Here is a 111,238-nt window from a genome sequence, read left to right on the forward strand (position 1 = left end):
ACCATTCCGGCCGGAAAGCTGGGCGAGGGGAGCGATATCGCCGCGGCCTGCGTTTACCTGGCCAGCGATCAGGGCGGTTACGTCACCGGTCAGACCTTGCACGTCAACGGCGGCATGGCCATGATCTAGGCGAACGCCGCCTTGGTCCACAATGGCCATGCTTCTTGGCGGCTGACCCGCTGGTCACCCGAAAAGGAACGTGATAGGCGGTGACCCGACATCTCACGGACGGTGAAACAGATTTCATACCGTCCGGGGGTAAACAGATTTCAAAACGAGGGACTAACAGAATGTCCGACATTCTCGAGCGCGTGCGTAAGATCGTCATCGAACACCTGGATGCCGATCCCGAGAAGGTCACCGAGAAGGCCAGCTTCATCGACGACCTGGGCGCCGACAGCCTCGACAACGTCGAGCTCGTGATGGCGTTCGAAGAAGAATTCGACATCGAAATTCCGGACGACGCCGCCGAGCACATCCAGACGGTTGGCGACGCCGTGAAGTTCATCACGGAAAAGACCGGCGCCTAAGGGCGTCGGGTTCGTACCCTTACGGGCGAACAAGACTATCAGCCGCCGCGCAGCACGGGCTATTGCCATCGTGCGCGCGGCGGTTTTCGTATGTGGCCAAGATTCGCGCCGCAACCTGACTTAGGGCTTTCGCCTTTCGTCTGGGCCGGCGCGTCGGAAGGTTTGGGAGCAATCCATGCGTAGAGTCGTCGTCACCGGGCTGGGCCTGCTGACTCCTCTGGGCCAGGGCGTCGAAGTGTCCTGGAAGAACATCGTGGCCGGCAAGTCCGGCGCGGGCCGCATCACCGCTTTCGACCCGACCGACTATGCCTGTCAGGTCGCGTGCGAAGTGCCGCGCGTCGATGGTCGCGGCGGCGGCGGTCCGGACGTCGAGGGTTCGTTCGACCCTGACCAGACCATGAGCCCGCGCGACCAGAAGCGCGTGGACGACTTCATCCTGTACGGCATCGCCGCCGCTGATGAAGCCGTGAAGGATTCGGGCTGGGTTCCGGAGACCGACGAGCAGAAGTGGCGCACGGGCGTCATCCTGGGCTCGGGCATCGGCGGCCTGTCGACCATCGCCGACACCGCGCTGGAACTGGAAGCCAAGGGCCCGCGCCGCGTCAGCCCGTTCTTCATCTCCTCGGCCCTGATCAACCTGATCTCGGGCCAGGTCTCGATCAAGTACGGCTTCAAGGGCCCCAACCACGCCGTGGTCACGGCCTGCGCCACCGGCGCCCACGCCATTGGCGACGCCGCGCGCCTGATCAAGTACGGCGACGCCGACGTGATGATCGCCGGCGGCGCCGAAGCGGCCGTCTGCAAGCTGGGCATCGCCGGCTTCATCGCCTGCCGCGCCGTGGCCACCGACTTCAACGACACGCCCGAGAAGGCCTCGCGTCCCTACGACAAGGATCGCGGCGGCTTCGTCATGGGCGAGGGCGCCGGCGTCCTGGTGCTCGAGGAATACGAGCACGCCAAGGCCCGCGGCGCGAAGATCTACGCCGAAGTGGTCGGCTACGGCCTGTCGGGCGACGCCTATCACATCACCGCTCCGTCGGAGAACGGCGAAGGCGGCGGGCGCGCCCTGGCGGCGGCCGTCAAGGACGCAGGCCTCCAGCCCTCGGACATCGACTACATCAACGCCCACGGCACCTCGACCATGGCCGACGGCCTGGAAGCCGGCGCCGTGGCCGCGTTCCTGGGCGATCACGCCAAGAACGTGGTGATGTCGTCGACCAAGTCGATGACCGGCCACCTGCTGGGCGCGGCCGGCGCCATCGAGTCGATCTTCTCGATCCTGGCCATCCGCGACCAGATCGCCCCGCCGACCATCAACCTCGACAATCCCGACGTCGACGTGCCGATGAACCTGGCGCCCAACAAGGCCGTGCCGATGAAGATCGACGTGGCCGTGTCCAACAGCTTCGGCTTCGGCGGCACCAACGCCTCCGTCGTGTTCCGTAAAATCTCGTGAGCCAAGTCTCGTGAGCAAGCCGCCGCGTCCGCAAAAGAAGGCCTCGACGCCCAAGCGGGCGTCGAAGGCCCGCAAGCGGGAGACCGCCACCCTGGGACGTCGCCTGGCCGCCATGGCCGGCGGCGGCCTCGTGGTCGCCGCGGTCGCGGCCCTCGTCGTCGGCGGCGGGGCTGTCTGGCTCTATGGCGGGCCGGGCCCCAAGGCCAAGAACGGCGAGTACACCTCGGTGGTGCTCCGTCGCGGCGCCAGCGTCTCGGAGATCGCCGGGGCCCTGGAAGCCGGCGGGGCCATCCGCTCCTCGTCGCTGTTCCTGACCGCCGCCCAGGTCACCGGAGCGGCGCGTCGGCTGAAGGCCGGCGAGTATGAATTCCCCTCCAGCGCCTCGCTTTCCACCGTCCTGGCCATGGTCCGCGACGGCAAGGTGGTGCGCCACCAGGTCACCGTGCCCGAGGGCGTGACCTCCGAGATGGTCGTCGAGATCCTGCAGCGCTCGCCGGTGCTGGTCGGCGACGTGCCGACCCCGCCGGAAGGCGCCGTCCTGCCCGAGACCTACCAGGTCGAGCGCGGCGAGGAGCGGGCCGCCGTCCTGCAGCGGATGATGGACGACCGCGACAAGGTGCTGAACGCCCTGTGGGAGCAGCGTCAGGCCGACCTGCCGTTCCAGACCAAGGACGAGGCCGTCACCCTGGCCTCGATCGTCGAGAAGGAAACGGCCCTGGCCAGCGAGCGTCCGCGCGTCGCGGCGCTGTTCACCAATCGCCTGCGCCTGGGCATGCGTCTCGATACCGATCCGACCGTGATCTACGGCATCACCCGCGGCCGGCCGCTGGGCCGGGGCCTGCGCCGCTCGGAACTCGATGCGTTCACGCCCTACAACACCTACAAGATCACCGGCCTGCCGCCGACGCCGATCGCCAATCCGGGCCGCGAGGCCCTGGCGGCGGTGATGAACCCGCCCAAGACCGACGAGCTCTATTTCGTCGCCGACGGCACCGGCGGCCACGTCTTCGCCAGGACCTACGAAGAGCACGAGCGCAACGTCGCCCAATGGCGTCGCATCGAGCGCGAGGCCAAGGCTTCCGGAGCAGGGAACTGACCATGGCGCTGTCGGGCATGACCGGGTTCGCGCGTGTCGAGGGGGCTCTGGGCGACTGGAGCTGGGCCGTCGAGGCGCGCAGCGTCAACGGCCGCAACCTCGAGACCCGCTTCCGGGGCCCGCCGGGCCTGGAAAGCCTCGACCGCGCCGCCCGCGACGGCGCCCAGGCCCGCTTCCAGCGCGGCCAGCTGACGCTCGGCGTCCAGGCCCGCAAGGCCGAGGCCGCCGCCGCCCCGCAGGTCAATGTCGAGGTGCTGGAACGCTACCTCAAGGCCGGCAGCCCTTACGTGGCCACCGGCATGGTCGGCAAGCCCAGCCTTGACGGCCTCTTGGCCCTGCGCGGCGTCATCGAGGTTCGCGAGGACGACGAGGACCCCGAGGCCCGAGCCGCCCTCGAAGCCGCCATCGCGGCCAGCATCCACCAGGCCCTCGACGGCCTGAAGGCCGCGCGGCTGGAGGAGGGCGCTTCGCTCTCGCCGGTGCTGTCGGGCCTGGTCGACCGCATCGAGACACTCACGAGCCTGGCCGCCGCCGAGGCCGAGGGCCAGCCGGCCATCCTCAAGCAGCGCTTCGAGCGCCGCATGGCCGAACTGCTGGGCGAAAGCGCCTCGCAGGACCGCATCCTGCAGGAAGCCGCCGCCCTGGCGGTCAAGGCCGACGTCCGCGAGGAGCTCGACCGCCTGGCCGGCCACGTCGCCGCCGCGCGCACCCTGCTGGCCAGCGACGGCGCCTCTGGCCGCCGCCTGGATTTCCTCTCGCAGGAGTTCATGCGCGAGGCCAACACCCTTTGCAGCAAGTCGGCGCTGACCGCGCTGACGGCCCACGGCCTCGAGCTCAAGGCCACGATCGAACAGTTTCGCGAACAGGTTCAGAATGTCGAATAACCCGACCGAAAAGCACGGGCGCAAGCACCGCGGCCTCCTCCTGATGGTGGTGGCCCCCTCGGGCGTGGGCAAGACCTCGCTGACCCGCCGCCTGGTGGCCGACCATGGCGACCTGCATCTGTCGATCAGCGCCACAACCCGCGAGCCGCGCCCGGGCGAGCACGACGGCCGTGACTACCACTTCGTCTCCAAGGACAAGTTCAAGGAGATGATCGAGCAGAACGCCTTCTTCGAATGGGCCGAGGTCTACGGCAACTTCTACGGCAGCCCCAAGGCGCCGATCATGGAGGCGCTGGAGGGCGGCGAGAGCGTGCTGTTCGACATCGACTTCCAGGGCGCCATGAAGGTGCACGAGCAGGCCGGTCCCGACAGCGTGCTGGTCTACATCCTGCCGCCGTCCCTGGCCGAGATGAGCCGTCGTCTGCACGCCCGCAGCCAGGACAGCGAGGAAGTCATCGCCCGGCGCCTGTCGCGCGCCAAGGACGAGGTCGCCGCCTGGGAGAAGTTCGACTACGTCGTGCTCAACGACGACTTCGACAAGGCCTATGCCGACCTCGCCCACATCTACCACGCCGAACGCCAGAAGCGCTCGCGCAATCCCTGGATCGGCGATCTGGTCGGCGACCTGCTGGCCGAAGACATCTGAGCCCCGCCCTGCATTGTCATCCCGGCCGGAGGCGCGCAGCGCCGTAGAGCCGGGACCTCCCACCGTTCAACGAGTTCAGCCCTGGGAGATCCCGGCGCTCCGCTTCGCTGCGACCGGGATGACAAGCTAGAGGGATCAGTCTCTCAGTAGTGAAAGCTGCCGCTCTCGCGCGGCTGGATCAGTTCGCGGGCCCGCAGCACGATCTGCACCGGCGTGAACGGCTTCATCATGTAGGTCGTCGCGCCCGCGCTCATGGCCTCGACCACGCGGTCCAGCCGCCGCTCGCCGGTCATGATCACCACCGGCACCTCGCGACCCCAGTCGCTGACCCGCAGGCGACGCAGCACCTCGATGCCCGTTTCGCCCGGCATGCGCACGTCCAGGAAGACGATCGCCGGGTGGCGGTCCTGCACGTCGGCCAGCAGACGCTGGGCGTCCTCGGCCGTCTCGACGTCGAAGCCGCCGTCAATCAGCGCCCCGGACACGAACTCCAGCATCAGCGTGTCGTCGTCGATCACCAGGGCCAGGGGGCGGGACGTCATGGGGCACTCCGGGGACGCGTCACAGCCAGACGCGGGACTGGTTCTTGGTCGCCGCCCGAACCCGCGCCAGCAGGTCGTCGGCCGCGAAGGGCTTGAGGACATAGCCGACGGCGCCGGCCTCGGCGGCCGCCTTGACGTTCGCCCCGGCGGCCGAGGCGGTTATCATGATGGCCGGCACGGTCTTCAACCGCTTTTCCGCCCGCAGGCGGCGCAGCAGCGTCAGGCCGTTGATCTCTGGCATGGTCACGTCCAGCAGGAACAGGTGCGGCGGGCGGCGCAGGGCGGCCGCCAGCGCGTCCTCGGCGGTGTGGGCGACCTCTACCGCGAAGCCCTCCACCTCCAGCCGGAACTTGACGAACTCGGTCACCAGCGGGTCGTCGTCGACCACCAGGACGAGATGTTGCTGCGCGGTCGCGGGCTGCATGTGGTCAAGATTCCTCCACCTGCGCGCGATTGCAAGCCGTGGTCGCGGCGACCTACGCCTTCAGCAGAGCCGCGGCCAGGGCCTGGAAGCCCTCGATCGGGATCGTCTCGGCCCGGGCGTCGGGATCGATGCCGGCCGCCTCGCACAGCGCGCCGCCGCCGATGGGCTTGAGGCTGGAGCGCAGCATCTTGCGGCGTTGGCCGAAGGCGGCGGCCGTCACCCGCTCCAGGGCCGAGACCAGGGCCTTGTCCGGCGCGGGATCCAGCGGGACGAGGCGGGCCACGGCCGAGGCCACCTTGGGCGGCGGGGTGAAGGCGCGGGCCGGCAGGTCCATCACCACCTTGGCGCTGCACACGGTCTGCGACAGCACCGCCAGGCGTCCGTAGGCGTCGTCGTCCTCCCGGGCGGCGATGCGGTCGGCGACCTCCTTCTGGAACATCAGGGTCATCGACAGCGGCCGGAACGGTCCCGTCAGCCAGTTGATCAGCAGCTGGGTGCCGACGTTGTAGGGCAGGTTGGAGACCATGTGGGCCGGACCGCCTTCGGCCAGGGCCGCCATGTCGGCCCGCAGGGCGTCGCCCTCGACCAGGGTCAGGCGGCCGTCGGCGGCGTCGGCCAGCTCGCCCAGCAGCGGCAGGAAGCGGCTGTCCTTCTCGACCGCCACCACCTTGGCGCCGGTCTCCAGCAGGGCGCGGGTCAGGCCGCCGGGGCCGGGGCCCACCTCGATCACGGTGTCGCCTTCGCCCACCTCGGCCAGGCGCGCGATCTTGCGGGTGATGTTGAGGTCGAGCAGGAAGTGCTGGCCAAAGCTCTTGCGAGCCAGCAGGCCGTGGCGCTCGAGCGCCTCACGCAGCGGCGGCAGGTCGGCGAGGGAAGGGGACGTCATCGCCTCCCTCTAGAGCCAAAACCGGCGAAAGCCCAGCCGTCTCTAGGCGCTGCGCCGCGCGGCGATCTCCGCGGCCAGGCGGATGGCGGCGATCAGGCTGTCGGGACGGGCGATCCCGCGGCCGGCGATGTCGAAGCCGGTCCCGTGGTCGGGCGAGGTGCGCACGATCGGCAGGCCCAGGGTGACGTTCACGCCACCCCAGAAGTCGAGCATCTTCACCGGGATCAGGGCCTGGTCGTGATACATGCACAGCACCGCGTCGTAGGCGGCGCGGGCGTCGGCGTGGAACAGGCTGTCGGCCGGCGCCGGGCCGCGGGCGTCGACGCCGCGTTCACGCAGGGCCTCGACGGCCGGGATGATGGTCTCGATCTCCTCGCGGCCCAGCGCCCCGCCTTCGCCGGCGTGCGGGTTCAGCGCGGCCACGGCAAGGCGCGGGGCGGCGATCCCGAAGTCGCTCTTCATGGCCTGGGCGGTCACCAGGCCCGCCTCGACGATGCGCTCGACCGAAAGCGAGGCCGGAACGCTGCCCACCGACTGGTGGATGGTCACCAGGGTGGCGCGCAGGTCGCCGGCGGTCAGCATCATCACCGGGCCCCGCGCGCCCTCGTACGGGACGGGCGCGGTCAGTTCGGCGAGGAACTCGGTATGTCCGGGAAACTTGAAGCCGGCCTCGTACAGCGGCGCCTTGGCGATCGGCGCGGTGACCAGGCCCGCCACGGCGCCCGAAAGGGCTAGGCCGACGCCCGTCTCGATGCAGCGGATGATCTGGGCCGCGTGCACGCTGGAGGGCTTGCCCGCGACAACGGGCGACTGCAGCGGGATGTCGAGGACGGGCAGCGCCTCGGCGAACACCTGGGCCGCCTCGGCCGGACCGGTCACGGGGCGGACCTTTACGCCGCCGCCGGCCGCGGCCAGGCTCTGCAGGTCGCCGACGGCCATGAACACCGGGCCGCTCTCGCGGAGGGCGGCCCAGGCCTTGGCGATGATTTCGGGCCCGACGCCGGCGGGATCGCCGACGCTCAGGGCCAGGGTGTCTGTCTTCACCGGGTCTCGATGGTGGCGGAGTTGCGCAGGTCTCGCAGGTAACGTTTGGAGATCAGCGCAAGTTGCTGACCCTTAAGGCGGTTTTCGATCTGGTCGTGGCTCGGGGCGCCGCCGCCCGACTGGCGCTTGCCGCACACCGCGATCAGGTGCAGGCCGGCGTCGGTGCGGATCGGGTCCGACACCTGGCCGATGTTCAGCGTGTTGGCGGCCTGCTGGAACGAAGGGGCCAGGTCGCCGATCTCGGCTTCACCCAGGTCGCCCGCCACCACGCCAGCCACCTTGCCGGCTTCGGCTTCGAGCGTCTGGCAGCTGGTCAGCTGGGGCTTGAGGCCGGCCAGCAGGGCCGTGGCGGCCTGCACGTCGGCTTCCGGCGCGTCCTTGGGCAGGGCGACGGCCACCTGCTTGAGATCGACCAGGGTCGCCTTCGCGCCCGAGCGCTTGTCGCGCAGATAGACGATGTAGACGCCGTCCTTGACCGGGATCGGGGCCGACAGCTGGCCGGGGCGCAGTTGCTCCAGGGCCGCGTCGACTTCGGACGGCATCTCGCCGGGGCTGACCCAGCCGGCGTCGCCGCCGTTGGCCGCCGTCGAGGCGGCCGAGAACTGGCGGGCCACGGCCGCGAACGGCGCGCCCTGCTGCATCTGGGCCACCAGCTGGCGGGCGCCGTTCAGGGCCACCTCGGCGCCGCCGACGCGGATGGCGTCGATGAACACTTCGCTGACCTGGTACTGCGGCTTGCTGGCCGATTCCGCCTGGCGGCGCTGGAAGGCCTTGATCTGGTCTTCGCCGATGCGCAGGCGCGAGCCGTAGCGGCCGCTGATCCAGTTCTGCCAGCTGGTCTCGGCGCGGATCTGGGTGCGCCAGGTGTCGGCGCTGACGCCCTGGGCGGCCAGCTGGCCAAGCAGCTGCTCGGCGCTCATGCGGTTGCCCTGGGCGATGTTGGCGATCTCCTCGTCGACTTCCTTGTCGGTCGAGATGATCGTGATCTTCTGTTCCTTCTCGACGCGACGCAGTTCCTGCATCTGCACGTGCTCGTCGATCAGCGAACGAAGCGCCTCCTGCTCCAGCTGGGGCAGGTTTTCCTGGGTCGGCTGCAGGCCCGAGGTCACCATCAGCAGGCGCATGCGCTGCATCAGGTCGTAGGACGAGATGATGTCGTCGTTGACCACGGCCGCGACGCTTTCCGACAGCGGATTGGCGCGAGGCTCGGCGGCCGCCGGCGGGGCGTCGACCACGGGCGCGGCCTGACGGGCCTGGGCGGGAAGACCCGCCACGGTCAGGGCGAGGATGGACGCGGCGCTGGCCGCGAAAGTCGTCACGCTACGCGCAGACCGCATGGATAGTGTCGTTTCCTCTGGAGCCCGGCTTTGTCGGCCGGCCTCGATTTCAGCCTCAGTGGCGCGACGACCTTCCGGTAGACCGTGAGCGGCCGCGCCTCGATGCGTCACGGGGACGCGTGCGGACGCCCGCACGTCCCCCCGGACGTTGGATGTTTTAGTCGCTGTACCCTGTATCGCCCAATGTGGCGAGGGTTAGGCGCACGACGACCGAGCGGTCAGGTTGGAGCCTGAGGCCCGTCACCGTAGAGCTATAGCGGTCTTCCTGTTGGTAGATGATGTCGATGCGGATGCAATCGTCCGTATAGGCCACGCCGATGTCGCGGCGACGCCAGGTCTCGGCCACCAGGTCGAGCTGGCCGAGCGCCGTCAGGGCCCACTTCTTGGTCAGCTGCAGTTGGCCGCGGGTTTCGAAGTTTTCCTGCCGCTCGCCGTTGGAGTCGACATTGTCCTTCAGGTAGCGGAACGAGCCCTGCAGGCGCTGGGTGTAGGCGTCGACGCCGGTTTCCAGGCGATTGATCTTGGTGGTGTCGGAGTCCAGGCGCGTACGCACATAGGCGTTGATGCCGCGCACCGGCGTCACCGTGGCCGCCACGATCCAGTCGGAGGACTTCTCGCTCAGGCCCGTGCGCGAGGGCAGCAGCGGGTCGTACTCGGTGCGGAAGCTGCGGCCCACCAGGACGCTGCCGCCGCGGCCGTCGGCGGTGTTGAAGGTCGCCCGGCCGCCCACGTTCATGCGGGTGCCGCCCTCGTAGAGGTCGAAGCCCGGCGACTTGTTGGAGCGGAACAGGTTGGTTTCGTCGAATTCGAAGGCCGAGCTGTCCTCGTTGTAGAGGTAGGTCACGGCGCCATTGCGAGCGACCACCACGGGTACGCTGGAGCTGTCCGAGCCGGTGGCGATCTGCACCAGCGGCTCGAGGACGACGCTGCCGCCGCCCTTCAGGCCCTTGTAGAGCGGCAGGCTCAGGTCGACGCCGGCCACGCCCATGGTGCGCGAGTAGTTGACCGAGGCGTCGTCGCCGGCGGCCAAGGCCTCGGTCGTCAGGTAGATGCCCTTGATCTTGTAGGCGTCGGCGCGCGCCTGAGCGAACGGCTGGACGCGCAGGCCAGGCCCGACCACGGCGCTGGCGCGCCAGTCGGCCTGGACGCTGCCGCGGACGCTGTCGACGCCTTCCTGGTGCCCGTAGGCGGCGATGGTGCCGTAGTAGGGGGCTTCGCCGAACTGCGATTCCGAGCGGCTCAGCATCACGCCCGAGCCCTGCAGCCGCAGGCGGCCGAACAGCACCGGCGATTCCGGTTCCCAGCGGCCCTCGACGAGCGGCCCGATCACCGGGAAGGCGCCGCTGTTCTCGAACTTGTTGCCGATGCCGGTGTTGGCGTCGGTGCCGACCACGCGCAGGCCTTGAACCGAGACGGCCGAGATCGACAGCCAGGAACGGGCGTCCTGACGCGAGGTGTAGATCTGCGAGGTCAGGCGGCGGTCTTCGCTGGTGAACAGACCGCGCTGCTCATAGACGTCGTTGATGTCGTACTTGTCGAAGATCAGGGCGTCGGAGGCGCGCTCGGCGCTGAAGCCCCAGGTCCACTTGTCGTTGATGTCGAACGCGCCCTTGGCCAGGATGTAGCTGCGGGTTGTAGCGTCGCCGAAGCGGTTGCCCCGGTTGTCGAACTCCTTCTCGTACGTCCCGCCCATGCGCGCCTCGAGCATGCCCGAGTAGAAGCGCTTGCGGTAATTGACGTTGAGGAAGGGGTTCACCTTCGTGTTGATCTGCGGGCTGATGATCACGTCCTGGGACGGCGAGATCACCTGCAGGTAGGGCTGCTGGTAGGAGAGGCCGCGTCGCTGCGACAGGCCCACCTTCGGCGTCAGGAAGCCCGAGCTGCGCGGCGCCTGCGGGTCGGGGTGCCAGAACAGCGGCAGATACAGCAGCGGCGCGCCCCACAGGCGGATCTTGGCGCCGTGGTAGTAGACGATCTGGCGGTTCTTATCCTGCACCACCTTGTCGGCCTCGATCGACCAGGTGGGCGTCGGCTTTTCGGCGCAGACGTCGCAGGGCGTGTAGATCGCCTGGTTCAGCTCGGTGACCTGCTCGTTGCGACGGATCGCGGTCGCCGCGGCGATCTTCACGTTCTGGTCCATGCGCGTGGAGAAGTTGCGCGCGAAGCCCGCGCGCATGTCCTTGTCCAGCGTCAGGTCGTCGGCGAACTGGGCCGTGCCGTCGGCGTTGATCAGCGAAACCTTGCCATGGGCGGTCACGACGCCGGTGGTGGTGTCGTAGATCACCTCCTGGGCGCGCAGGGTGCGGCCCTGGTAGCGCACCTCGACCGAGCCGCGCGCCGTCATCTTCTTGGACGCGTCGTCGCGGATCAGCAGGTCGGATTCCAGGTAGTAGCCGTCGGCGCCCAGACCGTCGTCCGCCGCCGCCGGCGTCGCCGGAACCTGCGGAATGGTGGCGAGCGATTGCTGGGCGTGCGCGACGCCGCTGGCGCCGGCCACGGCCAGCCAGGCGACGCCGGCCATCAGCAGCTTGCGAACCGCCGCGCCCGGCGCTGGGCTTAGATCGATCATCAGGGGCCTCGATGCCGGCGTCACAGACTCAACCATCCTCGGTATAGCAAAGCAGGGTCAGCCCCGCCAAAAGCGCCGCGACGGGAGGCGTCCAGGCGGCCAGGACCGGCCCCAGGACGTCGGCCTTGCCCAGCGCGCCGCACAGTTCGTTGAAGAAGAAGAAGCCAAAGCCGAGCGCGACGCCAGAGCCCGCGAGCGCCGCAAGGCCGCCCAGGCGCATCAGGCGCAGCGAGAACGCGGCCGCCAGCACCGACATCGCCGCGAACAGCAGCGGCGTGGCCAGCATCTGCTGCAGGCGCATCTTGAAGGGCGTCGCCGAGAAGCCGGCGGCTTCCGTGCGGGCGATGGTCTCGGGCAGGCGCCAGAACGCGACGGCCTGCGGGTTCTTGAAGCGGTCGGCCGCCGTGCGCTCGTCGAGGTCCGACGGCACCGAGGCGCTTTCCGAGCGCAGGGCCCCGGCGCCGGGCGTGGCCTCGCTGACGCCCGTCAGGCGCCAGAAGCCGGGCTCCAGGCGGGCCTCGGCCGCCTCGTAGCGACGGGTGAAGACCAGGCTGCCGTCCGGCTTGACGTCGTAGACGAAGAACGAGACGCCGCGCAGGCGCACCGCGCCGTCGACGGTGTCGCGCATGCGGGCGCGGATGACGATCTGGCGCTTGTCGTCGCCCTGGCGCAGCCAGGCGCCCTTGGGGGCGTTCTTGAGATAGCCGGCCAGCAGGGCGTCGCGCTCGGTTTCGAACCGCGCGCTCATCGCCGAGGTCAGCGGGTTGAGCAGGGTGACGGTGACGATCCCCATGGCGAAGGCCGCGAAGGCCGCCGGCAGGATGAAGCGCCAGGCCGAGACGCCCGCCGCGCGCATGGCGATCAGCTCGCTGCGGCGGTTCAGGCCCACGAAGGCGCCCAGGGTGCCGAACAGGAACATGAACGGCGTCAGGGTCAGCAGGGTCGCCGGCGCCTGCAGCACCGTCAGGTACAGCAGCTGGCCAAAGCCGGCGTCTTCCGAGCGGGTGCCGACGTTGCGGGTGATGTCGACGAAGGCGATCAGCATCACCAGCGCGCCCAGCACCGCCAGGGCCGCGCCCAGCGAGGCCAGCGTCTTGCGCAGGACGTAGCGCTCGATCATTCCGGGGCCGATCACGACGCGGCTCCCAGCGGCTGCAGCCCGCTTTGGCCGATCGGCACGTAGCGCTGGACCTTCTGGCGGAAGATCTGGGCCAGGCCCCACCAGGTGGCGGCGATCGGCACGGCGTACTGCAGGATGTTCAGCCACGCCTGGTCGTCGCAGGCGGCCTGAACGCCGAAGCCCATGATCCGCACCACGGCCGCGGCCGCGCCGACGGCGGCGATCCGCTTGCCATAGCCCATGCGGCTGAACGAGCCGCCGATCACGGCCGCCAGGGCCATGGCCATCATGGCGATGTTGTAGAGCGGGCTGGCCAGGCGCGAATGGCCCTCGGCCAGCATCTTCACGCGGTTGTGCTGCTCCCAGTCCTGGGTCAGGTCGGGGAAGAACAGCTCGTGCGGATAGCGGTCGGCGATCTTGTAGTGCAGCAGCTCGTCGCTCTGGAACAGCGTCGACAGGTCGAAGACGTATTCCTCGAACGACAGGTAGTTCAGCACGCCCGCGCTGGAGAACTCCTGGTTGGAGCCCTTGCGCATGATCAGCACCGGCAGGTCGTTGCGCTTGGCGATCACGCCCTCGCGCGCCGTGTAGGTGACCGAGCCGCCGTTGGGCTTTTCCTGGTGGATGAACAGGTTCTTGATCAGGTTGTCGCGGTCGATGGTCTGGGCGTAGACCGTCAGGCCGGGTCCGGGCTCGGTGAACTCGCCGGGCCGCACCAGGGTCGAGGCCAGGTCGGTCTTCATGTCGAAGGCCGTCTCGCGGATCAGGCGGGCCGACCACGGCTGGGCCCAGAGACCCAGCGCCAGCGAGATCAGGGCGGCGAACACCGACAGCCGGATGGCCGGCGAGATCACCCGCCAGCGACTCATGCCGCCGGCGAAGCAGACGACGATCTCCTGCTCGGTATGCAGACGGTTCAGCGCCACCAGGGCGGCCACGAACAGCGCCACCGGCATGATGATGTTCAGCAGCTGCGGCAGGGCCAGCAGGATCATCTTGGCGAAGATCAGCGCCGTCTGGCGTTGTTCGACCAGGATGTCGAATTCCGACAGGCTGCGGGCCAGCAGCGCCAGCGCCGCCAGGGCCGCGGTGGCCAGGATGGTCGGCCCGACCAGCTGTCGGAAGAGATAGCGTTCGATCAGGCGCATGCAGGGGGTGGTTTCGGGGGCTTCACGGATTCGCGCGGCGAACCCCGGCGTTGGCGTGTTCTACACGTCTGGCTCGGCTTGGCACAACCGAAGACATCATGTGGGACGGCGTGACGGGGCTGTGAACGGCGACGGTCTTTTCCCAAGGTTCGGCATGGACTATGCCGGGCGTTCACGTCCTGTCGCGTCGGATCGCGGCCTTCTTGAGGCCGCGCCGCGATCGGACCTTCCGCTTCCCAGGAGCGCTCCATGCGTATCGAGTTCGTCCCCGCCGACAGCCAGGCCGGCGCCACCGCCGCTCTCGCGGTTCTCGCCTACGAGGCGGCGGCCCTTTCGCCCGAAGCCAAGGCCGTCAACGACGCCGCCGGCGGCGCGATCGCCCGCGCCGCGGCCGGCGGCCGCTTCATCGGCGCCAAGGGCCAGGTCCTCGACATCGTCGCCCCGGCCGGCCTCGACGCCGCCCGCGTGGTGGTGATCGGCGTCGATGGTTCCGGCGTCGTCGAGCCCGAGACGGTCGAGATCGCCGCCGCCCACGCCTACAACGCGGTGAAGACCTCGGGCGTGACCGAGCTGCTGCTCAAGCTCGGCGGCGACGCCGAGACCGCCGCCCGCGTCGCCTTCGGCGCCAAGCTGGCCGCCTACCGCTTCGACAAGTATCGCACCACCGAGAAGGCCGAGAAGAAGCCCTCGGTCGCCACGATCAAGGTCGCCGCCGCCGATCCGGCCAAGGCCCAGAAGGCGTTCGACGCGCTGGAGCCGATCGCCGACGCCATCCTGTTCAGCCGCGACCTCGTCTCCGAACCGGCCAACATCCTGCACCCGGAAGAGTTCGCCGCCCGCGTGAAGGGTCTGGAGAACCTGGGCCTGGAAGTCGAGATCCTCGGCGAGAAGGAAATGGCCGCGCTGGGCATGGGCAGCCTGCTGGGCGTCGGCCAGGGCAGCGTCCGTGAAAGCCAGCTGGTCGTGGCCAAGTGGTACGGCGCGGCCGACAAGTCGGCCCAGCCGATCGCCTTCGTCGGCAAGGGCGTCTGCTTCGACACCGGCGGCATCTCGATCAAGCCCGCCGAGGGCATGGAAGACATGAAGTGGGACATGGGCGGCGCGGCCGCCGTGGCCGGCGTCATGCACGCCCTGGCCGGCCGCAAGGCCAAGGTCAACGCCATCGGCGTGCTGGGCCTCGTCGAGAACATGCCCGACGGCAACGCCCAGCGCCCCGGCGACGTCGTCACCTCGATGTCGGGCCAGACCATCGAGGTCATCAACACCGACGCCGAAGGCCGCCTCGTGCTGGCCGACGCCCTCTGGTACACGCAGGACCGCTTCAAGCCGAAGTTCATGATCGATCTGGCCACCCTGACCGGCGCGATCATCATCTCGCTGGGCAACGACTATGCGGGCCTGTTCAGCAACAACGACGGCCTGTCCGACAAGCTGCTGGCCGCCGGCAAGGCCGAGCGCGAGCCGCTGTGGCGCCTGCCGCTGCCGGCCTCGTACGAGAAGCAGATCGAAAGCCCGATCGCCGACATGAAGAACATCGGCGGCCGTCCGGCGGGCTCGATCACGGCGGGCCTGTTCCTGCAGCGCTTCGTCAACGGCGTGCCGTGGGCTCACCTCGACATCGCCTCGACCGCCTGGCGCAAGGGCTCGTCCGATCCGACCGTGCCGGACGGCGCCGTGGGCTTCGGCGTGCGCCTGCTCAACCGCCTCGTCGCCGACGCCTACGAGGGCTGAGCCCGCTTATGTCGGCCGCGCCCTGCGAAATCTGGTTCTACCACCTGGAGCGAAGCAGCGCCGAGCAGGTGCTGCCCGAGCTTCTGGAGAAGACCCTGGGGCGCGGCTGGAAGGCCCTGGTCAGGGGAGGGGATCCGGCGCGCCTCAACGCGCTGGACGCCCACCTCTGGACCTTCCGGGACGACAGCTTCCTGCCGCACGGCCTGGCCGAGGAGCCGCTGGCCGAGCGCCAGCCGGTGCTGCTGAGCACCGCGCTGGACAACCCGAACGGCGGCGATGCGTTGTTCCTGCTCGACGGCGCCGAGCCGGGGGATCTCAGCGATTTTGCGCGCTGCATCCTGCTGTTCGACGGCCGTGACGAAGAGGCCCTGCGGCTGGCGCGGGGTCGTTGGAAGGCGTTCAAGGCCGCCGGCCACCCGGTGTCCTACTGGCAGCAGGCCGAACGCGGATGGGAGAAGAAGGCATGAAGCGGCTCCTGATGGTTCTGGGTGCGACCATGGTCCTGGCGGCCTGCTCGACCAGCACGCCCGAACCCGCGCCGCCGCCGCCGCCCGAAACCCCGGTGGCCCCGCCGGCCATCGCCCTGCCCAAGCCGCCCGAACCTGAAAAGGACCAGTGCGGTCTCAAGGACGCGCAAGCGTTCGTCGGCAAGAACCGCACCGAGCTTCCGGCGCCGGTCGATCCCTCCCGCTGGCGCGTGGCCTGCACCACCTGCCCGGTGACCATGGACTACCGCGCCGACCGCCTGAACATCCTGTTCAACCCCGATACGGGCGTCGTGCAGCAGGTGAAGTGCGGCTGAGGGCTTCGCTCTAACCCCATCGTCATCCCGGAAAGCGCGGAGCGCTTATCCGGGACCCAGGGGGACTGGGCTCGGCGATAAGGTTTGCGGCGGTCGTCGCATTGCGTGCCGCCCCTGGGTCCCGGCTCTCCGCTTCGCTACGGCCGGGATGACGATTTAGGGTGCTGAGCATTTCCCCCTAACCATTTGTCCTCATGGACAAATGCGGAGTCCATCTAGACGGAATCCAAGTCCCCGGGCCAAGTCTCCGCGCGACGTCGCGGCGCCTCCCAACCAGCCGCGCGCGCCTGGGGAGTTTGAGCATGAAGTTCGCCGCCGTCCTGGCCGCGGCCGTCTCGCTGGCCGCCGTTTCCAACGCCTTCGCAGCCGACACGCCGCCGCCGCCGCCCGGCCCGCAATGGCTGAAGGCCGACGGCGACCGCATCGTCGACGAGACCGGCGCGCCGGTGATCCTGCGGGGCATGGGCCTGGGCGGTTGGATGCTGCAGGAGGGCTACATGCTGCGCCTGTCCAAGCTGGGGCAGGAGCACGTGATCCGCGGCAAGATCGCCGCCCTGGTCGGGCCGGAGCGTGAGGCGGCGATCCATACCGCCTGGCTCGACAATCACACCACCAAGGCCGACATCGACTACATGGCCGCCGCCGGCTTCAATTCGGTGCGCCTGCCGATGCACTACGCCCTTCTGACCCTGCCGGCCGACCAGGAGCCCGTTCCCGGCGCCGACACCTGGAAGGAGGACGGCTTTCGCCGCATCGACGACCTGCTGGCCTGGACCAAGGCCGCCGGCATGCACCTGATCCTTGACCTGCACGCCGCGCCAGGCGGGCAGGGCAACGACCTGGCCATCTCCGACCGCGATCCTTCCAAGCCCTCGCTGTGGGAGAGCCCCGAGAACCAGCGCAAGACCATCGCCCTCTGGAAGAAGCTGGCCGAACGCTACAGGGACGAGCCGGCCATCGCCGCCTATGACGTGCTCAACGAGCCCAACTGGGACTTCGACAAGCCCGCCATGAAGAACGGCTGCGGCGATGAGAAACAGGACCTGCTCTGGGACTTCCAGCGCCGCATCACCGCGGCTATCCGGCAGGTCGACCAGCGCCACCTGGTGATCATCGAGGGCAACTGCTGGGGCAACAACTACAAGGGCATGGGCAAGCGCTGGGACGGCAACATGGCCCTGTCGTTCCACAAGTACTGGAACCGCAATGACGAGGCCGCGCTCGAACCGTTCCTGAAGCTGCGGAGCGAGACCGGCCTGCCGCTGTGGCTGGGCGAGTCGGGCGAGAACTCCAACGTCTGGTTCGCCGACGCCATTCGCCTGGTGGAAGGCCATGGGATCGGCTGGGCCTTCTGGCCGCTGAAGAAGATCGGCTTCAACCAGCCCCTGCAGGTGGAGGTCGGCCCCGACTACGACGCCGTCGTCGCCACGCTGACGGGCGAGGCCAAGACCCCGGTCTCGGCCGACAAGGCCTATGCGGTGCTGATGAGGCTGGCCTCGCACGACGTGCGGTTCGAGAACAACACCGCTCATCCCGACGTCGTCGACGCCATGCTGCGCCAGCCGCACGACGCTACGCCCCGGCCGTTCAAGCCGCACAAGATCACCGCCAAGGGGGCGACCATCGCCGCCGTCGACTACGACCTCGGCGTCATCGGCAAGGCCTACTGGGACAAGGACGCGGCCAACTACCACGTCGCCACTGGCGGCGAACGCACGCTCTGGAACAACGGTCGTACGGGCCGCAACGACGGCGTCGACATCGCCCCCGGCGGCAAGAGTGTCACCGATTTCACCGCCGGCGAATGGTTGCGCTACACGGTGACGGCGGACCGCGCCGGAACCTATGACGTGAAGATCCAGGGGCAGGGGCCGATGACGGTTTCGGCCAACGCAGGCGCACCGGTGCGCACGGGCGGAGCCGTGACCCTGCTGGCGGGAACCAACGTGCTGATCCTCAAGTCCGACGGCGCGGCGGAAGTCACCTCGGTGACCCTGACCCCGCTCAGATAGGGAGAGGCCCGCTGCTCCAGATCCTCCCCCTCTGGGGGAGGTGGCCCGAAGAGCCGGAGGGGGCTAGCGCTTGCCCAGGCCCGGGAACATCGCCGCTTCGCCGTCGAAGACGCCGAGATAGCCCAGCTCGCCCAGCAGCGGCGTCAGGTCTTCCAGCTTGTCGGCCTGGGCGCGAGCCGTGGCCAGTTCGCTGGGGCGGCCGGTCTGGTCATGCAGGCGGTAGACGGTCCACATCTTGCCCTTGGGGGCCGCGGCGCCCGGGGCCAGATAGCGGTGCTCCCAGCCCACCAGGGCGGGCGTGCGGCCGATCTCGACGTCGAACGGACGGTCGCGGAAGGCCAGGTCCATCTCAAGCCGAGTGGCCTCGGCCAGGCGCTGGTCGAGCCAGGTCGCGAAGGCTTCCAGCACGGCGGCGGCCGACAACCCTTCGGGGTTGGCGACGACGTGGTTGCGGCTGGAAAGGGCTGCGGTCATGGCCGCATTGATAGGCCCGAAGGTCTGTCGGAACGGCTAAATCTCTTGGTTTACTGGCGTTTACCGAGAGTGAGCCGTTTTCAACCTCTCCCGATGGGAGAGGTGTTTTGGGGCGGGGCGGCGCTCTTAACCCTCGGCCTCGGCCAGCTGCTCGGCCAGCTCCATCCACGCGGCTTCGGCCTCGTCGAGCTTGGCCTTGGCGTTGTCGCGGCGCTTTTCCAGCTCCGGCACCTTGGCCGGCGTCTTCACATAGAGTTGCGGGTCGGCCAGCTGGGCTTCCAGTTCGGCCAGGTCGCGGGTCTTGCGGTTCATCACCTGCTCGGCGGCCTCGACCTTGCGGCGCAGGGGCTCGACGGCGACCTTCTTGCTCGCCGGGGCCGAGGCCACGGGTTTGGCCGGCTCGCGCGCCACCTGGGTGGGCTTCACCGCCTGCTTGGCCCGGTCGAGCACGAACTTGGCGTAGTCGTCCATGTCGCCGTCGAACGGAACCACCTTGCCGTCGGCGGCCAGCCACAAGCGGTCGGCCACCAGTTCCATCAGCGAGCGGTCGTGGGTGATCAGGAGCACCGCGCCCTCGTAGTCGTTCAGCGCGTCGAGCAGGGCCCGGCGGCTGTCGATGTCGAGGTGGTTGGTCGGCTCGTCGAGGATCAGGACGTGCGGCGCGTCCATGGCCACAAGGTTCAGCAGCAGGCGCGCGCGCTCGCCGCCCGACAGGTTGGCGACGGTGGTGTCCTGCTTGTCGAAGTTCAGGCCCCACTGGGCCAGGCGCGATCGGCGCGAGGATTCGCTGGCGTCCGGCATCGCCCGGCGGACGATCTCCAGCGGCGTGTCCTTGGGATCCATCGCCTCGATCTGGTGCTGGTGGAACCAGCCGACCTTCATCTTCTTGTCGCGGTGCAGTTCGCCGGTCTGAACGGTCAGCGCGCCGGCGATCATCTTTGCGAAGGTCGACTTGCCCGCGCCGTTGACGCCCAGCAGGCCGATGCGGTCGTCCAGGTCCATGCGCAGGTTGAGGTTCTTCAGGATCGCGCGGCCGGCCTCGTAGCCCACATTGGCCTTTTCCAGCCGGATCAGCGGCGGGGCCAGCGGCTTGGGCGGCGAGGGCAGGGTGAAGGGCGCGACGCGCTCCTCGATCGTGGTCGCCACCGGTTCCATCTTTGCCAGGCGCTTCATCCGCGACTGGGCCTGGGCGGCCTTGGAGGCCTTGGCCTTGAAGCGGTCGACGAAGGCCTGCAGGTGGGCGCGCTCGGCGTCCTGCTTGGCCTTGGCCGACAGTTGCAGGCGGGCCTTCTCGGCGCGGCGCTTTTCGAAGTCGTCGTAGCCGCCGGTGTAGAGCTCCAGCTTGCCGCCGGCCAGGTGCAGCATGTGCGTGCAGCTGTTGTTGAGCAGTTCGCGGTCGTGGCTGACGATCAGGGCGGTGTGCGGATACTTCTTGAGGCGCGCCTCCAGCCAGAGCGCGCCTTCCAGGTCGAGATAGTTGGTCGGTTCGTCCAGCAGCAGCATGTCGGGCTCGGCGAACAGGGCCGCGGCCAGGGCCACGCGCATGCGCCAGCCGCCCGAGAATTCGCTCATCGGGCGCTGCAGGTCTTCCTGGGAGAAGCCCAGGCCGGCCAGGATTTCGGAGGCCCGCGACGGGGCGCTGTCGGCGTCGATCTCGATCAGCCGGCCCCAGATCTCGCCCATCTCCTCCGGATCGGCGGTTTCCAGGCGGGTCGTGAGGGCGTGTCGCTCCTCGTCCGCCTCCAGCACCGTGTCGAGCAGGCTGACGGGCGTGGCCGGGTGCTCCTGGTCGACCGAACCGATGCGGGCGTTCTTGGGCAGGCTGATCTCGTCGCCCGCGGCGACCAGCTGGCCCAGGATCAGCTTGAACAGCGTCGACTTGCCCACGCCGTTGCGGCCGATCAGGCCCACTTTCGCGCCCGGGGGCAGGCTGACGGTGGCCTTGTCGAAGAACCGGCGTCCCCAGGCGTCGAAAGTAAGGTCGTTGATCTGAAGCATGTTGGGAACGCGGGGTTGGCGGGGAGGAGGCGCCCGGCTATAAGCCCGCAACCTCCCAATTCACAAACTTTCTCTGTGAGATTTTCGGAATGACCGAACGTACCTTCTCGATCCTGAAGCCCGACGCGACCCGCCGCAACATCACCGGCAAGATCAACGCCGTGATCGAGGAAGCTGGTCTGCGCATCGTCGCTCAGCGCCGCGTCCACCTGACCGAAGCTCAGGCCAAGAAGTTCTACGAAGTGCACGCCGAGCGCCCGTTCTACGGTGAACTCGTCGCCCAGATGACCGCCGAGCCGGTCGTCGTGCAGGTCCTGGAAGCCGAAGGCGCCGTGGCCAAGTACCGTGAAGTCATGGGCGCCACCAACCCGGACAACGCCGCCGAAGGCACCATCCGCAAGCTGTTCGCCCTGTCGATCGGCGAAAACTCGGTCCACGGTTCGGACAGCCTCGAGAACGCCGGCATCGAAATCGCCCAGTTCTTCACCGACGCCGACATCGTCGGCTAAGGCTTTCGAGCTTTAGGTTATGAAAAGGCCGGCGGGGCGACCCGCCGGCCTTTTTGTTTTGGAGCGCAGGAATGATCGACGCCAAGCGTCTGAGCGGGCTTGTGGAGCGCGAACTGGAGGCGATCGCCGACCCCAGGGTCAGGGATCACGTCAGGAGCCTGCTCGTCGAACCCCGGCCGATCCTGCGCGACTGGGACTATGGCGAACCCGGCCAGCAATACGTCTGCTGGAACGTCGTCGAGGACCTGGCCCGTTCCAAGGTGGCCATCGCCTATTGCGAGCAGGGCTTCGGCCCGACCAACCCGTGGGGCCTTGTCTGGACGGGCGACGACGGGGGCGAGGGGGCGATCGGCATGGACAGCGCCTGGTTCCTCACGCTGGAAGAGGCGGTCCATAATTCCGTGGCGTCCGCTCTGCCCATCTGGCGGCTGTACGGGCAGGACGGCGCGCTCAGCGAGGAGATGGACTGGGACGCCGCCTGGAAGGCGTGCGAGGCGAGGCGCGTGGCGGATCCGGACGGGCTCTACGGCGTGGACCGCGACCGCAAGGGGCCTCTGGCGGACTGAGCCTCAGAGTTCCCGGACGAACGCCGCCAGCACCGCCGGATAGAGCTTGTGCTCTTCCACCAGAACCCGCGCCGCCAGGGCATGGTCGTCGTCGCCGGGCTCGATCGCCACGCGCGCCTGGCCCAGGATCGGGCCTTCGTCCACGCCGGCCGTGACCAGATGCACGGTGCAGCCGGCCTCGGCCTCGCCCGCCGCGATGGCGCGGGCGTGGGTGTCCAGGCCCGGATACTTGGGCAGCAGGGACGGGTGGATGTTCAGCATCCGGCCTTCCCAGGCGTCGACCAGGAACGGGGTCAGGATCCGCATGTAGCCGGCCAGGGCGATCACCTGGATACCGCGTTCGCGCAAGGCGCCGTCGACCGCGCGCTCATGGGCCTCGCGGTCCTTGCCGAAGGGCTTGCTCGGAACGCACAGCGCCTCGATCCCGGCGGCTTCAGCCGTGGCAAGACCGCCGGCGTCGGCCTTGTTGGCCAGCACCAGCGCGATCTCGAACGGACAGTCCGGGTCCTGGGCGGCGCGGACCAGGGCTTCCATGTTGGAGCCCCGGCCCGAGATCAGGGCGGCGACCTTGGTCTTCGCCGTCATCACGCCTTGGCCAGCTGACCGCAGACAAACGCGTCTTCGCCGGCGTTCAGCAGGGCGGCCAGCACCGGCTCCACGTCGCTCTGGGCGACGATCAGGATGAAGCCGACGCCGCAGTTGAAGGTGCGGCGCAGCTCGTGGGCGTCGATCTGGCCGACTTCCTGCAGCCATTCGAACACGGGCGGCAGGGGCCAGGCGTTCCAGTCGAACTCGGGAACGAGGCCCTCGGCGATGCAGCGCGGCGGGTTCTCGATCAGGCCGCCGCCGGTGATGTGGGCGCCGCCCTTGACCCGGCCCGACTGCAGCAGCGGCAGGATCGACTTCACATAGATGCGGGTCGGGGCCATCAGGGCCTCGGCCAGGGTCTTGCCGTCCTCGAAGGGGCAGGGGGCGTCCCAGGCGAGGCCCGAGCGTTCGACCACGCGGCGCACCAGCGAGTAGCCGTTCGAGTGCGGGCCCGACGAGCCGATGCCGATGATCACGTCGCCGGCGCGCTGCTTGTCCAGCTTGGGCAGGACGCCGTCACGCTCGACCGCGCCGACCGAGAAGCCGGCCAGGTCGTATTCGCCGTCGCCGTACATGCCCGGCATCTCGGCGGTCTCGCCGCCCACCAGGGCCGCGCCGGCCAGCTTGCAGCCCTCGGCGATGCCGGCGACCACGCTCTTGGCGGTCTCGACGTCGAGCTTGCCGGTGGCGAAGTAGTCCAGGAACATCAGCGGCTCGGCGCCCTGGGCCAGCAGGTCGTTGACGCACATGGCCACCAGGTCGATGCCGACCGTGGCGTGCATGCCCGCGTCGATCGCGATGCGCAGCTTGGTGCCGACGCCGTCGGTGGTGGTCACCAGCAGGGCGTCCTCGTAGCCGGCGGCCTTGAGGTCGAACAGCGCGCCGAAGCCGCCCAGGCTGGCTTCCGCGCCCGGACGGCGAGTCGCCTTGGCCAGCGGCTTGATCGCGTCGACGAGGGCGTTGCCGGCATCGATGTCCACGCCCGCCTGGGCGTAGGTCAGGCCGCCGGCTTGGTCGGTCTTCGGATCGCTCATCGGGTCGCTCATCTGTGGTTCCAGGCCCTCTTGCGACCCTTCCGGGGCGCTTTGGGACAGAAAAGTGGCTGCTCCGCAACGCTTGACGCTTGCAGACTCGGGGGTGCGCGAGGCTATTAGCAGCCGATGACGCCGATCACCACCACCGCCGAGCTGGCGGAGTTCTGTAATGGTTTGAAGGGGCAGCCCTTCATCGCCGTGGACACCGAGTTCATGCGCGAGACCACCTATTGGCCCAAGCTCTGCCTGATCCAGGTCGCTTCGCCCGTTTCCGACGCGGTGATCGACCCGCTGGCCGAGGGCATCAACCTCGAGCCGCTGCTCGAGCTGATGCGCGACGAGACCCTCTTGAAGGTGTTCCACGCTGCGCGTCAGGATGTCGAAATCTTCAATAATCTGAAGGCGATGCCTACGCCTCTGTTCGACACCCAGGTGGCCGGCATGGCCGCGGGTTTCGGCGAGCAGATCGCCTATGACGCCCTGGTGCGTCAGATGCTGAAGATCGAGATCGACAAGTCGAGCCGCTTCACCGACTGGGCGCGCCGCCCGCTGACCGACGCCCAGCTGGCTTACGCCCTGGCCGACGTGACGCACCTGGCGCGCCTGTTCCCGGTGCTGCGCGATCGCCTCCAGGAATCAGGCCGCCTGGCCTGGGTCGAGGAGGAGATGAAGGCTCTGAGCGATCCGGCCGCCTACGATGTCGACCCGGAGAAGGCCTGGCGCCGTCTGCGTCCGCGCAAGACGCAAGCCAAGTACCTGGCCGTCTTCAAGTCGGTCTCGGCCTGGCGCGAGCGCACCGCCCAGCAGCGTGACCAGCCGCGCGGCCGCATCCTCAAGGACGAGGCCATCGACGAGCTGGCCACCCAGGCCCCGACCTCGCTGGAAGGGCTCAACACCCTGCGCGGCGTGCCCAAGGGCTTTGGCGGCAGCAAGTTCGGTCCCGACCTGATCGCCGCGATCAAGGCCGCCCTGGCCGATCCCGAGGGCTACGCCCCTGTGGTCGACAAGCCCGGCCCGCCGCCGCCGCCTTCGGCCGGCGCCGTGGTCGAGCTGCTGAAGGTGTTGCTGAAAGCCCGCGCCGAGGAAGCCGGCGTGGCGTCCAAGCTGATCGCCACCGTTTCGGACCTCGAGAAGATCGCGGCCGACGACGAGGCCGATACGCCCGCTCTGCAGGGCTGGCGTCGCGAGGCGTTCGGCAGCGACGCCCTGAAGATCAAGCGGGGCGAACTGGCCCTGGTGCTCGACGGGATCAAGGTCCGCGTCGTCGAAGTTCGCCGGACCCCGCGTCCGGCCTGATCCCTGGTCTGTCGGCGGCGCGACTCAAAAGAGGGTTGCGCCGCCGAGGCCCCGAGCGCCAAGTTCAGGCGCCGCCTTTTGTGCAAGACGGCACAGCCGTCTTGTGGCCGACATGTTTTGAAAAACGATTGTTGACCTCCGGGCGCTATAAGCGTCGCGGGGGTAATCGGCTGTGGGGACGGCCGAAGACTGGGGAATTGGGTCGAGTTGGCGTACGCGGAACAGGATCCGTGGCTGGTCAGGGCCGCGCGTAATTATGCAAGGCCCGCCAAGGCCCTGCGGCAGCAGATTCCGCTGCGGCTTTTCGTCATCGCGATGGTCTGTGCGGCGATCGGCCTGGCGCCGCGGTTCTCCTTCATGATGCCCTGGGCGCTGGCCTGTCTTGCGGCGCAAGGTCTTCAGGCCCTCGCCCTGCGCGCCTTCGACGGAAATCCGCACCGCTGGGTGCTCGCCTGCCTGGGCGCCGATTTCCTGCTGGCCGTCGCGTTCGGCTGGCTGGCGGTGCCGCTGTGGCGGACGGGCCTGCCGGCCGGCGCGGCCGGCGGCGCCCTGTTGCTGGCCGGCTCGGTGATGACCGCCCTGATGGGCGCCAAGGGCTCGCGGCTGGCCTTCGCGGTCACCGCCACGCCCCATCTGGGCTATCTGTTCGCTTCGCCCATCCTGGCCGGCAACCACGAAGACGTCGGCGTGAAGGCCTTCCTGATCGGCAGCGGGCTTATGGTGCTGGTCACCTCGCTGGTCTTCGGCTGGTCGCGCCAGACCCTGCTGGCCGAGCGCGAGGCCCGCGCCGCCGCCGAGATCCGCCGCGAGCAGGCCGTGGCCGCCGACGCCGCCAAGAGCGCCTTCGTCGCCATGGTCAGCCACGAACTGCGCACGCCGCTCAGCGCCATCCTGGCCGGGGCCGGCGAGATCGCCCGCGGAACCGGCGGTCAGGCCAAGGCCAAGGCCGACCTGATCGCCGACGCCGGCGTGATGATGCGGGCCCTGCTCAACGACCTGCTCGACCTGTCGAAGATCGAGGCGGGCCGCATGAGTGTCGAGCTGATCGATTTCTCGCCCCGCACCGTGATCTGCGACACCCTGCGGTTCTGGCGGGCCGAGGCGCGGGACAAGGGCCTTGCCCTGCGCTTCACCGGCGGGCGTCATCTGCCGCGCTGGATCAAGGGCGACCCGGTGCGCCTGCGCCAGGTGCTCAACAACCTGCTGTCCAACGCCATCAAGTTCACGCCCGAGGGCCGGGTCTGCGTGGCGCTGACCATGGCCGCGCGGACCGAGGGCGGCCTGGTGCTGACGCTGGCGGTCACCGACACCGGTCCTGGCCTTGGCCCCGAGCAGCTGGCGCGGTTGTTCACGGCCTATGACCAGCTGGGCGCCGACACGGCCAGAACCTTCGGCGGCACCGGGCTTGGCCTGGCCATCAGCCGCGATCTCTCGCGCCTGATGGGCGGCGACCTGACGGCGGAATCGGCCGAGGGAAGCGGCGCGCGCTTCGTCCTGACCCTGCCGGCCCCGGCGGGCGAGGAGCCGCCGACGCCCGAGCCGCTGGACGCCTCGGCCGACGGCTTCTCCGATGCGACGGCCGTGCTGGTCGTCGACGATCACGAGATCAACCGCCGCACCCTGGCCCAGGTGCTGGAAGCCTTCGGACTGGCGGTGACCCTGGCCCCCGACGGCGAGACGGCCCTGCTGCTGGCCGGCGAGACCCGCTTCGACGCCATCCTGATGGACGTCAACATGCCCGGCCTCGACGGCCTGGACACCACCCGTCGCCTGCGGGCCGAGGGCCGCAACCGCGCCACCCCGGTGATCGCCGTCACCGGCGCCGTGACCGACGGCGACATCGCCGCCTGCCGCGCCGCCGGCATGCAGGACTTCGTGGAAAAGCCGTTCGAGGTGACCGCGCTCTACGCCGTGCTGGTGCGCGTGCTCGGCGGCGAGGAAGCCGCCTAGCCGGCGACGTGGGTGAAGGTCTCGAAGGCCGCCATGAACAGGGCCGACAGGATCACGGCGTGATAGGCCGCCCCCAGCACCACCGTGCGCCGCACCGACCATCCCTGCCTGGCCCCGAAGGCGGCGGCGACATCGCTCTGCAGCCGCCTGGCCGGGCTTTCCACCGGCTTGGCTGAAGCGCCGGCCAGGCGGACCACCTGGGGCCGCGCCGGCGCCTGCGAGGCGGCGTCGATGGTGTCTTGGACGTCTAAGGCGACTTGCTTCTGCATGTCGGTTTTCTCCCCGTGCTGAGGAGGAGAAGCTTCGGCGTGCGTGGCTAACAAACCATGCTGGGAGAACGTCGTTCGCCTGCGGCGCGCTGTCGCGGAGCCTGCTCGGCTACAGCGGCAGGACCTTCAGCTTCAGCCCCAGGACCTGGGCCAGGGTGCTGGCGCGCTTGGCGGTCTGCTCGCCCAGCAGCAGCGCCGCATAGCCGGGCTCGGCCGACAGCTGCACGTCGGACTTCTCGATCGCCAGCCGCGAGCGCGACAGGAGGGCCGGGCTGCGGCCCGACAGGTCGCAGCCAAGGCGAATGGCCGCGCCCAGGGCCCGGGCGCGCTTGAGGCGGGCAGGGGTCAGCAGGCGCTCCAACACGTCCATCTCGGGCGGGTTGAACGGCGTCGAATGGCGGGCGAAGGCGGCGGCGGCCAGGAAGGCGCGCTCGACGTGGGTCTGGCCGGCGATCGGGGCGCGCAGCACCTGCTCGAAGACGAGGTCGGCGCGATGGTCGGGGTGCAGGCGCGCGCCCAGGTCGGCCAGCCGGCAGGCGGCGGCGACCAGCACCGCGTCGCGGCCGTCGAACAGGCTTTCCAGCTTGCCGAAGGCCGGCTCCAGCCAGGCCTGCAGCGCCACGCCCAGGTCGTCGGCCACGCCCTGGCGGGCCGTCAGCGAGGCGCAGCCCTCGATCAGCGGGTCCAGGCCCCGCACGCGCGGCGCCATGGCTTCGAACAGCAGGCCCTCGCGTACGCCGAAGGCCGAGATCTCGATGCGCTTGAGGTCCAGGCGCTCGATCAGGCTCTCCAGCACCACGGCGGCGTAGGGCAGGGTCTCGATGCGCTTCTTGGACATCCCCTCGATGCGCTCAAGCGAACTCTTGGACTGGTGCGAGACCAGGCGCGCGGCCTCCAGGGCCTCGCTGCGGCCGATCTCGTACTGGTGCACCACCTGCAGCGGATAGCCGGACAGGCGCATGTGCAGCAGGGCCAGGTTGCGCCAGGCGCCGCCGACGGCGTGGAAGGCGTCGGCCTTGAACACCTCGGCCACGGGGGCCAGGCGCAGGGCGGCCAGGCGCCTCACGCGGTCGGCGTCGAAGCCTTCGGTCAGGCCCAGGCTGAACGGGCCCAGCGGCAGGGTCACGCCCTGGCCCGCGCCGGTCGGCTCCAGCCGCACCAGCTCAAGGCTGGCCCCGCCCAGGTCGCCGACCACGCCGGTGGCGTCGGGCGCCCCGGCCAGCACGCCCAGGGCGGCGTAGCGAGCTTCTTCCTCGCCCGAGAGCACGCGGATGGTGAGGCCGGTCTCTTCGGCCACGCGCCGGACGAACTCGGCGCCGTCGCTGGCCTCGCGCACGGCGGCGGTGGCGGCCACGAAGGTCTCGGCCGGCTGCACGGCCTCCAGCACCGCCTTGAAGCGCTTCAGCGCCGCCAGGGTCTGAGCGACGCCATCCGGCGCCAGGCGGCCCTTGGAGCCGAGCTCACGGCCAAGGCCGGCCAGCACCTTCTCGTTGAAGACGGTCCAGATGGCGCGACCTTCCAGCCGGTACACCACAAGGCGGACCGAGTTGGAGCCGATATCGATCACGGCCGCGTCGCGCGGCGCCGAGAGAGGCATGAGGCTGGTTTAACGCATTCGTCGCGCAGGGGAAGCAGCGGCCTTGGACGAAACCGTCACGAAAGCCGTCGCTCCCCAGTTTTTCGGCGCCCGACCCTCAGCGTTTGCGCTTGGGGCCGACGTGATCGAAGGCGCGCGGCATGTCCTGCACGTGATGGCCTCGTCCCGACAGGCTGGGATTGGTCATGAAGTACTCGTGGGCCGAGAACGCGCCCTTGCTGTCCCAGGCCGGGTCGCGGGCGTAGTGGCCCTCGCGGTCGAGGCGCCAGCTCTGGGCCTCGTCGTTGAGGTTGGCGACCATGATCTGGCTCAGCACCTGTTGGTGCACGGTCGGGTTCTCGATCGGCACCAGGCTTTCCACCCGGCGATCCAGATTGCGCGGCATCCAGTCGGCCGAGCTGATGAAGGCGCGGGTCTGGGCGCTGGGCATGTCGGCGCCGTTGGCGAAGGCCACGACGCGGGCGTGCTCCAGGAAGCGGCCGACGATCGACTTGACGCGGATGTTCTCCGACAGGCCTGCAATCCCGGGTCTCAGACAGCAGATGCCGCGCACCACCAGGTCGATCTGCACGCCGTCCTGGCTGGCGGCGTAGAGGGCGTCGATGATCTGCGGATCGACCACGGCGTTCATCTTGGCCCAGATGCCGGCCGGCTTGCCCGCGCGGGCGTTGGCGGCCTCGGCGGCGATCATGGCCAGCAGGTCGGGCTTCAGCGTCTGGGGCGAGAACGACAGCTTCTCCAGCGCGCCGGGCTGGGCGTAGCCGGTGATGAAGTTGAACAGCTTTCCGCCGTCGCGACCCATGGCCGGGTCACAGGTGAACAGGGAAAGGTCGGTATAAACCCGCGCCGTCTGCGGGTGATAGTTGCCGGTGCCGAAGTGGCAGTAGGTGCGCAAGGAGTCGCCCTCGCGTCGCACCACCACCGACAGCTTGGCGTGGGTCTTCCAGTCGACGAAGCCGAACACGACGTGCACGCCGGCCCGCTCCAGGTCGCGAGCCCACTTCAGATTGTTTTCTTCGTCAAACCTGGCCTTGATCTCGACCAGGGCGGTGACGTTCTTGCCGTTGTCGGCCGCCTCGATCAGGGCCGCCACGATCGGGCTGTCCTTGGAGGTGCGGTACAGCGTCTGCTTGATCGCCAGCACGTTGGGATCGCGGGCCGCCTGGCGGATGAACTGCACCACGACGTCGAAGCTTTCGAACGGGTGGTGGACCAGGATGTCCTTCTCGCGGATCGCCGCGAAGCAGTCGCCGCCGTGGTCGCGCACCCGCTCTGGGAAGCGGGCGTTGTAGGGCTTGAACTTCAGGTCGGGACGGTCCGGCGGGATCAGTTCCGACATCTGGGCGAGACCCAGCTTGCCGTCGACCAGCACCACGTCCTCGGGCTGGGCGCGCAGGCCCTCGATGATGAAGTCGCGAAGGTCGGCGGGCATGGTGGTCTGGATCTTGACCCGCACCACGCGGCCCAGGCGGCGCTTCTTCAGGCGCGCCTCGAACTCGCGCACCAGGTCTTCGGCCTCTTCCTCGATCTCCAGGTCGCTGTCGCGGATCAGGCGGAACAGGCCTCGGCCCTCGACCTCGTAGCCGGGGAACAGGTGGTCGAGGAACAGGATGATGAAGCTTTCCAGCGCCACGATCTTGCGTTCGCGCTTGCGGCCCTTGGACGGTCCGGCCGAAAGCTCCCAGAAGCGCTGCACCTGGTTGGGGATCGGGGCCAGGGCGTAGAGGTGCTTGTCGTCGGCGATCCGGCGCAGCTTCAGCGCCAGGCAGAAGCCCAGGTTCGGGATGAACGGGAACGGATGGGCCGGATCCACCGCCAGGGGCGTCAGCACCGGGAAGATGCGCGACTTGAAGATCTCCTCGGCGCGCTCGCGGTCGGCGCCGACGATGTCCTTGGCGTCCAGCAGCTTCAGGCCCTCGGCCCACAGCTCGGCGCGCACCTCGCGCCAGATCTTCTGCTGCTCGCTCATCAGCTCGAAGGCCGAGGCGTTGATGCGGGTCAGCTGCTCGCCCGGCGTCAGGCCGTCCTGGCTGACCACGCGAACGCCCTCGCGCACCTGGCCCTTCAGGCCGGCGACGCGGACCATGTAGAACTCGTCGAGGTTGTTGGCGCTGATCGACAGGAAGCGCAGGCGCTCGAGCAGCGGGTGGCGCGGGTTGGCGCTCTCGTCCAGGACACGCTGGTTGAAGGCCAGCCACGACAGTTCGCGATTGAAGAACCGTTCGGGCGAGGCCAGCAGGTCCTCGTCCAGGGTCAGGCGCGCGCGATCCTCGGGCGCGGTCTCCACCTTGTGAGGGGCGGGCGCGAGGGCGGCGGCGTCTGTCATCGTCTACTCCAGGGCAATGCCCGGCATGGTGGACGAGCCCGATGACAGCCGCAAGACAAACAGGGATTTGTTCAAGAAAAGCCGGGCTTTCGCCCAGTCTCGTTCAGTCCTCGAAGCCGTCGTCCTCGCCGAACGCCAGCACCTGGGCGACGAAGGCCCGCGTGATCCCGCGACCGCCTTCCGAGGCCGCTTCGTCCAGCAGCGCGACCAGGGCCACGGCTTCGGGCGCGCTGCGCGGGATGCGGCGCAGCAGGAAGGCGTAGACGTCGTCGGCGGGGCGGATCAGGCGGTCGGCGAAGGCGCGGCGCAGCACGGCTTCCAGCACCACGTCGTCGGGCTCTTCGATCTGTGCGGCGGTCAGGGCGTTGAGGCGCGAGCGCAGGTCCGGGACGATGGTCTGCCATTCCAGCGGCGCGGTCTGTGCGGTCAGCAGCAGGCTGCCGCCGTCGACCCCGGCCATGTTCAGGAGGTGGAACAGGTCCTCGTCCGACACCACCCCGCCCAGGGCGCGGCGGTCGGCGTCCTCGACCAGCACGGCGCGGCCGCGCAGGGCCGGCAGGTTGAGCGGCGCCTGGTGGGGGTCGGTGGCGTCGACGATCACGGCGCCGGCTTCCGCGGCCCAGGCGCGGGCCAGATGGGTCTTGCCGCTGCCCGACGGACCAAGCAGGGCCAGGCGGCCGTTCGGCCATTGCGGCCACGTGTCGACGGCGCGCACGGCGTCCTCGTTGGCCGGCGAGACGGCGAAGTCGACCCGCTCGAAGCTGGGCGGGCGTTCCAACGGCAATTTCAGCTGGCTCAAGGTCGTGGCGAAGTCACATGGTGAATGGGTAGGCAAGGTATAGGCGGCGGGCCGTTGCGCCGCGAGACGGCGGGCGGGCGCGCTTGGGGATATAGGCCACGATAGGTGTGGACGCAGGAAGCGGGTGTGGATGCTCGTGTGGACGCCGGTGTGGACGGCCGTGCTCAAATGATCCACCGGCCTGTTGAGCGTTAATCTTCTGGGGACTTCGACGCTCTCGCCGACTGCGGCATGATCCGGCGGCGAACGCTTCGGCGTCGCCGCGATTCACTTTCGGAGCTGCAACCTGGCCCAGACCGCCGCCACCGCCGACCTCGCCGCCTGGCGCGAGCAGATGACCAGGCCGCCCGGCGCCCTGGGCCTGGCCGCCCGCGCCGTGCAGCTGAAGGTCAACCGGATCATCCCGGAAAAGGTCCATGCCGCCATCACCACGGCGATGCAGGGCATGACCCGGGCCATTCTCACCGGCTCGGACTTCGCCACCGGCGCGCCGCTGCTCTCGGCCACGCTGGACGAGCGGCTGGAGCGCGTGCGGACGGCGATCGACAACTGGAAGAAGGCCGCCGCCGCCGAGGGCGGGATCGCCGGGGCAGGGGGCTTCGTCCTGGCCGCCGCCGACTTCCCGCTGCTGATGAGCTTCAAGATCAAGCTGCTGTTCGAGATCGCCGCCGCCTTCGGCCACGAGGGCTCGGAGCTCTCCGAACGGCTCTACATCCTGCACATCTTCGAACTGGCCTTCTCCGACGCGGCCCATCGCGCCAAGGTGTTCGAGGCCATGGACGGCTGGGACGCGCGCCGGCATCCGACCGATCTCTCGGGCTTCGACTGGCGGGCCTTCCAGCAGCAGTACCGCGATCACATCGATCTGGCGAAGCTGGCCCAGCTGCTGCCGGTGGTCGGCGCGCCGGTGGGGGCGATCGTCAACTGGCGTCTGGTCGAAAAGCTCGGCCACACGGCGGTGATGGCCTACCGGATGCGGCTGGAGGCGCAGCCGGCGCTGACCGGTCGAGGCTCGACCTAGCGCTGATCGCGGGGCTTCACCTTTACCGGCTTTCCGGCGCAGGAGTGGTAGCGGACCACGTCGGGCGGATCGCCCGCGCAATGGAAGCCGGAGTTCGAGAACATCGGCTCTCCGGTCAGCAGGGCCTTGGCGCCGCCGATGATCAGGATCGGCAGCGCCATCAGCACGAACAGCACGGTGAAGATCTTGAAGAGCTTCATCTTCGTAGCGGTGACGTAGCTGGAAGAGATCATGCGCGCCCTGATCCTGCTTTTCTCGGCGATCGTAAGGGTCAGGCCAGCGCCTGGTCGATCGCCTTCTGCAGGTTCTCGGGGCTCTCGGCGCCGACCACCGCCACCTTGCCCGCGAAGATCGCCACCGGCACGCCGGTGACGCCGCCGCGCACGGCCATGGCGTGCTGCTGGACGATCACGTCCTTGTCGGCGCCTTCGGACAGCAGCTGCAGCACCGCGACCTCGTCCATGCCGGCAGCCTTGGCGATCTGGCCCAGCACGACGGGGTCGCCGATGTCGCGGCCTTCCTCGAAATAGGCGGCGAACAGGCCTTCGACCACGGCGTCCTGCACGGCCGCGCCGCGCGCCCAGCGGATCAGGCGGTGGGCGGCGCTGGTGTTGGGCGACAGGGCGATCTTGTCGAAGGCGAAGTCGATGCCTTCCTCGGCGCCGGCCTCGACCAGGGCCTCGTGCACGGCCTTGAGGCGCGCGGGATCCTTGAACTTGCCGGCCATGTAGGCGGCGCGGTCGACGCCTTCCTCGGGCAGGGTCGGGTCCAGCTGGTACGGACGCCAGATGACGATCGGCTCGAGGTCGGGACGTGCGGCCAGGGCGCTCTTCACCCGGCGCCAGCCGAGATAGCACCAGGGGCAGACGACGTCGGCGACGACGTCGACGGTGATCGGCTGGCCCATGGGGGAACTCCTAGACTGAAGCGTGACAGCCGAAAGTGTCTGCGGTTTCGGCGCCCGTCACGCGTCTGGTTAAGTTAGATGGCCTTCTGGAGGGCCTGGGAAGCGGCGCGCTCCAGCGCGTGGATGGCGGTTTCGCCCGGCTCGATCTGGGCGACGCCGATGTCGAATTCGCAGACGAACGGGCTGCGGTCCTCGCCGGCGTCGAAGGCGGTGCAGCCGATGACGGCGGCGATGCGTTCGGCGGCGGCCTTGGCGGCGGCCAGGTTGGTGGCCGGAAGGGCCAGGGCGAAGACCTCGGGCGCCAGGCGGGCGGCGGTGTCCTCGACGCGCACGAGGCGGCCGACCATCGAGCCGATCTGCGGGATGGCGCGGTCCAGCCAGCCGTTCTGGCGCGCCCAGACCACGTCGGTCTTGTCGGCCACGCGCAGCACGCCGATCGACAGCGGGCGGCCGCGCTCGCGCGCGGCGCCGGCCAGGCGGGCCAGGTGGGCGGCGAACAGATCGCGGGTGAACAGGCCGGTGGCCGCGTCCATCAGGCCCGAGCTGCGGGCCTTCTCCAGCGCGCCGCGAATGGCTTCGCCGCGACGATAGTTGCGGGCCAGCTCGATGACCCGGCGGGCGGTGTCGCCTTCGGGCGTCTGCGGCGAGGCCACGTCCGACACGCCGCGATGGAACGCCTCGGACATGGTCACGTAGCTCTCGGCGTTCATGTAGAGCAGCGCCGGAATGTGGAAGAGGCGGGTGTTGCGCCGCATGCCGGCGGCGATCGACAGCGCTTCCTGCTGGTTCTCGCCGGCCCACAGCACCACCGCGTCGAAGGCCCGCTCGTGCAGGTAGTCGAAGGCGGTGTAGGCGGTGAAGGCGCCGACCACGTCGGCCCCGCCGCGCGTCAGGGCGTTGGACAGGGCCAGGAACTGCGGGGCCGGCTCGCCGATGGCCAGCACGCGGTAGGGCGCGCTGGAGGCTTCCGGCAGATCCAGCCGCCGGCCACGATCGCCGAAGGTGGTCAGGCGAAGCTCGAACTCTTCTTCGGCGATCGCCGTGCGGACCAGGGATTCCAGGCGCAGCACCGCCTGCGACGGATGCAGCGGCGGTGACAGGGTCAGGTCGAAGGCGCTCTGGCCGACGTCCGTGCCCGGCTCGCCGATGGCGATCACCGGCAGGCGGCGAGGGGCCACGGCCGCCTTGAGGCGGCGGGCCAGCGTCTGGCTGTCGGGACCGGCCGCGTCCAGGTCGACGATCACGGCCTCGATCTGCAGGTCGCCCAGCGCGGCGAGGGCGGCGTAGGGGCCGCGCGCGGTGATGGTGCGCCAGCCCAGGCGGTCCAGCCCTTCGGACAGGGGACCGGCCCGCGTGTCGTCACGCGCCACGATCAGGATCCGGGCGTTCACCGCCAAATTCGTTCTCCGCTGGCGCAGGCCTTTGATTCGCGAGCCAACATAGCAGAGGCGAGGGTGCGGCAAAGGGATGCGTGGTCGCAGTCTTTACCTTGTCGACAGGCGATTTCTCCCGGGCTTGCCTGACCGGGCGTCAACCGGGTCCTACTGCCGCCAACGAGATCGAAACGGGAGGACGCGATGGGCCAGGGACCGCTGTCTGGGCTGAAGGTGTTGGAGTTCGCCGGGATCGGCCCCGGGCCGTTCTGCGGCATGCTGCTGTCGGACCTCGGTGCCGACGTCGTGCGCATCGACCGCAAGGGCTCGGGCCGCTCCTCGCTGGCCGACGTCACCGCCCGCGGCCGTCGCTCGGTGGCGCTGGACCTCAAGCAGCCCGCCGCCGTCGAGACCTGCCTGAAGCTGATGGAGACCGCCGATGCGGTGTTCGAGGGCTTTCGTCCGGGGGTGATGGAGCGCCTGGGTCTCGGACCCGACGCGGCCCTGGCCCGCAATCCCAAGCTGGTCTACGGCCGCATGACCGGCTGGGGCCAGACCGGCCCCTACGCCAAGGCCGCCGGCCACGACATGAACTACATCGCCATCACCGGCGCGCTGGACGCGATCGGAACGGAAGGCAAGCCGATCCCGCCGCTGAACCTGGTCGGCGACTTCGGCGGCGGCGCGCTCTATCTGGCCTTCGGCCTGCTGGCCGGGGTGATCCACGCCCGCGAGACGGGGCAGGGACAGGTCATCGACTGCGCCATGAGCGACGGCGCGGCCTCTCTGATGGCCATGTTCTACGGCTTCAAGGCCATGGGCATGTGGCGCGAGGGCCGGCGGGGCAACCTGCTCGACGGCGGGGCCCACTTCTACGACACCTACCAGTGCGCCGATGGCAAGTGGGTGTCGATCGGCTCGATCGAGCCCCAGTTCTATCTGCTGCTGCTGGAGAAGACCGGGATCACCGATCCCCACTTCCAGGCCCAGATGAGTCGCGACGACTGGCCGGCCCTGCGCGAGAAGCTGGCCGCGGTGATCGCGACCAAGACCCGCGACGAGTGGTGCGCGATCATGGACGCCACCGACGTCTGCTTCGCCCCCGTCCTGTCGATGGACGAAGCCCCGGACCACGTCCACAACAAGGCCCGCGAGACCTTCGTCGAGGTCGCCGGGGTCATCCAGCCCGCGCCGGCACCGCGTTTCTCGGCCACGCCGGGCGTGATCCAGGGACCGCCGCCGAAGATCGGGGCCGACAACGCCTCAGCCCTGGGAGACTGGGGCTTCGACGCTGCGGCGATCGCCGAACTGGAGGCCGCCGGGGCGCTCTGACGCAAGCTGACAACGGCGTTCAGATGCGGTTCAGGCGGGCAATCCTAACTTCGAACTGTGACCGGCCGCCGTGCCAACCCGTCCCTCGATGCGACGGCCGGTTCAGGCAAGACCTGCGGAGACGCGTCGCTTTCCCTGAGGCGGCGCGTCTTTGACGTTTTGGAGAGCGGCGCCGTCGAAGGGTTGCTTCACCGGGCGCGGGGAGGCAGTTTCCGGCGAATGCAGCCCCCCAAGGCCCCCATTCGCTGGCGAGACCTAGATCTCGACCCGATCCACTGGGTTCAGGAAATCCTCCGCGTTCTCGGCCTGGCCCTGTCCAGGCTGTGGGGACGCGACGTCATGCTCTATGTGGGCGGCGTCTCGTTCTTTGCGCTTCTGGCGGTGTTTCCGGGCCTGGCCATCCTGATCGGCCTCTACAGCCTTCTGCTGGACCCCAACACCGCCGCCCGCCAGGCCGACGCCCTGGCCTTCATGATGCCCACCGGCGCGCGGCCGATCTTCCAGAGCGAGATGCAGCGCCTGGCCCACGCGCCGGTCTACACCGTCTCGCTGCAGAGCCTCGTCATCCTGGTCATCGGCGTCTACGCCGCCCATCGCGGCTTCAAGGCCTTGCTGGCGGGCCTGTCGTTCATCCACGACGAGGAGGACCAGCGCGGCTTCTTCGGCTTCAACCTGATGGCGCTGTTCGTGCTGATCGCGGCGTTCGGCATGCTGTTCCTGATGTCGGGGGTGTTCCTGACCTTCCGGCTGCTCGCCAGCACCCTGAACCTGCGACCGCTGGAAGGCGTGTCGTGGATCCAGAGCGAGTGGACCTGGGCGACGCTGGGCCTCGTCATCGGCATGACCCTGATCTACCGCTACGCCATGTCCCGCCAGCCCGTCGGCTGGCGCGCCTCGCTGACCGGCGGCGTCGCGGCGGGCCTGTTCTGCGTCTTCATGTCGTGGGCCAGCGCCTTCTACGTCGAGAAGGTGGCGCACCTGGGCGCGACCTACGGCTCGATCTCGGCCGTGATCATCTTCCTGATCTGGCTGTCGTGGAGCGTGAACGCGGTGTTCTTCGGCGGCGCGCTGGCCACCGAGGTCGAGATCGCGCTCGACGAGCGGCCTCAGGCCCTGGTCGACGGCCCCAAGGCCATCGCCCTCAAGGCGCCTTCGTCACCCGAAAGCTGATCGCGCCCGACGGCAGGTCCTCGACGCCCTCCAGCGTCGCGCCCAGCTGGCGGGCGAAGTGCGGTACGTCGATGCGCGCCAGCGGATCGTCGGCCAGCAGGCGCACCGTCGCCCCGGCCGGCGCGTGCTCCAGCGCCCGGCGCAGGCGCAGCGTCGGCACCGGGCAGCGATGGCCGCGCGCGTCGACCTCGATGTCGCTCACGAAAACACCTGCTCGGCTTCCTGGGCGGTGAGGATCCGGTGCTTGCCGGGCTCCAGGTCGGCCGGCAGCGTGATGCCGCCGATCCGCTCGCGGTGCAGGGCGGTCACGTGGTTGCCCATGGCCGCGAACATCCGGCGCACTTGGTGATAGCGGCCCTCGGTGATGGTCAGGCGGGCGGTCCTGTCGTCCACGACGTCCAGTTGCGCCGGCAGCAGCGGCTTTTCCTCGCCCTCCAGCATCAGCGCGCCGCTGGCGAAGGCCTCGCCCTCCTTGCCCGACAGCGGGCGATCCAGGCTGGCCAGATAGGTCTTGGCCACGTGCCGTTTGGGCGAGATCACCCGGTGCAGGAAGTCGCCGTCGTCGGTGATCAGCAGGAGGCCCGAGGTGTCCTTGTCCAGCCGCCCCACGCTCGACAGCGCAGGATCCCGGATCTGCCAGCGGCGCGGCAGCAGGTCGTAGATCTTGGCCCCGTCCTCCCGGTGCGAGCACACCACGCCCAGGGGCTTGTTCATCAGCAGCACCAGCGGCGCGGGCGGATCGATCGGAACGCCGCGAACGAACAGGTGCTGGGGCAGGTCGGCGGTCACGGCGATGCGCTTGCCGGCGTCCTTCAGCGGCACGCCGTCGAAGGTCACCTTGCCGGCCGCCACCAGGGCCTGGACCTCGCGCCGTGCGCCATAGCCCAGATTGGCCAGCAGCCGGTCCAGCCGCGCCATCAGCGCCTTGGTCATTTCACGGCCTCGAGCACCTTGAAGCCTTCCTGGTCGAGCACGGGCTTCACGCGGGCGAAGTGATCGGCCAGCACGGCCTCGTAGGGCAGGTGGCGGTTGGCCACCAGCCACAGCACGCCGCCCTTCTTCAGCAGCGCGGCCGCGCCGCGGATGAAAGCCTGGCCCAGCGCCTTGTCCTCGCCGCCGCCCTCATGGAACGGCGGGTTGGAGACCACGAAGTCCAGGTTCGACAGTTCCGGCAGGCCAAGGCGGATGTCGGCGTGCGAGAAGCTGACCCGCGCGTCGTCGACATTGCGCTGGGCCGCGTCCAGCGCCCGGCGGTCGATGTCGATCAAGGCCAGCTTGGTCACCTTGGGCGAGGCCAGCACCTGGTGGGCCAGCACGCCGATGCCGCAGCCCAGGTCCGCGCCGGCGCCCGAAAAGGCGGGCAGGGCCTGCATCAGCAGAGCCGTGCCGGTGTCGAGCCGGTCCCAGCTGAACACGCCCGGCTGGGTCCACAGGCCCTCGCCGTCGATACGGCGCGGCGCGCCCTCGGCCAGGGCGTCGGCCAGGCCCGTCGGCGCCTCGGGGCGCAGGGTCACGCAGATGCGGTGGTGACGACGGGCGTCCTCGCCGATCGTGCAGCCGAACGCCGACAGCTCCTTCTTCAGGCGCAGGCCGCCGCGATCCTTGGGCGCGGCCACGGTCAGGCGACCGCCGGCCTTCAGCGCCCGCAGGGCCTGGGCCAGCACGTAGCGCCGCTCCACCGCGCCGGCCGGGGCCAGCACCACGAACGCGTCCAGCGAGGCGTCGGCCAGGCCTTCCAGCGGCTGCGCGCCCGGCACGGTCGGGGCGGTCTGCACGGCGCCGCGCGGCGTCTCGATCACCTCGCGCGGGGGAAAGCCATAGACGGCGGCGGAGATGGTGTCGGTCATGAGCAGAGGATCTTGGGCCGTGGAACGCGAAGGGGGGAAAGGGGCGTTGGTTACCTTGGGCGAGCCCGCGACGCCAGAGTTTCACGCTTTGGCCGCTCGCGCGGCATTGCTTGGAGCGGGGCGTCGAAGCAAGCTTTGGCCATGAACGCCACGGCCCTCATCCTCATCGACCTGCAGCGCGGCATGCTTCCGGAGAACAGTGGGCCCCGCAACAATCCGGGCGCCGAGGACAACGCCGCCCACCTTCTGCACGCCTGGCGCGTTCGCGGCCTGCCGGTCGTGCATGTGCGCCACATGAGCCGCTCGCCCGAGGGCTCGTTCTGGCCAGGCTCCTCCAACTGCGAGTTCCAGCCCAGGTTCGAGCCCCTGCCGTCCGAGCACCGGATGGAAAAGAACGTTCCCGACGCCTTCGCCGCCAGCGGCCTGGAGCGCTGGCTGCGCCTGCGCGAGGTGCGTCACCTGGTCGTGGTCGGCGTGGCCACCAACAACTCGGTCGAGGCCACCGTCCGCGCCGCCGCCTGCCTGGGCTTCGACGTCGCCGTGCCGGCCGACGCCTGCTTCACCTTCGACAAGGCCGACCTCGAAGGCGCCGTCCGCGACGCGGCCGAATGGCACCTGATGAGCCTCTCCAACCTCGACGGTGAATACGCGGTGGTCACGCGGACGGACGAGATTCTGGCGCGGCTGGGGTAGAGCTGAAACCCCTCTCTCTAAGAGAGAGGGCTTCAATTGCTGCTAAGGCTCCCGCCGCTCCAGCAGCAGGATCTGCAGGTCCTTCTCCGGCCGCCAGTTCTTGCGGCGAACCTCGAACTGGGTCGGGCCGATCTTCTTCACGCCATCGGCGCAGAAGCTGACCAGGTTGCGCGGCGCGCCCTTGTCGACCACCAGCCGGAAGTCGCCGATCGGCTCGCTCCAGTTGCCGCCGGTGACCAGCACGTAGTCGATCCATTTCTCGATATAGGCGCCGTCCTCGCCGCCGGCGCGCCTGACGGCCGCGACCATGCCGGGATCGACGCAGTACTTGGCTTCCGTCTCGGCCCCATAGGCGCTGCCCACCGATGTCGCGACCGTCGCGCCGACCGAGGGCGTGTAGGCGTGTTCGACGACGATAGGCTTGCCGGCCGGGAAGGCCTGCAGCCAGTGATAGGTGGTCTTGAGCACCCAGATCGGACCCTGGTCCTCGTCGTAGAGGCCAAGCGCCTGGGCTTCCTTCAGCTTGGCCGGCGGGAGGGCCTGCATGGCCTTGGTCGCGGCCTCCTGGTGCACGGCCAGCGGGATCGCGTTGGCGACCAGCCAGGCGGTGCGGTCGACGCCGCCGCCGAACGCCTTCTGCTCGACCTGCGCCTTCACCGGCTTGCCGTCGACCTTGGTCGAGAAGCCCAGGATGTTGGCCGGATCGTCCACCGGGATCGACACGTCGCCCATGAAGAAGCCGTCGCCGCCGATGTCGGGCATCGGGAAGGCCACCCGCAGCGTCACGTCCTTGCCGCTGGTGTTCTCGAACACGTAGCGCACCCGCACCGCGCTCGGAGAGATGTAGAGGTCCTCCGACCGCATGGCGACGGCGGTGGTTTTGGTCAGCACCAGCCCGCCGGCGGCGAGTTCGGCCGAGGTGTCGTTGGCCATGGCCGGCGCGGCGCAGGCGAGCGCGGCGACGAGGGCGGCTGAACGGAGCAGGGGGCGAAGCGTCATGTCGCCGGAATAACACGGCGACGACGACGAAGGAGTGGCGGACAGGGTGGGATTCGAACCCACGGTAGGCTTCCACCTACGGCGGTTTTCAAGACCGCTGCCTTAAACCACTCGGCCACCTGTCCGGAGCGGGCGGCTATATCAGCGCTCGTGCTTCGGCTCCAGAACGATCTGTCGCAGGCATCCTTAACCAAGCCTAAAAACATCTGAACGAAGCTGAAACCATGATGGGGGACGAACCATCCGGAGTTTTGGCGACGTATGCGGCGCGAGCAAAGATCTGAAATCCGGGCGCTGAAGGTCCTGGGGCTGCTGGCGCTGGGCGCCGCGGGCCTGGCCGCCTGCGCCACGCCCAGCCCGCGCCTGCCGATCGCCAAGGGCTTGCCGAAGTCCACGCCCGACCGCGAGTATCACGGTCCGCCGCCGCCCGGTTACGGACAGGGCCTGCGCGGCACCGAGAAGCCGTATCAGATCAAGGGGATCTGGTACTATCCGAAGGCCGATCCGAACTACGACGTGGTCGGGACCGGCTCGTGGTACGGCGAGCAGTTCCACAACCGCCGCACCGCCAACGGCGAGGTCTTCGACATGGACCTGCCCTCGGCCGCCCACAAGACGCTGCCGCTGCCGTCCATCGTCGAGGTCACCAATCTGGAGAACGGCCGCAAGATGCGCCTGCGGGTCAACGACCGCGGGCCGTTCGTCGGCGACCGCCTGATCGATCTTTCAAAGGCCGCCGCCGACGAGCTGGGCTATCGCGGCAAGGGCCTGGCCAAGGTGCGCGTGCGCTATATCGGCCCCGCGCCCAAGAAGGCCGCCGACCAGCCCCGGCGCTACGCCTCGATCCCCGCGACGCCGCCGCCGGCCGCGCCTTACCGTCCGCCGGTCGCGCCGCCGCCGCGCGAGCCCGAGATCGTCAATGTCTCGGCCCCGCCGTCCGGCGCCTATCGCGTCCAGGCCGGCAGTTTCGCCAACCGCGACAACGCCGAGCGGGCCGCCGAGCGGCTGTCATCGGCCGGCCGCGTCACCGTCGAGCCGATGGAGCGTTCGGGCGGCACGCTCTATCGCGTGCTGGTCAGCGCCGGCGACGACGAGGGCCTGGCCTGGGGCGTCCGCGACCGCGTCGCTTCGCTGGGCTTCAACGACGCCACGGTGCTGCGGCCCTAGGCGGGTCTGGACAAGCCTCGCGTTCCAGCCGATTTGAGGCCGATGGCCAGCGGAACGTTCATCAGCTTCGAAGGCGGCGAGGGCGCCGGCAAGTCGACCCAGGTGCGCCTTCTGGCGCAGCGCCTGGAGGCGCTCGGTCGCGAGGTCGTGCTCACCCGCGAGCCGGGCGGCAGCCCTGGCGGCGAGGCGATCCGCGAGCTGCTGGTGCACGGGGCGGCCGATCGCTGGTCGCCGGTCACCGAGACTCTTCTGATGTACGCCGCCCGCCGCGACCACGTGGAGCGGGTGATCCGTCCGGCCCTGGCGCGCGGGGCGGTGGTCGTCTGCGACCGCTTCGCCGATTCGACGCGGGCCTATCAGGGCGCCGGCGGCGACGCGCCCGCCTCGCTGATCGCCAGCCTGGAGCAGCACGTGCTGGGCGCCACGATCCCGGCCCTGACCCTGGTGTTCGACCTGCCCGCGACGGTCGGCCTGGAGCGCGCCAACGCCCGCGGCGGCGCCGCCCGTTTCGAATCCAAGGGCCTGGATTTCCACGAGCGCCTGCGCGCCGGCTTCCTTGAGATCGCCCGGCGCGAGCCCGAGCGCTGCGCGGTGATCGACGCCACCGCCTCGATCGACGAGGTCTCGCAGGCCGTCTGGGGCGCCGTCAGCGAACGGCTGGACCTGGCATGAGCGACGCCCCTCCGCACCCGCGCGACGTCTTCTCGCTGGACGGCCAGGAAAAGGCCGAGCTGTCGTTCCTCGACGCCCTGGGCCGGGGGAGGTTGCACCACGCCTGGCTGCTGACCGGCCCCGAGGGCGTGGGCAAGGCCACGCTGGCCTACCGCATGGCCCGCCGGCTGCTGGGCGCGCGCGAGGACAAGTCGTTCGGCGTGCTGGGCTCGGCCCCGTCCGACTTCGTCAGCCGCCAAGTCGCCGCCCGCTCGCATCCCGACCTGATGGTGCTGGAGCGCGCCACCGACGACGGCAAGGCCCGCAAGTCGATCCCCGTCGACGAGGCCCGCCTGCTGCCCGGCTTCTTCGCCAACTCGCCGGCGACCTCACCCTATCGGGTGGCGATCATCGACGCCGCCGACGACCTCAACGTCAACGCCGCCAACGCGGTGCTCAAGACGCTGGAGGAGCCGCCGCCGCGCGGGGTGATCCTCCTGATCAGCCATTCGCCCGGCAAGCTCCTGCCGACGATCCGCTCGCGCTGCCGGCGCCTGGCCGTGCCCGCGCCCGGCGTCGAGCGCGCCGCCGACATGGTCGAGCACCGACTGGGCCTCGACCGCCGCCAGGCCGAGCGGCTGGGCCGCATGGCCCACGGCGCGCCCGGCAAGGCCCTGCAGCTGGCCGCCGCCAAGGCGCTGGAGGCCGACGACACCGCCGGCGAGATCCTGCGCAAGCTGCCCGAGATCGACGAGGCCGCGCTGCTGGCGCTGGCCGACACCTTCAAGGGCGCCGAGGGCCAGGCCCGCTTCGAGCTCCTGTTCGAGCGCCTGGCCGACCAGATCCACGCCATGGCCACGGGCATGGCCGGCGATCGCACGCCGTCGGGTCTCGACCGCTGGGCCGCCGCCTGGGAGCGCCTGGTGCGCTGGCCGATCGAGGCCGAGGCGGTGAACCTCGACCGCGCAGACGTGTTCTGGACGGCGATTGCGGACTTGCGCGCCGCGGCGAAGGCCTCCATCTGACCGCATGCTCATCGACAGCCACGTAAACCTGCACGCGCCCCAGTTCGCCGAGGACCGCGACGCGGTCATCGCCCGCGCCCGCGAAGCCGGCATCGAAATGATGCTGACCATCTGCGACAAGATCCCCAACTTCCCGGCCGTCCACGCCATCGCGATGGCCGAGAGCGACATCTGGTGCACGGTCGGCGCCCACCCGCACGAGGCCAAGGATCACACCGACCTGACGACCGCCCGCCTGGTCGAGCTGGCCGGCAAGCCCAAGGTCGTCGGCATCGGCGAGACGGGGCTGGATTTCCACTACGACCTGTCGCCGCGCGAGGTTCAGGCCGCCGTGTTCCGAGAGCATGTCGCCGCCGCCCGCGAGACGGGCCTGCCGCTGGTGGTCCACACCCGTGAGGCCGACGACGTCATGGGCCAGATCCTGGAGGAGGAGCACGCCAAGGGCGCCTTCAAGATCCTGATGCACTGCTACACCAGCGGCGCCGATCTCGCCCGCCGGGCCGCCGCCCTGGGCGCCTGGTTCTCGGTCTCCGGCATCGCCACCTTCAAGCAGGCCGAGGACGTGCGCGCGGTGATCCGCGACATGCCGGCCGAGCGCATCATCGTCGAGACCGACTGCCCGTACCTGGCTCCCGTGCCCATGCGCGGCCGCCGCTGCGAGCCGGCCCACCTGCCGCACATCGTCGACAAGCTGGCCGAGATCCGCGGCTGGACCCGCGCCGACGCCGAAAAGCGCTCGGAAGACGCCTTCTTCGCCCTGTTCGACGCGATACCGCGTCCATGACCGGCGGCCGGCTCGAGTTCACCATCCTCGGCAGCGGCTCCTCGGGAGGGGTGCCGCGCGCCGACGGCAATTGGGGCGACTGCGATCCGGCCGAACCTAAGAACCATCGCTCGCGCTGCTCGATGCTCGTGCGGCGGCTGTCGGGCGGCGATCCGCGCGGCGACACCACCGTGCTGGTCGACACCTCGCCGGACCTGCGCCTGCAGACGGCGCGGGCCGGGGCGGGGCGCATCGACGCGGTCCTCTTCACCCACGACCATGCCGACCAGGCACACGGCATCGACGACGTGCGCCCGTTCTTCCTCAATCACCGCTTCCGCATTCCGACCTACATGGACGCGGCCACGCATGACGGCCTGCTGACCCGCTTTTCCTACGTCTTCGAGACCAAGGGCGGCTATCCGGCCATCTGCGATGCGCGCCATCTGCCGCCGCACGGCCAGGCCTGGGGCGTCGAGGGGCCCAGCGGACAAATCCCGGTCGTCAGCTTCGACGTCGATCACGGCGAGATTCGCGCGGCCGGCTTCCGCTTCGGCGGCGTCGCCTACGCCCCCGACGTGCTGCAGATTCCCGAAGAGAGCTGGCCGGTGCTGGCCGACCTCGACGTGCTGATCGTCGACGCCCTGCGCTGGGCCCCGCATCCCACCCACGCCAATGTCGAGCGGGCGCTGTCCTGGATCGAGCGGGCGAGGCCCCGGCGCGCGATCCTCACCAACCTGCACATCGACCTCGACTACAACGCTCTGGCGGCCAGGCTGCCGCCGGGCGTCGAGCCGGCCTACGACAACATGCGCTTCGAGGTCGCGATCTAGCGCTGCTAGTGCAGCGTCGCCGTCGATACGGGCGGGGCGTGGTCGACCGGCTCGCCCATGCGCACGGGCAGGGGCGCGCCGTCCAGGGCCAGGGCGTGGTTGAGCGCGCGAACCAGCACGGCGGCCACGTCGGGCCGCGCCACCAGCGGCGACAGCAGGCGCGAGGCCAGGCCCGGCGCGGCGGCGGCCAGGCCGCAGGCCGTCACCAGCCTCTGTTCGTCGATGGCGTAGCCGGCGCAGTGCGGGCACTGGATCTGCAGCGGCCGCACGAGTTCGCCCTCGACCAGCATCATGGTCTGCAGGAACAGCGAGGCCGTGCGCGGGGAGGCGGCGCGGGCGAAGGCCGCGCGGATGGTGGTGTCGGCCGGCTGACCCTGCAGGCGCAGCGCCGCCCAGGTGCGCAGTCCCCAGAGCAGCAGCCGCTCGCCGCGCGCCAGGCCTTCGGGGCCGGTGTCTTCGAAATCGAGATCCAATCCGCAGGCGCAGCTCATCAGGGGGCTCCAGGCGGGAAAAGGCGTCCGGCGGAGGGGAGCCCCGCCGGACGCAGTCGATGTGGGTGAGGGGAGGAAACCCGACATCGGATTTGAGAATTGATCGCAACAAGGTCTAGGTCGCTCGTTGTTGCGAGTCAATCGCATAAAATCATATACACTCTATGCGAGCATATGTGCTTCTATCGCCGCCTTGCGGTCGTGTTGGGGGTGGCATGGCGGGGCGATCGACGATGCTCGCGTGGGCGGCTTGCGCCGTCCTGGCGGCGGTGGCCGGGCAGGCCCGGGCCGCGGCCTGGACCCAGCCCAAGGGCGGCAAGGAGTTCATCGTCAGCCTGCATCGGCAGGACAGCACGCACGGCTTCGATCTGCAGGGCGAGGCGGTCGACATCGTCGACTATCGCAAGACCGAGTTGCAGGGCTTCGCCGAGTACGGCCTGTCGGACAAGCTGACCATCAGGGCCCAGGCGTCTGTCCGCCGGCTGCGTACGCGCAACGCCCGCGACACCGAGCCTGGTCATGTGGAGCTGGCCGCGCGCTATCGCATGCTGGCGGGCGAGACGTGGGTGCTGTCGAGCGAGAGCGCGGTGCGGCTGCCCGGCGGCGACGGGGATCCCGGCGCGGCCCAGCGCGGATCCGCCAAGGCCGAGTACGACAGTCGCGTGCTGCTTGGAAAAAGCTGGAGGACGGCCGATCGGCCCGTCTTCCTCGACCTGCAGGCCGGCCTGCGCCGCCGGGACGGCGAAGCGCCCGACGAGCGGCGGCTGGAGGTCACGCTGGGCGGTCGTCCGACCAGCCGACTGATGCTGCTGGCCCAGGTGTTCGACGTCTCGTCGCTGGGGGCCGGGCAGGGGGTCTTCGAGGCCTATCGCTACAGGAACCTGCAGTTCACCGCCGTCTACGAGCTGCCGGCCGGATGGTCTGTGCAGGCCGGGGCGGTCGGCACCGCCTCGGGCCGCAACGCCCTGCGCGAACGCGGCGGCGTCGTCGCCCTGTGGCGGCGCTTCTGAGGTTTCAGGACGGGACGCGCCGCGCCAGTTCCTCCAGGCGGCGGGCCGGGGCGTCGGAGATCGCCGCCCACAGCAGCCGGGCCAGTTCCAGGCGATAGACGGCCGCATAGCCGGCCGTGAACGGCGAGGCGGCGCTGCCGGGCGGCTCGGCCGCCTTGGCGTTGGCCAGGTCGCGCCTTGTCAGCACCAGTTCGCGGGGAATCGGCACGTCGCCATTGCCGGCGGCCACCCACCGATCGGCCTCGACCGCGGCGAAGGCGGCCGCCTGCACCAGGGCGCGCGCGCCGCGCACGTCGCCGACCGCTCCGGTCATCACCGTCGATCCCGCCGCCGGGTCGCGGGTCACCTTGAAGTCGAGGCTGGCCACGCCACGCTGCAGCGTGACGGACCACTGGTCGTCGGGTGTGTTCATCATGAACGCTTTAGCGACCGAGTCGCCCGGCGGGAAGGGAGCGGCGTATCGCCGTTACACATTGCCGCGACCGTCTGTCCGGTCAGGATGCGCAGACTGCGACCTTTTGGCAGGTCCGTCTGAAATTAGGATCTGGTTAACCATGATTGGCGAGCCTGTGGACGTCTTCTTTTGAAGGCGCCCCACCATCACTCAACTTTTCACAGCCCGGCTTTCTGGCCGGGCTGTTTTTTTGTCAGAAGGCGCTTGCGCCGAGTCAGTCGGGCGGCTATCAACCGCGCCTCGACAGAGAGCGACCTGTTCCGCGGTAGCTCAGTGGTAGAGCAGCCGGCTGTTAACCGGCTGGTCGTAGGTTCGAATCCTACCCGCGGAGCCACTCTTCCTTCGATGTTTTCGAAGCGTCGCCGGCGAGAATTCCTCCACAAGAACATCAGCTTTCGTCCGAATGCGACGTTCATGCGTCTTGCGCCGAGTCAGTTCGGCGGCTATCAACCGGCTCCTCGACAGAGAGCGACCTGTTCCGCGGTAGCTCAGTGGTAGAGCAGCCGGCTGTTAACCGGCTGGTCGTAGGTTCGAATCCTACCCGCGGAGCCACTCTCTAGCTTTCGGCCTGGCCGAAATTGGCCGAGCTCTTCCTCCTCATTTCATCTGTGCTTGCCGCGCCGGCGGCGCCATGCTCACGCGCGATGCGCCATGCCTCGTCGCATCGCCGGTGTTCTTTGCTCGGGAGATGTGGCGTGGGCCAATCGCGGTGGCGCGGCCTGCTGAAGGCGTCGTCGGGCGCGGTGCTGGCGGCCTGCTGGAGCGGCGGCGGTTTCCTGATCCTGACGGCGCTCCTGCTCGTGTCCGACGGCGGCGCCGTTCGGCTGGCCCTGGATCTGTTCCTGGGGGCGCTGACCGGGATCGTCATGCTGCCGCTCAGCCTGCTCTTCGGCGGCGTCCCGGCGACGCTGGCCGTGCTGCTGATCGGGATTCCATTTCACCTGTGGGCCGTGCGGCTGGGGTGGGGGCGAGGCGCCTACGTCGGCCGGAGCGGCCACGGGATTGGGCGTCTCCTGGTTCTCATCGGCGATCGCGCCCGACGAGGCGTTCGGCGTTTCGATCGGATGGGCGTGGCTTGTCGTGTGCGGGCTGGCGGGCGTCGTCGGCGGCTGGCGCTTCCACGCGCTCGCCGCCGCGCCTACGACCCGATCAGCTTCTGCAGTTCCCGGTAGTAGGTCTCGGTGTACTGGTGCTGGCGATCCAGGGCCTCCAGCATCCCCGGGCGGGTGAACACCTCGGCGGGAATCGTCACGCCCTTGCGGCCGTGGCGCACGCACAGGCCGTCGGCGATCAGCGCGCCCACATGGCGACGCACCGTCTCGGCCGGCATGGCCAGCGAGTCGGCGACCTGCACCACGGTGACCGGCCGGCGCTGGGCGTCCTTGGCCAGTTCGTCCTTGGCGTCGAAGCCGGCGTTGGGGCGGATGTGGGCCACATTGGCCACCCAGATGGTCGTGAAGACGATGGCGCGCACGGGATCGTCGGCGTGCAGGCCCTTGGCCACGTCCAGCGAACGCAGGAAATAGCCCGCCGATAGGCGGATGACCGCGCGCCGAACATCCGTGCTCATGCCTGCTCCCAAAGAAAGCCGCTCGGTGCAGGCTGAGGCCGAGTCGTCTCTGTGAGAAAATTCACCATGTCCCCATTTTGGGGACAGTGTGCTTTTCGAGGAGGCGCCGCGCCGCGATTTGCGCCATACGGGCCGCCGATTCAGGGGAAGGCGGACGCGGGGGGCGCGTTGGGGCATGAGTGACATCGAAGCCAAATTGCGAGAAGCGGCGGCCGCCGTTGGCGTGGCCGAGCGGATCGAGGCGCTTCTGAAAAGCGTCGAAGAGGCCATCGAGGCCTATCCGGACGACGCCGATCCTCGCTATCTGACCCGCCTCATCGACCAGCGCACGGCCTTGCTGGATCCCGATCTGCCGCTGATCGCGCGCATCGCCGTGCAGCTTTGCGAGAACGACGCCGCGCGCGCCGCGGTGCTGGGTCCGCCGCTGGCCACGGCCGCCACTGTCTGCCCGCTGATGAAGCCGGCGGTGAATCAGTTGCGCCGTCTGCTCGGCGAGACGGCCTGAGTCGGGAAAATCCTCGGCGCGATTGGTTGCACGGGCCTGATTGCCTTCCGGCGAGGCCCGGACCTATAAGCCTCTCGAACTGCTGTCCGAGGAAGTCCATGAGCTCCGATTTCGCGGCTGCCCGCCTGAACATGGTGGAAAGCCAGATCCGCACCGCCGACGTGACCGACCTGCCGTTGCAGGACGCCCTGCGGGTGGTTCCGCGCGAGAACCTCGTGCCCGCCGGCAAGGCCTATCTGGCCTATGCCGACGCCGAGGTCGAATACGCTCCGGGCCGCACGCTGATGCGCCCGCGCGACATCGGCAAGCTGCTGCAGAACCTCAAGCCGCGCGCCGGCGAGAAGGCCCTGGCCATCGCCGCGCCCTACGCGGCCGTGGTGCTCGAGACCATGGGCCTTTCGGTCACCCGCCTCGACGGCGACGACCTGACCGCCGTGCAGGGCGGCGAGTACGACGTGATCGTCTGCGAAGGCGCCGTGCCGAAGGCTCCGGTCTCGTGGACGGGCGCCCTGGCGCTGAACGGTCGCCTGGGCGTCGTCGAGCGCGAGGGTCCGGTCGGTCGCGCCGCGATCTACGCTCGGGCCGAGGACGGTCTGGCCCGTCGCGCGGCTTTCGATTCGACGCCGTCGCTGCTGGCCGGGTTCCCGGTCGAGGCTGGCTTCGCTTTCTGACCTGACGACGGGACGTCCGGGTGCTGAACCCGCTCGGACGCTCTCATAGGTCCCTCAAACTGGCGCCTGCTCACCAGGGTTGGGTATTTCATCCAAGCTTGGCTGGTTCTAGTCTGGGAGCCCTGGTGACAAGCGCGTAAGTCCGCGTGAAAAAAGCTTAACTAGCGATGGTCCACGGTGGGCCTTACAGCGCTTGGGTGTAAAGCGCGGACTTCGCGTGTGTTGGGGAATGAGGGATGTCGAAGAGCCGTCGGGCCGGGTTGCTGGCCGCTGCTTGCTGCATGGGTTTTCTGGCCTCGGCGGCTAGCGCCGAGACCCTGACCGACGCGGTCACCCTGGCCTACCAGACCAATCCCACCATCCAGCAGCAACGCGCCGTGCAGCGCGCCGCCGACGAGGGCGTGGTCCAGGCCAAGACCGGCTTCCGCCCGACGGTGGGGCTGGACGGATCGATCTCGGGGTCGCGCACCGATCTGGCGCACCCCCGCACGACGCTGGTCGGCGGCCAGGTGGTCACCGGCGCCGACGTCACCAAGTCCGCTTCCAGCGGCGCCACGCTGTCGCTGTCGCAGCCGCTCTACACGGGCGGTCAGGCCAGCGCCCGGCTGTCGGCCGCCGAAGCCGACGTCCTGGCCGGTCGCGAAGACCTGCGCGGCGTCGAGCAGGGCGTGCTGGCCAATGTCATCACCGCCTATGTCGACGTGCGCCGCGGCCAGGAAAGCCTGCGCATCGCCCAGGAGAACGTCAGCGTCCTGACCCGCCAGCTGGACGAGTCGAACGCTCGCTTCGAGGTCGGCGAGATCACCCGCACCGACGTGGCCCAGTCGCAGGCCCGCCTGGCCGCCGCCAAGGCCAGCCTGTCGTCTTCGCAGGCCAATCTGGCCGTCGCCCGCGCCAACTACGCCCAGATCGTCGGCCAGAACCCGACCGATCTCGCGCCCGAGCCGTCGCTGGTCGAACTGCTGCCGGCCTCGGTCGAGCAGGCCTTCGACGCCGCCGAGGCGAACAATCCGACGGTCCAGGCCGCCCGCTACAGCGAGCAGGCCGCTTCGGCCCGCGTCGCCCAGGCCAAGTCGGCCTACCTGCCCACCGTCTCGGCCGGGGCCAGCCTCGGCTACTCGGCCAACGAGGTGAATGGCGAGTACAAGCAGTTCGGCGAGTACGACCGCGCGATCAGCGGCTCGATCACCGCCCGGGTGCCGCTGTTCACCGGCGGCCTGAACGCCTCGAACGTCCGCGCCGCCAAGGAACGCGAAAACGCCGCCCGCATCGCCGTCGAAGGCGCCAAGCGCACCGTCGTCCAGCAGGTTTCGGCCGCCTGGAGCACCCTGCTGGCCGCCCGCGCCAACCTCGTCTCCAACGAGGAGCAGGTGAGGGCGACCAAGATCGCCTTCGAGGGCGTGCGCCAGGAGCAGCAGGTGGGCCTGCGCACCACGCTGGACGTGCTGAACGCCCAGCAGGAACTGCGCGCCGCCGAACTGGCCCTGGTCACCGCTCGCCGCGACGAGTACGTGGCCAGCGCCGGCGTTCTGCAGGCCATGGGCGCGCTGGACGTGACCAAGCTGGCGCCCAGCGTCGAGCGCTACGACCCGAAGACCTCCTACGACCGTGTCGTGAATTCGGGTTCGGTGCCGTGGGAGCCGCTCGTGCGCACCCTCGACAAGGTCGCCTCGCCGGCGATCGCGACCTCGTCCGACGGCAAGTAATTCCGTCCAACTTCAGGACGAATCATCGCGGCGCGAATCCTTGGCTTGCTTAAGCCGTGCAAGTCTGCACCATCGGCGGCACGCGTCTTGCGAGGCGCGCAAGGATTCGTAGCCCCTTAATACGGCCCAGCCCATCATGTCCGACCAGAGCTCCCAAGAACCGACGATGGAGGAGATCCTCGCCTCGATCAGGCGGATCATCTCCGAAGACGACGCTCCGGCCGCCGAAGCGGCGCCGCCGCCCGCGCCCGAGCCGGTTCCCGAGCCCGAGCCGGTGATCGAGGACGACGTCCTCGAGCTGACCGATCCGATCGAGCCGCCGGCTCCGGTCGAGACGCTCGGCGACCTCGACCTCTACACCCCGGAACCCGAGCCGGAGCCGGCCTATGAGCCGCCGCCGCCGCCTCCGGAGCCCGCCTACACCCCGCCGCCGGTGTTCAACCGCGACGAAGTGGCCGAGACCCTGGTCGGCGACCACGCTGCCGGCCTGGCCGCCAGCGCCTTCGGCAGCCTGAGCTCGGCCCTGCTGATGCCGGCCAACGGCCGCACGCTGGAAGACGTCGTCCGCGAGCTGCTGCGCCCGCTGCTGAAAGAGTGGCTGGACCAGAACCTGCCGCGCATCGTCGAGAACAAGGTCGAGGAAGAGGTCCACCGGATCTCGCGCGGCCGCGGCGTATGACATCGGCGTCGGGTCGCCCCTAGGCGGCCTTCGACGCCCGGATCTTGAGAAGGCGGTCGCGTTCGCGGCCGCCTTTTCCCGTTCAAATTCCCCGATAATCCCGCCGCCCGGTTTCGCCAGGCGGCGCTAAGTGGCATATCCCCTCCGCCATGCTTGAAAAGACCTTCGATCCCAAAGCCGTCGAACCGCGCCTGTACGAAGCCTGGGAGGCCTCCGGGGCCTTCAAGCCGAGCGAGGATCCGAACGCCGAGCCGTTCGTCATCGTGATCCCGCCGCCGAACGTGACGGGCAGCCTGCACATCGGCCACGCGCTGAACAACACGCTGCAGGACGTGCTGACCCGCTTCCACCGCATGCGCGGCAAGGCCGCCCTGTGGCTGCCGGGCACCGACCACGCGGGCATCGCCACCCAGATGGTGGTCGAGCGCCAACTGGCCGCCGCCGGCAACATCGGCCGCCGCGACATGGGCCGCGAGGCCTTCGTCGACAAGGTCTGGGAATGGAAAGCCGAGAGCGGCGGGGCGATCACCAACCAGCTGCGCCGCCTGGGCGCCAGCTGCGACTGGTCGCGTGAGCGCTTCACCCTCGACGAGGGCCTGTCGTCCGCCGTCCGCAAGGTCTTCGTCCAACTGCACAAGCAGGGCCTGCTGTATCGCGACAAGCGCCTGGTCAACTGGGACCCGCAGTTCCAGACCGCCATCTCCGACCTCGAGGTCGAGCAGAAGGAAGTCGACGGCGCTTACTGGCACTTCGCCTATCCGCTGGCCGACGGCGTCACCTACCAGCACCCCGTCGAGTTCGACGACGAGGGCAAGGCGACCCAATTTGAGACGCGCGACTACATCGTCGTGGCCACCACCCGTCCCGAAACGATGCTGGGCGACACGGGCGTGGCCGTCCATCCGTCGGACGAGCGCTACAAGGATCTGGTCGGCAAGGACGTCGTCCTGCCGATCGTCGGCCGCCGCATCCCGATCGTCGCCGACGACTACGCCGACCCGACCAAGGGCTCGGGCGCGGTGAAGATCACGCCGGCGCACGACTTCAACGACTTCGGCGTCGGCAAGCGCGCCGGCCTGCCGGCGATCAACATCCTGACGCCGGAAGCCAAGCTCAACGACGCCGTGCCGGCCGAGTATGTCGGCATGGACCGCTTCGCCGCGCGCAAGGCCATCGTCGCCCGCGCCGAGGAAGAGGGCTGGCTGAAGGAGATCGAGAAGACCCGCCACATGGTCCCGCACGGCGACCGTTCGGGCGTGGTCATCGAGCCCTACCTGACCGACCAGTGGTACGTCGACGCCTACACCCTGGCCCAGCCGGCCCTGAAGGCCGTCGAGAACGGCGACACCGTCTTCGAGCCGAAGCACTGGGAGAAGACCTACTTCGAGTGGCTGCGCAACATCGAGCCCTGGTGCGTCTCGCGCCAGCTCTGGTGGGGCCACCGCATCCCGGCCTGGTTCGGCCCGGAAGGCTCGATCTTCGTCGAGGAGACCGAAGAAGCCGCCTACGCCGCCGCCCGCGCTCAGTTCGGCGCCGACGTCCAGCTGGTTCAGGACGAAGACGTTCTCGACACCTGGTTCAGCTCGGCCCTGTGGCCGTTCTCGACCCTCGGCTGGCCGGAAAAGACCCCGGACGTGGCGCGCTTCTACCCGACCAGCACCCTGGTCACGGGCTTCGACATCATCTTCTTCTGGGTCGCCCGGATGATGATGATGGGCATCCACTTCATGGACGAAGTCCCGTTCAAGCAGGTGTTCATCAACGCCCTCGTCCGTGACGAGAAGGGCGCCAAGATGAGCAAGTCCAAGGGCAACGTCATCGACCCGCTGGCCCTGATCGACGAGCTGGGCTGCGACGCCGTGCGCTTCACCCTGACGGCGATGTCGGGCCAGGCGCGCGACATCAAGCTGTCCAAGCAGCGCATCGAGGGCTACCGCAACTTCGGCACCAAGCTGTGGAACGCCACGCGCTTCGCCCAGATGAACGGCTGCGTCCGCGTCGAGGGCTTCGACCCCGCGTCGGTGACCCAGCCGCTGAACAAGTGGATCCGCGGCGAGGTCGTCAAGACGCTGGGCGAAGTGACCAAGGCCTTCGAGGCCCCGGCCTTCGACGAGGGCGCCAGCGCGCTCTACCGCTTCATCTGGAACGTCTTCTGCGACTGGTATCTTGAGCTGGCCAAGCCGGTGCTGAACGGCGAGGACGAGGCCGCCAAGGCCGAGACCCGCGCCATGACCGCCTGGGTGCTCGACCAGATCCTGATCCTGCTGCACCCGGTGATGCCGTTCATCACCGAGGAGCTGTGGGACAAGACGGCCGAGGAGGGCGGTCCGGCTCGCCAGAGCATGCTGATCTCGACCCAGTGGCCGGATCTGCCGGAAAGCTGGATCGACGCCGAGGCCGCCGCCGAGATCGGCTGGCTGGTCGACACCGTCGGCGAGATCCGCTCGCTGCGCGCCGAGATGAACGTGCCGCCGTCGGCCAAGCCGGCCCTGGCCGTGGTCGGGGCGGGCGAGGGCACCCTTGGCCGCCTGGAGCGCCAGCGCGACCTGCTGGTCAGCCTGGCTCGCCTGGGCCAGGTCTCGGTCGCCGAGGCCGCGCCCGCCGGCACGGCGCCGGTGGTGATGGGCGAAGCGACGGGCGCGCTCGGCGTGGCCGAGTTCATCGACGTCGCCGCCGAGAAGGCTCGCCTGACCAAGGAGATCGCCGGCCATGTCGGCGAGATCGAGAAGACCGGCAAGAAGCTCGGCAACCCCGACTTCCTGGCCCGCGCCAAGCCCGAGGTCGTCGAGGAAAACCGCGAACGCCTGGCCGAAGCCGAAGCCGCCAAGGCCAAGCTGGAAGCCGCCCTCGGCCGCCTGGCGGCGATGGGCTAACTGCGATCCCTCTCCCCTTGCGGGAGAGGGTGGCCCCGCGGAGCGGGGTCGGGTGAGGGGTCTCTCAGAGCCCGCCGCGCGACCCCTCATCCGTCGGCTGTCGCCGACACCTTCTCCCGCAAGGGGAGAAGGGCGACGGCCAACTAAACATTGTTCCCTTACCGTCCAAACGACCGTTTACATCGGTCGCTTCCGCGTGCTTACTCGACGGAAACGCGCCGCTTGAACGAGCGCGATCGACACCGGGAGAGTAACGTATGACCCAGGCCGCTCACGCGCCTAACCCCGTTCCATGGCCCGCCATGTCGGTGAAACAGGCCTACGCCCTGATCACCGCCCCGGGATCGCCCGCCGAGATGGAGGAGGTCGAGATCCGCGGCGTGCCGACGCGGACCTGGAAGAACCTCCCGCCCACGCTGCGCCATACCCTGCAGGTCGGCCGCACCCACGGCGACAAGATCTACCTCGTCCACGAGGACGAGCGGGTCAGCTTCGAGGCCTTCTATCGCGCGGTGACCGCCTTCGCCGCCGAACTGGAGGCCAAGGGCGTCAGGAAGGGCGACCGGGTCGCCCTGATCATGCGCAACCTGCCCGAATGGCCGGTGGCCTTCTATGCGGGCCTGTCGATCGGCGCGATCATCACCCCGCTGAACGCCTGGTGGACCGGACCCGAGCTGGAGTACGGCCTGACCGACTCCGGCGCCTCGGTGGCGGTGATGGACGTCGAGCGCTTCGAGCGCCTGGCCGAGCACTTCGACAACTGCCCCGATCTCAAGCGCGTCTACGTCTCGCGCAGTAAGGAAGACATCGCCCATCCGTACGTGACGCGGCTGGAAAGCGTGATCGGCTGCCCCAATGACTGGATCAAGCTGGACGAGCGTCCGCTCTCGACCATCGAGCTTGGCCCGGAAGACGACGCGACGATCTTCTACACCTCGGGCACCACGGGTAAGCCCAAGGGCGCGCTGGCCACCCACCGGGCCGTGAACAGCAACATCTTCGCCGCCGCCGCCGCCTCGGCCCGCAGCTTCCTGCGCCGCGGCGAGGCGCCGCCCCAGCCTGATCCCAGCCTGCCGCAGAAGGGCGCGCTGATCTCGGTGCCGTTCTTCCACGCCACCGGCTGTTTCGCGGTGATGAACCCCTCGCTGTTCGGCGGGGCCAAGATGGCCATGATCCGCAAGTGGGATCCCGAAAAGGCCATGCAGCTGATCCAGGACGAGAAGCTGACCCAGATGGGCGGCGTGCCGACCATCGCCTGGCAGATCATCGAGCACCCCAATCGCGACAAGTACGACCTGTCTTCGCTGGAGGCCGTGGCCTATGGCGGCGCGCCCTCGGCCCCGGAACTGGTGCGCAAGATCAAGGAGATCTGGCCGAAATCCTCGCCCGGCAACGGCTGGGGCATGACCGAGACCTCGGCCACCGCGACCTCCAATTCTGCGGAGGACTACGAGAACCGTCCCGAAAGCTGCGGCCCGGCCGTGCCGGTCACCGACCTGAAGATCATGACCCTCGAGGCCCCCTACGAGGAACTGCCGATCGGTTCGGTGGGCGAGCTGTGGTGCAAGGGCCCGCAGGTGGTGAAGGGCTACTGGAACAAGCCCGAGGCCACGGCCCAGACCTTCATCGACGGCTGGGTGCGCACGGGCGATCTGGCCCGCCTGGACGAAGAGGGCTTCTGCTACATCATCGACCGCGCCAAGGACATGCTGATCCGCGGCGGCGAGAACATCTACTGCATCGAGGTCGAGAACGTCCTCTACGACCACCCGGCGGTGATGGACGCCGCCCTCGTCGGCGTCGAGCACAAGACCCTGGGCGAGGAGCCCGCGGCCGTCGTCACCCTGAAACCCGGCGCCAGCGCCACCGAAGACGAACTGCGCGCCTTCGTCGCCGACCGCCTGGCCGCCTTCAAGGTGCCGGTGAAGGTGATCTTCTGGCCCGAGACCCTGCCCAGGAACGCCAACGGCAAGATCCTCAAGACCGAACTGAAGAAGGTGTTCGTCACCGGGTGAGGAGCTTCAGGAACCTTCCCCTGTGGGGGAGGCGGCGCAGAGTGCCGGAGGGGGCCAGCGCCAAGGCCCTAGCCCCCTTCCGTTCAAATCCCCGCTTTCGCGGGGATTGAACGGATTTGGGGATCGGACGGGGATAGAGCCTCGTCCATCCCCCGGCGATTGTCGAAAACTCCTGAACCAATCCAATTACTTCCAACTTTCTCACGGTGTTGGATCAGACGCGCTCGAACCCGCTGCATAATCATTGGGTCCCGTCGCAGGGAGAGGGCGCAAGGATCCGGCCCGAAGCGTGCGACGTGGATGCGATCGAGCGGGGCTGAAGGCGCGGCGTGAGCCGGGCCGGAAGGCTTGAATGAGGATGGGGGACGTAAACCCATCCATCGGGAGCTTGCCTGACTAGGCTCCCGCCCGTCCAAGGGTCCGCGCCGCCATGCACGCCTGGCCGCCAAGAAACGGGGGCGCACTGCATGGGGAAGGGGTAAAAGGCGGAAGAGGCCTGCGCGCCCCGGCCTGAGGAACAACGATCGCGCGGGGCGTTCCAGCTTCGTCGAAACGGTACTTAGAACTCACACATCCGGGCGAGGCCCGGACGCCCCGCGCCCTCTCCATCAACTTCCGTGGTTTCCACGAGAGGCCGAGAAGCCGTGCGTCCTTCGAGGCTCGCCTTCGGCGCGCACCTCAGGATGAGGAATAAGGAGCTATGACCTCCTCATCCTGAGGCGCCCGCGCAGCGGGCCTCGAAGGACGCAAGGCGCCAGCCAAGATCCTCCCCCTGAAGGGGGAGGTGGCCCGAAGGGCCGGAGGGGGAAGCGTTTGATGAGCCGGCAACAGCCACAGACGCCGCAGCAATTCCTTCCCCCGCAGTCGCTTCGCGACAGAGGGGGAGCATCCTTAGACCGGAGGGGGCGTCAGCCCGCGTCGTTCAGGCCCGACGCCGGTTTCCAGTCGAACAGCGCCTGCAGGGTCCGCACGGCCTCGCCGCGCGGCGAGGAAAGGTCGGGGTCGCGGGCCAGGATCAGGCGGGCGTCGTCGGCGGCCACGGCGATCAGGTCGCGGTGGGCGACGGGGTCGGCCAGGCGATAGGCGGGAAAGCCGCTCTGCTTGAGGCCCAGCGGGTCGCCGCCGCCGCGCAGTTCCAGGTCCTTCTCGGCGATCTCGAAGCCGTCGTCGCTGCGCCGCAGGATGTCGAGGCGCTGCTGGGCGACCTCCGACAGCGGCGGGTCGTACAGCAGCACGCAGGAGCTCTCGCGCATGCCCCGGCCCACCCGTCCGCGAAGCTGATGAAGCTGCGCCAGGCCGAAGCGGTCGGCGTGCTCGATGACCATGATGCTGGCGTTGGGCACGTTTACGCCCACCTCGACCACCGTGGTGGCCACCAGCACCCCGACCTCGCCGTCGACGAAGGCCTGCATCACCGCGTCCTTCTCGGCCGCCGGCATCTGGCCGTGCACCAGGCCGACGCGGGGACCGAGGATCTTGCGCAGGTCGGCCGCCCGGTCCTCTGCGGCCCGTAGGTCGACCTTCTCGGACTCCGACACCAGCGGACAGATCCAGAAGGCCTGGGCGCCGCCCTCGATGGCCGCGCGCAGGCGATCGACGATCTCGGGCACGCGCGGCGTCGGCGCGGCGCGGGTGGCCACCGGCGTACGGCCCGGCGGCTTCTCGTCGATGCGCGAGACGTCCAGGTCGCCGAACACGGTCAGTTCCAGCGTCCGCGGGATCGGGGTGGCCGACATGGCCAGCAGGTGCACCCCCCATTCTGCGTCTTTAGGGCCCTTTTCCTGCAGCCGCCGGCGTTCGTTGACGCCGAACCGGTGCTGCTCGTCGATGATGGTCAGGGCCAGGCTCTGGAACGCCACGTCGTCCTGGAAGAGCGCGTGGGTGCCCACGGCCACGGCGGCCGAGCCGTCGGCCAGCTTCTGCAGCTTGGCCGCCCGGGCCGCGCCCTTGTCGCGTCCGGTCAGCAGCACGACCGCCAGGCCCTGGGCCTCCAGCGGCGGAGCGAGGGTCTCGTAATGCTGGCGGGCCAGGATCTCGGTCGGGGCCATCAGGGCCGACTGGAAGCCGGCGCCGGCCGCGTCGGCCATGGCCAGCATGGCCACGACGGTCTTGCCCGAGCCGACGTCGCCCTGCAGCAGGCGGCTCATCCGCTCGCCATGGGCCAGGTCGCCGCGCACCTCCGACAGCGCCCGCACCTGGGCGCCGGTCAGGCGGAAGGGCAGGGCCTTCTCGGCCGCCTCGGCCAGCGGGCCCGAGACGATGCGCGGGCCGGGCTGGGCGCGTTTGCCGGCCTTGCGCTGGGCCAGGGCCAGTTGGTGGGCCAGCAATTCGTCATAGGCCAGGCGTCGCCGCGCCGCCGACATCGGCGAAAGGTCGATCTCGCCCTCGGGCCCGTGCAGCCGCTCGAAGGCCTCGCGCCAGGGCGGCAGGCCCTCGCGGGCCATCCAGGCGGCGTCCTGCCACTCGGGCAGGGGCTGGGCGCGGGAAAGCGCCTCCTGGGCGAACTTGCGGAAGGTGCGCGAGGGCAGGCCGGCGGTGGCGGGATAAACCGGCTCGATCGGCGGGATCTCGTCGATCCGTTCGGCCTCGAGCATATAGTCGGGATGGGCGACCTGGATCTCGGAGCCGAACCGCTCGACCTTGCCGCTGACCGCTCGGTGCGAGCCCACGGGATGCTGGCGTTCCAGGTGCGGGCCGTGGCCCTTGAACCAGACCAGGGTGACAAATCCGGTCTCGTCCCAGCCGCGGATCCGCCAGGGTTGGCCCGACCGCTGCGGCGGCAGATGGGCGTCGATGGTGACGACGAAGGTCGCCACCTGGCCGTCCTGGGCCAGGGCGGCCGTGGTCGCCGTGCGGCGGATCAGGCTCTGGGGCGAGGTGAACAGCACGTCGCGCACGATCGGCCCGGCCAGCTTCTCGACCAGGGGCGCGACGCGGGGCCCGACCCCCTTCAGGGTCGAGATCGCGGCGAACAGGGGAAAGAGCGACTCGGGACGCATCGGCGGGAGGATAGCCAAGCCGGGGTGTTCTCGTCCCGTTCGCCTTGCGCGAATTTGTGGACCGGCCTGACTAACGGCCCGCCTTCACGGAGACTCGCCCATGCCGTTCGCCAGCCATCGCGGCCAGCAGATCCACTACACGGTGGAGGGGACGGGGCCGCACGTGGTGCTGCAGCACGGCCTGTTCATGGACGCCGACAGCTGGCGGGCCAACGGCTTCGTCGCGGCCCTGGCCGATCGCTTCACGGTGGTCTGCGTCGATTCGCTGGGCCATGGCCTCAGCGACAAGCCGGCCGACGCCGCGCTCTACGCCCAGGACCAGCGGGCGGGCGACATCGTGGCGGTGCTCGATGCGCTCGGCGCGGAGAAGGCCCACCTGGTCGGCTACTCGATGGGCGGCTGGATGGCGGTGGGCGTGGCCAGGCATCACCCCGAGCGCCTGGCCTCGCTGGTGATCGGCGGCTGGGACCTGGCGGGCGGGGTGCCCAAGGGGCCGGCCGGACCGATCCGCTTCGACATCTTCTGGGGCTTCAGCCAGCAGGTCGCGCCGGCCCTGGTGCAATGGGTGACGCCCGAAATCCTGCCGGCCATGCAGGCCTGCTTCGAGGCGCTGAACACGCTGGAGGGCGCCGCCGAGGCGGTGCTCGGCGCGGGCGTTCCGGTTCTGCTGTGGGACGGGACGGCCGATCCCTATCACGCGCCGTCCCAGGCCTTCGCGGCGACCCACGGACTGCCGTTCATCTCGACGTCGGGCGACCACCTGCAGGCGATCATGGCCCCCGAGCCGTCGGTGGTCTCCGATATCGCCGCCTTCCTGGCGCGAGCCTAGCTGGCGGGCTTGGCCGGCTCCGGCTGGTCCTTGGCCCGGTTGAAGTAGCCGTAGCAGACCTTCTGGCCCAGCAGGCTCCAGCCGCTTGCGAAGGTGGCGGGCTTGAGTTGCGCCGGCTTGGTCGGCGCGGTGACGTTCGGATAGGTGTTGGTCAGGAACGGCGTCAGTTCGCCCTTCCAGTCGGCCATGTCGGCCGGCGCGGTCAGGGCCGGGCGCGGCGTGTCGAGCACGTAGAACTTCTGGCTGTTCATGCTGTAGCCCGGAAGCTTGATGGCGATGTCGGCCAGGGCAGGGCGCGCGTCCAGCTTGCCCAGGAAGGTCACCTCTCCGGGCTTGACCTCGAACGAGACCGTGCCGCCGTTGAAGCAGTCGTACCAGGTGGCCTGGTGGCTGACGGCGGTCACGGCGTAGACGCCGGGCTTGGCCCGCGAGACCGCGTAGCGCATGGCCGGGCTGGCATAGAGGGTGACGTAGCCCTTGCTCTCGATCCGGGACTGGGCGGGGTCGAAGCTGGCGGCCTCGATCTGGTAGGTCGCCGGGGTGGGAACCAGCTCCATCACCACCAGGCCGTCGGCCGCGTCGGCCGCGAAGAAGACCTTGTCCGGCGCCGTGGTGGCGCAGGCCGAAAGAAACAGGACGCCGACAAGAGCCGCCGCAAGCCGCATTTGAGAATCCCCCGCTATGCGGGTGGATGGGCGCATATGCGCGGCTGGCGGGCAACGGCCAAGTTTGGGGCTCGGCCGGTCACGCTAGACCGGCCGATGAAAGCGCCCTCAGTCTTCCGCTTGCGCGGGGTTGCCCACCGGCGACAGCTCGGCCAGCAGATCGGCCAGCTCGTCGGCGCGCGCGGCGCCCGAAACGTTCAGCCGGATGTAGAGATGCTCGGCGGCGTGCTTCTCGGCCGCCTCGGCGAAACCGCGCGTGGAGTCGTGCAGATTGTTGGCCTCGCCGGCGAACACCACGACGCCTTCGGCGTTCACATAGAGATAGTTGCCGGCGATCGTGGTGCGCGGGTCGCGATCCTCGGCCAGCTTGTAGCGATAGACGGCGCCGGAGGCGCCTTTCAGGTCGATATAGGGTTTCACGAATCCTCGCCTCTAGACACACGCGGCGTAGCCCGGGAGGGGTGCGGGGCGCCAGAGGCTAAATTATGGCTGCAAGCTTCGCAATTTACTGAGAAACCTTCTCGTTCGATCTTCGCGGGGTTCGGCGAACAGCGTCGCCGAGGGGCCTTCCTCGAGGATGCGGCCTTCGTCCATGAAGATCGTCCGGTCCGCGACCTCACGGGCGAAGTCCATCTGGTGGGTGACGATGACCATCGTCCGCTTCTCGGCGGCCAGGTCGCCGATCACCGCCAGCACCTCGCCGACCAGCTCGGGATCCAGCGCCGAAGTCGGCTCGTCGAAGAGGATGACCTCGGGGTCCATCGCCAGGGCCCGGGCGATGGCGCAGCGCTGCTGCTGGCCGCCGGAGAGGGCGCCGGGATAGGCGTCGGCGCGATGGGCCAGCCCCACCTTGGTCAGCAGCTCCAGGGCCCGTTCCCGAGCCTTGGCGGGCGGCTCGCCGCGCACGACGACCGGCGCCTCGGCCACGTTCTCGATCGCAGTCTTGTGCGGGAACAGGTTGAAGTTCTGGAACACGAAGCCGACGCGACCCTTCAGGGCGCGCGCCAGCGGAACCTTGCCGCCGGCCTCGACGCCGGCGATCGACAGGGTTCCGCCGTTCAGCGCCTCCAGGCCGGCGAGGCAGCGCAGCAGGGTGCTTTTGCCCGAGCCGCTGGGGCCGATGACGGCGACGACCTCGCCGGGCGCCACGGTCAGGTCGACGCCGTTCAGCACGGCGGTGTCGCCGAAGCGCTTGGAAAGGTCCCTGGCCTGGATGGCGCTCATCGACGGGCCTCCGCGCGGCGTTCCAGCCAGCCCTGGCCCAGGGCCAGCAGGCTGGAGACGATCCAGTAGATGGCCGCGGCGCTGAGATACATGGCGAAGATCTCGTACGTGCGGGCGGTGATCAGCTGGGCCTGGCGGAACAGTTCGGGCACCTGGATGGTGGCGGCCAGCGAGGTGTCCTTCACCAGGCTGATGAAGCTGTTGGACAGCGGCGCCACGGCGGTGCGCGCGGCCTGGGGCAGGATGATGCGGCGCATGGCCTGGCCGCGAGTGAGGCCCAGCACGGCGGCGGCCTCCCATTGGCCCTTGTCGACGGCGGCGATGGCGCTGCGCAGGATCTCGCCAGCGTACGCCGCCACGTTCAGCGAAAAGCCGATGCCCGCCGCGATTAGCGGCGGCAGCTCCAGGCCCAGTTGCGGGAGGCCGTAATAGATCAGGAACAGCTGCACCAGGAGCGGCGTGCCCCGGAACGCCGAGACATAGACGGCCGCCGGCCAGCGCAGGAGAGGCGACCGCGACAGCCGCATCAGCGCCAGGCCAAAGCCCAGCAGGAGACCCAGGCTCATGCCGATCAGGCTGAGCAGGATGGTGTAGACCGCGCCCTTCAGCAGCAGCGGAGCCGACTGGGCGATGAGCTCGGCGGCGTCCATCGGCTAGACGGTCACGTCCAGGCCGAACCATTTCTGCGAAATGGCCGCCAGGCGCCCGTCGGCCCGCAGCGCGTCGATGGCGCCGTCGACCAGCACCTTCAGCGCCGGGTCGCGCTTCATGACCACGCCCTGGCTCTGCGGGGCGAAGGGCGGACCCGCGGCGACCAGGTCGGGCGCGGTCTTCAGGAAGTCGGCGGCGACCAGGCGGTCGTTCAGCACCGCGTCGATGCGGCCGGCCCGCAGGTCCTGGTACTTGGTCGGGTCGTCGTCATAGGTGCGCACCTCGGCCTTGGGCTGGTTCTGGCGCAGCCACTGCTCGTAGTGGGTGCCAAGGCCGACGCCGACCTTCTTGCCGGCCAGGTCGACGGGACCGGCCACGCCCGTCTTGCCCTTGGGCACGATGATCAGGATGCCCGAGACCGTGTAGGGCTTGGAGAAGTCGTACTTGGCGGCGCGTTCGGGGGTGATGGTGATCTGGTTGATCACGACGTCGGTGCGGCCCGATTCCAGCGCGCCCAGCAGGCCGGCGAACGGCGCGGCGACGAACTCCGGCTTGACCTTCATCTGCTCGGCCAGGGCCTTGGCGAAGTCGACGTCGAAGCCGGTCAGCTGGCCGTCGGCGCCCTGGAAGTTGAACGGCGGATAGGTCCCCTCAAGGCCGATGCGCAGGGTCTTGGTCGCCTCGACCCGCGCCGCGCCGCTGGTTCCGCCGGCCGCGTCCTTGCCGCCGCAGCCGGCCAGGGTCAGCGCGCCGCCGGCCCCCAGGCCCAGCAGGATGTCACGACGGGCGGGGAATCGCATGGCGGGCCTCGAAACGAAGGTCATCGGCCCAGTTCTATACCGCTGCGCAGGGGCCGCCAGGGGCAAGGCTGCGGGATCGCTGTCCGAGCTCCACCTGACGGCGATTTAACCTGACGCGGACGGCCGGCTCTGGCTTGCTGCCGGGCAGCATGCCTTCGGGGGAAGCAAGGATGGCTCAGAGCTTCGATCCGGCCGCGGCCACGGCGGCCTATCTGGCCCAACTGCCGCCGGAGGCGCACGCCCGGGCCGCCGCCTACACGCAGGGCGGCCACTGGCTGCTGCTATGGGGGGCGCTCGTTGCGCTGCTGGTCTCGTTCCTCATCGTGCGCAGCGGCGTGCTGGTCGTGCTGCGGCGCAAGTTCGAGGGGCGGCGCAACCGGCCGCTGCTGGTCAGCTGCTGGATCGGCGGCCTCTACATTGTCATCGACGCCGTCCTCTCGCTGCCCTGGACCATCTACAGCGATTGGTGGCGACCCAGGCAGTACGGCCTGACCAGCCAGGCCTTCACCGGATGGCTGACCGAGGGCGCGATCTCTCTGGCTATCAGCGCGCTGATCGGCGGCCTGTTCTTCGCGGCTCTCTACGCCCTGATCCGCAAGGCGCCGCGCACCTGGTGGCTGTGGAGCGGCGGTCTGACCGCAGCCTTCATCGCCGTCGGCATGCTGCTGGCGCCGCTCTACATCGAGCCGATCTTCAACAAGTACACGCCCGCGCCGGCCGGACCTGTTCGCGATGAGGTCGTGGCGATGGCCAGACAGGTCGGCATGCCGTCCGACAAGATCTTCATCTACGACGGCTCCAGGCAGTCCAACGCCTACACCGCCAACGTCTCGGGCCTGTTCGGCTCGGCCCGGGTAGCGATGAGCGACACGATGTTCAAGAAGGGCGCCGACCTTGCCGAGGTGCGCGGCGTCGTCGGGCACGAGATGGGCCACTACCGGCGCCACCATTCACTATGGATCGCCGGCGTGATGAGCCTGCTGGCGATCCTGGCCTTCTTCCTGGTCGACCGATTGTTCGCCCCGGCCTGCCGGCTGCTGGGCGGCGACCAGGTCCGGGGGCTTTCCGATCCCGCCGGCCTGCCGGTGCTGAGCGCCGTGCTGACCGTGCTGTTCCTTCTGGCCACGCCGATCACCAACAGCCTGATCCGCATCGCCGAGAGCGACGCCGACCGCTACAGCCTCGTGCATTTCAACGAGCCCGACGGCCTGGCCAAGGCGCTGGTCAAGACCATCGAGTACCGTGCGGCCACGCCCGGCCGGCTGGAGGAGATCGTCTTCTATGACCATCCCGCCGTGGGCCGCCGCATCCAGCGGGCCATGGAATGGAAGGCCGCACACCCCAAGCCCGCGCCCAAGGCCGTCTCCGACGCCGCGGCCAGGGCGGCCTTCATCGGGCGGGTCGTGGTCTTTCCGAACATGCCGGTCGGCATGGACGGCATCGCCCTGAGGGCCGACGGAAGCTGGTTCGAACGGCACGATTTCGGCTGGTCCAAGGGCCGCTACGTCGTCGCCGATGGAAATCTGTGTCTGGACGACGAGCGAGGCGCGCGTCGCTGCTACGCCATCGCCCGCACGGAGACCGAATGGACGCTGGCGCTGAAGGGGGCGGCGCCGGTTCCGGTCAAGCTTGAGGCGATCTGACGACAAGCCTTCGCAGTGATCCGACCGGAGCCCCGCGCGTTCCTCTCGCGAAGGAGCCCCCGATGTTCGAACCGATCGTCAGCGAGATCACCGTCGAGACCCTGCCGGCCGAGGCCTTCGCCCGCTTCGTCGGCGACATGGGCCGCTGGTGGCCGATGGCCTACAGCCGCAGCGGCGCGCGGTTCGCCACCGTGCATGTCGAGCCGGTGGCCGGCGGCAGCTGGTTCGAGGTCGACCGCGACGGCGTCGAGAGCCCGTGGGGCGACGTGCGCGCCTATGATCCGGGCCACCGCCTGGTGGTCGGCTTCAACGTCGCGCCCGACCGCGGCGTCGAGCCGCTGGAGCGCCAGAGCGAGGTCGAGTTTCGCTTCGAGCCGGCGGGAGAGGGCGCGCGGGTCGTGGTCGAGCACCGCGATCTGGATCGCCATGCCGAGGGCGGGGAAGCCATCCGCCAGGGGATGGCTTCCGATCACGGCTGGCCGCTGATCCTGGCGTCCTTCGCGCGAGAACTCAGGTTCCCGCGCGCGGCGCCGCTCAGCGCTTCCTGACGAACACCGTGCCGGCAGAGTAGCCGGCGCCGAAGCTGCAGATCAGGCCGGTGTCGCCGGGGGCGAAGTCGTCATTGGCGCTGTGGAAGGCGATGATCGAGCCGGCCGAGCTGGTGTTGGCGTATTCGTCGAGGATGATGACGTTCTCGCCGGCTTCCGGGTCACGGCCCAGCACCTTGCGGGCGATCAGGTCGTTCATGTTGATGTTGGCCTGGTGCAGCCACAGGCGCTTGAGGGCCGTGGCGTCCAGGCCGATGTCGCCGGCGTGCTCGACGATCATCTCGCTGACCATCGGCACCACCTCGCGGAACACCTTGCGGCCTTCTTGCACGAACAGCTTGTCCTTGGCGCCGACGCCTTCGGGGGCGGCGTTGTTGAGGAAGCCGAAGTTGTTGCGGATGTTGTTGGAGAACTGGGTCTTCAGGCGCGTGCCCAGGATCTCCCAGCCGCCCGTGGCCTGCGAGGCCTCTTCCAGGATCACGGCCGTGGCCACGTCGCCGAAGATGAAGTGGCTGTCGCGGTCCTTGAAGTTCAGGTGGCCCGAGCAGATCTCGGGATTGACCATCAGCACCGCCTTGGCGCTGCCGGTGGCGATGAAGTCGGCGGCGGTCTTGATGCCGAAGGTGGCCGACGAGCAGGCCACGTTCATGTCGAAGGCGAAGCCCTCGATGCCCAGGGCCTGCTGCACCTCGATGGCCATGGCCGGATAGGCGCGCTGCATGTTCGAGGCCGCGCAGATCACCGCTCCGATTTCCGAGACGGGCTTGCCCCAGGCCGCGATCGCCTGCTGGGCCGCCTTGACGGCCATTTCGGCCAGGATCGAGATCTGGTCATTCGGGCGCTCGGGCAGGTTCGGGCGCATGACCTCGGGGTCGATGATCCCGTCCTTGTTCATCACGTAGCGGGCCTTGATGCCCGAAGCCTTCTCGATGAACTCCGGCGAGGAAGGGGCGAGCGCCGTCACTTCCCCGGCGGCGATGGCCTGCGCATTGGCGGCGTTGAAGCGTTCGACATAGGCGTTGAAGGCGTCGACCAGTTCTACGTTCGAGATGCTGAACGGCGGGGTGAAGAGCCCCGTGGCGGCGATGACGGCTTGATGCAAGGCGGCGGTCCCGATGGGCCGGCGCGCGACATGGGCGCGCCGATCTGATCACTGTTTGGACGCGATCAATAGCACGCCCCGCGCCGCCGTCACCTGCCAAGCGGGCGTGTCCCGTCTGCATCGCTTGCGGCTATTCGACCTGCCGCAGCGGAACTTTCGGCCGGCGGCCATAATCGCCGGTTCAAATGTCGGAAACGTCACGCAATGGCCCCAAACAGGTCAGGGTGCGGTCAAATCCGGGCCTCGTTGCCCCAATACCCAGAGGAGGCTGAGGGAGCACAAGAAATCCCAGTACCAGGAGTAAAAATAATGAAGGTTCTCATGTCTGCGGCCGTGGCCGCCATGTCGGTCGCTGCTGTTCCGGTCCTGGCTCATGCTCAATCGAGCTCGCCGGAAATCTACGGCAACCTCGGTTACAACAGCTCGCGCGCGGAAGGCGCCGACACCGGTGCGGTGCAAGGCCGCCTGGGCGCGAAGCTGACCCCGCACTTCGGCGTCGAGGGCGAACTGTCCGGCGGCGTGAAGGACGACAACATCGACCGCGCCGGCGTCCGCTCCAGCATCGAGCAGACTCACTCGGCCGCCGTCTATGGCGTCGGCTTCCTGCCGGTGAGCCCGAACATCGACCTGATCGGCCGCGTCGGCTACGGCAACACCCAGTTCAAGCAGAAGCTGGCCGGCGTTGAGAGCAAGTTCGACGCCGACAGCGTCAACTACGGCGTCGGCGCCCAGTACAAGTTCGACGACAAGAACGGCGTGCGCGTCGACTACACGCGCCAGCAATTCCGCGACAACGACGCCGACGACGCCAACGTCGTGTCGGTGGGCTACGCCCGCAAGTTCTAGGGCTTGGGCCAAAGAAAAAGCGCGCCGCTCTCCTTCGAGGGCGGCGCGCTTTGCCTTGTCTCGTCGAAACCTCAGGCGAAGGTTTCGGCGGCGTCCTTGTGGGTCTGCTTCGGATCGGCGCCGAACTTGTTCGGGCCGGTGGTGCCCGGCAGCAGGTAGAAGACCAGCAGCACGATGGCGCCGATCAGCGGGATCAGGCCGATGAGGATCCACCAGGCCGAACGGTCGGTGTCGTGCAGGCGGCGGAACGAGACCGCGAGGCTGGGAACGAGCATCGCCAGCGAGAACGCCAGGTTCACCAGGCTCAGGGCGTCGAAGCCGCCATTCTCCAGGCTGTCGAAACCGCCCGTGGCGATCCGCAGGATGGTGATGACCATGCTGACAGCGAAGGTGAACAGCGCGAAGAGCCAGTATTCCGAACGACGAGCGCGTCCGGAAAATTGCGCGTACTTGCGCAGCGGTTCGAACATCAAAGACATACCCGTTTCCCTTACCCCGCGTGATGCGTGCGGTTCGCAACTTGAGCGGCGAATCCAGTTGCGTAAACCCCTGTTCTGACGCTTGACGTGATCGCTGGTCGGCCAGACCTTCGACCCAAAACGGGGGAGGAGGCGGCGATGGACAAGGCGCTGCTCGTACAGTTGCTGGGCTCGGCGCTTGCCGTCGCCCTGCTGGTGGGTCTTTCGGCCTGGGCGCGGATCGCGCGACCGACGGCGCCGCTGGACGAGGCGGCCGCTCGGCGGCTGCTGGCGGACGAGTTTCCGGATCATCGGGTCACAGCCGTCTGGATCGGCGGCGACGGCGCCAGCGTCGTGGCCCGCGCCGACGAAGATCTGGCTCTGGTGCTCTGGCGCAAGGGTGACGGCTATGTGGCGCGTTCGGCCGCCTGGGGCGACGTCGTCGCGGCCCGTCCCGCCGAAGGGAGCGTGCGCCTGGCGGCCGTCGACGGCGCGCCGCGGCTTCGCCTGGGCCAGTGCCCCTGGCCGCCGCAGGAGGCCGCCGCATGAAGCCCGCCTTCGATCCGGTCCAGCTGGCGATCCCGTTCTTCGTGGTCGCCATCGTGCTGGAGGTTCTGCTGGCCCGCTTCGGCAAGGCGCGGGCCAACTACGAGCCGCGCGACGCGGCGACCTCGCTGATGATGGGGCTGGGCAGCACGATCGCGGGCCTACTGACCGGGGGCGCGGTCTTCGCCGCCAGTCTCTGGGCGTACGAGCATAGGCTGTTCACGATCCCGATGACCGCGGTGTGGGCCTGGGTCGTGCTCTTCTTCGCCGAAGACCTGACCTACTACTGGTTTCACCGCCTGGCGCACGAGCGGCGGTTCTGGTGGGCCAGCCACGTCAACCACCACAGCTCCACCCACTACAATCTGACGACCGCGTTGCGACAGACCTGGACCGGCGGCGTGGCCGGGACCTGGCTCCTGTGGCTGCCGCTGTCCTTCCTGGGTTTCCCGCCGGCCATGGTGGCGATCCAGAAGGGGATCAGCCTCGTCTATCAGTTCTGGATCCATACCGAGGCCGTGCGCCGCATGCCGGCCTGGTTCGAGGCGGTGTTCAACACCCCTTCGCACCACCGGGTGCACCACGCCCGCAACCCGCGCTATCTCGACGCCAACTACGCGGGGATCCTGATCATCTGGGACCGGATGTTCGGCACCTTCATCCCCGAGGACGACGCCGAACCTTGCCGCTACGGGATCGTGCGGAACCTGCCCAGCTTCAACCTCTTCACCAACGTCTTCCACGAGTGGATCGGCATCGCCAAGGACCTGGCCGGCAGCCGCTCGCCGCGCGAGGTGATCGGCTATCTCTTCGGCCCGCCGGGGTGGAGCCCCGACGGCTCGCGGGAAACCTCCCACACCCTGAAGGCCAAGTGGCGGGCGCGGGAGGAGAGGGCGGCAGCCGAGGTCAGGGATGAAGCTCCCGCCCTTCGACAGGCTCAGGGTGAGGATTTACTGCAAGGCCGGAAGTAGCCCTCATCCTGCGTTGAAGGACGAGGGCTTGATCCCGAGCCTACTTCGCCTTGGCCAGTTCCACCGCGTAGACGTGGTTGGCGCCGTGCATGTTGGAGCGGAACACCATCCACTTGCCGTCGGGCGTGAAGTTGACGTTCGGCTCCAGGCGGTAGTCGTGGGCGCTCATGTTGACCAGCTTCTCGGCGTCGATGACGCCGGGGCGGATCAGGTGCTCGGAGTCCGGGGCGTGGATGCCGGCGACGTCGGGAATGCCGCGCGGGTGCATCAGGTAGAGCCACTTTCCGTCGGGCGCGTGGGCGACCATCTCGCTGTCGCCGCCGTCGCCGGCGAACAGCTTGCCGTCGGGGCTGGAGTTGAAGTGCACCGACCAGGCGTTGCGCTCGACGTGGTACCAGGCGCGCTTGCCGGTCGCGATCTCGTAGCCGGCCACCCAGAAGTCTTCGCCGCGCGGGGTCTGCAGGTCGTACCAGACGGTCTTGCCGTCGGCGCTGAACCACTCGTGGCCGGCGATCTCCATGTTCATGGTGCGGGTGTGGATCTTCACCGGCTTGGCGCCCGGCTGGTCGGTGCGCAGCAGCCACAGCCGGTCGACCTTGTGCCAGGGACCCTCGTGGCAGAACATCAAGAGGTTCGGGTCGGTCGGCGAGAACTGCAGGTGGTTCAGCCAGTCGGTCGCCGCGTGCACGACGCGCTTCTCGCCCGTGCGGGTGTCGATGACGAACATCTCCATCGGTATCTTCGATTCGAGCCGCTCGTTCAGGCGCACTTCCTTGGCCTCGGCGAAGCTCAGCGGCTTGCCGTCCGGACCGACCGCCTCGTAGGCGGCCTGGTCGAAGCGGTTGTCGCGCTTGAGCATGCCGTCGGGACGGGTCTCGATCTCGGGCTTGGTGACGACCACGCCGCCCAGCAGGGTCTCGTCGGCGTTGATCGTCTGAATGTCGCCGCGGTCGAACCTGGCGACCACGCGCACCTTCTTGCTGTCGATGTCGACGGCCTTGACCACCCGGGTCTTGCCCTCGGTGACGATATAGTAGGCCGAGCGGGTCTTGCGGCCGACGAACAGGAACTTGCCGTCCTCCTCGACCAGCGGCGCCAGCTTGCGGGTGGCCAGGTCGACCGTGCTCAGGCCCTTGGGCGTGGCGATGACCAGCTTGTCGCCCTGAGGCGTGTAGCCGTTGTAGTTGAAGTAGAGGCTGCTCGAGCCCGGCTCGTCCGACAGGCGCACGACGCGATGGCCGGTGTCCTTGTCGATCCATTCGCGCGGCGGCTGGGCGGCCGGCGCTTGGGCGAAGGCGGGCAGGGCGAGAGCGAAGGCGGTCGCCAGGCCGATCAGGACGGTTTTCACGGCTTCACCTTCACGGCGGCGACGTTCGGACGCTCGGGGTTCTTCATGCCGTGCCCCAGGTAGAAGCTGGTGTGCGGCGGCTGGTTGTAGGCGGTGTTCTGCCAGGCGATCCCGGCGCGATAGACCGGATCGTGCATCAGGGTGACCAGGCGGCGGTCGGTCGCATAGGGCGTCACGTAGATGCGCAGGAAGGTGTTGTCCTCCGAGCGCAGGATCACCTCCTCGCGCCAGTCGCCCAGGATGTCGGCCGACAGGGTCGGGGTGGCCTTGGTGCCGTTGTTCGAGGTCATGCCCTCGGCGTTCAGCAGCACCTTGCTCTCGCCCTTCAGCCAGTCCCATTTGAAGATCTTGTTGCGGTCGAGCAGCTCGCGCAGCTCGTCGCCATCCCACCAGACGCCGAAGTTCATCTGCGGCGGGCGCTTGACGCCTTCGATCGGCTTGCCCTTGACGGTGTAGAGGACGTCGGAGTTGCTGGCCCAGGCCTCGGCGCCCGGGAAGCGCGGATCGATGTCGAAGGCGACGCCGCGGCCGGTGTCCTTGTCGGTCGGCGTGGTCCACAGCACTTCGCCGGTCTTGGCGTCGACCATGGCCGAGCCGATGCCGCCGTTCATCTTAGGGCTCTCATTGACGCCGAAGCGCTCGAGGCCCGGACGGTCGGGGTCCAGGTCGCCCAGGTGCAGGGCGTCGCCGTGATAGAGCTTGGCGGTCCACAGCGGCTTGCCGTCGGCGTCCAGCGCCATCGAGCCGTAGACGATCTCGTCGCAGCCGTCGCCGTTGAGGTCGCCGATCGACAGCTGGTGGTTGCCCTGGCCGCCGAAGCCTTCCGGCACGCCGGGGGCGGCGCTGTCGAACACCCAGCGCTGGGTGATCTTGCCGTTCCTGAAGTCCCAGGCGCTGACCGTGGTGCGGGCGTAGTAGCCGCGGCCCATGATGATGCTGGGATGCTGGCCGTCCAGATAGGCCGTGCCCGCCAGGAAACGGTCGGAGCGGTTGGCGTAGCCGTCGCCCCAGAGCTTGGTCATCTGCTCGGTGGTGGGGGCGTCGGTGGTCGGATCGCGCGGCGCGGCGAACGGAACCGAATCCAGGGCGGCGCCGGTGCGGCCGTCGAACACGGTCAGGAACTCCGGTCCTTTCAGGATCCGGCCCGTCAGCTTGGCGACCATGGCGCCGTCCGGCTTGATCTCGGCGCCGGTCTTGTCCTTGGTCGGGGTCTCGACCGGGCCGCCGCGCCAGTCGGCGTTGGCGTCGCCCAGCACCTTGCCCGTACCGTCGACCGTGCCGTCCGAGGTGCGCACGGCGATCTCGGCCCGGCCGTCGCCGTCGAAGTCGAAGACCTGGAACTGGGTGTAGTGGGCGCCGGCGCGGATGTTGCGGCCAAGATCGATGCGCCACAGGCGCTTGCCGTCCAGCGTATAGGCGTCCAGCAGCACCGGACCGGTATAGCCCGAGAAGGCGTTGTCCTTGGAGTTGGTCGGATCCCACTTGAGGACGATCTCGTAGCGGCCGTCGCCGTCGAGGTCGCCGACGCTGGCGTCGTTGGCGGTGTACTCGTAGGCCACGCCGTCGGGGGTCACGCCGCCGGCGGGCTTCTGCAGCGGGATCGTCAGGAAGCCGTCCTTCAGGGCGATGGTCTCGCCCTCGACCGGGCCGTCCTTGCCCTTGGTCACGGTCTTGAGGGTGTAGCGCGATCCGGCGACGCCGGCCTTGTCGACGAAGTTGGTGGCGAAGGCGAGCGGCTTGGCGTTCAGCTTCTTGCCGTCGCGATAGAGATTGAAGGCCAGCCCCGGAGCGTCTTCGCCGGTGTAGCGCCAGGAGACCAGCACGCCGCCGTCGACGGCGGGGGCGGCGACCAGGCCGCGGTCGAGATGCTCGACCTGGCGCGGGGCGGCGAGAGCGGGCAGGGCCAGCAGCGAAGCGGCGGCAGAGGCCAGCATGGCGGCCTTGCGAAGGCGGTAGGGCATTGAGCTTCCCCCCAAGGGATTATGCGCGTTGTTGGACCGATCTTCGCATGCCGACCAAAAGTCGCAAGAAATTTCCCATAAATTGCATCGTTGTTTCATATATTGAAATTCAAGCTTCGCCGGTTGAGTTCCGGCGCGGATTTCGCTTCGCGGTTTGGCTTGCGCGGGGCAGGGTGCCGAACGGACAGTTTTTCTACGGGGCTCGCCCGAGAAATCTCAATTGACCCCATCGGCGCAGTGGAGATTTAAGCGCTCCAACTTGGCGCCGGTTCGACGTCGAGGCGCCGCGCGCGCATTTGTTCACCCAAAGGCCGCGTGCCGCAGCCGGAACCAGGACGACGATCAGGACATGACCGCCGACTCCCTTGCCGCGCAACGCCCCGCCGCGGCGCGTCGTCCGCTGTTTCGCAGGCGGTCAGCGATTCCCGGGTTCGGCCTGACCCTGGGCGTGACGCTGTCGATCCTGTCGCTGGTGGTGCTGATTCCCCTCTCGGCCGTCGCGCTGAAGGCGGCCGAGCTGTCGCCGTCCGAGTTCGTCGCCGCCGCCTTTTCCGAGCGCGCTCTGGCCGCCTATCGCCTGACCTTCGGGGCTGCGCTGGTGGCGGCGATCGCCAACGGCGTGTTCGGCGTGCTGACCACCTGGGCGCTGGTGCGCTACGAGTTTCCGGGCAAGACCATCATCAACGCCCTGGTCGACCTGCCCTTCGCCCTGCCGACCGCCGTGGCCGGCATCGCCCTGGCCACCCTCTATGCGCCCAACGGCTGGATCGGGCAGTTCCTGACCCCGCTCGGGATCAAGGCCGCCTACAACCCGGCCGGCGTCACCATCGCCCTGATCTTCATCGGCCTGCCGTTCGTGGTCCGCACGATCGAGCCGGTGATGCGCGACCTGTCGGCCGACGTCGAGGAGGCCTCGGCCAGCCTTGGCGCGGGGCGCCTGCAGACGATCTGGCGCGTGATCCTGCCGGCGCTGGGTCCGGCCTGGCTGACCGGCTTCGCCATGGCCTTTGCGCGTGGCGTCGGCGAGTACGGCTCGGTGATCTTCATCGCCGGCAACATGCCCTACAAGTCCGAGATCGCGCCGCTGCTGATCATCATCCAGCTGGAGCAGTTCCAGTACGCCCAGGCCGCCTCGATCGCGGTGGTCATGCTGGTGGTGTCTTTCCTGATGCTGTTCGTCATCAACGCCATCCAGGCCTTTTCCCGGAGGTTCGTCTGATGGCGCGCGCCCGTCACCCCACCGAGGATCCGACCTGGGTCAAGGCGCTGGTCATCGGCGTCGTCATGGTCTTCCTGGCGCTGGTGCTGATCCTGCCGCTGGTCGCGGTGTTCGCCGAGGCCCTGCGCAAGGGCGTGCCGGCGGCCGTTGAGGCCGTGCTGCACGAGGACGCGCTGGCGGCGGTCAAGCTGACCCTGCTGACGGCGGCCATCGCCGTGCCGTTCAACGCCATCTTCGGCCTCTGCGCCTCCTGGGCCGTGGCCAAGCACGACTTTCCGGGCAAGGCCTTCCTGATCACCCTGATCGACCTGCCGTTCTCGGTTTCGCCCGTCGTGGCGGGCCTGATCTACGTGCTGGTGTTCGGCATGCAGGGCTGGCTGGGCGAATGGCTGCTCGACAACGACCTGAAGGTCATCTTCGCCGTGCCCGGCATCGTGCTGGCCACCGTGTTCGTGACCTTCCCGTTCGTCGCCCGCGAGCTGATCCCGCTGATGCAGGAGCAGGGAACCAGCGAGGAGGAGGCCGCCATCTCGATGGGCGCTTCTGGCCTCTACACCTTCTGGCGGGTGACCACGCCCAACGTGCGCTGGGGCCTGCTGTACGGCGTGCTGCTGTGCAACGCCCGCGCCATGGGTGAGTTCGGGGCGGTGTCGGTGGTCAGCGGCCACATCCGCGGCCTGACCAACACCATGCCGCTGCATGTCGAGATCCTCTACAACGAGTACGACTTCGTGGGGGCGTTCGCGGTCGCGGCTCTGCTGTGCCTGCTCGCCATCGTCACCCTCGTGCTGAAGACCGCCCTCGAAGTCGCCCAGCCGGCCGTTCGCGGCCGCGGCGGACACTAAACGGAACGCGAAGACGCCATGACCATCTCCATCCGTTCCGTCCAGAAGCAGTTCGGCCGCTATCCGGCGCTGAACAACGTCGATCTGGAGATCGCCGACGGCGAACTGCTGGCGCTGCTGGGGCCGTCGGGCTCGGGCAAGACCACGCTGCTGCGCGCCATCGCCGGCCTGGAGTTCCCCGACGCCGGCCAGGTGCTGTTCCACGACAAGGACGTCACCTACGCCTCGGCCGCCGCGCGTCGGGTGGGCTTCGTCTTCCAGCAGTACGCGCTGTTCAAGCACATGACCGTGGCCAAGAACATCGCGTTCGGCCTCGACGTTCGGAAGGGCAAGGACAAGCCGCCGAAGGCCGAGATCGCCAAGCGCGTCGACGAACTGCTCAAGCTGGTCGAGCTGGACGGCCTGGGCGGCCGCTATCCCTCGCAGCTGTCGGGCGGCCAGCGTCAGCGCGTGGCCCTGTCGCGCGCCCTGGCGGTGCAGCCCAGCGTGCTGCTGCTGGACGAGCCGTTCGGCGCCCTGGACGCCACCGTCCGCAAGTCGCTGCGCAAGGAACTGCGCCGCGTGCACGACGCCACGGGCGTGACCACGATCTTCGTCACCCACGACCAGGAAGAGGCCCTGGAACTGGCCGACCGCGTGGCCATCCTCAACAAGGGCAAGATCGAGCAGATCGGCAGCCCGCGCGAGGTGCATGACAATCCGGCCTCGGCCTTCGTCTGTGGCTTCGTCGGCGAATCCAACCGCTTCGAGGGCAAGGTCGTGGGCGGCCGGTTCACGGCTGGTCCGCTGGCGTTGCCGGCCCCGGGCGTCGCCGACGGCGCGGCCGTGGCCTTCGTGCGGCCGCACGACTTCGTGCTCGCCGGCGAGGGCGTCGAGGCCAGGGTGGAGCGCGTCAACGCCCAGGGCGCCCTGGCGCGTGTCGACGCCGTGCTGGCCGATGGGACCCGCATCGAGATCGCTGCATCGCGCGCCGACGCCGATCGCTTCAATGGCGCGGTGACGCTGGCGATCGGCAAGAGCCACGTCTACGCGGCCTGAGCGGCGGCCCCCTTTGGCCATGCTGCCGAAGATTAAATCGCGGCAATTTCTGGGCGCCCTGATTGAAGGGGCGCCTTCCCCTGCCTAGCTATTGGATATCGCCGGTCCATGAGGGCTGAGGGGATGTTGGGGAAAGCTGTCGCACTTCTTACGATCTGGGTGGTCCTCGCGGTCGTCCTGGTTCGCGTCGTCGTGGGTCCCTTGTGGGGCTCGGGCACGGACCTGGGGCTGATCGCGGCGCCGCTCGCCTTTGCGCTCGGCGCGGCCGGACTGATCTTCCTGGCCTCGCGGTTCATCGCCATAGCGACCCACCCGTCGAACGCTTCGAAACGCGCGCCCAAGGCGCATTGAGGGAAAATCCATGGCTATTCATTCGCCGCTGAACAAGCGGGCGATCCTGCTCGTCACTATCGCGGGCGCCGTGCTGGTGCTGGGCTCGTGCTCGGTGATCTCGCAGGGCACCACGGTCGAGCCCGGCAATGTCGGGGTCAAGATCAAGACCCTTGGGACCGGCGCGGGCGTCGCGCCGGAGGCTCTGCCGGCGCGCTGGTACTTCCGGGGCATCGGCGAGCGGATCGTCCAGTTTCCGGTGATCCAGCGCACCTACAGCTACACCCGCGACCGCGACGAGCGTGGCAACGAGAACGAGGAGCTGCAGTTCAGCGACAACACCGGCCTGCCGATGACGGCCGACGTGTCGGTGACGCTGCAGGTCAATCCGGCCTCGGCGCCCATGCTCTACCAGACCTACCGCCTGACCTTCGATCAGTTGCTCGACGGGCCGATCCGCAACGACGTGCGTTCGGCCATCGCCGCCGAGACCGAGAAGGTGTCGGTCGAGACGCTCTATAGCGGCGGTCGCCAGATGGTCGTCCAGAGAGCGCTGGCGCGGGTGTCGGGCAAGTGGGCGCGGCACGGCGTGAGCGTGTCGCAGATGGATTGGATCGGCTCTATCCGCTACCCGAGCGCCGTGGTCGACCGCATGCAGGAGAAGACCAAGCTGGAGCAGGAAGCCCTGGCCGCCAAGGCGCTGGAAGCCAAGGAGACGGCCCTGGCCAACGCCGCCATCGCCAAGGCGCGCGGCGAGGCCGAGGCCATCCGCATCAAGGGCGAGGCCATCCGCGCCAATCCCCAGGTCCTGCAGCAGCAGGCCATCGAGAAGTGGAACGGCGAGCTGCCCAAGGTCACCAGCGGCGCCACGCCGTTCGTGAAGATCGACTGATGAAGTTCGGCCCCGGTGGAGATCCGCCGGGGCCGTTTTCTATTGCTGCTGTTGTTGTTGCTGCTGGCGCTGTTGGTCCTGGTGGACCGCGGCGTCGCCGTTGCGCCGGCGCGCGCCGAACGAGGCCGGCTTGGCCAGGCGCAGGAACTCGGGTTCGGCCAGCGCCGCGCGGGCCCGGCGCACCGTCACGCCGACGGCCAGATGGCTCTCGGCGTCGCCCTTGTAGACCCCGCGCGAGGGCGTGACGTCGGCATAGTCGCGGCCCACGGCGACGGCCACGTGGCGCTCGCCGGTCAGGCAGTTGTTGGTCGGGTCGAAACCGACCCAGCGCAGGCTGGGCAGGAACACCTCGACCCAGGCGTGGGTGGCGTCGGGATCAGAGCGGTCGCCGGCGTCGCGGTCGGTGAACAGGTAGCCAGACACGTAGCGCGCCGGCAGGCCCCAGCTGCGGCAGATCGCCAGCATGATGTGCGCGAAGTCCTGGCAGACGCCGCTGCCGGCCTCCAGCGCCAGGTCGATGGGGCTGTCGGCGTCGGTGACGCCCGGCTGATAGCCGAAGGACTGATAGAGAGTCTCGTTCAGGCGGCGCAGGGCCGTCAGCGGGTCCTGCCGGCGCAAGGCCTCCAGGTCGTGCTGGGCGATGAAGGCCAGCAGGCGCTCGGTGGTCTGCACGAAGCCGTGGGGTCGCAGGAAGTCGAAGCATTCGCCGCGAACGAACTCGCTGCGCAGGCGGTCCCATTCGCCGATGTCCAGCCGGTCGGGCAGTTCGACGGCGTGCTCGGTCTCCACCGCCGAGCGGGCGATGATGGTCAGGCGGTCGTGCGGCTGGGGCACGTCGAAATGGTAGACCGCATTGCCGAAGCTGTCGGGATAGGAAAACAGCTGGGCGGCCGGGTCGAGGTCGAGCTCGAAGCTGACCAGCCGTTGGCGCGCGCCCTTCTGGGGCTGCATCCAAAGCTCCATCAGGCTTTCGCGGACGGGGCGCTCGTAGTGGTACTGGGTGACGTGGCGGATTTCGAGCAGCATGGTCAGGCCGGCAGACGGAGTTCGAGGGGGTAGGCGACGAAGGTCTCGTAGATCGCCTCGTGGATGCGGGCGCACTCGTTGACGACGGTGGTCAGCAGGGCGCCGGCCCCGATGGTCTCCAGCTCGTCGACGTCGGCGTACTGCAGGCGCGCCTTCAGCTTGCCGGCCAGGCGTTCCGGGGCGGCGCGACCGGCCGCTTCGACGTGGCGGGCCAGCGCGGTCAGGTGTTCCTCGATGCGTGAGGTGGCGAAGCGGATCGAGCGCGGGAAGTCCTCGTCGAAGACCAGGAACTCCAGGATGTGCCTGGGCTCGATCTCGGCCGTGTAGACCCGCAGGTACGGCTCCAGGGCGCAGGCCATGCGCAGCAGGCTGACCAGGGCCAGGTGATCGTGGATCTCGCGACTGGGGGCCTGGGCGAAGCACACTTCCAGCAGGCTGGAGACCAGCTGGGCGCGCTCAAGGTACATGCCCAGCATCATGAACCGCCAGCTTTCGCCATGGCTCATGGTGGCGTCTGCCGCGCCCTTGAACAGGTGCACGTCGGCGATGACGTCATGCAGGTAGGACACCGAGTTGTCGGCGAACTCGGCCTCGGCGCTGGCGTCGGTGACGCGCAGATAGAGGACGTTCAGCCGTTCCCAGGTCTCGGTGGTGATCTGGTCGCGCACCTGGCGGGCGTTCTCGCGGGCCATGGTCAGGGACGAAACCACCGAGTTGGGGTCGGAGCGGTCCAGCACCAGGGCGCGTGCGGCCTCGAACGGCGAGACCTTGCCTGCGCCGTCGTCGCCGACGGCCGACAGGGCGATCCACACCGCCTGCATGCCGGAATCGGTCTGGTCCAGCGTGGCGTTCAGCATCACGCTCGACAGGCGCGACAGGTGTTCGGCGCGCTCGATATAGCGGCCCAGCCAGTAGAGGCTGTCGGCGACCCGAGCCAGCATCATTGCGGGCCTCCCTTGCCGTGGCCATTGCCGTTGTGGTGGCCGTTCTCCTCGGCCAGCACCCAGGTGTCCTTGGAGCCGCCGCCCTGGCTGGAATTGACCACCAGTGAGCCGCGCTTCAGCGCCACGCGGGTGAGGGCGCCGGGCGTGACGATGGTCTTCTCGCCCGACAGGATGAACGGGCGCAGGTCGACGTGGCGCGGTTCGATGCGGCCGTCCACGAGGCACGGCGCGGTCGACAGCTGGATCGTCGGCTGGGCGATGTAGTTGGCCGGATCGGCCTTCAGGGCCTCGGCGAATTCGGCGCGCTCCTGGGCGCTGGCGTGCGGGCCGACCAGCATGCCGTAGCCGCCCGAGGCGCCCACGGCCTTGACCACCAGCTTGTCGAGGTTGTCGAGCACGTGGCTGAGCTGGCTCTTCTCGCGGCAGAGATAGGTCTCGATGTTGGGCAAGATCGGATCTTCGCCCAGGTAGTAGCGGATGATGTCCGGCACGAAGGCGTAGACGGCCTTGTCGTCGGCCACGCCGGTGCCCGGGGCGTTGCAGATCACGACGTTGCCGGCGCGATAGGCGTTGAATAGGCCCGCGGCGCCCAGCGACGAATCCCGGCGGAAGGTGAGGGGGTCGATGAAGTCGTCGTCGACCCGGCGATAGATCACGTCCACCCGGCGCAGGCCGGTGGTCGTGCGCATGTAGACCATGTTGTCGTGGACCACGAGATCGCGGCCCTCGACCAGCGGCACGCCCATCAGGCGGGCGAGATAGGCATGTTCGTAGTAGGCGCTGTTGTAGACGCCGGGGGTCAGCACCACGACCTGCGGATCCGAGCGCCAGTCGGCGCTCATGCTCTTGAGCGTGGCCAGCAGCAGGTCGGGATAGCGCTCGACCGGCCGCACGCCGGCCTCGCGATAGGTGCCCGGGAAGGTGCGTTTGGCCGCGTCGCGGTTGGCCAGCATGTAGGAGACGCCGGACGGGACGCGCAGATTGTCTTCCAGCACGGCGAATTCGCCGTCCTGGCCGCGGATCAGGTCGCTGCCGCAGACATTGGCGTACGACTTGTGCGGCACGTAAAGGTTCTGCATCTCGCGCCGGTACGAAGGCGCGCCCAGCACCAGTTCGCGCGGCACCACGCCGTCCATCAGGATCTTCTGCTCGCCGTAGATGTCGGCGAGGAACATGTTCAGGGCCTGAAGCCGCTGGGTCAGGCCCGACTCGATCCGCGCCCATTCGGCGGCGGGGATGATTCTCGGGAAAAGGTCGGTGGGGATGATCCGTTCGGTGGCGCTGCCCGCGCCGTAGACGGTGAAGGTGATGCCCTGCAGCAGGAATGATCGCTCCAGGGTCTTCTGCCGGTCGGCCAGGGCCGAGGCGCCCAGGGTCGCCATCCGCGACTGCAACGGGGCGTAGTGGGCCCGCACGTCGCCGCCAGCGGCGAACATCTCGTCATAAGCCACGCCTGGCAGGTAGGCCGCGCCCGTCATCGGCAGGGTTGGGGCCTCGTCCAGGCTCTGTAGTTTTGCCGCCACGCCGGTGTCCACGTTGATTGTCCGTCTCCTGGACCCGCGCCGAAGCGGCGCTGGTCGATGGAAACCTAGAACGCCTCGAAAAGGTTCGCGGCGGATTTCGACCTTCGCCCCGCGGTTGCGCATGACTGCCTAGCATTTGGGCGCCGATTGCCGGACCTGAGAAGTCGAGATCGTTCGCTCCCGCAGCATTTCGTCGGGTGACAGCCGTGAAGCGCCCGACTACACGAGGTCCTGGGGGCGCTCCGTGCGGGGACTTGGCTTGGTGCGTAAGACGACAGTCCTGGGCTTGGCGGCCGCCATCGCGGCCGTGGCGGCTCAGGCTAATGCGGACGAACCATCGGCGACCATCACAGGCGTCGAGGATCGCGCCCTGCGCGAAGCCATTCAGCGCGCCCTGACCCAGTCCGACGGCCCGCCCGCCAGCCGTTCCGAAGCCCGCCGCCGCGCCCGTGACGCCGCCGATGACGCCGTCGCGGTGCTGCGCGCCGAGGGCTACTACGCCTATGTCGTCGATCCCGACGTCACCGAGACCGATCCGCCGCGCAGCACGGTGAAGGTCACGCCGGGCCAGCTGTTCGTCATCGCCGACCCGCGGATCGACTGGTCCGGCGCGCCGCCCGACGAGGGCGTCCGCGAGCGCGCATTCTCGGTGCTGGGCCTGACCGAAGGCTCCGCCGGCCGGGCCGCCGAGATTCTCGGCGCCGAAGGCCGGGCCGTCGCCCAGGTGCAGAAGCTGGGCTACGCCGACGCCATGGCCGACCCGCGCCAGGTGATCGTCGACCACGCCGATCACACCGTCCGCCCGACCTTCATCATCGCCGCCGGAGACCTGGTGAAGGTCGATGGGGTGGAGCTATCGACCAAGGGGCGCACGCGGATCGAGTGGCTGCAGCGCCTGGCCCCCTGGAAGGAAGGCGACGTCTACGATCCCGAAGACATCGCCGAGCTCGAGCGCCGTCTACGCGACACCGGCGTCTACGACACCGTGTCGGTGGCCCTGGCCCCCAAGGACAAGGCGTTGGCGAACGGGCTGCGTCCGATCCAGGTCACCCTGGCTGACCGCGCTTCTCGCACGCTCGAACTGGGCGCGGGCTATTCGACCAGCGAAGGCCCCGGCGTCGACGCCAAGTGGATCCGCTACAACCGTCTGCGCCGCGCCGACACCACGACGATCACCAGCCGCGTCGCCAAGCTGGAAAAGAGCCTGGAAGGCTCGGTGGCGCTGCCGCACTGGGGCCGTCCGCAGCAGACCCTGAAGCTGACCAGCCGGGTGTTCGCCGACACAACCGACGCCTATGACGAAACCGGCGCCACGCTCAGCGCCGACCTTACGCGCCGTCTGCAGACGACCAGGTATCGCACCTACGGCCTGTCCGTGGACCTGTCGCAGACCAAGGAGCTGACCACCGCCAACGGCCTGCCCGTGGGCCAGCGCCTGAACCTGGCCACCTTCACCGCGCTGGGCGCCTATGCCTGGGACTATTCGGACAACATCCTTGACCCCCGCCGCGGCTGGCGGGTCGAGGCGCGGGCCGAGCCGACCGCCATCACCGGCGAGACCAGCCTCGTCTACATCCGCACCCAGGCCCAGGGCTCGGCCTATATCCCCTTCGGCAAGGAGGCAGACACGGTGTTGGCCGGCCGCCTGAAGCTGGGCGCCATGCTGGGCGGCACCATGCCGGAAGTCCCGGCCTCGCGGCGCTTCTATTCCGGCGGCGGTGGTTCGGTGCGCGGTTACTCCTACCAGGCCATCGGCCCACGCCTGTCGGACAACACGCCGCAAGGCGGCCTGTCGCTGTTCGAGGGCTCGATCGAGCTGCGCCATCGGTTCACCCAGCAGTGGGGCGGGGTGGTGTTCATCGACGCCGGCGCCGTGGGAACCGAGCCGACCCCGAACACCCGCGACTTCAGCGTCGGCGCCGGCTTCGGCGTCCGCTACGACCTGGGCTTCGGGCCCATCCGCGCCGACATCGCTTTCCCGCTCGAGAAGCGCGAGGGCGATGCGGCATTCCAGATCTATCTCAGCATCGGGCAGAGCTTTTGACCGACGCCGCGCCACCGCCAGAACCCGTCGAGCAAGTGGCCGAAGCCGCGGCCAAGGTCGCGCGCCGCATCGGCGGCCCCGGCTGGCTGATCATCATCTCGGTGACGCTGGTGGCCATCGTCGCGCTGGTGCTGGGCGTCGTTCGCTACGGCGTGATCACCCCGCAGGGCCGGGCCTTCCTCGAAGCCCGCACCAGCGGCCTGAAGCTGGGCCGCATCGGCACGCTGAAGATCGAGGGCCTGTCTGGCGACATCTGGCGTGACTTCGGGGTTCGCCGGCTGACCATCTCCGACGAGAAGGGCGTCTGGCTGGAGGGCGCGGACCTGCGCGTGGTCTGGAAGCCGCGCGAGCTTTGGTGGCGGCGTTTCCACGCTGAAAGCATCGAGGCGCGGCAGGTGACCCTGGTGCGTCGTCCGACCCTTGGCCCCAAGGGCAAGTCGGGCGCCGCGCCGATCTCGGCCGATCTCGACGCCTTCAAGCTGCGGCTGGTGACCCGCCCGGCGTTCAGCAACGTCGCCGGCGATTTCGACCTGTCGGGCGCCTACGAGATGGCGCGCATGGGCGGCCAGGCCGGACGGCTGTCGGCCGCCAGCCGGCTGCACCCCGGTGATCACCTGGACCTCGTCTTCGACCTGGGCCGCGACAAGACCCTGCTGCTGACGGCCGTGGGCCGCGAGGCCAAGGGCGGCGCCCTGGCCGGAAGCCTCGGTCTTCCCGCCGATCGCCCCTTCATGCTCGACGCCAAGGCCAATGGCACGACCGAGGCCGGCGCCTTCACCGTCAAGGCCCAGAGCGGCCAGGACGTGCCCCTGCGCGCCGGCGGCGCCTGGAACGCCCAGGGCGGTTCGGCCAGCGGTCATGTCGATCTGGCCGCCTCCAGCCACACCGATCTCTACGAGCGTATGTTCGGGGCGGCGGTGGACGTCGACGTGGTCGGTCGCAAGGCCGGCGCGCTGACCGATCTGTCGCTGAAGCTGCGGGCGCCCAACCTGTCGCTGGACGCTCGCGGTCCGACCGATCTGACCAAGCGCCGCACGGCGCCGGAAGGCGTGACCTTCTCGGCGGCCGTGAAGGATCTCTCGAAGATCACGCCGATGCCGAAGATGGGCGCGGCCAGGGCGCAGGGCGTCTTCAAGCTGGGCGACGGCGGCTTCTCGGTCGAAGGGCCGGGCGACGTGTCCAATCTGGAACTGTTCGGCTATCGCCTGGCGCGGGCCAAAGGGCCGGTCTTCGTCGGCTGGAGCAAGGGCGAACTGACCATCCGCGCCTCGGCGAGCGGCGAAGGCGGGGCCGGCGAGGGGCTTCTGGCGCCGCTGGGCCGTGCGCCCAAGGCCGACTTTGAAGGCGCGCGCCTGAAGGACGGCCGCTTCCTGATCAAGCGGGCCAAGGTGATCGCGCCCAATGTCGTGGTCGAGGCCAAGGGCGAGCGCGGCCTGCTGGGCGGTCTTTCGTTCGACGGCACGGCCAAGGTCGCGTCGCTGGCGCCGATCCGGCAGGGCATGAAGGGCTCGGCCGCCATCAAGTGGTCGGCCAGCCAGGCCCGCAACAAGCCCTGGAACTTCGACGCCGAAGCGCGGGGCGCCGGCTTCGCCAGCGGCATGGCCGAACTGGACCGCCTGCTGGGCGCCGCGCCGCGGGTTTCGGCTCGCGCGGCCTGGGACAACGGCAAGTTGTCGGTGGCCGACGGCAAGCTGGACGGCGCGGCCGCGCGCGCCCGCACCTCGGGCGTGATGAACCCCGGCGGCAATCTCGCCTTCAAGCTCGACTGGTCGGCCGAGGGGCCGTTCGGCGCGGGCCCGGTGGAGGTCAGCGGCAAGGCTTCCGGCACGGGGGCGATCACCGGGACCCTGACCGCGCCGCGCGCCGACCTGCAGGCGGCGTTCGACAGTATCGACCTGCCGCGGCTGCCGCTGAAGGACGCCAAGCTGTCGGTGACCTTCGCCAAGCGCGCCGACGGCGGCGACGGCATGGCCGCGCTGCAGGCGACCAGCCAGTACGGGCCCGCGCGCGCCAGCACCGCCTTCGGCTTCGCCCCCGGCGGCCTGGAGCTTTCAGACCTGGACGTGGACGCCGGCGGGCTGAAGGCCGGCGGCGCGGCCTCGCTGCGCAACGGCCGTCCCGCGACCGCCGACCTGACCGTCGCCGTCGGGCCGGGCGCCTTCCTGGCCCAGGGCTCGGTGACCGGTTCGGTGAAGATTGTCGACGCGGCCGGCGGCCCGACCGCGACGCTCGACCTGGCGGCCCAGGACGTCACCGGCGGAGCGTGGAAGGTGCGCAACGCCTCGATTAAGGCCTCCGGCCCGATGGACCGCCTGCCGCTGAACCTCGACGCGCGCGGCGAAGGTCCGTCCGGACGATGGCGGCTGGCGGGTTCGGGCCTGCTGGCCCAGCAGCCCGACGACTACCTGCTGACCCTCGACGCCAAGGGGCGGATGGCGCGCACCGAGGTCTCCACCCGAGAAGCCGCGCAGATCCGCTTCGGCGGTGCACGCACCTCGGGCCGCGTGCGGCTCAATGTCGGCGACGGACGCGCCGACCTCGACCTCGACGTCGGCGGAGAGCTGGCTAATCTGCGCGCCGATCTGGTCGGCGTCAGCCTGACCGCGCTCAATCCCGACCTGACGGGCCGTATCGACGCCCGGGTCTCGATGCGTGGCCAGGGCGAGGCGCTGGACGGCGAGCTCGACGCCAACCTGTCGGGCGCCCGTGAACGCGGCGCCAAGGCCGAGCAGTCGCTGGACGCCACCATCCACGGCGACCTGCGCGACAAGGTCATGACCATCCGCGCCAGCGGCAGCAACCCGCAGGGCCTGAAGGCTGAAGCCGACCTGACCCTGCCGACCGAAGCCTCGGCCAAGCCCTTCCGACTGGCGATCGATCGCCGTCGGGCGGTGCAAGGGCGCTTCCTGGCTCAGGGCGAGATCAAGCCGTTGTGGGACCTGCTGATCGGTCCCGAACGCGGGCTGTCGGGCAAGATCGACGCCGAGGGTTCGTTGGCCGGCACGCTGGCCGATCCGCGCCTGATCGGCCGCGCCTCTCTGTCGGGCGGCCGGTTCGAGGATGGTCAGACCGGCCTGCGCCTGCAGGACGTGGCGATCACCGCCAATCTCGCCGACAACGCCATCGACGTCAGCCAGGCCCAGGCCGGCGACGGCCGGGGCGGGACGGCTTCGGGCGCAGGGCGGATCAGCCTGGCGCGCGACGGCGTCGGAAGCTTCCGCCTGGATATGAAGAACTTCCAGGTGATCGACAACGAACTGGCAAAGGCCCAGGCCACCGGCCAGACGACGATCAACCGCGCCGCCGACGGCAAGGTGAAGCTGTCCGGGGCCCTGACCATCGATCGCGCCGATGTCTCGGCCCAGTCCAAGACCCCGGCCGGCGTCGTCTCCATGGACGTCATCGAGCGCAACCGGCCGCAGGACCTGGTTCAGGGCGTCGAGATCCAGGCGCGCAAGCCCAACTCGGGCATGGCGCTGGACGTCACCCTCAAGGCTCCGCGCCGGATCTTCGTGAAGGGCAGGGGCCTGGACGTCGAGCTGTCGCTGGACGCTCATGTGGGCGGCACCACCGCCAGCCCGGTGCTGGACGGCGTGGCTCGCGTCGTGCGCGGCGAGTACGACTTCGCTGGCAAGCGCTTCGAGTTCGACGACGATGGCGTCGTGCGCCTGGCCACCCAGCTGGAACGCATCCGCCTGGACCTGACCGCCACCCGCGAGGACGACGCCCTGACGGCGATCATCCAGGTCAGGGGCACCGCAGCCAAGCCCGAGATCACCCTGACCTCCAAGCCCGAACTTCCGCAGGACGAGGTGCTGTCGCAGGTGCTGTTCGGCTCGTCGGCCGCCCAGCTGTCACCGATCGAGGCCGCGCAGTTGGCTTCGGCCCTGGCGTCGCTGGCCGGCGGCGGCGGTTTCGACGTGATCGGCAACCTGCGCAGCTTCGCGCGGCTCGACCGCCTGGCCTTCGCCGAGAGCAGCACCGGCATGACCGTGGCCGGCGGCAAGTACGTCACCGACGACGTCTATGTGGAGATCATCGGCGGCGGCCGCGAAGGCCCGGCCGCTCAGGTCGAATGGCGCATCCGGCGGGCGCTGTCGCTGGTCTCGCGCCTGGGCGGCGACGGCGACGCCAAGCTTTCGGTGAAGTGGCGAAAGGACTACAGGTAGAGCCGCGCACGGCAAGGCTGTTGCGCGGCCGCCCGGTTTCCTCGCCAAAGGAAACAACGTTTTGCCCGCGTTCCCTGGACTAGGCTTTCGCCCAAGGGAGACAGCGAATCCATGCGGATCGACGACGAAGATCGGGCTGTCCTGGGGAGTTTGGCCGCCGATGGGCCCCGGATGATCGACCGGGCCGTCGCTTGGTGCGCCATCAACTCGGGAAGCCGCCACATCGCGGGCCTGGAACGGCAGAGACGGGCCTTGGTCGAGGCCTTTTCCGCGCTGCCCGCGGCGCCGGCCGAGGTGCCACTGACCGCCTCGCCCGAGATCGCCAGCGATGGTCGCCAGGTCGAACAGACCCATCCGCCGGCCATCGCCGTCGTGGTGCGCCCCGAAGCAGCTGTTCAGGTCGTGCTGACCGGCCACTACGACACGGTCTATCCCGAACCCTCCGGCTTCCAGACCGTCAGCACCCGCCCCGACGGCGCCCTGCATGGTCCCGGCATCGCCGACATGAAGGGCGGCCTTTCGGTGATGCTGGGTGCGCTTGAGGCGTTCGAGCGTCATCCCAAGGCCTCCAACCTCGGCTACCGCGTGCTGATCTCGCCCGACGAGGAGATTGGCTCGATCGCCTCGGGGCCCGTCCTGTCCGACTTCGCGCGCCTGGGCCACGTGGGCCTGACCTACGAGCCGGCCCTGGCGGACGGAGCGCTTGCCAGCGTGCGCAAGGGCTCGGGCAATTTCCATATCGTGGTCCACGGCCGCGCCGCCCATGCCGGCCGCGACTTCGCCTCGGGCCGAAACGCGGTGATGGAGGCCGCACGGCTGGCCCAGGCGCTGCATGCGCTGAACGGCCAGCGCGAGGGCGTGACGCTGAACATCGCCAAGATCGACGGCGGCGCGCCGCTGAACATGGTGCCCGACATCGCGGTGCTGCGCTTCAACGTCCGCTTTCCCTCGGCCGCGGACGCCGCCTGGCTGGAGAGCGAGATCGCCGCCGTCGTGGCCTCCACCACATCGGATGGCCTGCACGCCCACCTGCACGGCCGCATCACGCGCGGCGCCAAGCCGTTCAACGCCGCCCAGCAACGACTGTTCGGCGCGGTGAAGGAGGTCGGCGCGCTGCTGGGCCAGGACATCGCCTGGAAGCCCTCCGGCGGCGTCTGCGAAGGCAACAACCTGTTCGCCTCGGGCCTGCCCAACATCGACAGCCTGGGCGTGCGCGGCGGCGACATCCACAGCGAGGCCGAACACGCCTGGCCGGCCAGCTTCGTCGAGCGCGCCCAGCTGTCGGCCCTGACCCTGATGAAACTGGCGAGCGGCGACATTGACGCCCACGCGATCCGCGCGGCCATGGCCGCCATGCCGGAGACCCTCTGAATGCTCGTCGTGCGTCCCGCCGGATCGGCGGATTTCGACTCCCTGATGGAACTGGCGCAGCTGTCGGGGCGGGGCTTCACCAGCCTGCCCGAGGACGAGCCCACCCTGCGTGAGCGCCTGGCTCTGTCGGAAGCCAGCTTCCAGGCCGGCGTTGCGCCGCTGGAGGCTTGGTACACCCTGATGCTGGAAGACCTGGAGACCGGGGTCATCGACGGCGTGGCCGGGGTCAAGGCCGCCGTCGGCGTCAAGCGGCCGTTCTTCTCGTTCCGCGTCGTGACCCTGGCCCAGTCGTCGCCCGTGCTGGAGATGCGCTTCGACCACAAGGCCCTGGTGCTGGTGAACGAATGCGCGGGCTGGTCGGAGGTCGGCTCACTGTTCCTGAGGCCGGAAAAGCGCAAGGGCGGGGCGGGGCGGCTGCTGGCCCAGTCGCGCTACATGCTGATCGGTATCGAGCCGCAGCGGTTTTCCGAGATGGTGCTGGCCGAGCTGCGCGGCTGGTTCGACGAGGACGGCAGCTGTCCGTTCTGGGAGCACCTGGCCAGCAAGTTCTTCCGGCTGGAATTCGACCAGGCCGACTTGATGAGCGCCTCGACCAACGGCCAGTTCATCCTCGATCTGGCGCCCCGTCACCCGATCTATACCGAACTCCTGGCGCCGGCCGCGCGCGACGTGATCGGCAAGGTGCACCGCGACGGCGAGGCCGCCCGGGCCATGCTGGAGCGCGAAGGCTTCCGCTACCAGGGCCTCGTCGACCTGTTCGACGCCGGCCCCACCGTCGCCGCGCCGCGCGACGACATCCGCACCGTCCGTGACGCCAAGCGCCTGCGGGTGAAGCTGGGCGAAGACGCGTTCGGCGAAGAGGCCCTGATCTCGAGCACCGACGTAGCCCGCTTCCGGGCGGTGCGGGCGGCGGTGCTGATCGATGGCGAGGCGGCGATTCTGGATCGCGCGACGGCCGATGCGCTCGGCGTGGGCGAAGGCGATCATGTGCGGGTGAAGGCATGAGCGGCGTGTACATCGACGGCGTCTGGAAGAGCGGGCAGGGGGCTGAAGCCGTCTCCACCGATCCGGCGACCGGCGAGGTGGTCTGGCGCGAGGCGACGGCCTCGTCGGCCGATGTCGAGGCGGCGGTGGCCGCTGCCCGCAAAGCCTTCCACCCCTGGGCCGACCTGCCGCGGGAGGCGCGCATCGCCATCCTGCGCCGCTACAAGGAGGTGCTGGTCGAGCGTACGGCGGCTTACGCCGAGGCCCTGAGCCGCGAGACCGGCAAGGCGCTGTGGGAGACCAAGGCCGAGATCGGCTCGATGGCCGGCAAGGTCGACGCCTCGATCAAGGCCTATGACGAGCGCACGGGCGTGGCCGAGAACGCCATGCCCTTCGGCCGCGCGGTGCTGCGTCACCGGCCGCATGGCGTGATGGCCGTGCTGGGGCCGTTCAACTTCCCCGGCCATCTGCCCAATGGCCATATCGTGCCGGCCCTGCTGGCGGGCGACACCGTGGTCTTCAAGCCCTCGGAAGAGACGCCCCTGGCCGGCCAATTGCTGGTCGAGGCGCTGGAGGCCGCCGGCGTGCCGGCCGGCGTCGTCAACCTGGTGCAGGGCGGGCGGGAGGTCGGCCAGGCGCTGATCGATCAGGAGATCGACGGCCTGCTGTTCACCGGCTCGGCCCAGGCCGGAACCTTCTTCCGTCGCCATTTCGCCGACCGGCCCGACGTCATCCTGGCCCTGGAACTGGGCGGCAACAATCCGCTGGTGGCCTGGCAGGCCGGCGATCCGGCCGCCGTCGCGGCCCTGGTGGCGCAGTCGGCCTTCATCACCACCGGTCAGCGCTGCTCCTGCGCCCGCCGGCTGATCGTGCCCGACGGACCCGAGGGGCAAGCGATCATCGACGCCGTGCTGGCGCTGGTTCCGCGCCTGTCGATCGGGCCGTGGAACGGCGCCGAGCCGTTCATGGGCCCGCTGATCTCCGAGCGCGCCGCCGGCCACGCCCTGGCCGCCGCCGGTCGCATTGAAGGCCGGCGACTGCTGGAGCCTGGCCGCATCGAGGGGCTGTCGAGCGCCTTCGTCTCGCCGGGCCTGATCGACGTCACTGGCGTCGACGTGCCGGACGAAGAGATCTTCGCGCCGGTCCTGCAGGTGCGCCGCGTTGGCTCGTTCGACGAGGCGTTGGCCGCCGCCAACGCCACCCGCTACGGCCTGTCGGCCGGCCTGGTGACCGAGAACCCGGCCCTGTGGGACCGGTTCCTGGCCCGTATCCGGGCCGGCGTCGTCAACCTCAACCGTCCGACCACCGGCGCGGCCGGAACCATGCCTTTCGGCGGTCTGGGAGCCTCGGGCAACCACCGACCCAGCGCCTATTACGCCGCCGACTACTGCGCCTATCCAGTCGCCAGCTTCGAGGCCGGGGCCGTGCTCGACACCACCGGCGACATCAAGGGCCTGCGCCCGTGAGTTTCGCGCTGGAGGCCAATTGCGACGGCCTGGTCGGCCCGACCCACTCCTATGTCGGCCTGTCGCCGGGCAACATCGCCAGTCAGGTCAACGCCGGCCAGATTTCCGACCCGCGCGCGGCGGTGCTGGAGGGGCTGTCGAAGATGCGGCGTCTGGCCGGCTGGGGCGTGCCCCAGTTCGTGCTGCCGCCGCACGAGCGGCCGGCCGTGGCGTTCCTGAAGTCGATCGGGTTTTCCGGCTCCGACGCCGAGGTCATCGAGATCGCCTGGAAGACCGCCCCGGCCCTCGCCGCCGCCGCCTGCTCGGCCTCGCCGATGTGGGCCGCCAACGCCGCCACCGTCACGCCCAGCGCCGATACGGCGGACGGCCGCGTGCACTTCACGCCCGCCAACCTGCTGACCAACCTGCACCGCAGCCTGGAAGGCCAGCAGACGGCCCGCGCCCTGCGCCGCCTGTTCCCGGACGAGACCCGTTTCGCCGTCCACGACCCGCTGCCTGGTCAGCCCCACTTCGCCGACGAGGGCGCGGCCAACCACGTGCGGCTTTGCGCCGATCACGGCGCGAGCGGGGTAAACCTCTTCGTCTGGGGCCGCGAGGCCTGGGAGCACTGGAGCGGCGCCTATCCGGCCCGCCAGACCCGTGAGGCCTTTGAGGCGATCCAGCGCCGCCACGCCACCGCTCGCGCCGTCTTTCCCCGCCAGGGCCGCCGCGCCATCGCCGGCGGGGCCTTCCACAACGACGTGGTGTGCGTCGGCACGCGCGAGACCCTGTTCTTCCACGAAGCCGCCTTCGAGGACCGAGCCGGCATGGAAGCCGATGTTCGCCGCGCCGCGCAGGGCCTGTTCGAGCCGGTGTTCGTCGAGGTCTCCGAGGCCGACCTGCCGATCGAGGACCTGGTCAAGAGCTACCTCTTCAACTCCCAGCTTCTCGTCCTGCCCGGAGAGGATCGCCTGGTTCTGCTGGCCCCCGGCGAGACTCGCGACAATCCCCGCGCCCGCGCGGTCGCCGAGGGCCTGGTCGCGTCCAATGGTCCGATCGGCCGAGTGGAGTACGCCGACGTCCGCCAGAGCATGCGCAACGGCGGCGGTCCGGCCTGCCTGAGGCTGCGGGTGGTGCTGACCGACGAAGAACTGGCCGCCGCCAATCCGGCCCAGCGCTTCGACGCAACCCTGCACGAGCGGCTCGCCGACTGGGGAACGCGCCGCTATCGCGACCGCCTGGCGCCGGCCGATCTCGCCGATCCGGCCCTGCTGGTCGAAAGCCGCGAGGCGCTGGACGAACTGACCGCCATCCTCGACCTCGGCGGCGGCTTCTATCCATTCCAGAGGGACGGATGATCTTCTCGATCCGCCCGACGACGACGGATGACGTGGCGGCCGTGGTCGCGGTGCATCGCGCGACCGCAACTATCCCAGGCGGCATCGCCCGGCGGCCAGAAGAGATCACCGACGCCTATGTCGCCCGCATCCTCGGTGAAGCCTTGGCCGACGGCGTGGGCTTGGTGGCGGTCGACCAAGGCGGTGTCGTCATCGGCGAGATCCACGCCGTGCGCATTCCGGTGAAGCTGTTTTCCCACGTGCTGTCCGACCTGACGGTGGCCGTGCATCCCGACTGGCGGGGCAGGGGCGTCGGCTCGGCCCTGTTCCAAGCGCTGTTCGCCGCCGCACGGGCGATGGACCCGCCGATCGTGCGGGTGGAGTTGAACGCCGGCGCAGGCAACGCCGGGGCGATACAGCTCTACGAGCGATTGGGGTTTCGTGTGGAAGGTCGGCTGGAGAAGCGCGGGCGGTTCCCGGACGGGTCGTTCGAGGACGACATCGCGATGGGGCTGATCCTGCGCTGATCCCCTCCGGCCCTCCGGGCCACCTCCCCCAGCGGGGGAGGATCTACGCCGCAGATGCTCCCCCTATGGGGGAGCTGTCGCGGAGCGACTGAGGGGGCCGCCGCAGGCTAGCGCGCGATCCCGCTCGCCGTCATCGCCGTCACGCCGATCTCGCCCAGCCCCGACAGCAACCGCCGCAGGGCCGAGATCCGGAACGGTTGCCCCGTCACATACGGCGTCAGCGTGAAGCCCAGCACCCGCCCGCCGAACCGATCGGCGTCCTGAGCCAGATAGTCGGCCGCTTCCAGGACCTGGATCGCCCACTCGTCTTCGCTCTGGCGGCGGTCGATCATCAGGGCGCGGTCGTCGAGTTCGTTGGACAGCGGCAGGCCGATCACTTCGCCAGCGTCGGTCTTCATCGCCACCGGAACCTCGTCCTGCTCCCAGTCGAGGCAGATGTCGAAGCCGGCGGCGCGGATCAGGTCCAGCGTCGCGAACGACTGCTGGCGGGCGGGGCTGAGCCAAGCGCGGGGCGCAAGGCCCGCCGCGTCGAACCGCGCGCGCACCTCGGCCACCCAGGCGGCTTCCGTCTCACGATCCAGCCCGCCCCAATGGATGTGGGTGGTCGACAGGCCGTAGGCGGCGATCTCGTGGCCTTCGGCGAGGATCGCCTCGACCAGCGGCTTCAGCCGTTCCAGCTGGTCGGCGTTGATCGGGAAGGTCGCCTTCACCCCCTCCGCCTTCAATGCGTCCAGGATGCGGTAGACGCCCACCCGGTTGCCGTAGTCGCGCGTCGTGTAGTGGCGCAGGTCCGGATAGGGGGTGACCATGGCACCGGGATGCTTGAACGGCTTGCCCGGCGGATTGAGCGGATGGTGCTCGATCGGCACGACGATCATCGCCGTAACGGCCGCGCCGCCGGGAAGGGCGATCGGTGCGCGCTGCGTGACCGGCCGCCATGCGTAGCGGTCCTGGTCCATGCCGTAGGAGCGGTGCGGATAGATCAGGTGTTCGTCAGGCAGCGGCATGGTCGAACCCCGTTCCGGGCGTGGCGAGGCCGCGGGCGGCGATGTCAGCCACGGTCTGGTCGAAGTAGTGGTCGCGATAGTGCTGCGCGATCTCGCGGGCCGTGGTGATCCACACCTCGTCGTGGCCGGCGATGTGGCGCAGGGCGTCCTCGAAGGGGCGGATGCGGTGCGGCTGGCTGACCAGATAGGCGTGCAGCGGGATGCACATCACCGTGCCCGACTTCTCGCCTTCCTCCAGCAGTTGGTCGAAGTGGCGCTTGAGGACGTCGGCATAGCGCCAGGGACTCATCGACAGCGCGCCGTAGGTGATGACGTCGTTGACCTCCAGCGAATAGGGCATCGAGATCAGCTTGCCGGTCCTGGTCTTCACCGGCTGGGGCTGGTCGTCCTGGAAGAGGTCGCAGGTGTACCAGAAGTCGTTTTCGGCCAAGAGGTCGAAGGTCTTCTCGGTGTGGGTCAGGGCCGGGGCCAGATAGCCGCGGATGCGCTGGCCGGTGGCGGCCTCGACCGAGCGGATCGAGTCCTCGATCACGGCCCGCTCCTGGGCCTCGTCCATGCCGTAGGAATAGCGTGTGTTGTAGATCCCGTGGCTGAAGAACTCCCAGTTCCGCGCCACGCAGGCCTCGATGATCTCTGGATGGTGGTCCAGCAGGCCCACAGACAGCGAGATCGAGCCGCGCATGCCGTACTTGTCGAGCAGCTCCATCAGCCGCCAGTGGCCGACCCGGTTGCCCCAGTCGCGCTGGGAGTAGCCGACGACGTCCGGCGAGGGCTTGGGCCAGCCGGGGCGCTGCGGGTTCTTCGGCGGATCGAACTCGTAATATTCGATGTTCGGCGCGATCCAGAAGGCCAGCTTCTTGTCCCCGGGCCAGACGATCTTGGGCCGGTCGCGATAGGGCCAGTGGTCGTAGAGGTTGGGATCGGCCTGCATCGATAACGCCTCCAGACTCACCCGGCGGCGTAGGCCGCGCCGGTGGCGGCCATATCAGCAAGGCCGATGCGGTCGTTCACGCCGCCCATGTCGATCATCCGCTCTGCGAACGGACGGGTCGCGCCATTGGCCTTCAGGCTGGCGAGGAACGCTTCGGCCGTCGGCACCAGGGCGCGCACCAGGGCGCCGGGCGAGATCACCAGCTTGAAGCCGATGCGGCCCAGCTCGTTCACATCCAGCAGCGGGGTCTTGCCGCCCTCGACCATGTTGGCCAGCAGCGGAACCCTTCCGGCGAAGGCATGGGCGATGGCGCTCATCTCGCCGATCGTGCGCGGGGCCTCGACGAACAGCACGTCGGCGCCGGCCTCGACATAGGCGTGGGCGCGGTCGAGCGCGGCCTCGAAGCCTTCCACCCCGATCGCATCCGTGCGGGCGATGATCAGGGTCTGATCGCTGGCCCGGGCGTCTAGCGCCGCGCGGATCTTGCCGGCCATCTCGGCGGTCGGAACCAGGCTCTTGTCGGCCAGGTGACCGCACTTCTTGGGAAAGGTCTGGTCTTCCAGCTGGATGGCCGAGGCGCCCATGCGCTCGAAGATCCTCACAGTGCGCTGCACGTTGACGGCGTTGCCGAACCCCGTGTCGCCGTCGACGATCAGCGGCAGCTTCACACGCTCGGCCACGCGGCCCACCACGTCGGCGACATGATCGAACGACACAAGGCCGATATCGGGCCGACCCAGCTGGGTGTAGGCGATCGAGGCGCCGGAGAGATAGATCGCCTCGAAGCCGGCCTGCTCGATCAGCAGGGCCGAGAGGGCGTCATAGGCGCCGGGGGCCAGCAGCGGCGTGTCTTGGGCGAGGCGGTCGCGCAGGCTCATGCGGCGGCTCCCTTCAGGCGGCGTTTCAGGTGCGGGATCAGGCCGCCGTCCTCGATCATCGCCATCAGGTGCGGCGGGATCGGCGTCAGGGCGTAGACCTTGCCCGTGGTGATGTTCTCGAGACGTCCGGCGACCGGATCCAGCTGGATCCGGTCGCCGTCGCTCACCTCGCCGACCTGGGGAAACACGAAGGCCGGCAAGCCGAGGTTGATGGCGTTGCGGTAGAAGATGCGGGCGAACGAGGTCGCCAGCACCGCAGAGACGCCAAGAAGTCGAAGGGAGACGGCCGCCTGCTCGCGCGACGAGCCGAGGCCGAAATTGGCGCCGGCGAACACCACGTCGCCGGGCTGGACGGTTGCGGCGAAGTCCGGCGCGATGGCCCGCAGGCAGTGCTGGGCCAACTGCGCCGGCGGCAGCTTCATCAGGTTGCCGGGGGCCAGGAGATCGGTGTCGACAGCGTCGCCGAAGACGAAGGCGCGGGACATCAGGCGGCTCCCGTCAGGAAAGGGCGGGGATCGACGATGCGGCCGGCCGCCGCCGCGGCGGCCACGGCGTAGGGCGAGCCGAGATAGACCTTGGCCCCCGCATGGCCCATGCGGCCCTGGAAGTTGCGATTGGTCGAGGAGATGCAGGTTTCGCCCTCGGCCAGGATCCCCGCACCCATACCGGCGCAAGCGCCGCAGCCCGACGGCATCAGCACCGCACCCGCCGCGAGCAGAGTCTCCATCACGCCCTCGCGGGCGGCCAGTTCCGCCGTGCGGGCCGAACCCGGGGCCACCAGCAGGCGCACGCCCGGGGCCACGCGCCGCCCTTTCAGCACGTCGGCGGCCATCCGCAGATCCTCGATCTTGGCTCCCACGCAGGCGCCGATATAGGCCTGATCGATGCGGACCTCGGAGAACTCGGTCGCGTCGCGGGTGTTGGCCGGCGAGTGCGGGGCGGCGATCTGCGGAACCAGATCGGCGGCGTCGAAGCGGTGCACGGCGGCGTAGGTCGCGTCGGCGTCCGAGTGCAGGGCCAGGGCTGAGGTCTGGTCGACGACCGGCGCGCCGCGCTCGGCCAGATAGGCGAAGGTGACGGCGTCAGGCGGGACGACGCCGGTCTCGGCGCCCAGCTCGGCGGCCATGTTGGCCAGCACCATGCGCTCGGCCATCGGCATGGCCTCGACGAGGGGGCCGGCGAATTCCACCGCCTTGAAGGCGTTGTCCATGCCCAGTTCCCGGCACAGGAACAGCATGACGTCCTTGGCGGTGACGCCGGGTGCGAAGCTTCCGCTCCACTCGACGCGGATCGTTTCGGGCACGGCCAGCCAGGTCTCGCCGGTCGCGGCGATGGCGGCCATGTCGGTGGCGCCGTATCCGGCCGCATAGGCCCCGAAAGCCCCGGCCGTGGGCGTGTGGCTGTCGCCGCCGGCGATGAAGGCGCCCGGACGGATCAGGCCGTGTTCGGGCAGGACAAGGTGGCAGATGCCGACCATGTCGAAGAAGTTGGCGACGCCATAGTCGCGGGCGAAGTCGCGCGTGGTCTTCAGGATCGCCGCCGATTCCGCGTCGACGGCCGGCACGTAGTGGTCCGAGACGATCGCCACCTTGGACGGGTCCCAAAGGCCCACGCCCAGCTCCTCAAGCAGCGGACGCCAGCGGCGCGGGCCGCTGCTGTCGTGCGCGAAGGCCAGATCGACCTTGGCCGTCACGAGGTCGCCGGCGCGCACGTCCGGCAGGCCCGCGGCCTTGGCGATCACCTTCTCGACGAGCGTTCTTCCGCCCACTTGGCCCATCAACCTAATCGCCTCCCGGTCAAATCCAGCGGCGACCGGGGTAGGCGCGAGGCCCCCGGCTAGAAAGGCGGAAGTTCAGATCAATTGCTGTGCGGTCATTTGCGGCCGCCGGAGGACTAGCCTTCCATGCCCCTCGACGCCGCCCCTCAAGTCGCCGGTTTTGACTGGAAAGACCCGCTCGCGCTCGACGCCCGCCTGACCGAGGACGAGCGCCTGATCCGCGACGCCGCGCGCGACTACGCCCAGGAGCAACTGCTGCCGCGCGTGGTCTCCGCCTATGCCGACGGCCGTTTCGATCGCCAGATCATGACCGAGATGGGCCAGCTTGGCCTGCTGGGCTCGACCCTGCCCGACGAGTACGGCGGCGCGGGCGTCAGCCACGTGGCCTATGGCCTCGCCGCCGCCGAGATCGAGGCCGTCGACAGCGGCTACCGCTCGGCCATGAGCGTGCAGTCTTCCCTCGTCATGTACCCGATCTACGCCTTCGGCTCGGAAGAGCAGAAGCGCAAGTGGCTGCCGGGCATGGCGCGTGGCGAGCTGATCGGCTGCTTTGGCCTCACCGAGGCCGACGGCGGCTCGGATCCAGGCTCGATGCGCACCGTGGCTCGCAAGGTGGACGGCGGCTACCTGCTGAACGGCGCCAAGATGTGGATCACCAACAGCCCGATCGCCGACGTCGCGCTGGTCTGGGCCAAGCTCGACGGCGACATCCGCGGCTTCCTGGTCGAGCGCGGGACCGAAGGCTTCTCCACCCCGAAGATCGACGACAAGCTCAGCTTGCGCGCCTCGATCACCGGCGAGATCGTGCTGCAGGACGTGCTGGTGCCGGAAGACGCCATGCTGCCGAACGTGAAGGGCCTGCGCGGTCCGTTCTCGTGCCTGAACAAGGCTCGCTACGGCATCGCCTGGGGCGCGATGGGCGCGGCGCGCTTCTGCCTGGAGACCAGCGCGGCCTATGTCGCCGACCGGGTCGTCTTCGGTCGTCCGCTGGCCGCCCGACAGCTGATCCAGAAGAAGCTGGCCGACATGCAGACCGAGATCGCCCTGGGCTTCGAAGGCGCACTGGCGCTGGGTCGTCGCCTCGACGCCGGTGACTGGGTTCCGGAAGCCATCAGCCTTCTCAAGCGCAACAACTGCGGCAAGGCGCTGATCATCGCCCGCGAGGCCCGCGACATCCACGGCGGGGCCGGCATCTCCGGCGCCAGCCACGTGATGCGTCACGCCGCCAACCTCGAGACGGTCAACACCTACGAAGGCGCGGCCGATGTCCACGCCCTGATCCTTGGCCGGGCGATCACCGGCCTGGCGGCTTTCTGAGGGGCGGGGCGATGAAGCACCAGACCATCCGCGGCAAGATCCTCTACACCTCGCGCAAGCCGGGCCGGGAGGGGCAGGAGCGGGGCCGCGAGCACTTCACCATGACCCGCCACACCGACGGCAAGGTGACGATCCGCGCCCAGTGCGAGATCGACGAGCCCGATCCCACCGTCCTGCGCGACGCCATCTATTCGCTCGACGAGCACGGTCGGCCGATGGACCTGCATCTGCGCCTGACGGTCGGCGACCGGTTCATGGGCTCGGGCTGGTTCCGGTTCACCGAGGACTTCATCGAGTGCGAAAGCCACGGTCCGTCGATCGGTCGGCTGTCGCAGAAGATGCCGACCAACGGCTTCTTCGACGGCTTCGGCACCCACCCGATCATCGGCGACGCCTACATCTGCAAGGTGATGGACATCGCCAAGGGGCCGCACAAGCGCAAGCTGCGCATCTTCCTGCCGTCGGTCGACCACCGGGGCGCCACGCCGCCGCAGATCGTCGAGAGCAGCATCACGCTCGAGTATCTCGGCGAGGAGGAAGCCACGACGCCGGCCGGAACCTTCGCCTGCCGTCACTTCCGCTTCCTGGGCGAGGACGGCGGCATGGTCAGCAAGGACGGCGAGCACCCGACCTACGACATGTGGGTCACCGCCGACGAGGACTCGCTTTTCGTGAAGGGCGGCGTCGGCGGCTACATGCAGACCTGGTACGAACTGGTCGAACTGGCGCGCTGAGCGCCTTGCGTCCTTCGAGGCCCGCTGCGCGGGCGCCTCAGGATGAGGATCTCAGAGCAGTGATTTCCTCATCCTGAGGTGCGAGCCCGAGGGCGAGCCTCGAAGGACGCATGACCTCTAGCGCTCCGGAAACACGGCCTTGCGCTTCTGCAGGAACGCCGAGCGTCCTTCGATGAAGTCAGGCCCCGATACCGACTCCACGAAGGCCGCGCGCGTGGCCGCGTCGTCCTCGACGGCGCCGGCCAGGATCGCCCGGATCGTCGCCTTGATCGCCCGGACGGAGCGCTGCGACGCCGCCGCGATCTCGGCCGCCTTGGTCGCCGCGGCGGCATGGGTGTCGGCTTCCACCGCATCCACCAAGCCAAGCCGCAGAGCCTCGTCAGCGCCCAGCAGCCTGCCCGTGAACAGGATGTCCCTGGCGGCAGAAGCCCCCACGGCGTCGACCAGGCGCTTGGTGTCTTCCAGGCTGTAGGTGAGACCCAGCTTGGCCGGGGTGATGGCCAGGCGCGCGTTCGGCGCGGCGATCCGCAGGTCGCAGGCCAGGGCGATCGCCAGGCCGCCGCCGACGCAGGCGCCCTCGATGGCCGCCAGCACGGGCTTTTCCAGGCCCGCGATCGCGCCGACCCCGCCGGCGACGGCGGCGTTGTAGTCGGCGGCGCTCTGCGACGTGGCATAGACGGCCTCGAACTCGCCGATGTCGGCGCCGGCGGCGAAATGGCCGCCGCGACCGGTGACGATCAGCACCTTGGCGGCGGAGGCCGTGAAGGCCGCGCAGGCCTCGGGCAGGGCCAGCCACATGGCCAGGGCGATGGCGTTGCGCTTGGCGGGCCGGTCGAAGGCCAGGGTGGCGACGTCGCCGTCGATGGCGAGGGCCAGCGCCCCGTCGACAAAAGTGGTCATCGGAAGGCCTCGGGAACGGATGCGGGCGGCAGAGCTTCAGCCAGGCGCGCGGCCAGCGCCTGGGTAGGGCCGTCGGCCATACCGATGACCTGCAGCGACAGCGGCAGGCCGCCAGCCTCGCCGCTGGGCAGGGCGAAGGCCGGCGCCCCCAGCACGTTTCCCAGCGCGGTCAGGTCGGCCTGGCCAGCCGGGACCGCGCCGCCGAAGGCGAAGGCCTGCTGCGGCGTCGTCGGTGTCAGAATGCCGGCATATGGTGCTGTCGCGGCTATGATTTTTCGTCTCGTCTCAGTCAGAAGGCGATAGGCCTCGGCCAGCTTGGCGGGCGTCTGGCGCGCGCCCCAGGCCAGCAATGACCGCAGCTGCGGCGTGAAGCCTTCCGGGTCCAGCGCCAGGGCGTGGCGGTGCTCGACGCCGCCCTCGACCTCGCTGATCAGCAGGCCCGAACGGCGCAGCGCTCCGAGATCCAGATCGTCGATCTGGAGCTTCTCAAACCGCCAGCCGGCGCGGGCCAGATCGTCCAGCGTCCGCGCAAAGCCCTCGGCGACCGCCGGCTCCAGCGCGACCAGGCCGTCGAGGTCGAGCACCGCTAGCGGCCTGTCGTCCAGCGCAGCGGTCTCCTCGACGCCGCAGGCCTGGGCGACCAGCGCCGCATCGGCTGCCGAGCGGGCGTGTACGCCCACATGGTCCAGCGTCCAGGACAGGGCCGTAACCCCGTCGGTGGCGATCGCGCCCAAGGCCGGCTTGTAGCCGACCACGCCGCAATAGGACGACGGCAGGCGAACGCTGCCCATGGTGTCGGTGCCCAGGGCGGCGGCGCACAGCCCCGCCGCTACGGCCGCCGCCGAGCCGCCCGACGATCCGCCCGGCGTGAAGCCGGCCCGGTGCGGGTTCTCGCAGCGACCCAGAAAGACGTTGTCGTTGGTCGCGCCCAGCGCGGCCTCGTGCATGTTCAGGGTTCCGAGGATCACCGCTCCGGCCGCCCGCAGGCGCGCCACGCAGGCCGCGTCGGCCGGCGCGACGTTGCGGGCGTAGGCCTTGATCCCGGCGGTGTGGGCAAGGCCCTCGACGGCGATGTTGGCCTTCACGGCGATCGGCGCGCCGTCGATCGGCGACAGCGGCTCTCCGGCCGCCCAACGCCGGGCGCTGGCCCGGGCCTCGGCCCGGGCGCCGGCGGTATCGAGTTCGACCACGGCGTTGATCGCCGGGTTCAGGCGCTCGATCCGCGCGAGATAGGCCTCGGTGACGTCGACCGGGCTGATCCCGGCCGTGTAGAGCCCAGGCAGGCCGGCGACGCCGGCCGCGACTACGGGATCGGAAAAGCCCGCCACCTCAGTAGCGCTCGTCGATCAGGCGGATCGGCTTCTGGCGCACGTCGATCTGGGTCAGGCCCGCCGTCGCGCCCTTCGGGGCCAGTTCGACCTCGACCTCGATGCCGATCTTGCGCTTGAGGATTTCGCCGTAGAACGCCGCGATGTCGCGCCATTCAGCCGTATCCGCCGTGGTCTCCGCCGTCACCGCGAAGCTGTCGCGGCCGGTCGTGTCGCGTCGCGCGCGGCAGATGAACTCGCCTGCGAAGGCCGGCGCATGCTCCAGCATCGCTCCCACGCCCTGCGGGAAGATGTTGATCCCGCGGATCTTGACCATGTTGTCCGACCGCCCGAGGAACCCCTCGATGCGTTGGAACACCACGTCGATCGACGAAGGCTTGGGGATCGCTCGCGTCACGTCGTGGGTGTTGAAGCGGATCAGCGGATAGAGGTCGTCCTTGAACAGGCAGGTGACGACCATGTCGCCCAACTCGCCCGGCGCCACGGCCGCGCCGGTGTCGATGTCGCAGACCTCCAGGTAGTGGGCGTCCTCGTGCACATAGAGGCCGTCGCGGTCGGGGCCCTCGCCGGCAATCAGGCCGGTGTCGCCCACGCCGTACCAGTCGAAGCACTTGGCGCCGCCCCAGGCCTTTTCCATCGCCGCCCGGTCCTCGCGGCCCAGGTGCGCCGAGATCAGCCGCACGGGAATGTCGCGACCGGGTTCTATGCCCATCTCCAGCGCCGTGTCGGCCAGCTTCTTCAGATAGTCGCCAAAGCCGACCAGCACGCTGGCCTTGAACCGCTTCATCACCTCGACCTGCTGGGCCGAGCGGGTCTCGACCCCGGTGCCGGCCGACAGGAAGACGGCGCTGGTCCAGCGGGTGACGGCCTCGCGCACATAGTGGCCGCCGTTGATCATGCCGTGGCCGTAGACCGAGTGGACCACGTCGTCCGGCGCCAAGCCCTGAAACAGGTAGTTGCGGGCCAGCAGCAGGTTCTGAACCTCGCGGCTCTTGGGGCCGAACAGCAGCACCTGGGGCGAGCCCGTGGTGCCCGAGGTGGTGTGCAGCATCACCGGCGGCCGCTGTCCTTCGGGATAGCCCTCGAAGCCTGCGAAGTCGCCGAACGGCGGGCTGGCTTCCAGCGAGGCCATGATGTCGGACTTGTCGAAGCTGGGCAGGCGCGGCAGGTCGTCGAGCGAGCGGATGTCGCCAGGCTGGATCCCGGCGGCGCCCCACAGGCGCTGATAGAAGGGCGTCTTCCACGCACGCTCGACGCAGCGCAGGAACAGGCGGTTCTGTCGCCAGCGCAGTTCGTCGCGGGTGGTGGTGGTGGCGAAGCGCGTGAAGTCGTCGCCGATCGGATGGTCGGCGACGATGGCGGGGTAGTCGAGCGACTGCCAGTAGGTCTGGTGGGGCATGGATACCTTGGGCGCGTTCAGCCGCCGCTGGCGAGGAGGAAGGCCTCGCGGGCGTCGGCCAGGGTGTCGAAGCGGTCGAAGAGATCGGTCAGCGGGCCGTGGACGGCCTCCATGCCGACGAAGGCCAGGCACGAGCGGGCCTTTTCCAGGTGCTCTTCGCGGCTCATGGGGAACTCAGGCGAGCCGAGCTGGGCGGTGACGTCGAGCACGATCTCGCGGCCGTCCTTCAGGCGAGCGACGGCGTGGGCCGGCACGAAGGCGGCGGGATCGGGATTGCCGTCGCTCTCGACGACGATGCGGGCGGCTAGGGCCAGGATGTCCGGCTCGTTCAGGCGCTCAGGCGTGTAGTCGTCCAGGCCCACGCGGCCGCGTGTCAGCATGACGGCGGCGAGGTAGGGTAGGCACAGACGCGCATAGGCCGTGTCCATCTCCGGCTTGGCGACGCGGCCCACCAGGTGGCGGATCAGCGGGGGCGCGGCATAGGTCAGGCTGACGAGATCTGTGGGTGTAACGCCGTGCTCGGTCGCAAGCTTGCGTACGGCCACCAGGCCCCCGTGGCAGGCGCGTCCCGTGGGGAAGGGCTTGCAGGCGACCTCGGCGATGCGGCGCCGCTCCTTCAGGTCGGCCAGCACGGGCGCCAGATCGAACCCGGCCTCGAACAGCGGCAGGTAGCCGAACGGTCCCTCCAGCCAGTCGCGCGGACCGGGCAGGCCGGCTTCGGCGACGTCGATGGCCTGCAGGGCCGACCGCGCCGCAGCGGCGACCTGGACGGGCAGGGCGGGCTTGCCCTCGGTGTGGGCCTGCATGGTGCCGCTGCTGAAGGCCAGGGCGTAGCCCATGGCGTCCATCGCGGTCTCGCGCGGCAGGCGCTTCAACCGCGCCAGGGCCGCCGTCGCGCCGAAAACCCCCGCCGTCGCCGGCCGGAAGAAGCGCAGGGCGGTCGTTGCAGCAACCCCCAGCGCGATGGCGACGTCGACACCGGCGACCATGGCCGCCAGCACCTCTTCGCCGGAATAGGGACCCGAGCGGTCCAGTTCGGCGATCAGGGCGGGCACGATCGTCGGCAGCGGGTGCAGCACGGCCTTCTCGTGCACGGAGTCGTACTCCTGGCCGTGCAGCTGGAAGGCGTTGACGAAGGCGGCCTGGGCCGGCGGCAGGCGCACGCCGGGGCGACCCAGCACCAGGCCGTCGCCTTCACCGCCCCAGCCGTGCGCGGCGGCCAGTATGGCGTCCGAATAGGCCGCGCCGGCTCCAGAGGCGCAGACGGCGACGGCGTCGTGCAGCAGCCGTCGGGCGTCGGCCTGCACGGCGTCCGGCAGGGCGTCCCAACGGAGGGAAAGGGCGTGGTCGACGAGGGCTTGCGCGGCGATCATGCGGCGACGCTAGCAGCGGCGCCCGCCGCTCTCGGGCCTGGCGTTCGGGTTTGCGCGCACAGCGGACAACGGCCCGGCTGTTCGCCAGTCGAACAAACGCGAAATCCCCGCCGCGCCTGGAGCGGACGGGTACAGCCTTCCGTTCGCGGACCTTCCGGGGGGATGGTCCGCGACACAGGAGAGCCGCCATGCTGATGCGTGTTCTGTTGTTGCTGACCAGCGCGTTCCTGCTGATGGAGGCCGGGCCCATGTTGCTGGCCCAGATGGAGCGCGAGCGGACGGGCTCCTGACGTCTTCCTCTTCCGACTTGCTCGTCGTCCCGGCGCTCTGGCTGGGACGACGAGCTTTTGGGGTTTGGGCTGGATCCAGTCTTTCCCTTCAATCCGATGTCCCCCGCGAAGGCGGGGGTCCAATCTGACTTTCAGGATGGAAAGCGGCTGCGGATCATCTCCGGGCTCGGCTTGGATCCCCGCCTGCGCGGGGATGCTCGGAGAAGAGGGACGGCGGTTTGCAAAGGAGAGCTACCGGTCCCGCCACCCCGCCGGCCCTGCGCCCAACGCGGGCGGAACCGGATCAATGGCCGCCGGCTCGTTCGAGAACAGGATCGGGGTCCCGACGATCTCGTTCCCCTCGGCGTCGCGCGAGAGCATGCCGCGAGCTTCCAGGGCCGGATCCTCGAAAGTTTCCTTCAGGGTGCGCACGGGCGCGAAGCAGACGTCGCGGCCCTCGAACCAGGCTTCCCATTCCGCTCGCGTCTTGGTGACGAACGCCTCGCGCAGAAAGGCCCGCAGCGGCTCCTGGCCCGGACCGGGCTGAAGTTCGGCATAAGGCAACAGGTCCAGGCGATCCAGGCCCGCCAAGAGGTTGCGGGCGAACTTCACCTCCGAGCCGCCCAGGCAGATCCACGCTCCGTCGGCGCACTCATAGAGGCCGTACATGGCGTTGCCGCCCCACGAGCGCTCGTCCTTGGGAACGTGGGCCTCGCCCGTGGCGAAGATCTTGCCGGTGACGTTGGGCGTCCAGGCCAGCACGCTGTCGAACATGGCCACGTCGACATAGTCGCCAAGCCCGGTCTTCTCCCGCCGCAGCAGGGCCATCAGCACGCCCGACAGCGCGGTCAGCGAGGCCAGGGCGTCGGCGGCGGGCATGTTCGGCGGGGTCGGCTTGCCGTCGAAGCCTTCGCTCAGCGAGACCATGCCGGCCAGGGCCTGCACCGCGATGTCGTGAGCGGGCCGGTCGCGATAGGGGCCGGTCTGCCCGAAGGCCGAGATGGCCACATAGACGATGCCAGGATTGCGCGTCTTCACGGCCTCGTAGTCGAAGCCCAGCCGCTGGATGACGCCCGGCCGGAAAGCCTCGACCACCACGTCGGCCTCGGCGGCCAGGTCGAGCAACAGGGCGCGCCCCTCGGCCGACTTGAGGTCGACCTGCAGGCTGCGCTTGCCGCGGCTGGTGTTGCGGAACCAGACGCTCGTCCCGTTCTTGCGATAGCCGATCTCGCGGGCCGGATCGCCTTCGCCGGGCGGCTCGATCTTCAAGACGTCCGCGCCGTGGTCGGCCATCATCAGGGTCAGCATCGGCCCCGGCAGGAAAAACGACAGGTCGAGAACGCGGACGCCTTCCAGCTTCACGAAGCAGCTCCCAGAATCTCGTTCGTATGCTCGCCGAGCTTGGGCGCCCGTGCTCCCGGCATCCGTTCGCCGTCGATCTTCACGGGGCAGGCGAGCATGGCCAAGCCTTCCGCTCGGTCAGGATGGGCGACGACGTCGCGCATGCCCACTTCGGCCACGAACGGGTTGTCCAGCGCGTCCATCATCTCGAGGATCGGCGCGAACGGCACCTTCCCGCCTAGCAAGGCGGTCCACTCGGCCGTGGTGCGCGTCCCGAACAGGGCGTCCATCGCCTCGCTCAGCGCCGGGCGGTTGGCATGCCGGCTGGGGATGTCGGCGAAGCGCGGATCGGCCTTTAGCGCGGCGGCGCCGGCCAGGTCGCACAGCGCCTCCCAGAACTTCGGCGTCTGGCACATGACCAGGCCCCAGCCGTCGGCCGTCTTCACCGCCTGGGAAGGCGCGATCGACGGATGGGCGCCGCGCGGCAGGCGCTGGACCTTGTAGCCCTCGTTCATCGCCCAGACGGCGGGATAGGAGAGCTGATGCAGAGCCACGTCGAACAGCGAGACGTCGACATCGCAGCCTTGTCCCGTCGTCTGCGCCGACAGCAGGGCGCTGACCACGCCGAAGGCCAGCATGGTTCCGGTCATGAAGTCGACCATCGACACGCCCAGCCGCGCCGGCGGTGCATCCGGCTCGCCGGTCAGGCTCATCAGCCCGGCCTCGGCCTGCATCAGATAGTCGTAGCCTGGCCAGCCGGCCCGGCTGTTGCCGCGCCCGTAGGCCGAGAGGTGGCCGCAGACGATGGCGGGGTTGACGCCCTTCAAGTCGTCATAGGTAAGACGAAGTTTGCCCGGCTGGTCGCCGCGCAGGTTGTCGACCACCATGTCGGCCTGCGCCACCAGGCCCTCGAAGGCCGCGCGGCCCTCGGGGGTCTTGATGTCGAGCGCGATGGACTTCTTCGACCGCGAGAAGGTCTGGAAGAACTGGCTGTCGGCGCTTCCCAGAAAGAACGGACCGGTGGCGCGGCTGACGTCGCCACCCATGGCCGGGGCCTCGATCTTGACGACCTCGGCGCCCAGTTCCGCCATCAGCTGGGTGGCGTAGGGGCCGGCGCCGTATTGCTCGACGGCCAGCACCTTGATCCCGGCCAGCGGGCGGCGAACGTTAGCCATCAGACCGGGTTCCGGGCCACGAGCTGGCGGGCGATGATGATCCGCTGCATCTCGTTGGTGCCTTCGCCAATGCACATCAGCGGGGCGTCGCGGAACAGCCGCTCGATCGGATATTCCTTCGAATAGCCGTAGGCGCCGTGGATGCGCATGGCCTCGGTGGCGACGTACAGCGCCGTCTCTGACGCATAGTACTTGGCCATGCCGGCTTCCATGTCGACGCGCTCGCCGCGGTCATAGGCCTTGGCGGCGTCTTCGACGAGCAGCTCCGAGGCGCGGGTCTTGGCCCCCATCTCGCCGAGCTTCAGCTGGATCGCCTGGTGCTGGGCGATCGGCTTGCCCATGGTCTTGCGGACCTGGGCGTACTTGACGCTTTCCGTCAACGCGCGCTTGGCGATGCCGACCGAGCGGGCGGCGACGTTGATGCGGCCGATCTCCAGGCCGCCGGTGGCCATCAGGAAGCCCTGGCCTTCCTCGCCGCCCACCAGGCACAGCTCGGCGTCGCAGCGATAGTCCTCGAAGATGAATTCACCGCTGTCGATGCCCTTGTAGCCCAGCTTCTCCAGCTTGCGGCCGTTGCTGACGCCGGCGATGGGCGCGCGGGTCTCGGGATCGATCTTCGGGGTGATGAGCATGCTCATCCCCTTGTGGCGCGGCTGGGCCTCGGGATCGGTCTTCACCAGCAGGGCCGAGACGTGGCCCTCGATGGCGTTGGTGATCCAGGTCTTGGCGCCGTTGACGACATAGTCGCCGCCGTCGCGCCGCGCGACCGTGCGGATGCCCTGCAGGTCGGTTCCGGCGTCCGGTTCGGTCAGGCCCAGGCACCCGCGCATCTCGCCGCTGGCGAAGCGGGGCAGCCAGAAGTCCTTCTGCTTCTGCGTGCCGAACTTCTGGACGACCATGGCCATCATCAGGTGCGAGTTGAAGACGCCCGTCAGGCTCATCCACTCGGCGCTGATCTTGGTGACGATCCGCGAATAGGTCAGGGCCGACAGCCCCAGGCCGCCGTACTCCGGGTCGATCAGGGCCCCGAAGAGGCCCAGCTCCTTCATGTCCTCGACCAGGGCATGGGGATACTCGTCGTCGTGCTCGAGCTGCATCGCCACGGGGGCGACCTTCTTCTCCAGCCACTTGTCGATGGCGTCGAGGATGGCGCGTTCGTCGGCTTCCGAGATCTCGCTCATCGTCAGTAGTTCCCGACCTTGTCCTCGACGGCGTGGCCGCGCGCCGGGATCAGCATGTTGCGCTTGAAGGTGCAGACGACCGTGCCGTCCTGGTTGATGCCCGTGGTCAGGATCGTGACGATGCCCTGGCCGGGACGCGACTTGCTCTCGCGCTTGGCCAGCACCTCGCTCTCGCCATAGATCGTGTCGCCGGCGAACACCGGGGCGCTGAACTTCACCTCGTCCATGCCGAGGTTGGCGATGGCCTTCTGCGAGACGTCGGTCACGCTCATGCCGATCAGCAAAGCCAGGGTGTAGGGGCTGACCACCAGGTTCTTCTTGAACTCCGAGGCCTTGGCGAACTCGGCGTCGAAGTGCATCGGGTGGGTGTTCAGCGTCAGCAGCGTGAACAGGTGATTGTCGTACTCGGTCACCGTCTTGCCGGGGCGGTGTTCGTAGACGTCGCCGACGATGAAGTCCTCGAAATAGCGGCCGAAGGTCTCGCGATAGCGCTGAGGACCGACCTCTTTCCAGTTCTGCGACATGGGTGTCTCCTAGGATTTCAGGCGCGGTCGAGAATGCGCCGAGCGGCGCGGATGACCGGCAGTTCGATCAGCTTGCCGTCCAGCAGGGCGGCGGCCCCGCCGGCGGCGTCGAAGGCCTCGACCACGCGCCGGGCGCGCTCGATCTCGGCGGGCGAGGGGGTGTAGGCGGCGTTGACCGCGGCCACCTGGGCCGGGTGGATGCAGGACCGTCCCGTGAAACCAAGAGCCTTGGCCCGTAGGGTCGAGGCGGTCAGGTCGTCGGGATCGGCGATGTTCAGGTGCGGCACGTCCAGCGAAGCGACGCCTGCCCGGCCGCAGGCGGCGACCAGCGTGCCCCGGCCCAGCAGCAAGGCGTCCCAGTCCATGGTCGAGCCGAGGTCGGCCGACAGGTCGGCGCCTCCAAAGAGCGCGCCGGCCACGCCAGGCGCAGCGCAGATCTCGAAGGCCCGGCGTACGCCCTCGGCGGACTCGACCACCGGCCACAGCGCCAGGCCCGGCAGGATCTCGCCGGCGGTCAGCAGATCTTCCGGTGCGGCGACCTTCGGGATCATCAGGAAGGCGGGGCGGGCGTCGCTCTCGACCAGGGCCACGAGATCCTTCAGGCCCTCCAGGGTGCGCACGCCGTTGATCCGCAGGCCGACCACGGCGGTGTGCAACTGGCTGAGGAAGGCGAGGGCGGCGGCGCGCGCCTCGGCCTTGCCGGCCGGCGGAACGGCGTCCTCCAGGTCGATGCAGACGGCGTCGGCGCCGGCGTCCAGCGCCTTGCCGAAGCGATCCGGGCGCGTCCCGGGCACGAAGAGCAGCGAGCGAAAGGTCATAGGCGTCAATCGCCTATCGGCACGGCCTCAGCGAACGCCTGGGCGATTTTTCTCCGACAGGCGATCCAAACGCCCTCCTGGGCGGTCACGTAGCCGAGGAACTTGCGGAAGGCGTCGATGCGGCCCGGACGGCCGATGATCCGCAGGTGCAGGCCGAGGCTCATCATCCGCGCGCCGACCTCCTGGCTTTCGGCGTGCAGCTCGTCGAAGGTGGCCACGGCGTAGTCCAGCCAATCCTTGGCGGTCAGCGACGGGGCCAGCCAGAACTTCATGTCGTTGGAGTCCATGGCGTAGGGCAGGATGACCATCGGCTTGGTTTGCCCGTCCGCCGTCTCGACCCGGTCCCAGAAGGGGAAGTCGTCGGAATAGTCGTCCATGTGATAGCTGAACCCCGCCTCTGTGATCAGGCGGCGGGTGTTGTCGGTGTGCAGGTAGCGCGACAGCCAGCCTGACGGCCGGGTTCCGATCGTGCGCTCGATCGAGTCGGCCGCCTTGGCGATGAATTCGCGCTCCTTCTCCTCATCCATCCAGAACTGGTGGGTCCAGCGATAGCCGTGGGCGGCCACCTCGTCGCCGCGGGCGCGGATGGCGGCGGCCAGTTCGGGAGCGCGCT

General features: G+C 69.2%; 105 protein-coding genes and 3 tRNA genes (2 of these 108 cut by a window edge). 53 read left to right on the forward strand and 55 right to left on the reverse strand.

What is annotated here, in order from left to right; all coding sequences use genetic code 11:
- The 6 genes from fabG to gmk all read left to right on the forward strand — a co-directional run.
- A protein-coding gene (fabG, locus tag G5B46_RS00975; protein ID WP_165255288.1) for a 3-oxoacyl-[acyl-carrier-protein] reductase crosses the window boundary here: on the forward strand, positions 1–129 show its end. 612 nt of this gene lie to the left of the window's left edge; the window shows 129 of its 741 coding nt (coding positions 613–741); its start codon lies beyond the left edge, outside the window; the stop codon is at positions 127–129.
- Between the two features lie 161 nt (positions 130–290).
- The gene (locus G5B46_RS00980) at positions 291–530 is read left to right on the forward strand and encodes an acyl carrier protein (RefSeq protein ID WP_007672577.1); all 240 of its coding nucleotides are present in this window, start codon (positions 291–293) and stop codon (positions 528–530) included.
- 175 nt (positions 531–705) lie between these two features.
- Complete coding sequence (fabF, locus tag G5B46_RS00985) at positions 706–1,986, forward strand: beta-ketoacyl-ACP synthase II (protein WP_165255290.1); 1,281 nt, start codon at positions 706–708, stop codon at positions 1,984–1,986.
- 10 nt (positions 1,987–1,996) lie between these two features.
- The gene (gene mltG, locus G5B46_RS00990) at positions 1,997–3,082 is read left to right on the forward strand and encodes an endolytic transglycosylase MltG (RefSeq protein ID WP_165255291.1); all 1,086 of its coding nucleotides are present in this window, start codon (positions 1,997–1,999) and stop codon (positions 3,080–3,082) included.
- Positions 3,083–3,084: 2 nt separating this feature from the next.
- Positions 3,085–3,966, forward strand: coding sequence for a YicC/YloC family endoribonuclease (locus G5B46_RS00995; RefSeq protein ID WP_165255293.1), 882 nt, complete (start codon positions 3,085–3,087; stop codon positions 3,964–3,966).
- The gene (gmk, locus tag G5B46_RS01000; RefSeq protein WP_165255294.1) at positions 3,956–4,612 is read left to right on the forward strand and encodes a guanylate kinase; all 657 of its coding nucleotides are present in this window, start codon (positions 3,956–3,958) and stop codon (positions 4,610–4,612) included. Before G5B46_RS00995 ends, gmk begins: the two co-directional genes overlap by 11 nt.
- Before the next feature lie 143 nt (positions 4,613–4,755).
- Here gmk and G5B46_RS01005 read toward each other — a convergent pair whose 3' ends face one another.
- The 8 genes from G5B46_RS01005 to lptF form a co-directional block, all read right to left on the reverse strand.
- On the reverse strand, positions 4,756–5,154 hold the full coding sequence (locus G5B46_RS01005; protein WP_165255296.1) for a response regulator: 399 nt from the start codon (positions 5,152–5,154) through the stop codon (positions 4,756–4,758).
- A gap of 19 nt (positions 5,155–5,173) precedes the next feature.
- The gene (locus G5B46_RS01010) at positions 5,174–5,578 is read right to left on the reverse strand and encodes a response regulator (protein ID WP_165255298.1); all 405 of its coding nucleotides are present in this window, start codon (positions 5,576–5,578) and stop codon (positions 5,174–5,176) included.
- A 52-nt stretch (positions 5,579–5,630) separates the two neighbouring features.
- On the reverse strand, positions 5,631–6,464 hold the full coding sequence (gene rsmA, locus G5B46_RS01015) for a 16S rRNA (adenine(1518)-N(6)/adenine(1519)-N(6))-dimethyltransferase RsmA (RefSeq protein ID WP_165255300.1): 834 nt from the start codon (positions 6,462–6,464) through the stop codon (positions 5,631–5,633).
- 42 nt (positions 6,465–6,506) lie between these two features.
- A complete protein-coding gene (gene pdxA, locus G5B46_RS01020; RefSeq protein ID WP_165255302.1) occupies positions 6,507–7,508 on the reverse strand; it encodes a 4-hydroxythreonine-4-phosphate dehydrogenase PdxA in 1,002 nt (333 codons plus the stop codon).
- Positions 7,505–8,845, reverse strand: coding sequence for a peptidylprolyl isomerase (locus tag G5B46_RS01025; RefSeq protein ID WP_165255304.1), 1,341 nt, complete (start codon positions 8,843–8,845; stop codon positions 7,505–7,507). Before G5B46_RS01025 ends, pdxA begins: the two co-directional genes overlap by 4 nt.
- A gap of 157 nt (positions 8,846–9,002) precedes the next feature.
- On the reverse strand, positions 9,003–11,414 hold the full coding sequence (locus G5B46_RS01030) for an LPS-assembly protein LptD (protein WP_240903282.1): 2,412 nt from the start codon (positions 11,412–11,414) through the stop codon (positions 9,003–9,005).
- 28 nt (positions 11,415–11,442) lie between these two features.
- Positions 11,443–12,549 carry an LPS export ABC transporter permease LptG gene (gene lptG / locus G5B46_RS01035; protein ID WP_165255307.1) on the reverse strand — a complete coding sequence of 369 codons (1,107 nt, stop codon included), beginning with the start codon at positions 12,547–12,549 and terminating at the stop codon, positions 11,443–11,445.
- Positions 12,546–13,682, reverse strand: a complete 1,137-nt coding sequence (gene lptF, locus G5B46_RS01040) for an LPS export ABC transporter permease LptF (RefSeq protein ID WP_165255309.1) — start codon at positions 13,680–13,682, stop codon at positions 12,546–12,548. Before lptF ends, lptG begins: the two co-directional genes overlap by 4 nt.
- Before the next feature lie 249 nt (positions 13,683–13,931).
- Here lptF and G5B46_RS01045 point away from each other — a divergent pair, with 249 nt between their 5' ends.
- From G5B46_RS01045 to G5B46_RS01060, 4 genes are all read left to right on the forward strand, one after another.
- The gene (locus tag G5B46_RS01045; protein ID WP_165255311.1) at positions 13,932–15,413 is read left to right on the forward strand and encodes a leucyl aminopeptidase; all 1,482 of its coding nucleotides are present in this window, start codon (positions 13,932–13,934) and stop codon (positions 15,411–15,413) included.
- A gap of 8 nt (positions 15,414–15,421) precedes the next feature.
- On the forward strand, positions 15,422–15,880 hold the full coding sequence (locus G5B46_RS01050; RefSeq protein ID WP_165255313.1) for a DNA polymerase III subunit chi: 459 nt from the start codon (positions 15,422–15,424) through the stop codon (positions 15,878–15,880).
- Positions 15,877–16,215: a peptidase inhibitor I78 gene (locus tag G5B46_RS01055; protein WP_165255315.1), complete on the forward strand. Its 339-nt coding sequence runs from the start codon at positions 15,877–15,879 to the stop codon at positions 16,213–16,215. The genes G5B46_RS01050 and G5B46_RS01055 overlap by 4 nt, the downstream gene beginning before the upstream one ends.
- Positions 16,216–16,517: 302 nt before the next feature.
- Positions 16,518–18,227: a cellulase family glycosylhydrolase gene (locus G5B46_RS01060; protein WP_165255316.1), complete on the forward strand. Its 1,710-nt coding sequence runs from the start codon at positions 16,518–16,520 to the stop codon at positions 18,225–18,227.
- A 63-nt stretch (positions 18,228–18,290) separates the two neighbouring features.
- Here the strand turns inward: G5B46_RS01060 and G5B46_RS01065 are convergent, their stop codons facing one another.
- Together G5B46_RS01065 and G5B46_RS01070 are read right to left on the reverse strand one after the other, a co-directional pair.
- Positions 18,291–18,701, reverse strand: a complete 411-nt coding sequence (locus tag G5B46_RS01065) for a hypothetical protein (RefSeq protein ID WP_101717397.1) — start codon at positions 18,699–18,701, stop codon at positions 18,291–18,293.
- A 126-nt stretch (positions 18,702–18,827) separates the two neighbouring features.
- The gene (locus G5B46_RS01070; RefSeq protein ID WP_165255318.1) at positions 18,828–20,699 is read right to left on the reverse strand and encodes an ABC-F family ATP-binding cassette domain-containing protein; all 1,872 of its coding nucleotides are present in this window, start codon (positions 20,697–20,699) and stop codon (positions 18,828–18,830) included.
- Between the two features lie 89 nt (positions 20,700–20,788).
- Between G5B46_RS01070 and ndk the strand changes: the two genes are divergently transcribed.
- Both ndk and G5B46_RS01080 read left to right on the forward strand, forming a co-directional pair.
- On the forward strand, positions 20,789–21,208 hold the full coding sequence (gene ndk, locus G5B46_RS01075) for a nucleoside-diphosphate kinase (RefSeq protein WP_058350417.1): 420 nt from the start codon (positions 20,789–20,791) through the stop codon (positions 21,206–21,208).
- A 71-nt stretch (positions 21,209–21,279) separates the two neighbouring features.
- Positions 21,280–21,774 (forward strand): hypothetical protein, encoded by a 495-nt coding sequence (locus G5B46_RS01080; protein WP_165255320.1) that lies wholly within the window; start codon positions 21,280–21,282, stop codon positions 21,772–21,774.
- A 3-nt stretch (positions 21,775–21,777) separates the two neighbouring features.
- Here G5B46_RS01080 and purN read toward each other — a convergent pair whose 3' ends face one another.
- Both purN and purM read right to left on the reverse strand, forming a co-directional pair.
- Positions 21,778–22,359 (reverse strand): phosphoribosylglycinamide formyltransferase, encoded by a 582-nt coding sequence (purN, locus tag G5B46_RS01085; RefSeq protein WP_165255322.1) that lies wholly within the window; start codon positions 22,357–22,359, stop codon positions 21,778–21,780.
- The gene (gene purM / locus G5B46_RS01090) at positions 22,359–23,396 is read right to left on the reverse strand and encodes a phosphoribosylformylglycinamidine cyclo-ligase (RefSeq protein WP_165256460.1); all 1,038 of its coding nucleotides are present in this window, start codon (positions 23,394–23,396) and stop codon (positions 22,359–22,361) included. Before purM ends, purN begins: the two co-directional genes overlap by 1 nt.
- 126 nt (positions 23,397–23,522) lie before the next feature.
- On the opposite strand from purM, the gene rnd reads away from it, so the two are divergent.
- Together rnd and G5B46_RS01100 are read left to right on the forward strand one after the other, a co-directional pair.
- On the forward strand, positions 23,523–24,692 hold the full coding sequence (gene rnd / locus G5B46_RS01095) for a ribonuclease D (protein WP_165255324.1): 1,170 nt from the start codon (positions 23,523–23,525) through the stop codon (positions 24,690–24,692).
- 207 nt (positions 24,693–24,899) lie between these two features.
- The gene (locus tag G5B46_RS01100) at positions 24,900–26,642 is read left to right on the forward strand and encodes an ATP-binding protein (RefSeq protein WP_240903283.1); all 1,743 of its coding nucleotides are present in this window, start codon (positions 24,900–24,902) and stop codon (positions 26,640–26,642) included.
- Here the strand turns inward: G5B46_RS01100 and G5B46_RS01105 are convergent.
- The 4 genes from G5B46_RS01105 to G5B46_RS01120 form a co-directional block, all read right to left on the reverse strand.
- A complete protein-coding gene (locus G5B46_RS01105) occupies positions 26,639–26,911 on the reverse strand; it encodes a hypothetical protein (protein ID WP_165255325.1) in 273 nt (90 codons plus the stop codon). The two genes, G5B46_RS01100 and G5B46_RS01105, sit on opposite strands and share 4 nt — an antisense overlap.
- A gap of 109 nt (positions 26,912–27,020) precedes the next feature.
- Positions 27,021–28,508, reverse strand: coding sequence for a Ppx/GppA phosphatase family protein (locus tag G5B46_RS01110; protein WP_165255327.1), 1,488 nt, complete (start codon positions 28,506–28,508; stop codon positions 27,021–27,023).
- A 97-nt stretch (positions 28,509–28,605) separates the two neighbouring features.
- The gene (locus G5B46_RS01115; RefSeq protein WP_165255329.1) at positions 28,606–30,834 is read right to left on the reverse strand and encodes an RNA degradosome polyphosphate kinase; all 2,229 of its coding nucleotides are present in this window, start codon (positions 30,832–30,834) and stop codon (positions 28,606–28,608) included.
- A 103-nt stretch (positions 30,835–30,937) separates the two neighbouring features.
- Positions 30,938–31,612, reverse strand: coding sequence for a DnaA/Hda family protein (locus G5B46_RS01120; protein WP_276611478.1), 675 nt, complete (start codon positions 31,610–31,612; stop codon positions 30,938–30,940).
- Positions 31,613–31,919: 307 nt separating this feature from the next.
- Here G5B46_RS01120 and G5B46_RS01125 point away from each other — a divergent pair, with 307 nt between their 5' ends.
- Positions 31,920–32,654, forward strand: a complete 735-nt coding sequence (locus G5B46_RS01125) for an EcsC family protein (RefSeq protein WP_276611492.1) — start codon at positions 31,920–31,922, stop codon at positions 32,652–32,654.
- On the opposite strand, the gene G5B46_RS01130 is transcribed toward G5B46_RS01125, so the two are convergent.
- The 3 genes from G5B46_RS01130 to G5B46_RS01140 form a co-directional block, all read right to left on the reverse strand.
- A complete protein-coding gene (locus G5B46_RS01130; RefSeq protein WP_165255334.1) occupies positions 32,651–32,887 on the reverse strand; it encodes a hypothetical protein in 237 nt (78 codons plus the stop codon). The genes G5B46_RS01125 and G5B46_RS01130 overlap by 4 nt on opposite strands.
- Positions 32,888–32,925: 38 nt before the next feature.
- The gene (locus G5B46_RS01135) at positions 32,926–33,561 is read right to left on the reverse strand and encodes a DsbA family oxidoreductase (protein WP_165255336.1); all 636 of its coding nucleotides are present in this window, start codon (positions 33,559–33,561) and stop codon (positions 32,926–32,928) included.
- A gap of 74 nt (positions 33,562–33,635) precedes the next feature.
- The gene (locus G5B46_RS01140; RefSeq protein WP_165255344.1) at positions 33,636–34,958 is read right to left on the reverse strand and encodes a diguanylate cyclase; all 1,323 of its coding nucleotides are present in this window, start codon (positions 34,956–34,958) and stop codon (positions 33,636–33,638) included.
- 180 nt (positions 34,959–35,138) lie between these two features.
- Between G5B46_RS01140 and G5B46_RS01145 the strand changes: the two genes are divergently transcribed.
- The gene (locus tag G5B46_RS01145; protein ID WP_165255345.1) at positions 35,139–36,266 is read left to right on the forward strand and encodes a CaiB/BaiF CoA-transferase family protein; all 1,128 of its coding nucleotides are present in this window, start codon (positions 35,139–35,141) and stop codon (positions 36,264–36,266) included.
- 219 nt (positions 36,267–36,485) lie between these two features.
- Positions 36,486–37,436 (forward strand): YihY/virulence factor BrkB family protein, encoded by a 951-nt coding sequence (locus tag G5B46_RS01150; RefSeq protein ID WP_165255347.1) that lies wholly within the window; start codon positions 36,486–36,488, stop codon positions 37,434–37,436.
- On the opposite strand, the gene G5B46_RS01155 is transcribed toward G5B46_RS01150, so the two are convergent.
- The 3 genes from G5B46_RS01155 to G5B46_RS01165 are packed head-to-tail and all read right to left on the reverse strand — an operon-like array spanning position 37,408 to position 39,283.
- A complete protein-coding gene (locus G5B46_RS01155; RefSeq protein ID WP_058349802.1) occupies positions 37,408–37,638 on the reverse strand; it encodes a sulfurtransferase TusA family protein in 231 nt (76 codons plus the stop codon). The two genes, G5B46_RS01150 and G5B46_RS01155, sit on opposite strands and share 29 nt — an antisense overlap.
- The gene (locus G5B46_RS01160) at positions 37,635–38,369 is read right to left on the reverse strand and encodes a pseudouridine synthase (RefSeq protein WP_165255348.1); all 735 of its coding nucleotides are present in this window, start codon (positions 38,367–38,369) and stop codon (positions 37,635–37,637) included. The genes G5B46_RS01155 and G5B46_RS01160 overlap by 4 nt, the downstream gene beginning before the upstream one ends.
- The gene (locus G5B46_RS01165) at positions 38,366–39,283 is read right to left on the reverse strand and encodes a class I SAM-dependent methyltransferase (RefSeq protein WP_165255350.1); all 918 of its coding nucleotides are present in this window, start codon (positions 39,281–39,283) and stop codon (positions 38,366–38,368) included. The genes G5B46_RS01160 and G5B46_RS01165 overlap by 4 nt, the downstream gene beginning before the upstream one ends.
- Positions 39,284–39,424: 141 nt before the next feature.
- On the opposite strand from G5B46_RS01165, the gene G5B46_RS01170 reads away from it, so the two are divergent.
- Positions 39,425–39,976: a cysteine hydrolase family protein gene (locus tag G5B46_RS01170; protein WP_165255352.1), complete on the forward strand. Its 552-nt coding sequence runs from the start codon at positions 39,425–39,427 to the stop codon at positions 39,974–39,976.
- Between the two features lie 42 nt (positions 39,977–40,018).
- On the opposite strand, the gene G5B46_RS01175 is transcribed toward G5B46_RS01170, so the two are convergent.
- A complete protein-coding gene (locus G5B46_RS01175; protein WP_165255353.1) occupies positions 40,019–40,975 on the reverse strand; it encodes a DUF4424 domain-containing protein in 957 nt (318 codons plus the stop codon).
- Positions 40,976–41,010: 35 nt separating this feature from the next.
- Positions 41,011–41,100: transfer RNA gene (locus tag G5B46_RS01180), tRNA-Ser, on the reverse strand.
- Between the two features lie 136 nt (positions 41,101–41,236).
- Here G5B46_RS01180 and G5B46_RS01185 point away from each other — a divergent pair.
- Genes G5B46_RS01185 through G5B46_RS01205 form a run of 5 tightly spaced genes read left to right on the forward strand, consistent with a single transcriptional unit; the run spans position 41,237 to position 45,414 of the window.
- Positions 41,237–42,142, forward strand: coding sequence for a septal ring lytic transglycosylase RlpA family protein (locus G5B46_RS01185; RefSeq protein ID WP_165255355.1), 906 nt, complete (start codon positions 41,237–41,239; stop codon positions 42,140–42,142).
- Positions 42,143–42,184: 42 nt separating this feature from the next.
- Positions 42,185–42,814 (forward strand): dTMP kinase, encoded by a 630-nt coding sequence (gene tmk, locus G5B46_RS01190; RefSeq protein ID WP_165255356.1) that lies wholly within the window; start codon positions 42,185–42,187, stop codon positions 42,812–42,814.
- Positions 42,811–43,818, forward strand: coding sequence for a DNA polymerase III subunit delta' (locus tag G5B46_RS01195; protein ID WP_165255358.1), 1,008 nt, complete (start codon positions 42,811–42,813; stop codon positions 43,816–43,818). Before tmk ends, G5B46_RS01195 begins: the two co-directional genes overlap by 4 nt.
- Before the next feature lie 4 nt (positions 43,819–43,822).
- Positions 43,823–44,602 (forward strand): TatD family hydrolase, encoded by a 780-nt coding sequence (locus G5B46_RS01200; protein WP_165255360.1) that lies wholly within the window; start codon positions 43,823–43,825, stop codon positions 44,600–44,602.
- Positions 44,599–45,414, forward strand: coding sequence for an MBL fold metallo-hydrolase (locus tag G5B46_RS01205; RefSeq protein WP_165255362.1), 816 nt, complete (start codon positions 44,599–44,601; stop codon positions 45,412–45,414). The genes G5B46_RS01200 and G5B46_RS01205 overlap by 4 nt, the downstream gene beginning before the upstream one ends.
- 5 nt (positions 45,415–45,419) lie before the next feature.
- On the opposite strand, the gene G5B46_RS01210 is transcribed toward G5B46_RS01205, so the two are convergent.
- Entirely contained in the window at positions 45,420–45,905 is a 486-nt protein-coding gene (locus G5B46_RS01210) for a hypothetical protein (RefSeq protein WP_165255363.1), read from the reverse strand.
- Between the two features lie 233 nt (positions 45,906–46,138).
- Here G5B46_RS01210 and G5B46_RS01215 point away from each other — a divergent pair, with 233 nt between their 5' ends.
- Positions 46,139–46,915: a hypothetical protein gene (locus tag G5B46_RS01215; RefSeq protein ID WP_165255364.1), complete on the forward strand. Its 777-nt coding sequence runs from the start codon at positions 46,139–46,141 to the stop codon at positions 46,913–46,915.
- A gap of 4 nt (positions 46,916–46,919) precedes the next feature.
- On the opposite strand, the gene G5B46_RS01220 is transcribed toward G5B46_RS01215, so the two are convergent.
- Positions 46,920–47,330 (reverse strand): hypothetical protein, encoded by a 411-nt coding sequence (locus G5B46_RS01220; protein WP_240903284.1) that lies wholly within the window; start codon positions 47,328–47,330, stop codon positions 46,920–46,922.
- Positions 47,331–47,628: 298 nt separating this feature from the next.
- Between G5B46_RS01220 and G5B46_RS01225 the strand changes: the two genes are divergently transcribed.
- The 3 genes from G5B46_RS01225 to G5B46_RS01235 all read left to right on the forward strand — a co-directional run bounded on the left by G5B46_RS01225 (position 47,629) and on the right by G5B46_RS01235 (position 48,541).
- Positions 47,629–47,703: transfer RNA gene (locus G5B46_RS01225), tRNA-Asn, on the forward strand.
- 143 nt (positions 47,704–47,846) lie between these two features.
- A tRNA-Asn gene (locus G5B46_RS01230) sits at positions 47,847–47,921 on the forward strand.
- 143 nt (positions 47,922–48,064) lie between these two features.
- On the forward strand, positions 48,065–48,541 hold the full coding sequence (locus G5B46_RS01235) for a hypothetical protein (protein ID WP_165255367.1): 477 nt from the start codon (positions 48,065–48,067) through the stop codon (positions 48,539–48,541).
- Here the strand turns inward: G5B46_RS01235 and G5B46_RS01240 are convergent.
- On the reverse strand, positions 48,508–48,939 hold the full coding sequence (locus G5B46_RS01240) for a hypothetical protein (RefSeq protein WP_165255369.1): 432 nt from the start codon (positions 48,937–48,939) through the stop codon (positions 48,508–48,510). The two genes, G5B46_RS01235 and G5B46_RS01240, sit on opposite strands and share 34 nt — an antisense overlap.
- 175 nt (positions 48,940–49,114) lie before the next feature.
- Between G5B46_RS01240 and G5B46_RS01245 the strand changes: the two genes are divergently transcribed.
- The 6 genes from G5B46_RS01245 to G5B46_RS01270 all read left to right on the forward strand — a co-directional run bounded on the left by G5B46_RS01245 (position 49,115) and on the right by G5B46_RS01270 (position 57,388).
- On the forward strand, positions 49,115–49,444 hold the full coding sequence (locus G5B46_RS01245) for a hypothetical protein (protein ID WP_165255370.1): 330 nt from the start codon (positions 49,115–49,117) through the stop codon (positions 49,442–49,444).
- A gap of 98 nt (positions 49,445–49,542) precedes the next feature.
- Complete coding sequence (locus G5B46_RS01250; protein ID WP_165255372.1) at positions 49,543–50,115, forward strand: protein-L-isoaspartate O-methyltransferase; 573 nt, start codon at positions 49,543–49,545, stop codon at positions 50,113–50,115.
- 236 nt (positions 50,116–50,351) lie between these two features.
- Positions 50,352–51,821: a TolC family outer membrane protein gene (locus G5B46_RS01255; protein WP_165255373.1), complete on the forward strand. Its 1,470-nt coding sequence runs from the start codon at positions 50,352–50,354 to the stop codon at positions 51,819–51,821.
- A 136-nt stretch (positions 51,822–51,957) separates the two neighbouring features.
- A complete protein-coding gene (locus G5B46_RS01260) occupies positions 51,958–52,500 on the forward strand; it encodes a DUF2497 domain-containing protein (RefSeq protein WP_116489658.1) in 543 nt (180 codons plus the stop codon).
- Between the two features lie 149 nt (positions 52,501–52,649).
- On the forward strand, positions 52,650–55,373 hold the full coding sequence (locus G5B46_RS01265; RefSeq protein WP_165255375.1) for a valine--tRNA ligase: 2,724 nt from the start codon (positions 52,650–52,652) through the stop codon (positions 55,371–55,373).
- Between the two features lie 257 nt (positions 55,374–55,630).
- On the forward strand, positions 55,631–57,388 hold the full coding sequence (locus tag G5B46_RS01270; protein WP_165255376.1) for a class I adenylate-forming enzyme family protein: 1,758 nt from the start codon (positions 55,631–55,633) through the stop codon (positions 57,386–57,388).
- A 908-nt stretch (positions 57,389–58,296) separates the two neighbouring features.
- Here G5B46_RS01270 and recG read toward each other — a convergent pair.
- Positions 58,297–60,387, reverse strand: a complete 2,091-nt coding sequence (gene recG / locus G5B46_RS01275; RefSeq protein ID WP_165256464.1) for an ATP-dependent DNA helicase RecG — start codon at positions 60,385–60,387, stop codon at positions 58,297–58,299.
- A 100-nt stretch (positions 60,388–60,487) separates the two neighbouring features.
- Between recG and G5B46_RS01280 the strand changes: the two genes are divergently transcribed.
- Positions 60,488–61,216 carry an alpha/beta fold hydrolase gene (locus tag G5B46_RS01280; RefSeq protein ID WP_165255378.1) on the forward strand — a complete coding sequence of 243 codons (729 nt, stop codon included), beginning with the start codon at positions 60,488–60,490 and terminating at the stop codon, positions 61,214–61,216.
- Here the strand turns inward: G5B46_RS01280 and G5B46_RS01285 are convergent.
- From G5B46_RS01285 to tcyJ, 5 genes are all read right to left on the reverse strand, one after another.
- Positions 61,213–61,881, reverse strand: coding sequence for a hypothetical protein (locus G5B46_RS01285; RefSeq protein ID WP_165255380.1), 669 nt, complete (start codon positions 61,879–61,881; stop codon positions 61,213–61,215). The two genes, G5B46_RS01280 and G5B46_RS01285, sit on opposite strands and share 4 nt — an antisense overlap.
- 108 nt (positions 61,882–61,989) lie before the next feature.
- Positions 61,990–62,301, reverse strand: coding sequence for a hypothetical protein (locus G5B46_RS01290; RefSeq protein ID WP_165255382.1), 312 nt, complete (start codon positions 62,299–62,301; stop codon positions 61,990–61,992).
- Between the two features lie 63 nt (positions 62,302–62,364).
- Complete coding sequence (locus G5B46_RS01295; RefSeq protein WP_165255384.1) at positions 62,365–63,105, reverse strand: amino acid ABC transporter ATP-binding protein; 741 nt, start codon at positions 63,103–63,105, stop codon at positions 62,365–62,367.
- On the reverse strand, positions 63,102–63,755 hold the full coding sequence (gene tcyL / locus G5B46_RS01300) for a cystine ABC transporter permease (RefSeq protein WP_165255386.1): 654 nt from the start codon (positions 63,753–63,755) through the stop codon (positions 63,102–63,104). The genes G5B46_RS01295 and tcyL overlap by 4 nt, the downstream gene beginning before the upstream one ends.
- Positions 63,756–63,758: 3 nt before the next feature.
- Entirely contained in the window at positions 63,759–64,556 is a 798-nt protein-coding gene (gene tcyJ / locus G5B46_RS01305) for a cystine ABC transporter substrate-binding protein (protein WP_165255388.1), read from the reverse strand.
- Positions 64,557–64,726: 170 nt separating this feature from the next.
- Here tcyJ and G5B46_RS01310 point away from each other — a divergent pair, with 170 nt between their 5' ends.
- Together G5B46_RS01310 and G5B46_RS01315 are read left to right on the forward strand one after the other, a co-directional pair.
- Positions 64,727–66,199, forward strand: coding sequence for a M48 family metallopeptidase (locus tag G5B46_RS01310; RefSeq protein ID WP_165255390.1), 1,473 nt, complete (start codon positions 64,727–64,729; stop codon positions 66,197–66,199).
- Positions 66,200–66,261: 62 nt separating this feature from the next.
- Positions 66,262–66,747, forward strand: coding sequence for an SRPBCC family protein (locus G5B46_RS01315; protein WP_165255392.1), 486 nt, complete (start codon positions 66,262–66,264; stop codon positions 66,745–66,747).
- On the opposite strand, the gene G5B46_RS01320 is transcribed toward G5B46_RS01315, so the two are convergent.
- Positions 66,734–67,849, reverse strand: a complete 1,116-nt coding sequence (locus tag G5B46_RS01320; RefSeq protein WP_165255394.1) for a beta-ketoacyl-ACP synthase III — start codon at positions 67,847–67,849, stop codon at positions 66,734–66,736. The genes G5B46_RS01315 and G5B46_RS01320 overlap by 14 nt on opposite strands.
- Positions 67,850–68,158: 309 nt before the next feature.
- On the opposite strand from G5B46_RS01320, the gene G5B46_RS01325 reads away from it, so the two are divergent.
- Complete coding sequence (locus G5B46_RS01325; protein WP_165255396.1) at positions 68,159–68,695, forward strand: porin family protein; 537 nt, start codon at positions 68,159–68,161, stop codon at positions 68,693–68,695.
- Between the two features lie 71 nt (positions 68,696–68,766).
- Here G5B46_RS01325 and G5B46_RS01330 read toward each other — a convergent pair whose 3' ends face one another.
- Positions 68,767–69,174, reverse strand: coding sequence for a DUF805 domain-containing protein (locus tag G5B46_RS01330; protein ID WP_165255397.1), 408 nt, complete (start codon positions 69,172–69,174; stop codon positions 68,767–68,769).
- Between the two features lie 138 nt (positions 69,175–69,312).
- Here G5B46_RS01330 and G5B46_RS01335 point away from each other — a divergent pair, with 138 nt between their 5' ends.
- Positions 69,313–69,702: a hypothetical protein gene (locus G5B46_RS01335; RefSeq protein ID WP_165255399.1), complete on the forward strand. Its 390-nt coding sequence runs from the start codon at positions 69,313–69,315 to the stop codon at positions 69,700–69,702.
- Positions 69,699–70,670 carry a sterol desaturase family protein gene (locus G5B46_RS01340; RefSeq protein ID WP_165255401.1) on the forward strand — a complete coding sequence of 324 codons (972 nt, stop codon included), beginning with the start codon at positions 69,699–69,701 and terminating at the stop codon, positions 70,668–70,670. Before G5B46_RS01335 ends, G5B46_RS01340 begins: the two co-directional genes overlap by 4 nt.
- A 40-nt stretch (positions 70,671–70,710) precedes the next feature.
- On the opposite strand, the gene G5B46_RS01345 is transcribed toward G5B46_RS01340, so the two are convergent.
- Positions 70,711–72,018, reverse strand: a complete 1,308-nt coding sequence (locus G5B46_RS01345) for an oligogalacturonate lyase family protein (RefSeq protein ID WP_165255403.1) — start codon at positions 72,016–72,018, stop codon at positions 70,711–70,713.
- The gene (locus tag G5B46_RS01350; RefSeq protein WP_165255404.1) at positions 72,015–73,979 is read right to left on the reverse strand and encodes a rhamnogalacturonan lyase; all 1,965 of its coding nucleotides are present in this window, start codon (positions 73,977–73,979) and stop codon (positions 72,015–72,017) included. The genes G5B46_RS01345 and G5B46_RS01350 overlap by 4 nt, the downstream gene beginning before the upstream one ends.
- Before the next feature lie 349 nt (positions 73,980–74,328).
- Between G5B46_RS01350 and cysT the strand changes: the two genes are divergently transcribed.
- The 5 genes from cysT to G5B46_RS01375 all read left to right on the forward strand — a co-directional run bounded on the left by cysT (position 74,329) and on the right by G5B46_RS01375 (position 78,303).
- Complete coding sequence (gene cysT, locus G5B46_RS01355) at positions 74,329–75,198, forward strand: sulfate ABC transporter permease subunit CysT (RefSeq protein WP_165255406.1); 870 nt, start codon at positions 74,329–74,331, stop codon at positions 75,196–75,198.
- The gene (gene cysW / locus G5B46_RS01360; RefSeq protein ID WP_165255408.1) at positions 75,198–76,043 is read left to right on the forward strand and encodes a sulfate ABC transporter permease subunit CysW; all 846 of its coding nucleotides are present in this window, start codon (positions 75,198–75,200) and stop codon (positions 76,041–76,043) included. Before cysT ends, cysW begins: the two co-directional genes overlap by 1 nt.
- 18 nt (positions 76,044–76,061) lie before the next feature.
- On the forward strand, positions 76,062–77,081 hold the full coding sequence (locus G5B46_RS01365) for a sulfate/molybdate ABC transporter ATP-binding protein (RefSeq protein WP_165255409.1): 1,020 nt from the start codon (positions 76,062–76,064) through the stop codon (positions 77,079–77,081).
- Positions 77,082–77,240: 159 nt separating this feature from the next.
- A complete protein-coding gene (locus G5B46_RS01370; RefSeq protein WP_165255411.1) occupies positions 77,241–77,432 on the forward strand; it encodes a hypothetical protein in 192 nt (63 codons plus the stop codon).
- A 10-nt stretch (positions 77,433–77,442) separates the two neighbouring features.
- A complete protein-coding gene (locus tag G5B46_RS01375) occupies positions 77,443–78,303 on the forward strand; it encodes an SPFH domain-containing protein (protein ID WP_165255413.1) in 861 nt (286 codons plus the stop codon).
- A gap of 39 nt (positions 78,304–78,342) precedes the next feature.
- Here G5B46_RS01375 and G5B46_RS01380 read toward each other — a convergent pair whose 3' ends face one another.
- Genes G5B46_RS01380 through G5B46_RS01390 form a run of 3 tightly spaced genes read right to left on the reverse strand, consistent with a single transcriptional unit; the run spans position 78,343 to position 81,796 of the window.
- Positions 78,343–79,329, reverse strand: a complete 987-nt coding sequence (locus G5B46_RS01380; protein ID WP_165255414.1) for a transglutaminase family protein — start codon at positions 79,327–79,329, stop codon at positions 78,343–78,345.
- A 2-nt stretch (positions 79,330–79,331) separates the two neighbouring features.
- Positions 79,332–80,273 (reverse strand): alpha-E domain-containing protein, encoded by a 942-nt coding sequence (locus G5B46_RS01385; protein ID WP_165255416.1) that lies wholly within the window; start codon positions 80,271–80,273, stop codon positions 79,332–79,334.
- The gene (locus G5B46_RS01390) at positions 80,270–81,796 is read right to left on the reverse strand and encodes a circularly permuted type 2 ATP-grasp protein (protein WP_165256466.1); all 1,527 of its coding nucleotides are present in this window, start codon (positions 81,794–81,796) and stop codon (positions 80,270–80,272) included. Before G5B46_RS01390 ends, G5B46_RS01385 begins: the two co-directional genes overlap by 4 nt.
- A gap of 259 nt (positions 81,797–82,055) precedes the next feature.
- Here G5B46_RS01390 and G5B46_RS01395 point away from each other — a divergent pair, with 259 nt between their 5' ends.
- From G5B46_RS01395 to G5B46_RS01425, 7 genes are all read left to right on the forward strand, one after another.
- On the forward strand, positions 82,056–83,840 hold the full coding sequence (locus G5B46_RS01395; RefSeq protein WP_165255418.1) for an autotransporter assembly complex family protein: 1,785 nt from the start codon (positions 82,056–82,058) through the stop codon (positions 83,838–83,840).
- Positions 83,841–83,875: 35 nt separating this feature from the next.
- Positions 83,876–88,009 (forward strand): translocation/assembly module TamB domain-containing protein, encoded by a 4,134-nt coding sequence (locus G5B46_RS01400; RefSeq protein ID WP_346764852.1) that lies wholly within the window; start codon positions 83,876–83,878, stop codon positions 88,007–88,009.
- Positions 88,010–88,120: 111 nt separating this feature from the next.
- Complete coding sequence (locus G5B46_RS01405; protein WP_165255421.1) at positions 88,121–89,380, forward strand: hydrolase; 1,260 nt, start codon at positions 88,121–88,123, stop codon at positions 89,378–89,380.
- Positions 89,381–90,385 (forward strand): arginine N-succinyltransferase, encoded by a 1,005-nt coding sequence (locus G5B46_RS01410; RefSeq protein WP_165255422.1) that lies wholly within the window; start codon positions 89,381–89,383, stop codon positions 90,383–90,385.
- On the forward strand, positions 90,382–91,830 hold the full coding sequence (astD, locus tag G5B46_RS01415) for a succinylglutamate-semialdehyde dehydrogenase (protein WP_165255424.1): 1,449 nt from the start codon (positions 90,382–90,384) through the stop codon (positions 91,828–91,830). The genes G5B46_RS01410 and astD overlap by 4 nt, the downstream gene beginning before the upstream one ends.
- Entirely contained in the window at positions 91,827–93,167 is a 1,341-nt protein-coding gene (locus tag G5B46_RS01420) for an N-succinylarginine dihydrolase (protein WP_165255425.1), read from the forward strand. Before astD ends, G5B46_RS01420 begins: the two co-directional genes overlap by 4 nt.
- The gene (locus G5B46_RS01425; protein ID WP_165255427.1) at positions 93,164–93,673 is read left to right on the forward strand and encodes a GNAT family N-acetyltransferase; all 510 of its coding nucleotides are present in this window, start codon (positions 93,164–93,166) and stop codon (positions 93,671–93,673) included. Before G5B46_RS01420 ends, G5B46_RS01425 begins: the two co-directional genes overlap by 4 nt.
- 107 nt (positions 93,674–93,780) lie before the next feature.
- Here the strand turns inward: G5B46_RS01425 and G5B46_RS01430 are convergent, their stop codons facing one another.
- Genes G5B46_RS01430 through G5B46_RS01450 form a run of 5 tightly spaced genes read right to left on the reverse strand, consistent with a single transcriptional unit; the run spans position 93,781 to position 98,266 of the window.
- Positions 93,781–94,680, reverse strand: coding sequence for a polysaccharide deacetylase family protein (locus G5B46_RS01430; RefSeq protein ID WP_165255429.1), 900 nt, complete (start codon positions 94,678–94,680; stop codon positions 93,781–93,783).
- Positions 94,667–95,611, reverse strand: coding sequence for a polysaccharide deacetylase family protein (locus G5B46_RS01435; protein WP_165255430.1), 945 nt, complete (start codon positions 95,609–95,611; stop codon positions 94,667–94,669). Before G5B46_RS01435 ends, G5B46_RS01430 begins: the two co-directional genes overlap by 14 nt.
- Positions 95,612–95,628: 17 nt before the next feature.
- Positions 95,629–96,489, reverse strand: a complete 861-nt coding sequence (locus G5B46_RS01440; RefSeq protein ID WP_165255432.1) for an isocitrate lyase/phosphoenolpyruvate mutase family protein — start codon at positions 96,487–96,489, stop codon at positions 95,629–95,631.
- On the reverse strand, positions 96,486–96,974 hold the full coding sequence (locus G5B46_RS01445; protein WP_165255433.1) for a 3-isopropylmalate dehydratase: 489 nt from the start codon (positions 96,972–96,974) through the stop codon (positions 96,486–96,488). Before G5B46_RS01445 ends, G5B46_RS01440 begins: the two co-directional genes overlap by 4 nt.
- The gene (locus G5B46_RS01450) at positions 96,974–98,266 is read right to left on the reverse strand and encodes an aconitase/3-isopropylmalate dehydratase large subunit family protein (RefSeq protein WP_165255435.1); all 1,293 of its coding nucleotides are present in this window, start codon (positions 98,264–98,266) and stop codon (positions 96,974–96,976) included. The genes G5B46_RS01445 and G5B46_RS01450 overlap by 1 nt, the downstream gene beginning before the upstream one ends.
- 126 nt (positions 98,267–98,392) lie before the next feature.
- Here G5B46_RS01450 and G5B46_RS01455 point away from each other — a divergent pair, with 126 nt between their 5' ends.
- Positions 98,393–99,583 (forward strand): acyl-CoA dehydrogenase, encoded by a 1,191-nt coding sequence (locus tag G5B46_RS01455; RefSeq protein ID WP_165255436.1) that lies wholly within the window; start codon positions 98,393–98,395, stop codon positions 99,581–99,583.
- Positions 99,584–99,594: 11 nt separating this feature from the next.
- On the forward strand, positions 99,595–100,317 hold the full coding sequence (locus G5B46_RS01460; protein WP_165255438.1) for a DUF3108 domain-containing protein: 723 nt from the start codon (positions 99,595–99,597) through the stop codon (positions 100,315–100,317).
- Between the two features lie 117 nt (positions 100,318–100,434).
- On the opposite strand, the gene G5B46_RS01465 is transcribed toward G5B46_RS01460, so the two are convergent.
- The 10 genes from G5B46_RS01465 to G5B46_RS01510 all read right to left on the reverse strand — a co-directional run.
- Entirely contained in the window at positions 100,435–101,217 is a 783-nt protein-coding gene (locus G5B46_RS01465; RefSeq protein ID WP_165255440.1) for an enoyl-CoA hydratase-related protein, read from the reverse strand.
- The gene (locus G5B46_RS01470) at positions 101,214–102,545 is read right to left on the reverse strand and encodes an amidase (RefSeq protein ID WP_165255441.1); all 1,332 of its coding nucleotides are present in this window, start codon (positions 102,543–102,545) and stop codon (positions 101,214–101,216) included. The genes G5B46_RS01465 and G5B46_RS01470 overlap by 4 nt, the downstream gene beginning before the upstream one ends.
- A 1-nt stretch (position 102,546) precedes the next feature.
- Entirely contained in the window at positions 102,547–103,944 is a 1,398-nt protein-coding gene (locus G5B46_RS01475) for a phenylacetate--CoA ligase (RefSeq protein ID WP_165255443.1), read from the reverse strand.
- 17 nt (positions 103,945–103,961) lie between these two features.
- Positions 103,962–105,317 (reverse strand): MmgE/PrpD family protein, encoded by a 1,356-nt coding sequence (locus G5B46_RS01480; protein ID WP_165255444.1) that lies wholly within the window; start codon positions 105,315–105,317, stop codon positions 103,962–103,964.
- A 521-nt stretch (positions 105,318–105,838) separates the two neighbouring features.
- On the reverse strand, positions 105,839–106,948 hold the full coding sequence (locus G5B46_RS01485) for a CoA transferase (protein ID WP_165255446.1): 1,110 nt from the start codon (positions 106,946–106,948) through the stop codon (positions 105,839–105,841).
- Positions 106,945–108,102: a CoA transferase gene (locus G5B46_RS01490; protein ID WP_165255448.1), complete on the reverse strand. Its 1,158-nt coding sequence runs from the start codon at positions 108,100–108,102 to the stop codon at positions 106,945–106,947. Before G5B46_RS01490 ends, G5B46_RS01485 begins: the two co-directional genes overlap by 4 nt.
- On the reverse strand, positions 108,102–109,283 hold the full coding sequence (locus G5B46_RS01495; RefSeq protein ID WP_165255449.1) for an acyl-CoA dehydrogenase family protein: 1,182 nt from the start codon (positions 109,281–109,283) through the stop codon (positions 108,102–108,104). Before G5B46_RS01495 ends, G5B46_RS01490 begins: the two co-directional genes overlap by 1 nt.
- Before the next feature lie 2 nt (positions 109,284–109,285).
- A complete protein-coding gene (locus tag G5B46_RS01500) occupies positions 109,286–109,807 on the reverse strand; it encodes a MaoC family dehydratase (RefSeq protein ID WP_101715660.1) in 522 nt (173 codons plus the stop codon).
- 17 nt (positions 109,808–109,824) lie between these two features.
- Positions 109,825–110,625: a CoA ester lyase gene (locus G5B46_RS01505; protein WP_165255451.1), complete on the reverse strand. Its 801-nt coding sequence runs from the start codon at positions 110,623–110,625 to the stop codon at positions 109,825–109,827.
- A 5-nt stretch (positions 110,626–110,630) separates the two neighbouring features.
- On the reverse strand, positions 110,631–111,238 hold the 3' portion of the coding sequence (locus tag G5B46_RS01510) for a polysaccharide deacetylase family protein (RefSeq protein ID WP_165255453.1). 277 nt of this gene lie beyond the right edge of the window; the window shows 608 of its 885 coding nt (coding positions 278–885); its start codon lies beyond the right edge, outside the window — the gene reads right to left on this strand; it ends in the stop codon at positions 110,631–110,633.

Origin of the sequence: Caulobacter sp. 602-2 (assembly GCF_011043625.1) — a bacterium.
Lineage (GTDB): Bacteria > Pseudomonadota > Alphaproteobacteria > Caulobacterales > Caulobacteraceae > Caulobacter.

Excerpts from the sequence above, each read along its gene's own strand:
- rsmA (WP_165255300.1), bottom strand. The coding sequence starts at position 6,464 with ATGACGTCCCCTTCCCTCGCCGACCTGCCGCCGCTGCGTGAGGCGCTC.
- G5B46_RS01070 (WP_165255318.1), bottom strand. The coding sequence starts at position 20,699 with ATGCTTCAGATCAACGACCTTACTTTCGACGCCTGGGGACGCCGGTTC.
- G5B46_RS01050 (WP_165255313.1), top strand. The coding sequence starts at position 15,422 with ATGTCGGCCGCGCCCTGCGAAATCTGGTTCTACCACCTGGAGCGAAGC.
- G5B46_RS01060 (WP_165255316.1), top strand. The coding sequence starts at position 16,518 with ATGAAGTTCGCCGCCGTCCTGGCCGCGGCCGTCTCGCTGGCCGCCGTT.
- G5B46_RS01505 (WP_165255451.1), bottom strand. The coding sequence starts at position 110,625 with ATGACCTTTCGCTCGCTGCTCTTCGTGCCCGGGACGCGCCCGGATCGC.
- lptF (WP_165255309.1), bottom strand. The coding sequence starts at position 13,682 with ATGCGCCTGATCGAACGCTATCTCTTCCGACAGCTGGTCGGGCCGACC.
- G5B46_RS01310 (WP_165255390.1), top strand. The coding sequence starts at position 64,727 with ATGGCTCAGAGCTTCGATCCGGCCGCGGCCACGGCGGCCTATCTGGCC.
- G5B46_RS01220 (WP_240903284.1), bottom strand. The coding sequence starts at position 47,330 with ATGATGAACACACCCGACGACCAGTGGTCCGTCACGCTGCAGCGTGGC.
- G5B46_RS01150 (WP_165255347.1), top strand. The coding sequence starts at position 36,486 with ATGCAGCCCCCCAAGGCCCCCATTCGCTGGCGAGACCTAGATCTCGAC.
- G5B46_RS01430 (WP_165255429.1), bottom strand. The coding sequence starts at position 94,680 with ATGCCGCTGCCTGACGAACACCTGATCTATCCGCACCGCTCCTACGGC.
- G5B46_RS01455 (WP_165255436.1), top strand. The coding sequence starts at position 98,393 with ATGCCCCTCGACGCCGCCCCTCAAGTCGCCGGTTTTGACTGGAAAGAC.
- G5B46_RS01185 (WP_165255355.1), top strand. The coding sequence starts at position 41,237 with ATGCGGCGCGAGCAAAGATCTGAAATCCGGGCGCTGAAGGTCCTGGGG.
- G5B46_RS01010 (WP_165255298.1), bottom strand. The coding sequence starts at position 5,578 with ATGCAGCCCGCGACCGCGCAGCAACATCTCGTCCTGGTGGTCGACGAC.
- G5B46_RS01460 (WP_165255438.1), top strand. The coding sequence starts at position 99,595 with ATGAAGCACCAGACCATCCGCGGCAAGATCCTCTACACCTCGCGCAAG.
- G5B46_RS01135 (WP_165255336.1), bottom strand. The coding sequence starts at position 33,561 with ATGGGCCAGCCGATCACCGTCGACGTCGTCGCCGACGTCGTCTGCCCC.
- G5B46_RS01200 (WP_165255360.1), top strand. The coding sequence starts at position 43,823 with ATGCTCATCGACAGCCACGTAAACCTGCACGCGCCCCAGTTCGCCGAG.
- G5B46_RS01375 (WP_165255413.1), top strand. The coding sequence starts at position 77,443 with ATGGCTATTCATTCGCCGCTGAACAAGCGGGCGATCCTGCTCGTCACT.
- G5B46_RS01490 (WP_165255448.1), bottom strand. The coding sequence starts at position 108,102 with ATGGCTAACGTTCGCCGCCCGCTGGCCGGGATCAAGGTGCTGGCCGTC.
- G5B46_RS00980 (WP_007672577.1), top strand. The coding sequence starts at position 291 with ATGTCCGACATTCTCGAGCGCGTGCGTAAGATCGTCATCGAACACCTG.
- G5B46_RS01435 (WP_165255430.1), bottom strand. The coding sequence starts at position 95,611 with ATGCAGGCCGATCCCAACCTCTACGACCACTGGCCCTATCGCGACCGG.
- astD (WP_165255424.1), top strand. The coding sequence starts at position 90,382 with ATGAGCGGCGTGTACATCGACGGCGTCTGGAAGAGCGGGCAGGGGGCT.
- tcyL (WP_165255386.1), bottom strand. The coding sequence starts at position 63,755 with ATGGACGCCGCCGAGCTCATCGCCCAGTCGGCTCCGCTGCTGCTGAAG.
- G5B46_RS01030 (WP_240903282.1), bottom strand. The coding sequence starts at position 11,414 with ATGATCGATCTAAGCCCAGCGCCGGGCGCGGCGGTTCGCAAGCTGCTG.
- G5B46_RS01250 (WP_165255372.1), top strand. The coding sequence starts at position 49,543 with ATGAGCTCCGATTTCGCGGCTGCCCGCCTGAACATGGTGGAAAGCCAG.
- G5B46_RS01440 (WP_165255432.1), bottom strand. The coding sequence starts at position 96,489 with ATGAGCCTGCGCGACCGCCTCGCCCAAGACACGCCGCTGCTGGCCCCC.
- G5B46_RS00995 (WP_165255293.1), top strand. The coding sequence starts at position 3,085 with ATGGCGCTGTCGGGCATGACCGGGTTCGCGCGTGTCGAGGGGGCTCTG.
- G5B46_RS01480 (WP_165255444.1), bottom strand. The coding sequence starts at position 105,317 with ATGATCGCCGCGCAAGCCCTCGTCGACCACGCCCTTTCCCTCCGTTGG.
- G5B46_RS01105 (WP_165255325.1), bottom strand. The coding sequence starts at position 26,911 with ATGCAGAAGCAAGTCGCCTTAGACGTCCAAGACACCATCGACGCCGCC.
- G5B46_RS01450 (WP_165255435.1), bottom strand. The coding sequence starts at position 98,266 with ATGGGCCAAGTGGGCGGAAGAACGCTCGTCGAGAAGGTGATCGCCAAG.
- G5B46_RS01350 (WP_165255404.1), bottom strand. The coding sequence starts at position 73,979 with ATGCCCTACCGCCTTCGCAAGGCCGCCATGCTGGCCTCTGCCGCCGCT.
- G5B46_RS01475 (WP_165255443.1), bottom strand. The coding sequence starts at position 103,944 with ATGCCCCACCAGACCTACTGGCAGTCGCTCGACTACCCCGCCATCGTC.
- G5B46_RS01335 (WP_165255399.1), top strand. The coding sequence starts at position 69,313 with ATGGACAAGGCGCTGCTCGTACAGTTGCTGGGCTCGGCGCTTGCCGTC.
- G5B46_RS01245 (WP_165255370.1), top strand. The coding sequence starts at position 49,115 with ATGAGTGACATCGAAGCCAAATTGCGAGAAGCGGCGGCCGCCGTTGGC.
- G5B46_RS01260 (WP_116489658.1), top strand. The coding sequence starts at position 51,958 with ATGTCCGACCAGAGCTCCCAAGAACCGACGATGGAGGAGATCCTCGCC.
- G5B46_RS01265 (WP_165255375.1), top strand. The coding sequence starts at position 52,650 with ATGCTTGAAAAGACCTTCGATCCCAAAGCCGTCGAACCGCGCCTGTAC.
- G5B46_RS01065 (WP_101717397.1), bottom strand. The coding sequence starts at position 18,701 with ATGACCGCAGCCCTTTCCAGCCGCAACCACGTCGTCGCCAACCCCGAA.
- G5B46_RS01115 (WP_165255329.1), bottom strand. The coding sequence starts at position 30,834 with ATGACAGACGCCGCCGCCCTCGCGCCCGCCCCTCACAAGGTGGAGACC.
- recG (WP_165256464.1), bottom strand. The coding sequence starts at position 60,387 with ATGCGTCCCGAGTCGCTCTTTCCCCTGTTCGCCGCGATCTCGACCCTG.
- G5B46_RS01365 (WP_165255409.1), top strand. The coding sequence starts at position 76,062 with ATGACCATCTCCATCCGTTCCGTCCAGAAGCAGTTCGGCCGCTATCCG.
- purN (WP_165255322.1), bottom strand. The coding sequence starts at position 22,359 with ATGACGGCGAAGACCAAGGTCGCCGCCCTGATCTCGGGCCGGGGCTCC.
- G5B46_RS01385 (WP_165255416.1), bottom strand. The coding sequence starts at position 80,273 with ATGATGCTGGCTCGGGTCGCCGACAGCCTCTACTGGCTGGGCCGCTAT.
- G5B46_RS01025 (WP_165255304.1), bottom strand. The coding sequence starts at position 8,845 with ATGCGGTCTGCGCGTAGCGTGACGACTTTCGCGGCCAGCGCCGCGTCC.
- G5B46_RS01165 (WP_165255350.1), bottom strand. The coding sequence starts at position 39,283 with ATGACCGACACCATCTCCGCCGCCGTCTATGGCTTTCCCCCGCGCGAG.
- G5B46_RS01055 (WP_165255315.1), top strand. The coding sequence starts at position 15,877 with ATGAAGCGGCTCCTGATGGTTCTGGGTGCGACCATGGTCCTGGCGGCC.
- cysW (WP_165255408.1), top strand. The coding sequence starts at position 75,198 with ATGGCGCGCGCCCGTCACCCCACCGAGGATCCGACCTGGGTCAAGGCG.
- G5B46_RS01130 (WP_165255334.1), bottom strand. The coding sequence starts at position 32,887 with ATGATCTCTTCCAGCTACGTCACCGCTACGAAGATGAAGCTCTTCAAG.
- G5B46_RS01445 (WP_165255433.1), bottom strand. The coding sequence starts at position 96,974 with ATGTCCCGCGCCTTCGTCTTCGGCGACGCTGTCGACACCGATCTCCTG.
- G5B46_RS01005 (WP_165255296.1), bottom strand. The coding sequence starts at position 5,154 with ATGACGTCCCGCCCCCTGGCCCTGGTGATCGACGACGACACGCTGATG.
- tmk (WP_165255356.1), top strand. The coding sequence starts at position 42,185 with ATGGCCAGCGGAACGTTCATCAGCTTCGAAGGCGGCGAGGGCGCCGGC.
- G5B46_RS01240 (WP_165255369.1), bottom strand. The coding sequence starts at position 48,939 with ATGAGCACGGATGTTCGGCGCGCGGTCATCCGCCTATCGGCGGGCTAT.
- G5B46_RS01330 (WP_165255397.1), bottom strand. The coding sequence starts at position 69,174 with ATGTCTTTGATGTTCGAACCGCTGCGCAAGTACGCGCAATTTTCCGGA.
- G5B46_RS01195 (WP_165255358.1), top strand. The coding sequence starts at position 42,811 with ATGAGCGACGCCCCTCCGCACCCGCGCGACGTCTTCTCGCTGGACGGC.
- G5B46_RS01425 (WP_165255427.1), top strand. The coding sequence starts at position 93,164 with ATGATCTTCTCGATCCGCCCGACGACGACGGATGACGTGGCGGCCGTG.
- G5B46_RS01045 (WP_165255311.1), top strand. The coding sequence starts at position 13,932 with ATGCGTATCGAGTTCGTCCCCGCCGACAGCCAGGCCGGCGCCACCGCC.
- G5B46_RS01110 (WP_165255327.1), bottom strand. The coding sequence starts at position 28,508 with ATGCCTCTCTCGGCGCCGCGCGACGCGGCCGTGATCGATATCGGCTCC.
- purM (WP_165256460.1), bottom strand. The coding sequence starts at position 23,396 with ATGAGCGATCCGAAGACCGACCAAGCCGGCGGCCTGACCTACGCCCAG.
- G5B46_RS01175 (WP_165255353.1), bottom strand. The coding sequence starts at position 40,975 with ATGACGCTTCGCCCCCTGCTCCGTTCAGCCGCCCTCGTCGCCGCGCTC.
- G5B46_RS01170 (WP_165255352.1), top strand. The coding sequence starts at position 39,425 with ATGAACGCCACGGCCCTCATCCTCATCGACCTGCAGCGCGGCATGCTT.
- tcyJ (WP_165255388.1), bottom strand. The coding sequence starts at position 64,556 with ATGCGATTCCCCGCCCGTCGTGACATCCTGCTGGGCCTGGGGGCCGGC.
- G5B46_RS01280 (WP_165255378.1), top strand. The coding sequence starts at position 60,488 with ATGCCGTTCGCCAGCCATCGCGGCCAGCAGATCCACTACACGGTGGAG.
- G5B46_RS01255 (WP_165255373.1), top strand. The coding sequence starts at position 50,352 with ATGTCGAAGAGCCGTCGGGCCGGGTTGCTGGCCGCTGCTTGCTGCATG.
- cysT (WP_165255406.1), top strand. The coding sequence starts at position 74,329 with ATGACCGCCGACTCCCTTGCCGCGCAACGCCCCGCCGCGGCGCGTCGT.
- ndk (WP_058350417.1), top strand. The coding sequence starts at position 20,789 with ATGACCGAACGTACCTTCTCGATCCTGAAGCCCGACGCGACCCGCCGC.
- G5B46_RS01145 (WP_165255345.1), top strand. The coding sequence starts at position 35,139 with ATGGGCCAGGGACCGCTGTCTGGGCTGAAGGTGTTGGAGTTCGCCGGG.
- G5B46_RS01295 (WP_165255384.1), bottom strand. The coding sequence starts at position 63,105 with ATGAGCGCCATCCAGGCCAGGGACCTTTCCAAGCGCTTCGGCGACACC.
- G5B46_RS01325 (WP_165255396.1), top strand. The coding sequence starts at position 68,159 with ATGAAGGTTCTCATGTCTGCGGCCGTGGCCGCCATGTCGGTCGCTGCT.
- G5B46_RS01495 (WP_165255449.1), bottom strand. The coding sequence starts at position 109,283 with ATGAGCGAGATCTCGGAAGCCGACGAACGCGCCATCCTCGACGCCATC.
- G5B46_RS01215 (WP_165255364.1), top strand. The coding sequence starts at position 46,139 with ATGCTCGCGTGGGCGGCTTGCGCCGTCCTGGCGGCGGTGGCCGGGCAG.
- G5B46_RS01465 (WP_165255440.1), bottom strand. The coding sequence starts at position 101,217 with ATGACCACTTTTGTCGACGGGGCGCTGGCCCTCGCCATCGACGGCGAC.
- G5B46_RS01500 (WP_101715660.1), bottom strand. The coding sequence starts at position 109,807 with ATGTCGCAGAACTGGAAAGAGGTCGGTCCTCAGCGCTATCGCGAGACC.
- G5B46_RS01410 (WP_165255422.1), top strand. The coding sequence starts at position 89,381 with ATGCTCGTCGTGCGTCCCGCCGGATCGGCGGATTTCGACTCCCTGATG.
- G5B46_RS01285 (WP_165255380.1), bottom strand. The coding sequence starts at position 61,881 with ATGCGGCTTGCGGCGGCTCTTGTCGGCGTCCTGTTTCTTTCGGCCTGC.
- G5B46_RS01340 (WP_165255401.1), top strand. The coding sequence starts at position 69,699 with ATGAAGCCCGCCTTCGATCCGGTCCAGCTGGCGATCCCGTTCTTCGTG.
- G5B46_RS01405 (WP_165255421.1), top strand. The coding sequence starts at position 88,121 with ATGCGGATCGACGACGAAGATCGGGCTGTCCTGGGGAGTTTGGCCGCC.
- G5B46_RS01380 (WP_165255414.1), bottom strand. The coding sequence starts at position 79,329 with ATGCTGCTCGAAATCCGCCACGTCACCCAGTACCACTACGAGCGCCCC.
- G5B46_RS01270 (WP_165255376.1), top strand. The coding sequence starts at position 55,631 with ATGACCCAGGCCGCTCACGCGCCTAACCCCGTTCCATGGCCCGCCATG.
- G5B46_RS01210 (WP_165255363.1), bottom strand. The coding sequence starts at position 45,905 with ATGAGCTGCGCCTGCGGATTGGATCTCGATTTCGAAGACACCGGCCCC.
- G5B46_RS01205 (WP_165255362.1), top strand. The coding sequence starts at position 44,599 with ATGACCGGCGGCCGGCTCGAGTTCACCATCCTCGGCAGCGGCTCCTCG.
- G5B46_RS01315 (WP_165255392.1), top strand. The coding sequence starts at position 66,262 with ATGTTCGAACCGATCGTCAGCGAGATCACCGTCGAGACCCTGCCGGCC.
- G5B46_RS01080 (WP_165255320.1), top strand. The coding sequence starts at position 21,280 with ATGATCGACGCCAAGCGTCTGAGCGGGCTTGTGGAGCGCGAACTGGAG.
- fabF (WP_165255290.1), top strand. The coding sequence starts at position 706 with ATGCGTAGAGTCGTCGTCACCGGGCTGGGCCTGCTGACTCCTCTGGGC.
- gmk (WP_165255294.1), top strand. The coding sequence starts at position 3,956 with ATGTCGAATAACCCGACCGAAAAGCACGGGCGCAAGCACCGCGGCCTC.
- rnd (WP_165255324.1), top strand. The coding sequence starts at position 23,523 with ATGACGCCGATCACCACCACCGCCGAGCTGGCGGAGTTCTGTAATGGT.
- G5B46_RS01160 (WP_165255348.1), bottom strand. The coding sequence starts at position 38,369 with ATGACCAAGGCGCTGATGGCGCGGCTGGACCGGCTGCTGGCCAATCTG.